Raw genomic sequence first — 110791 nt, forward strand, 5'->3', positions numbered from 1 at the left:
CGAAGCGGTTGCCGAAAAGCATGGCGTGCGCGACATCATCGGCACCCATGGTCTTGGCCACGCGCGGCTTGCGACGGAAAGCTCGGTTCTGCCCAACGCTTCACACCCGTTCTGGGCGCGGCCGTTTTCGGATGTGGCGATCGTGCATAACGGCCAGATCACCGATTATTTCACATGGCGCGACAAGTTGAGCCGAAAGGGCTATCGCTTTCTGACCGAGAATGACAGCGAGTTGATTGCGGTCTGGGTCAGTGACCAGATGAAAGCGGGTCTGACGATGGAACAGGCGCTGAAGAAGTCGATTACCTCTATCGACGGAGTATTCACCTACATGATCGCAACGCCGGACGGGATCGGATTTGCCAAGGATCGGTTCGCGATGAAACCGTTAGTTGTGGTCAATCGCAATGGGGACCTGGCCGCCGCGACCGAAGAACAGGCGGTGCGTCGCGTGATGGCCGAAGAATGCGACGTGATCAACTATGATGGCCCGTCGCTGACCGGCATCTGGGGTGTCGGCAACCGGAGCCTGGCAGCATGAGCGAGGTAGCAAGACAGATGGATGAAATCGTCATCGAAGTCGGCAAGCGGCATATTCGTGAGGTGAACAGGGATATCATGGCAGCCTGCGCATCAGGGCGGCCGATCCGGGTTGTCGATACGCTGTCGCGACACAATCTGGGCGTGGGCCTGCCGGACAATGTGGACATCACTTTCGAAGGTTCGGTGGGATACTATTGCGGCGGTCTGAACACTGGCGCCAACATCTCTATCGAACGCAATTGCGGATGGGCCGTGGGCGAAGGGATGGCCAAGGGTCACATCACTGTCGGCGGCTATGCGGGCATGTCCTGCGGGGCGGCGATGATTGGCGGCACCATTCATGTCAAAGGTGATGCCGGGCCGCGTGTCGGTGTTGCCATGAAGGGCGGCAACATCGTGGTCGAGGGCAAGATCGGATACCAATCCGGTTTCATGGCGCATGCGGGACGCATCATTGCGCTGGGCGGTGCGGGTGAATCCTGTGCGGACGCTTTGTGGCAAGGCGAGGTTTGGGTCGCAGGCGAAGTTGACAGCCTGGGTGTGGACGTCTCGGTGATCGAACCCACTGCCGAAGAGGTGGCCGAGGTCGATGCGATCCTTGACCCTCTGGGGCTTGTCGACAGCTCTCGTAACTGGCGTAAAATGGTCTCTGGCCAGCGCCTTTGGTATTTTGAAAGCAGGGACGCAAGCGCATGGCTCATGATCTGAGTAAACCTTATGACTACCCGTTCGAAGTCGCGTCAGAGGAAGAAATACGGTTCCGCGACGCAGGTGCGGTCGAAGGACGACCGGCGGGTGTGCCTTCGTCTTATGATGAAGGGGGATCAACCCGCTGGACGCCCGAAGCGATATCGGAAGTTCACGCATTGGCGCAGCTTGGGCGGTATCAGGTGCGTGGCTACAACACGTTCAACAAGCAGTTGCCGACATTCGACGATCTGACATTTGTCCCGGCGACGATGACCCGCCTTCCGCTGGAAGGATACCGCGAGAGCTGCGATACGACGACGGTTCTTGGCGGCGGGCGCGGATTGGTGGAACGGCCACTGGAACTGAAAATCCCGATCTATATCGCATCGATGTCTTTCGGCGCGCTCTCGGCCTCGGCCAAGGCGTCGCTTGGTTATGGTGCCTCGAAGGTGGGCACCATGACCTGCACCGGCGAAGGCGGCATGCTGGAAGAGGAGCGCGAAGCCTCCCAACGCCTGCTCTACCAGATGTCGCCTGCCCGCTATGGGGTCGATCTGGATCACCTGCGCCGCGCCGATGCGCTTGAACTGGTGGTCGGGCAGGGGGCCAAACCGGGCACCGGCGGTCTGCTGCTGGGAATGAAGGTCAGCCCGCGGGTCAGCGAAATGCGCACTTTGCCCGAAGGGGTCGATCAGCGATCCACCATCCGGCACCCCGATTTCCTTGGGGCTGACGATCTGGCCGTCAAAATCGAGGAATTGCGCATCGCCACGAACTATCAGGTGCCGATCTTTATCAAGATGGGGGCCACGCGGCCGCGGTTCGACGTGGCCGTGGCTGCAAAGGCGGGCGCGGATGTCGTCGTGGTGGACGGGGCCGAGGGCGGCACCGGTGCGTCACCCGAGTTGCTGCTGAATCACACGGGCATACCGACCATGAGTGCCATACGCGCGGCACGCGAAGCGCTGGATGAGTGCGGGATGAGCGGCAAGGTCTCGCTTGTCGCCGCGGGCGGGATTCGATCAGGTGTGGACGCGGCCAAATGTCTGGCGCTTGGGGCGGATGCGGTCATGATCGGGAATGCCGCGATGGTCGCGCTGGGATGCAACACTCCCAGATATCTGGACGATTACCAGGCGCTGGGAACATCGCCGGGGGCGTGCCATCACTGCCATACGGGCCGTTGCCCGGTTGGGATCGCAACGCAGGATCCTGACCTTGAGGCGCGTATGAACCCGCATGCAGGTGCAGAGCGCGTCGCGCGGTATCTGACCGCGATGACAATGGAGATCACGGCGCTTGCCAAGGCCTGCGGCAAATCTTCGGTGCACAATCTGGAAACCGAAGATCTGCGCGCGCTCAGTTTTCAGGCCTCGGCCTTTACCGGCGTCAAGATGGCGGGCATCGACCGGGCCTTCGACTGGTGAGGATCGCGCTTCTTGAGTTGACCCTTCATCCATTGCCGCTGCTTGAGGGGCTGCCGCGTACGGCCCAGCAGATCCGCGCATGGCTTGAACCACATCTGCCCGAAGCCCGATTTTCCACGGTGGATGTGGTTGATGGCGAGGCATTGCCTCAGCTCGGGGATTTTGATGGGGTTGTTGTCGGAGGGTCCGAATTCGGCGTCTACGATGACACGGAGTGGATGCGGCCCCTTCGCGATTTCTTGGAGTTGTGCCGGGACCATGCCAAGCCGGTATTCGGCATCTGCTTTGGTCATCAGATCATGGCGGATGTCTATGGCGGCAAAGCCGAGAAGGCCGAGATCGGCAATGTCGTCGGCGCACGAGGCTTCGACTATGGTGGAACCAGCGTAGATGCCTTTGTCTGGCATCAGGATCAGGTCACGCAGGTTCCGCCTTCGGCGCAGGTGACAGGGTCGGCGGATCACTGCCCGGTAGGGGCCTTGGATTATGATTTCCCGGCCCGTTCCGTGCAATTCCATCCCGAATACCGGGCAAGCCATCTGCGTGAATTGTTCGTGCGCGGGCGCGACGTGTTCCTTGCACCGCAAAAGGCGGATGAGGGGCTGGCCTCGATTGAGATGGCACATGTGCCGAAGGATCTGGCCGCCGCGCAGGCGGTTGACTTGTTTCGCAATGCCTGCGGTCGGACGTAAAACCTGAAAACCCGCTTGATCCTGATCAATTCCGGCTTTGAAACACTGTGTATACTGTATCCATAACGTGGTGGAGGAGGCCGCGATATGTCGGGATACACAGATTTCTTTCAGAAAATAGCGCGCATCGTCAGCTCACCTCGGGATGAAAACCTGAGTGACAGAGAGCTTTCAGACCTTGGCTTGTCCCGCGCGGATCTGGCCATGTTGCGATCGGGCGCACCACAGGCACGAGAGCGTATACTCGCCATGGCCGGACAATTCGGACTGACCGAGGCAGACCTGAACGCGCACCCCGAGCTGGGGTTGGAACTGGCGGAAAAATGCGGGCACTGCCTTCAGGCCGAAACCTGCCGTGACGCGATCCGGGCGGGCGCGCGACTTCCCCAGGGCAAATGCCCAAATGCTGGAATTTATCGCGCCCTTCTGGATGGTTAGCGTCCACTGGGGCTTTCCTTCGGGCTCAGCTTTCTGCGGCCGCTGATCTTGAACCGGTCCGCGGTTCCAAAATCCTTCAGCCCAACGCCTGCTGCAAATTCTGCAAACACCGGGGCGTGCTTGAACAAATGGCCAGAGCATCCGCCGGCGAACAGCACGTTTTCATGCTCGGGGTGCCAGTCGACAATGAAATGTGTATCCGGGGTCAGAATGATCTGGTTAAACTTGGAATCCACGACCCTTTGCCCCTCTAAACCGGGAAGCCGGTGGCGGATATAGCTGCGTGTGCGGCCCAGTGTTTCCTGGCGGATCAGCCGTTCATCATTGTCCAGATCGATCTTGTCCGGGATGACAACCGCCGCCTTTACGCCGGAGCCTTCGGACGACGGCAGACCAAATGACCCTTGCCCGTGATCGATCCAGCAGGGCATCCGGCTCATGTCGAAGTCTTCCGACCCGTCGGGTGTTGAGGTGTAGAGGACATTAACGCCAACCACGGTCGAGATCGGCTTGATCGATCTGGGAAACATGTCAGCCATCCATGGGCCAGTCGCCATGATGATCAGATCAGCCTCGAGCGGTTTGCCGTCAAGCATCGGACGTTCCGATCCATCCGTGGTGACGCGACCACGTTGTACTTTGCCTCCTGCCTTTCGGAACAGATCCAAACCGGTCAGAACGCATCGATGCGCCATCAGCATTCCGGCTTCGGGTTCGAACAGCGCATATTCGATGTCGGTGACCTTGAACTGAGGGAACCGCGATTCGATATCCGACCGACCGAATTTGTAATAGGGCACCCCGACCCGGTCGAAAGTTTGTGCGGTTGCGTCTTCCCAGTCGCAATGCCCCGCCGTCGCCAGAATCAAGGCGCCGCATTCATACATCAGGTTCTGGCCGCTTTCGGCTTGCAGCTCCAGCCAGCGCAGGCGGCTTTCGCGCGCCCAGCGTGTATAGAACTCGTCCCGCCCGGATATGGCGCGAATCACCCGGTTGTAATCTGTTGAAGATGCACGGGAATGTCCCGGCTCCCACCTGTCGATCAATGTCACGGCCTCGCCGCGCCGTTGCAGTGTAAGCGCCGTCATGACGCCGACTATGCCGCCTCCGACAACGATGACCGAGCTTTTGGACATGGCGCAGATTTTCCTTGTTTCCTGACTGGCTTTGTGAATACTGTATACAGAATACAACAATTATAAAGCTAAAAACAGGGAGCACGCGCAAATGAGTTCGGGGTTTGATCTGCCCGAGGGCACACATACCGTCATTCTTGGTGTCGGGGATCTCAACGGCATCATGCGTGGCAAGCGCATTCCGGCCAGCCATTGGGATCATGTCTGCAAAAGCGGCAATGCTCTGTCGATTGCACTGCTGGCGATCGATATGACCTGCGACGTCTGGGATACGCCTTACGTCAATTTCGACAATGGCTATCCCGACATGCATGTCTTTCCGATGACAAAGCCTGTTGCTGTCCCGTGGGAACCGGGCGTGGCCGTCTGTTTTGGCCGCGCTGAGGGCATGGATCACAAACCGGTGCCGATCGATCCGCGCCAGGCTTTGGTGCGGCAGGTGGACCGGGCCCGCGACATGGGGTTCGAGGTGAATGTCGGCACGGAATTGGAGTTCTATCTGCTGGACCCAGAAACCGGCCAGCCCCGCGACACGGGCATCCAGGTCTATGGCCTGGGCCGCGCCGCCCGGATGGAACACATCGTTGGCCCGATCCGTCAGCAGATCAACGAATGTGGCATTCCCATCGAACAGTCGAACCCGGAATATGCGGCCGGCCAGATCGAGGTCAACATTCGTTATGGTGAAGCTTTGGCAGCTGCGGATCGTGTCGTTCTGTTCAAATCCCTGATCCGCCAGTTGGGGATCGCGCACGACTATCTGGCGACTTTCATGCCCAAGCCGTTTTTTGATCAATCGGGCAACGGGTTTCATACGCACTACTCGCTGTGGAAAGACGGCAAAAACGCCTTTGCCGACAACGGCAAGATCAACGACACCGGAAAATCCTTCATCGCAGGCCTGCAAAAGCGCATGTGCGAGACGGCGATTTGCGGCAGCGGCACGGTCAACGGATATCGCCGTCGCCAGCCCTATACCTTCTGCCCGATCAACACGAGCTGGGGCTATGACAACCGGACGGTTGGTATCCGTGTCATCGAAGGCTCGGACAGTGCCGTGCGGGTGGAAAAGCGCGATGCCGGTGCGGACGCCAACCCGTATCTGTTGCTTGCGGCCGAGATTGCCGCCGGGCTTGACGGAATCGAACAGGGGCTGTCCCCTTCGGAGCCGACGACAGGCAACGGGTATGAAGAAGGGATCGGAGATCCAATTCCAACCGATTTGCCAACCGCCATCGATCTGGCGCGCGGGTCGGAATGGCTGCGCGATGTCATGGGTGAAATGCAGTGGGAACTGGTCCTGCAACAGGCCGAGCGAGAGCTGGAATTCTTCAATCAACAGGTCACACAGGTCGAACTGGACCGCTACCTGAGGGCGTTCTGATGCACTTGGGCAAGGTCGCTGGAACTGTCACGGCAACTGCCAAGGACGCCAGGCTGGTCGGAGCAAAGCTGCTGGTGACGGATCTGGTCGACAGCAAGGGCAGCCTGATCGATCCCGCGCGGGTTGCGGTCGATACCTGCGGCGCTGGGGTCGGGGATACGGTGCTGGTTGTCAGCGGGTCTGCGGCCCGCATGGCGGCCGGGTTGTCCACGGCCCCTGTGGACATGGCCATCATCGCGGTGATCGACCGCGTCTCGACGACCTGAATCACAATACGCGAAACATCTATTTTTGGAGGAACAGAAAATGGCGAAACCAGTGGCGGGGCAGATGGCCCTGGGCATGATCGAAACACGCGGCCTGGTCGGCGCGATTGAAGCCGCCGATGCGATGGTCAAGGCAGCCAGCGTTGCCATCGTGGGTCAGACTAAAGCTGGCGGCGGGTTGGTGACGACCCTTGTGCGCGGTGAGGTCGGCGCGGTCAAAGCCGCCACCGATGCAGGCGCGACAGCGGCCAACAAGGTGGGCGAGGTGGTCTCGGTTCACGTGATCGCGCGGCCGCATGACGAGCTTGAGGCAATCATCGACGGGCTGGGTGCCGGGTCGTCGGCCTGATCAACCCCTTTGAGGAGGTACCATGTCAGCCGGTTTCGAGGATTTCACGCGCGCGGTGACACGTGGCGCGACACGGGATGCACCTGTTGCCCAAAGGTTTGAGCGCATTGCAGTATTGGGTGGCGGCTCGGATGCCCGTCTTCTGGCAGCACTGTGTCTGGCGGAAGGGGCTGAGGTTACACTGTTTTCGGCCTATGGGGCGGAACTGTCATTGCTTGCCCAATCCTCGGGCATTGGCATTCGCGGCGAAGGGCCTGTGGGCACGTATCAGGTGGATCGCGACGGGCCTTCAATCCGCACCACGGCAGAGTTGGATGCAGCAGTGCAGGACGCACAGGCGATCTTTCTGACCGGACCGATCCACAAACAGCGCACCTATGCGATGGTGCTGGCCGATCATCTGCACGATGGGCAGGTGCTTGTTCTGGCGCCCGGTCGCTCTTTGGGCGCGGTCGAAGCGGTCTGGATGCTGCGAATAGGCGGCTGCACTGCCGACGTCACTCTGGTCGAGGCGCAGGGCCTGCCATACTGGTACCAGGCCGAAGGTGCGGGCCTGACCCTGACGCAGGCGGCACCGATGGCGGCTGCGACATTGCCCCGAGGCCGCGCGGACGTTCTTGAAGCGCTGCAACCCTATCTTTCGAACATCAAGCCGCTGGATTCGGTTCTGGCCTCAGGCTTTGCCGATCTTTCCGCAGCGGTCGAGATTCCGGCGTTGATCCTTGGTGGCGCGGGGCTGGGGGCCGGTGGACCGGATGTGCCGATGGGCGGGGTGCCGCTGGAAGGCAACCGGACATTCTCTGCGCTCATAGGGCCGGAACAGCATGAGGTGATCCACGGGTTGGCTAGCGAAAGGCGGCAGGTCGCTAAGGCCTTTGGCGTTCGAAACCTGCCCGAGACCGATGACTGGATCGCGACCTATGCCGGCGCCGAGCGGGGGGCGGGCGCGCGTCCGGTCCCGGATCGGCAGGCCGCACGTCAGTTGATGCGCGATGGCGTCTTGGGATCATTGGTGCCCCTTGTTTCCGCCGCACAGATCGCAGGTTTGACTGCGCCTCTGACGGAAAGCCTGATCTGCATGACGGATCGCATCCTGGGCGCTGACGTGGCCGCGTCCGGGCGCAGGCTGGAAACCATCGGAATTTCCGCAGGCGATGTCGATCAGGCCCGCCGTATCTTTGACACCATTGCCACCGGAGCCTCGTGATGGACGCTGATCTGAAATCCATCGCCGCCGCACGGCGCGCTGCTGAAACGGCTTTCGAAGCCTATCGCGCCTTTCTCGGTACCGACCCGACACAGGTGGATGCCATCGTCGATGCCATGGCTAGGGCGATCGAACCTGAAGCCGAACGTTTGGGGCAATTGGCGGTCGAGGAAACCGGGTACGGCAACGTAGCAGACAAGCGGGTCAAGAATCTGTTTAACGCCTTGTCGGTCGCCGATTACCTGCGGGATGTCACGACGCTGGGCCTGCTGTGGCGGGACGATGCGACAAAGATCGCGGCTTTCGGAGAGCCGATGGGTGTGGTCGCGGCGCTTATCCCGGTGACAAATCCGACCTCCACGATCATCTACAAGGTTCTGTCTGCGGTGAAGGCGGGAAATGCCGTCGTCTGTGCCCCGCATCCGCGCGGCGTGGAATGCGGGAAGGAAACCGTCCGCATCATGGCGCGCGTTGCCGAACAGATGGGCGCGCCCAAAGGGTTGATACAATGCCTGGACGCCGTGACCATTCAGGGCACCGCCGAGTTGATGAAGCATCGCCGCACGTCGGTTGTCATGGCGACAGGTGGCCCTGCCATGGTAAAGGCTGCCTATTCCAGCGGCAAACCGACGCTTGCGGTCGGGGCGGGGAACGTGCCGTGTTACGTGCACAAGTCCAAGGCGCGCGATCTGTCCGAAGTTGCCGAGATGATCGTGACGTCAAAAAGCTTTGACTATGGCACGGCTTGTGTCAGCGAACAGGCCGTGGTCGCCGATCCTGAAATTGCACGCGATCTGCGCCATGAACTGAAACTCAAAGGCGCTTATTTCTGTACCCCGGCCGAGGCCGATCGGCTGGCTCGGGTCATCTTCAAGGGTGTTCAGGCAATGGATCCCGAACGCGTCGGCCAAAGCCCTCAGGCGCTGGCCGATGCTGCGGGGTTCTCGATTCCGCCGCGCACGCGCTGCCTGGTGTCGGAAGAGACCGAAGTGGGGTGGCAACGCCCGCTTTCGGCTGAAAAGCTGAACCCGGTGCTGGCCTTTTACGAGGCGAAGTCCACCGATCACGGCATCGAACTGGCGCAATCCATTGCCAAATTCGAAGGTTGGGGACATTCCTCGGTCATCCATGCCGATGACCCCGAGGTAGTCGCTCGGTTTTCCACCGTGCCCACGGGGCGGGTCCTGGTGAATACGCCGGGGATCATGGGCGGCATGGGGTATTCCACCGACCTTGAACCATCCTTTATGCTGGGTACCGGTACGTGGTCGGGGTCGATCACCTCGGACAACGTCACCGCCCTGCATCTCATCAACATCAAGCGGGTCGCGTATGAAAGTAGACCCTGGCGCGACATTTACGAGGAGTATGGCGCATGAGCGAGATCACGATCCGGGCGCTGATGCAGATCGACAACCTGCAACCGAAATTCGCCGCCTACAACGGCGCGACGGTGCAAGGGTCAGTGCCTTTGTCCGGTGACACCGTGCTGATCGGAGAGTTCGCGCCGGGCAATGGTGTATTCTCGCTGATCGACCGGGCGCTCAAGTCGTCCTCGGTCGAAGCGACGACGCAGATGGTCGAGCGCGAGTTCGGATTCTTCATCCTCCGCTCGCCTTCAAACGCCGAAGTGTCCGCTGCACGGGACGCGATGCTGGCCGAACTTGGGGCTTCCATGACGGATCGATTGAAGCCTGCCATCAGTTCCACACAAATCATCACAAGTGTCGAGCCCTATCAGGCGCAGCTTTTGAACAAATGGCGCAAGGGCGCATTGATCGTGCCGGGGCAGACGTTGGGGATCGTGGAATGCGCGCCGGCCGCCTATATCTCGATTGCCGCGAATGAGGCCGAAAAGGCCGCCGAGATTGACATCGTCGAGGTGCGTGCGGTGGGGCGGTTTGGTCGCTTGTTCATCTCGGGGTCTGAAAATTCGGTCAAAACCGCCGTCGAGGCCGCGACGCGTGCAATCGAGGCGGTGGACGGGCAGGACGGCTGATGGCAACACCACGCGTCATAGGCTCGGATGCGGTCGAGGATGCGCGCCGTCGGGGCAGGATCGTATTCGAGGTTTTGCCGGGTGACATCGTGACGGCCCTTGCGCGTGAAACCGCAGAGCGTGTTGGTATCTCCTTGGTGGATGGCCCGCTCGAGCGACCGAAACCGCCGCGTACGGATGGTGCTGTTTCCATGCGCCGGGTGCTGTATCGCCGTTCACCCAAATGGGTTGCCCCTTCGCGTGCGCCGCGCAAAGCCCGCAGGCTGGGCAAACTTGCCTTGATCGGGGCGGGGGGTGTTGGCGGCAATATCGCGCATCTGGCGGCAATGGCGGACATGGCGGATGAAATCGCGCTGATCGACATCACTCCGGGTTTGGCGGCTTCGACTGCGCTGGACCTAAATCATACGTCCGGGATCACCGGTGCGCGGGCCCGATGTGTCGGTGGCGAAGCGATGGATCTGGTGGCCGGGGCGGATGTGGTCGTCGTCACGGCCGGACGAGCCCGCCGTCCGGGCATGACACGTGCCGATCTGATCGATGTGAATGCCCGCGTGATCCGTCAGTCGGCCGAAGCGATCCGGTCAGCCGCACCAAATGCCATCGTGATCGTGGTGACCAACCCGCTGGACGAAATGACGGTCGAGATGCTGCGTGCAACAGGTTTCCCCCGCGAACAGGTTTTGGGTATGGCAGGAACGCTGGACAGCAGCCGGTTTCGCAACGCGCTGGCAATGGCTGCGGGTGTCACGCCTGCGGACGTCGAAGCCTTCACGCTTGGCAGTCATGGGGACGAAATGGCCCCGATCCCCAGCCGCGCCAGGATCAAAGGCCGTCCGCTGGATGTATTTCTGTCCCGCGAACAGATCGAAGCCTGTGTTCAGGATGCGATCACCGGGGGCGGTCAGGTGGTCGCGCTTCGGAAATCAGGTTCTGCAACGATAGCTCCGGCTCATGCCTCGATCGAATTGATTGATCACATTCGGGGCGCGCGTACAGGCCCGGTTCCGGTTTCGGTCATGCTGCACGGGGAATACGGCATCGACGGTGTCGTGCTGGGCGTGCCAGCCCATCTGGGTGCAGGCGGATTGGTTGAGGTCGAGGAGTTGCGGTTAACCGCCGAAGAAAACGCGGCATTGCAAAACGCGGCCGAAGCGATCCGGGTGAGGCTGGGCCTGTGACCCTGCGTTTTTGGAAATCCGGCGGACGGTTTGAAGAGGTGGCCTCGTACTCTCGGGCCAAGCGCATCGGCCCCTTTGTCTGGGTTGCCGGAACAACGGCCATCGAGCCGACGGGCCGCATCCACGCGCCCGGGGACGTTGGTGCGCAGACCTTTTACATCCTGTCTCGCATCGATGACGCACTGAAAGAGGTTGGCGCCGAACTGCGACATGTGGGGCGGGTTCGCGCCTATCTGACCGATCTCTCCCAAGCGGGCGCGTTCGCGCAGGCGCATGGCGAAGTTTTTAAGGGGATCGATCCGGTTCTGACGGCTGTTCAGGCTGGGCTGACTCAGCCGGGGCTGATGGTGGAAATCGACGTGGATGCCGTGATCCACCATGAAAACGGCGAAATCAGCGGATTCTGAACATGAGTCTTCAAGAAAGGAATTGATCGAACCATCGTCTTGTGTACTGTATACAGAATACAAGAAGGCATAATGAGACACAGGGAGCTAATGTGATGATCAAGACAGCGCTGCTCAGCGGAACATGCATCGCGCTCATGGCCTCGGCGGCCGGAGCGGAAATCAAGGTAGGATTCATTGGGTCGCTTTCCTCGGACACCGGATTGTCGACGCTGCGCGGGGCCGAGATTGCGATTGAAGAGCTCAACGCAAATGGCGGCGTGATGGGCGAACAGATCACCCTGGTCTCGGCGGATACCGGACAGGACCCGACCGAGGGCATCCGGGCCTATGAATACCTTGCGGAAACGGAAGAGGTTGATTTCATCATCTCGGGCTCGATTGACGATGTGTCGCTGGGATGGCTGCCCCGCATGCAGGAATACCGGATTCCGACGCTGGACACCTGGACATCCTACATCGGCATCATCGACATGGTGGTCGAAGACCCTGAAAGCATGGCGCCCTATTTCATGAACATCGCCTCGGATGAGGCGCTAGCCACGTTGTACATCAACTTTGGCGCGGATGTTCTGAAGGAAAAAATGGGGTGGGATTCCGTCGTCATTCTGGCGGAAGATACGGCCTTTGGCGAGGCGATCACCGGCCTTGTCACCGAAGCGCTTGCACCGGTTGCGGGTATCGAGGTCAAGGACATCATCACGTATGACGTCGCCACCGTCGATTTTGCTCCGATCTTCAGCCGTGCGCAGGATACCGGGGCGGACTTCATCTATCAGGTCTCGTCGGTGAATTCGCAGGTTGTGTCATCGCAATACGTGAAACTCCAGGTGCCGATGGCGATGACGGGCGTGAACGTCGCTGCGCTGGGTATGGAATATTGGGAAGATACGGGTGGTGCCGGTGGCGGTATCTCGACCCTGTCTCCGATCCCTTCGGTCGGGTTTCGGCTCGATCCGGCCAGCCAGGAGTTTGTCGATACCTATCAGGCGAAGTATGACAGCCGCCCGCTGCTGCCGCATTTCAACGGGTTCAACGCCTATCATGGGCTGAAACAGGCGATGGCCGCAGCCGAAGAGGCTGGCGGTTTCGACAATGTCGAAGGCTGGGCCGATGCGATGAAGAAACAGGATCTGGTTCTAGAACTGGATGGCCAGTTGTGGCTGCGTTACGCATTCTGGGGCGATGACGAGGTAGAGCCCGTGACTGGCCGTACTTACCCGCACAATATCCGTTTTGATCTGTCCGAGCCGTTCGACGATGCCGCGCCGTCAATGGTCGTGGTCCAGTGGTACGAGGACGGCACCGCCGCCGTTGTCTATCCCGAGAAATACGCGACGGGTGAATTCACTTTGCCAAGCTGGGTCAAACAGTAACCTGTCCGTTCGCTTAGCTTGAAATGGGTGCGCGGGCGCGCGCACCCGCAGCCAGGGATCCTTACATGTTGCAGATACTGATCCAGGGGCTTTTGCTCAGCGGTCTCTATGCGCTTATCGCAATGGGTTTCACGCTGATCTTCAGCATCGGTCGGGTCCTGAACCTGGCCTACGGTGCCTATCTGATGGTCGGCGGGTATATGTATTTCTGGGTGTCCCAGACGCTGGGAATGTCAAAGCTGATGGGCGTCGCAGTGGCCGTGGTTCTGGGCGTTCTGATGGGGGTGCTGAAATACCGCCTGATCGTCAAGACCCTGAAAGGGGATCACGTAGCCGTCGAAATATCGACGCTGATCCTGGCGGTCGTGATTCAGGCCGGGATCGTTCTTGTCTTTGGCGACAGCAGCAAGATCCTGCTGCCGATCGTGCCGGGCGTGATCAACGTGGCCGGAGCGTCCGTCACCTATAATATCCTGATCGCAACGATGATCAGTTGGGCCATTTTGCTGGGCCTGTATGCTTTTGTCCGCCTGACACATACGGGGCGGGCGATGCAGGCGGTGTCGATGGACGCCAAGGGGGCCGCGATTTCAGGGATCGACCCGGATCGGATCAACCTGATCACATGGGGTATCTCAGGGGCACTGGGTGCGCTGGGCGGCGTATTTTTCGCCAGCTATACGCAGCTTTCGCCGTCAATGTGGGTTGCACCTCTGATCATCTCGGTGGCCGTCGTCATTGTGGGCGGCATCGGGTCGATCATCGGCACGCTGGTCGTTGCTCATATCGTCGGCTTTCTCGAAGTCATCGTTGTCGCCACCCTGGCGCCGGAACTGCGCGGTGTCTTCACCATGCTGCTGATCATCGGCGTGCTGGTGACGCGACCGCAGGGCCTGTTCGGCCGCGAGGAGTTGTAACATGGGTTTGCGCTGGTTTCACTTTGTCCTTTGGGGCGGCCTGATTGCGGGGATGCTGCTGTTGCCCCAGGTCGTCTCGAACGGGACGCTGCGCACGATGATCTTTGCCAACTATCTGGCCATCTTCGCCATCAGCTGGGATGTGCTGTCGGGCAGGACCGGGTATGTGAGTTTCGGGCATCCCTTCCTGATCGGTATCGGGGCCTATACGACTGCCATCCTGACCAAACGGTTTGACGTGCCAGTCGAAATCTCAATCCCTGTGGCCGTGTTGGTTACGATGATCGCAGGCCTGATTGTGTTGTTGCCCGCTCTGCGCATTCGCGGCAGCTACTTCGCGCTGGTCACACTGGCTTTCATGGAGCTGCTCTATCAGCTGGTTCAGGTGATCCGTCCGGATCTGACCGGCGGCACACGCGGGATGTCGGGAATTCAGACCCTGACACGAGGCGCGGCAAACGGCTACTACCTGTCCACGGCCTTGATGCTCAGCGTGGCGGTCAGCATGTGGCTGCTGATGAAAACCCGGCTGGGCACTGCACTGGCCGCCATCGGGATGAATGAAGAAAGCGTGCGCGGTTCGGGCCTCAGCACCACGCGGTTGAAGGCCTTTGCGTTTCTGACCAGCGCGTTCATCGCAGGTCTGGGCGGAGCGTTCTATGTCCATTACCTGGGCTCACTTGCGCCCCGCGCGCTGTTTGACATCAACTTTCTTTTCACCATCATCGTGGCGGCCTTGCTGGGCGGAACATCGACCATCATCGGCCCCATGATCGGTGCGTTCTTCATGACGTTTCTTCTGGAATACCTGCGCCCCGTGCTTCCCGGGGCTGAACGGTATTTCGTCTACGGTGCCATCGCACTGCTTCTCTACATGTATCAGCCAAAAGGATTGGTTGAACTTGTGCAACGCGGCTTTCAAAGACTGCGGAAAGGGGGGCTGGCATGACCGTTGCGCTGAAAGTTTCAGGTCTTGTCAAACGGTTCGGCGGGCTGGTGGCCACGAATGATCTGTCCTTTTCCCTGCAAGAAGGAGAGTCGCTGGGCCTGATCGGTCCGAATGGCGCGGGAAAGACGACGGTATTCAGCCAGATCATGGGCGAATTGCGGCAGAACAGCGGTACGATCGAGCTGTTCGGCAATGAGATTTCGGCGCTGTCGACGCCTCAGCGTATCCGGGCCGGGGTCAGTAGAACCTATCAGATACCTCGGCCGTTCGGCGACATGAGTGTTGCAGAAAACATCAGGGTGGGCCTGATGCCGGACGACATCTGGCGCATGATCGTTTCGCCGCCGGATACGGACAGGGAAAAAGAGCTCGCGCTGAGTGTCGGGTTCACGGAAACGGATCTGAGCCGCTCACCCGCCGAACTGGCCATGGGTGATCTGCGCAAGCTTGAAATGGCCCGAACCATGGCCACCGCACCGCGTGTCATGTTGCTGGACGAGGTGTTTGCAGGTCTGACAGTCGGTGAAATCGCGCAGATTTCCGATCTCATACAATCCATGCGCAAGGACGGGATGACCTTTTTGATCGTCAGCCATGATTTGCCGGCGCTGGAACCGCTGATCGACCGCGCCATCGCCATCGAGCGGGGCACCATGATTGCCGAAGGCGCGTTCAGCGACGTGATGAACGACACGGCCGTTCAAGCCTCGTATCTGGGGAGCGTCTGATGTCCTATCTGGAAATCGAGAACCTGTCCGCGTTTTACGGCAAGGCCCAGGCGTTGACCGATATATCGATCACGGTGCAGCCCGGTGAGATTGTCGCCGTGGTCGGCCCGAACGGTGCAGGTAAATCCACCTTGTTGGACAGCATCATGGGCCTTGTGAAAATCGAAGGCGACATCCGGTTGCGCGGGCACAGCCTTGCCGGTCGAAGCCCTTCGGAAATCGTGCGTCACGGGGTGGGCTATGCGCCCGAGCGGTTCAACCTGTTCCCCTATATGTCGGTGCGCGACAACCTGATGGTGGGGGCCTTCACCGCACGAGACGACATCGAAAACAACCTTGAGATGGTGCACAGTCTTTTCCCGCGTCTGCAAGAACGGGAAGGGCAGGAGACGTCGACCCAATCCGGCGGGGAAAGGCAGATGGTGTCCTTTGGCAGGGCCTTGATGACCAGCCCGGAACTGCTGCTTGTCGATGAGCCGACGATCGGTCTTGCCCCGAAGATCTGTCACGAGATTGCCGAAGTCGTCCGTCAGCTGAACAAGGAATACGGGCTGACCGTCGTCATCACGGAACAGAATGCCAATTTTGCCCTGTCGCTTGCCAGCCGCATCTATGTGCTGGAGTCCGGGCGGATGCAGACGTCGGGCACGGCTGACGAACTGAGAAATGACAAACGCTTGCTCGAGGCCTATTTCGGCGGCCATTGAGTGGCGTGGTTGGAAAGCCGGGCAGGTGCCGTCCGGCTATTCGATGGCGGGTGATTTCAGTTTCAGCCAAGTGCGGCCAGAACCTCGGTACTCACGTCGATGCCATGGGCTTCGGCGGCTGCCCGTTTTGCAAGGCGACCGTCGCCCGGAACCCGGGCGGACCCGTTGCCGGAAATCTCGTCGCAGATGCGGGCGACATATTCGTTGAAGGCCGCGTTGCCGAACCGGGTGGGATCGATGGCAATCAGGGTCGCTCCACCTTTGATGTTCAGGGCACCGAAGGATTCGCGCTCTTTGTTGTCCACGGACAGGGTTCCTCCCGCCAGCGCGGCGCCCAACACCTCTACCATGAAGGCGATCGCGGCCCCTTTATGCTCTCCGAACGGCAATAGGCTGCGGGTTTCAAGGATGGCATTTGGGTCTGTTGAGGGCTCGCCTTGGGGATCAAGACCGGCAGGGCGGGGCAGGTCGTGCCCCTCGGCGGCGGCCATGCGGATATCCATGAGGGCCACCATGGACGAGGCCTGATCCCAGACCACGGGCGCATCGCCATCACGCGGGCAGGCAAAAGACATGGGGTTGGTGCCAAAAACCGGGCGAACCCCACCTTGCGGAACCACCATGGACAACGAGTTGATCACGGCAAAGGCCACCAATCCGGCTTCGGCCAAAGGTTCTGTGTCAAACCGTAACGCACCCAGATGGTGGCAGTTCGCGCAGGTGAACGCGGCAATCCCGTTTTCCCGGGCCATCGCGATCAGATCCTCGCGGGCTGCTGTCGCTGCAACCTGATAGTACCCGTTGTCGGCATCACAGCGCAAAACGCCCGGGGCAACCTTTTCGGTTTTGGGCTTCGCGTGCCCGTTGGCATAGCCGGACGTGAAGCTTTGGACATAGACCGGCAACATGCGCAACCCGTGGCTGCGCGGGCCGTCCCGTTCAGACCGGGTGACGATATCGGCAAGTACATCACTGCTGCGCGTGTCCGCTCCGGCAGAAACAAGAACCGATTTGGCCAAGTCCCGAACTTCGGCAAGAGAAAGCGTTTTTGTCGGTTGTTCGGTCATCCGTTCGAGTCCCGTCTTTCTGTTTCGCACTCAAGCGCGCGGGCGTGTGTTTGCGGGATCGACAGCACATGTGTCGATGACCACGGCGTCGCGCATCTCATTGTGGACCAGCACCTGCATTTTCGTTCCGGGCGCCGTCATGTTCTGTGGCAGTAGTGCCATCGCAATGTCGTGGTTGCAATAATAAGAGAACCCGCCCGAGGTAACACGGCCGATCAGCTTGCCCTGAGCATAGACACCCTCGTCAAACATCACCGATGTTTCGCCAAAGGGCAGTTTCAGCGTGACCAACCGCCGGTACGCGCCATCCTTTTTCTGTTTCAAAAGAGCGGCCTTGCCTATGAAGTCGCGACCATCTGTTACCACGAACCGATCAAGGCCGGCCTCGTATGGCGTCATGTCCTTGCAGATTTCGCGATTGATGGCGCGATAAGACTTTTCAAGACGCATGGATTCCAGTGCCTCAAGCCCGAAAGGTTTCACACCGGCCTTCAGCAGCAGGTCAACAAGATGGCGGTTGTAACCGACCGGATGATGCAGTTCCCACCCCAGCTCGCCGGTATAGGACACGCGAAGCAGATGAACGCCCTTGGCGTACCCCACTTCACCCATTTGCGCAGAAAGCCAGGGGAAGGTTTCGTTCGACAGATCATTGTCGGTCAATGGTTGCAGGATCTCTCGTGCCTTGGGGCCTGCCAGTGCAATCACGCCCAGTTGTTCTGAAACATCCTCAAGAAGGACAGAGCTGTCATTGGGCAGCAAACGTTGCAGTTGATCCCAGTTGTAGGCGCGCCAATTCGGGGTGGAGACCAGGTAAAAATCATTCTCGGCATAGCGGACGACCGTGTATTCCGCATCCATGCCACCCTTTGGGTTCAACAAAAGCGACAGGGTCATTCGCCCCACTTTGGGCAGCCTGTTCGCCATAAGGCCATCCAGCCATTTGGCGGCCCCGGGTCCGCGCAGGGTGAACTTGGTCATCGGCGACATCTCGATGAATCCGGCCACGTCACGGGTGGTGAGTACCTCTTTCTGAACGCGTTCCATGTGGTTGGTGCGACGGAAGGAATGTTCCGGAACAGCGTCCTCGCGCGATTTGGCGAACCAGCGCGGGAACTCATATCCGTTGAAGCTGGTCCAGACGGCGCCATGCGCGCTCAGCAGATCGTAGGACCCCATCGTTTTCATCGGGCGCGCGCCGGGAAAATCCTCTCCGGGGATGTGCGCGTTCATGTGGGTTCCCCACGTTTCGCGCACCTTGTCCATGGTCCACCGCTTGGACGCGTAATCCGAAAAACGGCGGGGGTCGAGTTCGGACATGTCCATGCCCGGATCCCCATCGACAATCCAGCGGGCCAGACGTTCACCAACGGTTCCACCCCACAATATGCCGCCGGGCATGCCTTCGGCCAGCCACAGGTTTTCATGCCCCGGTGCGGGTCCCGCAAGCGGCAACTCGTCCGGTGTCATCTGGAACGGACCTCGGGTGTTGGCCTTGATACCCACGTCACCAAGTGTTGGAACCCGCTCGATGGCACGCTCCCACTGCGTTTGGACCGCGTCGAAATCTTCGGGCAAGAGGTCGGCGCCAAAGTCAGGCGGCACGCGATCTTCGGCAAATAGCTTGAGGTCTTTGGTGAACTCATAAGGACCGAACTGAATGCCGCCCACATCTTCGCGCAGATACGCACCGTAATCTTCATCCCGCAGGATCGGGAACTCGGGCAACCCTTGCGCGCGGCGTTCTTTCAGCAGCGGAACGGTTTCGGTCGTCCAATATTGGTGAACGATTGGAATGCAAGGCAGATCCAGACCAACACGGCGCGCGTTTTCGCGGGCATAGTTTCCGGTCGCGAAGACAAGATGTTCGCAAGTGATCTCACCTTGATTGGTTGTCACCTTCCAATGACCGTTTTCCAGTTTTTCGTAAGCCTGCGCTTCGGTGTTCTGAAACACTTTGGCGCCTTTCTCGCGCGCTAGCCTCGCCATTGCCATGGTGATGTCAGCAGGGTTCACATAGCCGTCCTCGGTATGCAGGATGCCGCCGCGAATATGTTCCGATTGGTTGAGCAGAGGGTGCAGTTCGGCGATTTCTTCTGGCGTCAGCAGTTTGCAGGGCACACCGGCAGCTTCGGCAATCGAGACATAGGACAGGAACTCGTCCCAGCGTTCCTGCGTATTGGCAACGCGCAACTGGCCCACCTGGCGCAGTCCGACCGAGGCGCCGATCTTCTTTTCGACTTCGGAATAGATGCGGATGGTCTCCATCGTCATCTTCGAAACGTTGTGGGATCGCACGAAGGTGACCAGCAGACCCGCCGCATGCCAGGTAGAGCCGGAGGTCAGCGTCGTTCTCTCCAGCATGATTGCATCTGTGCACCCGTGCTGCGTCAGCCCATAAAGAACCGAAGCCCCAACGCATCCGCCTCCTACGACGACAACCTTGGCATGTGACTGCATTCGACGCATTCCTTCCTGAGGCTGTTTTCGTTTCCAGAGGGTCAGTCAAAACGAAATCAGCGGGCTGAGAACTGGTTGAACTGTTTACGTGAAATCTGCGTCAGGCAATTCGAAAAATTTTCCGGTCCAGCTGAGTTCAGTTAAACCATGATCGGGTTTGCCGGTGATCTCACGCGGTCTGTGAGGCGGCCCGCAAAAATACCGGCCATCTTTTGTTTCGGATTGTTGTGTTAGCGCAAACTGTGCTGGTAAGGTCTGACATCGGCTTGGGGTGCGCTTTGTTGCGCCCGCGATCCGTGCGGCATACGAAGGGGGAAAATCGCGTGTATCTCGGTCTGGATTTGGGGACGTCAGGTCTTCGGGGAATTGTGGTCAGCGAAGAGGGCAAAGTCGTCGCCGAAGCCGAAGCAGGTGTTGAGACATCGACGTTGCATCCCGGCTGGTCGGAACAAGATCCGTCCGATTGGGTGGAAGCCTGCCAAAACGTCGTTGCCCAATTGCGCGCGTTGAATGGTGCTGCATTTTCTGCGGTGCGCGGCGTTGGTCTGAGCGGCCACATGCACGGTGCCACGTTGCTGGATCGGGATGGCAAAGTGCTGCGGCCCTGTATCCTTTGGAACGACACGAGATCAGCGCAGGAAGCTGCGGAGCTGGATGGTCTGCCATCGATGCGCGCGATCACCGGGAACATCGTTTTTCCGGGTTTCACCGCACCCAAGCTGGAATGGGTGCGCAGACACGAGCGCGACGTGTTTGAAAAGACATCCAAAGTGTTGCTTCCGAAGGATTATCTGCGTTTCTGGCTCACCGGTTCCTATGTCAGCGACATGTCCGACAGCGCCGGTACGGCGTGGCTGGACGTTGGAAAGCGAGAATGGTCAGTCACCGCGTTGGATCAAAGCCACATGCGCTGGGACCAAATGCCAGACCTGGTTGAAGGCAGTTCGGCAGGCGGAGAACTGCGGTCAGAGATCCTCGGGCAGTGGGGCTTGACCGGGCCCGTCGTGGTTGCCGGCGGGGCCGGTGACAATGCGGCAGCGGCCTGCGGTATCGGAAGTATTGGTGAGGGCAGCGGATTTCTTTCCTTGGGCACTTCGGGTGTGCTGCTGGTCGCAAAGGAAAGCTATGCGCCCGCGCCGGAAACAGCTGTTCATTGCTTTTGTCATGCGGTTCCGGATCGCTGGATTCAAATGGGTGTGATCCTGTCGGCCACCAACAGTCTCAACTGGCTGTCGCGTCACCTCGGTCAACCCGTCGGTGCGCTGGCGTCGACCCTGCCGGATTCGGTGAAGGGGCCGTCAATGATCACCTTCCTTCCGTACCTGTCCGGTGAACGGACGCCCCATAACGACAGTGACATACGCGGGGCATTCCTGGGGCTGGATATCGCATCGGAACCCGCTGACCTGACGCAATCCGTGACAGAGGGGGTTTCCTTTGCCATGCGCGATTGTTTGGAGGCGCTCAAAAGCACGGGCACCAATCCCGAAAGTCTGCTGGTCGTCGGTGGCGGGGCGCGGTCGCGGTTTTGGCTGGAAACGCTGGCCACGGTTCTGAACACGCCGCTTGCTGTGCCCGATGGAAGTGGGTTTGGCGCAGCCATAGGCGCAGCGCGTCTTGCTGCATGTGCGGTGGACGGCGCCGACCCCAAGGATGTCATGCTGTCCCCGGAAGTCGCTGAGCGTGTTGAACCACGTCTCGAACTGACCGGCGCATATGAGGCGGAATATCAGCGGTATCGCGAATACTATGCTGCTTTGTCCCCTTTGGCCGCGCGCTGATGACTGATCCCAAACGCATGCCTGTCGAGCAGGTCCTTCTGGAAGACGGAAACATGTCCGTTTCCCTGTTGAACTATGGCGCAATCACGCAAGGCTGGTGGCTTGGCGAAACACCTTTGATATTGGGCTACGAAAACCCGCAGGATTACCTGTCGGACCCGTTCTACCTTGGCGCGATGGTCGGGCGAGTGGCCAACCGCATCGGCGGGGCAAAGTTTGCATTGCAGGGGCGTGTTCATCACCTGACAGCAAACGAAGGGCCGACCACGCTGCATGGTGGTCCGAGCGGGCTGTCACGCAAATACTGGGATATCGTGAAAACCTCTCCAAATCAGTCGGTTCTGTCCTTGACTTCACCTCACGGTGAAGGCGGTTTTCCCGGAGCGGTCAATTTCGAGGTGCATGTCGAACTGACCTGTCCGCGTCTGATCTATACAATCAGGGCGCGTCCGGATCGCCCAACGCCGATCAGCATCGCGCAGCACAATTATTACACTCTGGGCTGTCCAGAGGATATCATGGACTGCCGGCTCAGGTTAAGATCGAACCGGGTGCTGGAGCTGGACGCGCGTTCCGTTCCTTCTGGAGATATCTCAGCCGCCGGCGATAATGTGCCAGATTTCGCGTTGTCCCGCACCGTCGGGGCAGAGGGGCGCGAGCTGGACCATTATTTTGTGTTTGATGAAAGTGGAACCCATGATCATCCGGTGGCAGAGGTCACGGCACCTTCGGGATTGAGGATGAACCTGTATTCAGATCAACCCGGCGCACAGGTCTATGCCGGGGCACATCTGTCAGGCCGATTTAGCCCGTGTGCGGGGCTGTGCATTGAGCCGTCAGGATATCCGAACGCCGTGAATGTCCCTGCGTTCCCGTCCGTCATCCATACGCCGGACAACCCGTATCGACAAACTCTGACACTTGAGATTTCCGAGGAACGATCATGAGACTTCAGATTGCAGCAAATGCCGTAGGCATCTGGATGTCGCTTTCAATTGCTCAGGCGCAAGACTTTGGTCCGAAACCGGAATTCATCGAACCTGACTTTGCTAACGCAGAGTTGGGGCAACTGCTGTTCTACGATCCGATCCTGTCGGGCAACAAGAACATAAGCTGCGCAACCTGTCATCATCCGAAGCTGGGAACGTCCGACGGGCTTTCACTGGGTATCGGCGAAGGTGGGATCGGGCTGGGTGGTCAGCGCAAGGTCACACAAGACAATGCGCCCGAACAGCGCATTCCCCGGAACTCGCCCGCGATGTGGAATCTCGGGGCGCTGGAATTCACGACGTTTTTTCATGACGGTCGCCTCGAGGCGGATCCGTCACAGCCCAATGGCATTAGAACGCCGTTGGGGACGCATATGAGGCCGGGGTTCAAATCGGCTTTGGCAGCGCAGGCGATGTTTCCGGTGCTGTCGCCTGACGAAATGGCGGGGCATTATTCTGAAAACGAGGTGAGCAAGGCCGTACGACTCGGCTTGCTGACCCAAGAGGGTGGCGCCTGGGATCTGATCGCCGCGCGCGTGGCGGCGATACCAGAGTATCAAAGGCGATTTGATGACATCGCGCCCGGAGAAGACATCTCCTTTACCGCAATCGCCAATGTCATTGCCGATTTCATCGCGTTTGAGTGGCGGGCTGACAACAGCCTGTTTGATCGTGCGATGCGAGGCGAAGACAGGCTGCCCGAACAAGCGCAGCTGGGGATGGCGCTGTTCTACGGAAAGGCTGGATGCAGTGCCTGCCATTCCGGCTGGTTCCAGACCGATCACGGGTTCCATTCCATCGCCATGCCTCAGATCGGCCCCGGAAAATCAGCCCGTTTCGAAAATCATGTGCGGGATGACGGGCGACTGCGCGTCACGGGCGACAAGGATGATGCCTTCGCATTCCGCACGCCTTCGCTGCGCAACGTGACCCTGACGGCGCCATATGGCCACAGCGGTGCCTACGCACGGCTTGAAGATGTCGTGCGCCATCATCTGGATCCGTTTTCCGCGTTGCGGAACTACGCCATCGAAATGGCTGACCTGCCAGAGTTTTTCGGGGCAGAGGATCAAAAGGCTTTGCTTGACCCCCAGCATGTCGAAGCCATAGCAGCGTCGAACGATCTGGCGCCCATCGACCTGAGTGATGACGAGGTCGATGCCATCTTGAGTTTTCTGGGCACGCTGGAAGATCCGGCTGTGCGGCTGGGTGTTCCCCAAACGGTTCCCAGCGGATTGCCCGTCGATCAATGATCAACGGCTGAGGCGGATCACCTGATTGGCATCTACCTTCTGCCAATCTCCATGCTCACCATCAGGCCAGATCACCCTTATTTCCGCAGTTTCGAAGTTTCCTAGACCAAAGTGGTGGAACCCTGCAATTCCGCTGGCGTGCCCCCCGCCAATGGTCACTTCGCGGGTTTGAACGCCCTCGGGCGTCCTGACCTCGATAAAACCGCCGACTGCCTGTCTGTTGGGGTGGCTCTGGCCGAGATCAATCATGAGCCAGTTGCCGGTCGTCGGTTCATTCTGGAAAACCTCAAGGTCCGAGCCGCGATTGACCACCACCAAATCCAACCACCCATCCCCGTTGAAATCCGTCAGCGCCCCGCCGCGGGACTTTGCCATGGACGCGACACCAGCCTCTGATGCTGTTTCGACAAACTGACCGTCGGCGGTCTGCATCAACAGGTTGTTGGGGTCGTTCTGCGCCGCGTCGGGCATCTGCTCAACATTGCCTTTGGCGACGAAAATGTCGTCCAGCCCGTCATTGTTGACGTCCCCGAACTGTGCATGCCAGCCGGTCGAGGGGCGGCCGTCACCTCCTGCATGTGGCCTGTGTGCCGTTGTTCCACGGTCGTAGGTTGCATCCCGCCATGTTGGCCCATCTGATGCAGGATCAAAAACCTGGAATTTCTGGTCCCCCATGGACGTCAGGTAAACATCGGAAAAACCGTCACCGGTCAGATCCCGCGAGGCGATCCCCATGCCCCAGATCGAATAGGGCAGCCATCCATCGGCCTTGCTGTACAGGCGCGGGGTGTCTTCCATAGCCCACAATTGCTCTTGCCCACCACGCACATAGTAGTGGCGGTCATTGCTGACACGCAGATCCGCGCGGCCCGTGCGCGCCCAATCGGAAAACAGGATCGAAAGGGAACAGTGACCGGGTTCCAAACGGACAGGATCGCCATACTTTTCGCCTTGGGGTCGGTACAGAAGCGTCGGCCCGCAAGCCTCAAAAGGTCCGTCCGGATTGCTTCGGTCGACATAGGTTCCAAAGGCCAGCGTTGGCAGGGTTTGCCCGCGTTCCCAAGTGGCGGAAAAGCCGGTGGTCCAATGGTCCTGAGGCTGAAAACCCAGTGCCGTGAACGGCTCGAACGCGCAGTTCGGTTTGCCGCGCAGCAACAGGTCTTTGCCTAGGCGTAAGACCGCAAGGTCCAGGATCCCATCGCCATCAATGTCTACCGGGTATGCGCCGGTCACACGGGTCAAGGATAACTGACCTGGCGCATCCGGAAGAAAACTGACATCTGTGTCGGATGTGTTGATGAACAATTGTGCTGGGTTTGATCCGCCAGCCACGAACATTTCAGGGCGGTCGTCATCATTGCAGTCGAAGACCGCGACACCCCCGCCGACGAAATGTTCCCAGCCGCCATCGTAAACATGGCCGGGGGTTTCCACCTTTTGAAAGCGGGGTGGAGCGATGTCCGCAGCGGCAGCGGAACCTACCGCAAGCAAGATTGCCATCTTAGTTCGCATGAGCCGCCAGTTCCCTGACCTTCAGGATAGAGACTTGTTCAATCCCATAAGCCGCTGCCCCTTTTGCCCACATTGAATCGCCCCAGTGGTTGACCTTGATTTCCGGCAACGGCGCGTCGACGCTGACGACGCCGTTTTGGACACGTGCCATCACCTCGTCCGAATGCAGGTAATCAAAGCGACCTCTGGCGCCGGACAGGATAATGCATTCGGGGTCGAACAGATTGATCAGGTTCGAAACCCCCATCCCGAACATTTGGCCCGCGCGGGCCAGAACGGAAATGGATCGGGCGTCGCCGGCTTTTGCTGCCGCGAGTATATCGACAAGAGTGCGGGGATCCGTTGCTTCACTGGCGATCGTGGCTTCGCGGATCAGGGCGTATTCCCCCACATAGGCCTCGAGGCATCCGCGCTGCCCGCACTGACACAAGGCGCCGTCCAACTGAACTTTGAGGTGCCCGAATTCTGCGCCGCATCCGCGTTCACCGCGATAAAGCTTGCCATCAAGAACGATGCCCAGGCCGATGCCGTGTTCGATCGTAACAACCAAAAAATTCTTCAGCCCCTTTCCCAATCCGAAAAGCTGTTCTGCCTTTGCGACCAGATTGGCGTCGTTTTCGATGAAGGCAGGGCAGGGGAGCACCTCGGACAACAGCGGGCTCAAATCCACATTTCGTTCCGTCAGCGAAGATGACCAATGCACGAAGTTCTGATTTGCATCGATAAGGCCAGCGATGCCGATGCAGACACCTGACAAATCGGCAAGGGATCGGTTTGCCGAGGCGCAGGCCTGATCAAGCACGGCGCGGATCTTTTTGGCAAACGCATTCGGGGCCATGCGGGCTTGGTCCAGCGGATGCGTGTACGAAGTGATTTCGGTTCCTTCGAAATCCACGAGAATGACTGAAACCTGCTGGCGGGCGACTTTCACGCCCGCAATCAGATGTGACGCGCCATTCAGTTTCAATTGTACCCGCGGTCTGCCGCGGCGCGCTGATTTGGAAGATGTTTCGCTTTCTATTTCCTCAATCAGACCGGCAGACAGCAGATCGGCAGTGGCGGTCGTGATGGTCGCTGGGCTGGTCTCCAACGCGCTGGCGATGTCGATTCGCGAAATGGTGCCTGTGGCCCGGATTTTTTCCAGAACGCGCAGGCGAGTGACGTTCCTTTGGTCCGTGGCATTTGAAGAAGCTTTGCTTTTCAGCATCTTGCCCTCGCGAATCTGATCCCTGTTTCAACCTAGGTGGTTTTTTCAGTTACCGATAGCATAAATATTTTACCGACTGAAATAAATATGCTACTCAGAATTATCGGGGCCACGAATCATGAAACGATGGCCCAATGAAACCGGGAGGAAATCATGAAACGAATTCTCAGCGCCTCTGTCGTGGCGGTCCTGATGGGGACAGCCGCATTCGCAGAGCCCACGGTCGGCGTAAGCTGGTCGAATTTCCAGGAAGAGCGTTGGAAGACCGACGAAGCGGCGATCAAGGCTGCACTGGAAGCGGGCGGTGCGGAATACACCTCGTCTGATGCCCAATCTTCTTCTGCCAAGCAATTGTCGGATATTGAAAGTCTGATCGCCCAGGGCGTTGATGCGCTGATCATTCTGGCGCAGGATTCCCAGGCCATCGGCCCGGCTGTGCAGGCGGCGGCAGACGAAGGCATTCCGGTCATCGCGTATGACCGTCTGATCGAAGATGACCGTGCCTTCTATCTGACATTCGATAACGTTGAAGTTGGCCGGATGCAGGCCCGCGCGGTGTTCGAGGCGATGCCGAAAGGCAACTATGTGATGATCAAGGGATCGCCCACGGATCCGAACGCGGATTTCCTGCGCGGCGGTCAGCAAGAGATCATTCAGGCCGCCGTTGACAGCGGCGATATCGTCATCGTGGGTGAAGCTTACACCGACGGTTGGCTGCCAGCGAACGCACAGCGCAACATGGAACAGATCCTAACCGCGAATGAAAACAACGTTGATGCCGTGGTCGCCTCGAATGACGGTACTGCTGGCGGCGTTGTTGCAGCACTGACCGCACAGGGCATGGAAGGCATTCCGGTCTCGGGTCAGGATGGCGATCACGCGGCGCTGAACCGGGTCGCCAAGGGCACGCAGACCGTTTCTGTCTGGAAAGATGCGCGTGAGCTGGGCAAAGCTGCCGGTGAAATTGCAGTTGCGTTGAGCAACGGAACCAGCCCCGAGGACATTGAAGGCGCCATCAAATGGACGTCGCCCGGCGGAACCGAGATGAACTCGGTCTTCCTTGCGCCTGTACCGATCACCAAAGACAACCTGTCCGTTGTGGTCGATGCTGGCTGGATTCCGTTGGAAGACCTGTGTCAGGGCGTCGAAAACGGCCCTGCACCCTGTAACTAATCCAAGTTCCAAACCATGATATCTCTGGCCCGCAAGGGTGGGCCAGAGATCATAGCTGAACATGAAAGATCGGATATGACCGAAACTTCGTCTCAGCCGGTACCCCAAAAAGCAAAGTCCAACCTGTTTCAGCAACTGGAACTGGATATGCGGCTATTGGGCATGATCGGCGCCTTCATCATCCTGTGCATCGGCTTCAACATCTTTACGGACGGCCGCTTTCTGACGCCCAGAAACCTGTTCAATCTGTCGATCCAGACCGTCTCGGTCGCCATCATGGCCTGCGGCATGGTGTTCATCATCGTCATGCGCCACATTGACCTGTCGGTCGGCGCACTTCTGGCGACAACATCTGCCGTCATGGCGATGACACAGACCGAGCTGTTGCCGAACGTGTTGGGGATGGGATTGAACCACCCCGCGACATGGGCGATCACGTTGGTGGTGGGTCTTGCGGTCGGGACAATGATCGGTGCGTTCCACGGTTGGATGGTAGGGTATCTGACCATTCCGGCTTTCATCGTAACGCTTGGTGGGTTTCTGGTCTGGCGCAACGTCGCCTGGTACATGACTGACGGCCAGACAATCGGCCCGCTGGACAGCACATTCCTGATGTTTGGCGGCACCAACGGAACCTTGGGAACAACCGTCAGCCTCCTGTTCGGCCTTGCCGCCACCGCTATCGCGATCTGGGCGTTGTGGAGCGGTCGCCGGTCCAAAGCCGCTCATGGTTTCCCTGTTAAGCCGGTCTGGGCTGAAACAACGCTGGCCGGGATCATCGGCCTTGCCATCATGGGCTATGTCTTTATCGTCAACAGCTATGCCATCCCGACACGTCGGCTTGAACGCATGTTCGAAGCGCGCGGCGAGACCATGCCGGAAGGGCTGGTTGTGGGATACGGCATCCCGATTTCGGTCCTGATCCTGATCATTGTGGCGGTGACGCTGACCGTTGTGGCCCGCAAAACCCGCTTTGGACGCTACATCTTTGCCACCGGCGGCAACCCGGACGCGGCCGAGTTGTCGGGCATCAACACCCGTTTGATGACCGTCAAGATCTTTGCCCTGATGGGGTTCCTGTGCGCGCTGTCGGCGGTTGTGGCCTCGGCCCGGCTGGCCAATCACTCGAATGATATCGGAACGCTGGATGAGCTTCGCGTTATTGCCGCTGCCGTGATTGGTGGAACCGCGCTGTCCGGCGGCATCGGAACGATCTACGGCGCAATCCTTGGCGCGTTGATCATGCAGGCGCTGCAATCGGGCATGGCCATGGTTGGCGTGGATGCGCCGTTCCAGAATATCGTCGTCGGCACCGTCCTGGTTCTGGCCGTCTATATCGACATCGTCTATCGCAAACGTCTGGGGGCGAAATGATGCAAGCTCAAGAAACACAGAACCAAGCTTCGGGCCGTGGGTCCGGCCAGCCTCCGCTGGTGGAAATGCGCGATATCTCAATTTCCTTCGGGGGTATCAAGGCGGTAGACCATGTGTCGGTAGATCTCTACCCGGGCGAGGTCGTGGGCCTTCTGGGCCACAACGGGGCCGGTAAATCCACCCTGATCAAGGTTCTTTCGGGCGCCTATCAGATGGACCATGGCGAAATCCTGATCGACGGCAAGAAGGTCGAGATCAACAACCCCCGCGACGCGCGCGCCAACAATATCGAGACGATCTATCAGACGCTGGCGCTGGCGGACAACCTGGATGCAAGTTCAAACCTGTTTCTGGGCCGCGAAATGGTCACGCCCTTTGGCCTGGTCAACGACGCCGCGATGGAGGCGGAATGCCGCAAGATCATGGCGCAGCTGAACCCGAACTTTCAGAAGTTCAATGATCCGGTCTCGGCCCTGTCGGGCGGTCAGCGTCAATCGGTGGCCATTGCACGGGCGGTGTATTTCAACGCGCGTATCCTGATCATGGACGAGCCCACGGCCGCACTTGGCCCGCACGAAACACAGATGGTGGCGGACCTGATCCAACAGCTTAAGGCGCAGGGGATCGGGATTTTCCTGATCGACCACGATGTACACGCGGTGATGGAGCTGTGTGACCGGGCCTCGGTCATGAAGAACGGGCAATTGGTTGGAACGGTCGATATCGCAGACGTCACCGATGACGATCTGTTGTCGATGATCATTCTGGGCAAAAAGCCCGGCGAAAAGACGGAATGAGGTAAGCGAAATGACGAGCGGTTTTTTTCGGGGAATTGAAGAAGTCCAATTTGAAGGCGAGGACAGCAAGAACCCGCTCGCATTCCGCCACTACAACCCGGACGAGATCATCTTGGACAAGCGCATGGAGGATCACCTGCGTTTTGCCGTGGCGTGGTGGCATTCCTTCGCGTGGGAGGGTGGAGATCCGTTTGGCGGCCCCACTTTCGAGCGCCCCTGGCACCCACAGGATGACATGGGCCGCGCCAAGATGAAGGCCGATATCGCGTTCGAGATGTTCCAGATTCTGGGACAGCCCTATTTCTGCTGGCATGATGCCGATATCCGACCTGAACAGGGGAACTTCGCCGAAAATCTCCACACGTTGAACGAGATCACCGACTATATCGGTGAAAAGATGCAAGTGTCCGGCACCAAGCTGTTGTGGGGTACGGCCAACATGTTCAGCCATCGCCGCTGGATGGGCGGTGCCAGCACCAACCCCGATCCCGACGTCTTTGCCTTTGCTGCCGCCACGGTGAAATCCTGCATGGATGCCACCCACAAACTGGGCGGCGAAAACTATGTGCTGTGGGGCGGGCGCGAAGGGTACGAGACGCTGCTCAACACTGACATGAAAACCGAGCTGGATCATATGGGCCGGTTCCTGAACATGGTGGTCGAGTACAAGCACAAGATCGGGTTCAAAGGTGCGATCCTTGTCGAACCCAAACCGCAGGAGCCATCAAAGCACCAATATGATTTCGATGCCGCGACCTGCATCGGTTTCCTGCGCAAATACGGGCTTGAGAATGAGGTCAAACTGAACCTCGAACAGGGTCACGCGATTCTGGCGGGGCACAGTTTTGAACATGAGATTGCCGTAGCCGCAGCCGAAGGGATGCTGGGCTCCATCGACATGAACCGGAACGATTATCAATCCGGGTGGGATACGGATCAGTTCCCCAACAACACTCCCGAGGTTGCGCTGGCCTATTACCACATCCTGAAAGCGGGTGGATTTACCACCGGCGGTACCAATTTCGATGCCAAGCTGCGCAGGCAGTCGATCGACGCCGAAGATCTGATCGCCGCGCATGTGGGCGGGATGGATATCTGTGCCCGGGGCCTGAAAGCAGCGGCAGCGATGATCGAAGATGGCGGATTGGAACAAGCGCTGGCTGATCGGTACACGGGCTGGAATACGCCCGAGGCGCAGGCAATGCTGACCTCTGGTCTTGACGAGATTGCAGCGCGGGTGCTGGCCGAGGATCTCAATCCAGATCCGCGCTCGGGGCGTCAGGAAATCCTCGAGAACTACGTGAACCGATTTGTTTGATCCCCGTGGGATCAGCCGGTCCTTAAAATAACTTGTGTACAATGCCCCGGAAACGCGTGAGTTTGCTTCAGCGTTGCCCGGGGCTTTCCCTTGCTGGGCGCAACGGCATCAAAGGCCCGTCGGGGTCGAACAAGTGGGGCGAGCAGGGTTTTGGCGGATCAATCGGCAGGCAAAGCGGTGTTTCTGAGCGGCAGTCTGATGCTGCATGTGACACGCATGTCATTGACCACCAGCATTGGCCTGATGGCCATTTTTGCCGTCGACTTTGTCGATATGATCTTCATCTCGATGTTGGGCAACGATGCGCTGGCGGCGGCGGTGGGCTATGCCGGGACGCTGCTGTTTTTCACCAACGCGATCAATATCGGATTGTCGATTTCCGCCGGGGCGCTGGTTGCGCGCGAACTGGGGGCCGGGCGGGCTGAACAAGCAAGGCATTACGCGTCCAGCGTGGCCGTTATCGGGCTGATTGCCGGGCTGACGACCTCGGGACTGGTCTTGTTGAATCTCAGCTACTTGCTGTCCTTGCTTGGCGCGGAAGGAGAGGTTCTGAGGCTGGCGACGCGTTATGTGTCGATCATCCTTCCGACCATGTTCGTGATGTCCATTGCGATGACGGCGATGGCCGTGCTGCGCGCTCATGGCGATGCGCCGAGGTCAATGATGGCCACGATCTACGGCGGAGTGGTGAATGCGGTTCTGGACCCGATACTGATCTTTGCGGTCGGGCTGGGGCTGGATGGGGCCGCTATCGCCTCGGTCCTGGCGCGGCTGTGCATGTTGGGGGCGGCGTTGTGGCCAGCGCTTCGGGTGCATCGGGGATTTGCGCACCCTTCACTGAAGCAGGTTGCAAAGGATTTGCGACCCGTGCGGGCGATTGCAATTCCAGCGGTGCTGACAAATGTCGCCACGCCGATCGGCAATGCAATCGTTGTGCGGGAAATCGCGCAATATGGAACGGATGCGGTTGCGGGCATGGCCGTGATCGGGCGCCTTTTGCCGGTGGCGTTTTCGGTCATCTTCGCTCTGTCAGGCGCGATAGGGCCAATCATCGGGCAGAATTTCGGGGCCGAAAAGTTCGATCGTGTGCGCGCTGCCTTTCTGGCAGGGATCAAGTTCACGGCCCTTTATGTCGTTTGCATGTCGGCCATTTTGTTTTTGCTGCGCGCCCCGATTGCAGATTTGTTCGCAGCCGAGGGCGAAACCCGAAGTCTGATCTATCTGTTCTGCGGTCCGTTGGCTTTGGCTTCGTTCTTCAATGGCGTGATCTTCGTGACAAATGCCAGCTTCAACAATCTGGGGCATCCGGTCTATTCCACATGGATAAACTGGGGTCGTCACACTATCGGCACTTGGGTTTTCGCGACGATTGGTTCACAGATCGCCGGCGCATCCGGCGTTCTGCTGGGGCAGGCGTTTGGAGGCGTCATCTTTGCAGTCATAGGCTGGGTTATGGTCGCGCGGGTCGTGGCGCGGTTGGAGCGCTCGCAAGCGCTCGAGCCTTTTTCAGATCAGGGTCGGCTTCATTCGCTGTTCGGGCGTCGCGGCTGGTGATCAGGTCGGATCAGTTCCCCTGATTGCGTGCTTCCAGCCGTTCCAGATTGACCACGGTTGACAGCATCAGGCGGTCATGGCTCCAGTCCTGCGTTTGCTGGATCGACGCAGACCCCAATGCAAGAAGGGTGGCGAAGGTCAATGCCATCCCCAGGAACAGAGCGGGCAGGGTGGGCACCGCCGGCTGTGCATCGGTCAATGCAAGCACGCGCTGACGCAGCACGCGCTTGGCCTTGCCGCCCGTCACAAACGCAACATTCAGAACGCGAGGATTGTTTGCCGAGATCGTACGCGCGCAATAATCCAACAGGCAGGAAGTGTATTCGCGCGCATCGATCCGTTTGCGGGCCACCACGGACTGGTCGCATGCCAGTTCACGCAAGCGGCCGAACTGATACTTGAGCATCAGATAGGCTGGGTTCCAGAACAACAACGGGCGCAGCATTTCAAAGCCCAGTTCCCATTCCACGTCACCGGCCCGAACATGCTGAAGCTCGTGCGCCAAAGCAAAGCGCAGTTCGTGCGGGGTATCCAGCAGATGGCTTGGCAGAACGACATGGCGACGGCGCAATCCGCGCACAGCGAACGGTACGGTGATGCGATCGGAAAGACGAATGTCTACCTTGGCCGACTGCCGCCAAAGAAAGCTGGATTTGACTGTCTGACGGATCATCGCCGCGTCCCTCAGAGCGCGGGCCGCAAACAGGGCGGCGACCAAAACAAGCAGCGTTGCAAGGGCAGTGATCACCGGCTGTTGCCCTGACAATGCAAGGTCCACCCACCGTTCACGGGTGTTCAGCAAGGCCTCGAACTGGGTGGCGGGCATGGCGATATCGCCGCGCAGATAGGCGGCAACGGCGATGTCGCCAAGCGCCATGGCGCTGCCCGGCCATGCGTAAGAGGCGAATGATGACACGCCCAACGCAAGAAACGGGCTGATCAGGACGCACACGCACAGCGCCTTGAGCGCACGCAACTGCGCGACATAGCTGTGGCGCAGGGCTGTTCGGGTCAGGGCTGCGCGGGCCGCCAGCCAGATGACGGCTGACAAGGCCAGCACGATGTTGAGTTCGATAAACGTGTCGAGAACCGGTCTAACCGCTGTCATTTTGCAGTCTCCTTTCTACCAGTGCTCGAATTTCCTCCAGGTCGGCTTCGCTCAGCCCCGCATCATCGACAAGCCGGGCCACCAGTGTGGCGGGTGTGTCGTCGAACAGAGTGCGGGACAGGTTTTGCAAAGACCGGGCCTGATATCTGTCCTTTTCCAGAAGCGGCGTATAGATCAGGGTCTTTCCTGTCTTGCGGCTTTCCACAAAACCTTTCTCGTCCAGAATACGCAGGATCGTGGCACCGGATGTATAGGCCAGATTGCGCTCCGAAGGCAGGCGGTCCAGGACATCTCGCACCGAGCCTTGCCCGAGGGCCCAGAGCTCGTTCATGAACTCCAGTTCAACCTCGGTCAGCAGATTTGTTGTCTTTTTCTTTCGCATCGATCTCGGTGTTGTCATGTTTAGTATGCCTGACAGACAAGCATCCTTTCGCGATTTCTCAAAGTCTAAACTTTCCAGAACACAAAAACGCCCCAGCCGATAGACAGGAAAAGAGGTGTCCATACCGGCTGCCCGACAAGGCCCAGCCAGGCGAGGAAGATATAGGCGGACCCCAGAAGGGTGATGAAGAGCCGATCGCCCAATGTGGTTGTCAGCCCCAGTACACCGCGCCGTTCTATGCCATCGCGATACTTGAAGCCCTCAAGAATGCCAATCAGTGCGATGGCCGAAAAGATGCCGACAAATACGGCAAGTGTCGCCGGGGTCCAGGCCATCCAGAAGTCGGGCCACAGTGGCGCAGTCCAGGAAAAGCCTTTTTCCTCTGGCTGGCCGACGCTGCCCCATCCGGCCTGCTGGGCAAAGGTCGTGGAAGGCAGGAAAAGAAGGATGACAAGAAGTTTACGCATATCGAACCTCACACACGTCCCATCGCGAAACCACGCGCGATGTAGTTGCGGACAAACCAGATGACGATGGCGCCGGGGATGATGGTCAGGGTGCCGGCGGCGGCCAGCAGGCCCAATTCATAGCCCGCGCTGGACGCGGTGCGGGTCATCACGGCGGCGATGGGTTTGGCCTCGACCGCCGTAAGCGTCTTGGCCAGCAGCATTTCCACCCACGAGAACATGAAGCAGAAGAAGGCCGCCACGCCCACGCCCGCTTTGATATTGGGCAGGAAGATCGTCACGAAGAAACGCGGGAAGGAATAGCCGTCGACATAGGCGGTTTCATCCAGCTCTTTTGGAATTCCCCGCATGAAGCCTTCCAAAATCCAAACTGCCAGCGGCACGTTGAACAATGTATGCGCCAGTGCCACAGCCAGATGCGTGTCGAACAGGCCGATCGAAGAATAGAGCTGGAAGAACGGCAAGGCGAAGACCGCTGCCGGGGCCATCCGGTTGGTCAGCAGCCAGAAGAACAGCTGCTTGTCGCCCAAAAACCGATACCGCGAAAACGCATAGGCAGCGGGCAAGGCAACGCTGACCGAAAGCACCGTGTTCAACGTCACATAGGTGATCGAGTTGATATAGCCCCAGTACCACGTCGGGTCCGTGAAGATGGTGATATAATTCTCCAGCGTAAAGGTCTGGGGGAACAGGGAAAAGCCCGACAGGATCTCGTTCGTTGTCTTGAAGGACATCGCCACCAGCCAATAGATCGGCAGCATTAGGAACGCGATATAGAGGATCGGGATGAGAGACCGCTTCTTCATTGCGCGTCATCCTTTGTCATGAGGGTGTAGAAGAGCCACGAAACCAGCAGCGTGATGGCGAAATAGATCAGGCTCATCGCAGCCGCAGGGCCAAGGTCGAACTGCCCCAGCGCGATCTTCACAAGGTCGATCGACAGCAGGGTGGTCGAGTTGCCGGGCCCACCCCCGGTCAGCACGAAGGGCTCGGTATAGATGTTGAAACTGTCCATGAACCGCAGCAGGACCGCGATCGTCAGAACCGTCTTCATCTTGGGCAGCTGGATGTAGCGGAACACCGACCATGGGCTTGCGCCGTCGATCTTGGCCGCCTGATAGTAGGCGTCCGGGATCGACACGAGGCCTGCATAGCACAGCAACACGACCAGCGACGTCCAGTGCCAGACATCCATGACGATGACGGTGATCCAGGCCGAAAGCGGCTGTTGCGTCATGTCATAGTTGATGCCCAGAACGTCATTCAGGAAATATCCCAACAGACCGATTTTGGGCAGGGTGAAGATGTTCCACATGGACCCAACGACGTTCCACGGGATCAGCATCGGCAGGGCCATCAGCACCAGACAGACAGGCACCCAGAAACCTTTGCGCGGCATCGACAGGGCCACGATGATGCCAAGAGGCACTTCGATGATCAGGATCAGGAAAGTAAACAGGAACTGTCGTCCAAGTGCTGCCTGAAACCGGTCCGACCGCAGGATCTGTTCGAACCAACCCAGGCCTTCCCAGAAAAACTGGTTATTGCCAAAGGTTTCCTGCACCGAATAGTTGACCACTGTCATCATCGGCACCAACGCGTTGAACGCGACCAGTGCCAGCACGGGTAGGACAAAGAACCACGCTTTTTGATTTTCTGTTCTCATTGGGCCCGCTCCTCGGTTGCGATCCAGCCGTCGCGGTAGACGCGGGATTGTTCGGGTTTGAATTGCAGGAAGACCTGTGATCCGGGTTCGGGCGCGCTGTGTTCGGTCACGGCCTTTAGGGCGGTATTGCCGACCATCGCGCTGACCACAAAGTGGCGACCGATGTCGGAAACCTTGGTCACATGCGCCGGGATGCCGGTCTCGCCGAAGCCGACATATTCCGGGCGAATACCCAGATCGGTGCGGCCGCCATCACCATGAATGGGACCTTCCAGCATGACTTCGTGCCCTTCGAACAGGGCGCGGTCGCCGCGCGCTTCGCAGGGCAGCACGTTCATGCCGGGCGAGCCGATGAAATGGCCCACGAACGTATGCTGCGGGCGCTCGAACAATTCTACCGGGGTGCCGATCTGCACCACTTCGCCCTCTTGCATCACCACGACCTCGTCCGCGAAGGTCAGGGCCTCGGTCTGGTCGTGGGTGACATAGATCATCGTCGCCTTGACGCGCTGGTGCAGTTCTTTCAGCTTGGACCGCAGCTTCCATTTCAGATGCGGGTCGATCACGGTCAGAGGTTCATCGAACATCACCGCGTTTACGTCGTCGCGGACCAGGCCGCGACCCATCGAGATTTTCTGCTTGTTGTCCGGGCTGAGGCCGCTGGCACGGGTGTTCAGCATGTCGGTGACATCCAGCATCTCGGCGATCGCATCGACGCGGCGCTTGATCGTCGCCGGATCGACGCCGCGATTCTTCAGCGGAAAGGCCAGGTTCTCGCCCACGGTCATCGTGTCGTAAATCACCGGAAACTGGAACACCTGTGCGATGTTGCGCTGATCAGGGGGCAGAGCGGTCACGTCACGGTCGTCGAACAGGATCTGCCCTTCGGACGGGGTCAGCAGGCCCGAGATGATGTTCAGCAGCGTGGACTTGCCGCAGCCCGACGGGCCCAGCAGGGCATAGGCCCCGCCATCACGCCAGGTCACGTCGATTTCCTTCAGCGCATAATCTTCGGGGCCTTTTGGCGACGGCATGTAGCTGTGGCGGAGGTTTGAAAGTTTGATCTGTGCCATGTCAGGCCACCCTTTTGCCGTCTTGGCCGAAATACCGGCAATGGGCCGGGTTCATGAAGAATGTGTGGTCCTCGCCCACCTGATAGGGGTGGACCCCGGCGGCCAGCGACACCCAGGCGTCCTCGCCATGCTGGAAATGCGCGCTGGAATCCGAGCCCGAAAGCTCGGTCACGATCACGCGGCCGGTCAGTTCCACGTCCGCGTCAGACGTACGGAACGGCGTCACGCGATGCGGCCGCACCGCGACCATGTAATCTCCGTCGGCCATGTCGGTTACGGCCCAGCCACCTCCTCCAGCCAGTTGCGCCTGCGCAGCGGAAACGGTGATGCGTGCGACATTGATCGGCGGGTCCGAAAAGACCCGCGCGGCGGCGATGTTCTCGGGGTTGCGATAGATGTCAGCGGTTGGCCCAAACTGGGTCACGCGACCATCTTCCATCAGGGCGGTGTAGCCGCCCAGCAGCAGCGCCTCTTCGGGCTCGGACGTGGCATAGACCACCACGGCCCCGCGACCTGCGAACAGGTCGGGCAGCTGCTCGCGCAGTTCTTCACGCAGTTTGTAGTCGAGGTTAGCCAGCGGTTCGTCAAGGAACACGGCGCGGCTTTCTTTGGCAATGGCACGCGCCAGCGCTGTGCGTTGTTGTTGCCCACCCGACAGCTCGTGCGGGCGGCGGTGCAGCATCGGTCGCAATTGCAGCAGGTCGGCGGCCTCTTCCACGCGACCTTCGATCTCGGATTGCGCCATGCCTGCCACGCGCAATGGCGAGGCGATATTGTCGAATACGGTCATATGCGGGTAGTTCACGAAGAACTGGTGCACGAGGCTGATTTTTCGCTTTTGCGTATTCAGCCGTGTGACGTCCTGCCCATCCATCAGGACCTTGCCCGAGGCGATCGGGTCCAGCCCGGCCATCATCTTGATCAGAGAGGTCTTGCCCGAGCCCGTCGCGCCCAGCAGCACGTTGAAGTGGCCTGTTTGAAGGGTCAGGTTTGTGGGCTTGATATGTATGACGTTGCCGACCCTTTTGGTCGCGTCTTGAAGTTCGATCATGTCCGTGGGTTCCGGTCCTTCAGTGCAATGCACTGGTCTTGAAGTGGGGGTGCCTGATGCGGCACCCCCGGGTTTCAACGGCTTACTGAGACTGCCAGCGCTGAACCAGTTCGTCATAGTTGACAGTCTGGCCTTGCGGCTTTTCGTTCTCAAGCTTGGCCTTGGGCGAACCTGCTTTTTCCAACCAGAAGGACGGATCCTGCGGCTCGTTCAGACGTGGACCGCAGCCGCCGTAGACACCGGCGCTTTCATCCGCGGCCTGCATACGGGCCATGGTGATGTCCATCTCTTCGGCCAGACGATCCATCGCCTCTTGCGGGGTGAAGGCGCCCGAGTTCACGTCACCGATCTGCTGCCACCAGATCTGGGCCAGCTTCGGATAATCCGGCACGTTGATGCCAGTCGGCGACCATGCCACGCGGTCAGGCGAGCGGTAGAACTCGACCAGACCACCCAGCTTGGGTGCGCGTTCGGTGAACGACTCGTGGTTGACCGAGCTGTCGCGGATGAAGGTCAGACCCACATGGGACTTCTTCACGTCGACAGTTTTGGAGGTCACGAACTGGGCATAAAGCCAGGCTGCCTGGGCACGATCCGAGGGGGTCGATTTGAGGAACGTCCAGGACCCCACGTCTTGGTAGCCAACCTTCTGGCCTTCTTCCCAATAGGGGCCGTGCGGGCTGGGTGCCATCCGCCACAGCGGCGTGCCTTCGTCATCCACGGTGTTGTTGCCTTCGGACTTCGGCTTGACCATGTCGGCGGTGAAGGCCGTGTACCAGAAGATCTGCTGGGCCACATTGCCCTGGCTGAGTGCGGGCAGCGACTGGTAGAAGTCATAAGACGCGGCACCCGGAGGCGCATAGGCCCGCAACCATTCATCCCATTTCCGGATCGCATAGACCGCAGCCGGACCGTTTGCAGCACCACCACGCGACACCGAAGCGCCAACAGGGTTACAGGTGCCCGCTTCCATGCGGATGCCCCATTCGTCGACAGGCACACCGTTCGGTTCGCCCTTGTCGCCGGCACCGGCCATCGACAGCCAGGCATCGGTCATGCGCCATCCGAGGTCGGGCGCGCGCTTGCCGTAATCCATGTGGCCGTAGATCGTGGTACCATCGACTTCTTTCACATCATTGGTGAAGAACTCGGCGATATCTTCATACGCGGACCAGTTGACCGGAACGCCCAGATCATAGCCGTACTTTTCTTTGAACGCGGCTTTGTTCGCCTCATCATCGAACCAGTCCTTGCGGAACCAGTACAGGTTCGCAAACTGCTGATCGGGCAGCTGATACAGCTTGCCGTCCGGTCCGGTGGTGAACTGAATGCCCATGAAGTCATCCAGATCCAGCGTCGGCGAAGTCGTCGCGGCCCAGTCACCGCCCATCATGTCCGTCAGCGGATAGGCCAGCTGCAAACGCGAATGGGTGCCGATCAGGTCACTGTCGTTGACATAGCCGTCATACAGGTTCCGACCCGTTTGCATTTGGGTTTGAACGGCCTGAACCACTTCACCTTCACCCAGAATCTGGTGGTTGACCTTGATGCCGGTGATTTCCTCGAACGCCTTGGTCAGAACCTCCGACTCGTAGGAATGCGTTGGAATACCTTCGGACAGGACATTGATTTCCATACCTGCGTAAGGCTGTGCAGCTTCGATGAACCACTGCATCTCGGCCATTTGTTCGTCTTTCGACAAGGTCGATGGCTGGAATTCGTCGTCGATCCAACGTTGTGCTGCGGCTTCGTCGGCCCAAGCAGGACCGTGCCCCGCAATGACGGCAGCCGCCGCCACTGCGGAAAGTAGATGTCTCCGCATCTGTCTCCTCCCAAAAATTTATGGTTCTCCGGCGGAAACCGGATGACGCACAGCATCAGCGATTTCTTGCGTATGTGTCAAACTAAAAATTTAGTAATTGACGTTCAGGCATTTCGAAAGGGGCGGGGCCGAACTCGTTTGCCAATTTTTGAATTCGTTGTAAGCTAGGATTGTCATTACAAAAATTACCGCTGAGACGTGCGGCGCGAATTACGAAAAACGACTTGGAACAGTGAGGATAAGCAATGTCCCGAAGTCTGTTGAAGTACACGCGTGTTCTGGAAATCGTCGGGGATACAATCAAGGTCCGGGTTCCGATCCAGAACAAGGGGGGGCCGGCTGTCCGGTTCAACGACCTCGCTGTGATCGAGACGGTGGATGGCCGAAAAACATTGGCCCAGACGATCTTCATCGATCGGGATGTCGTCACGTTGCAGGTGTTTTCCGGCACCAAGGGCATATCGACCGAAGCAACGGCAACCTTTCTCGGTCACCCGATGCAGACACCTTATTCGGCCAACATTCTGGGCCGCGTTTTTGATGGCGCCGGTGTGGCCATTGATGGAGGCCCCGACCTGTCTGCGGAACCGCACATCGATATTGGCGGACCAACCGTCAACCCGGCGGAACGCGCGGTTCCAAACAGAATGATCCGCACGGATGTGCCGATGATCGACGTGTTCAACACATTGGTCGAGAGCCAGAAAATTCCGATCTTCTCGGTTTCAGGCGAGCCATTCAACGCGTTCCTCAGCCGAATCGGTATTCAGGCCGATGCAGATATCGTGATCTTTGGCGGGCTGGGGCTGATTTTTGACGACTACCACACGTTTCGTACCTCGTTCGAAGATGCAGGTGTGTTTTCGCGCACCGTCATGTTCGTCAATCAGGCGATGGATCCTTTGGTCGAACGTCTGCTGGTGCCGGACATGGCATTGGCAGTGGCCGAGAAGTTCGCTGTGGAAGAGGGCAAACGCGTGCTGGTCCTGCTGACGGACATGACCGCCTATGCTGACGCGATGAAAGAGGTCGGCATCAGTCAGGAGAGGGTGCCATCTCAGCGCGGCTATATGGGGGACCTGTATTCGCAGCTTGCGCGCCGATACGAAAAAGCCTGTGACTATGCCAAAGGCGGGTCGGTCACGGTTCTGACCGTCACGACCATGCCCGGCAACGACGTAACCCACCCGGTGCCTGACAACACCGGCTATATCACCGAAGGGCAGTTCTATCTGCATTCCGGCGTGATCGATCCGTTCGGCAGCCTGTCGCGCCTCAAGCAGAACGTGATCGGCAAGAGCACCCGTGAAGATCACGGGCAGATCATGAACACGATGATCCGTTTCTATTCTGAAAGCCGCGATGCCTCGCAAAAACAGGCGATGGCCTTCGACCTGTCAGACTATGATCACCAATTGCTGAAATTCGGCGGCCTGTTCCGGTCTCGGTTCATGGACATCAATGTTTCGATCCCGCTGGAAGAGGCGCTGGATGTGGGTTGGAAGACGCTGGCAGAGTGTTTTGCGCCGGAACAGTTGCTGATGAAGCAGGCGTTGATCGACAAGTATTTCCCGAAGGATGCCAATGGCGCGGTTGCAGCTGAATAAATCGTCGCTTGCGCGCGAGCAGACGCAGCTGAAAAGCTATGAGCGGTTCTTGCCGTCGCTGGACCTGAAGAGACAACAGTTGATGGCTGAACGGGTCCGGGCCCGGGAAGAGGTCGACCGCCTTGAGCAAAATGTGCAGGCGTTGGTGCAGCAGGTTGGCGAAAAGCTGCCGATGCTGGCCCAGCAGGGTGTCGCTCTGGATGGGCTGGTCAAACTCAAGGACTACAAGGTCAAAGAGGTCAATGTGGTAGGGGTCAAACTGCCTGACCTTGATCGGATCGAGTTGGTGGTGCGCTCGTATTCCGTTTTGGCCAAGCCCCATTGGGTCGATGCCGCTGCGCTTTTGCTGCACGACGTCATCGAAGCGCGGGTGCGGGTGAAGATTGCCGAAGAACGCGTTCGCATCTTTGACAAGGCGGTGGCCACCATTACCCAGCGCGTCAACTTGTTCGAAAAGGTTCTGATCCCGCGCGCCAAAGCCAACATCAAGAAAATCCGCATTTACCTGAGCGACGAACAGATGCAGGCCGTTGTGCGGTCGAAGATATCGAAACGCAAACACGCGCAGGAGGCTTTGATATGAGCGTTGCGCGTCTGAAAAAGATGTCTCTGATCGGGCCTGCTGCCCGAAAGGCGGAAACGCTTGAGGCGCTTCAGGCCCTTGGCTGCATGCATGTTTTGCCGCTTGTTCCCGCACCGAAAGAGCCGGAAAAGATCAGTGAGCGCGGTGCAAGAGAGGCGTATAAGGCATTGCGTTTCCTTGCAGAAGTGCCTGACCCGCGCCGCCAGGTCCAGCGTGCGCCTGATTTCGACATGGATCGTTTCGTGCGCGAGGTGACCGACCTCATGCAGCGCGTTCGGGATACGATGGACCGGCGTGACTTTCTGGCGCATCGCATCGCCCAGGTGCGACCCTGGGGTGATTTGGATTTTCCGCCGACCGATGTGCTGGCTGGCAACAGGCTGTGGTTCTATCAACTGCCGCTGAAGCACCGGGATGCCATGTCCGAGGTCAAGCTTCCTTGGGCAATATTGGAGGAAGATCACCGGTACCTTTACGCCGTTCTGATTTCACCTGACGAACCCGATGATGGTGTTCTTCCTGTTCCGCGAACCCATGTCGGTTCGCTGCCGGTACACGAGCTTGAGGCCCAGTTGGAAGAGGCCGAGATCGCCCTCGAGGCGTTGGAAGCCGAACGCGTGGCGCTGACGCGCTATCTGACATTGATGCGCCGGAACCTGTCCGTCGCCGAAAGTGCCGCTGAGCTTGCCCATGCAACGCAGAAAGTACGCGACGAAAAGGCACTATTTGCTTTGCAGGGGTGGGTTCCCGTGGATCAGGTGGATGCTGTTCTTGCCATGGCAAACGCCAAGGGCTCGGCCGTCCTGATTGAAGATCCGGGGCCGGGCGACGCGCCTCCGACCTTGCTGGAGCAGCCTGAAAACCGCAGGGCCGCTGTCGATCTGGCGCTGTTCTATCAAGTGCCCGGATATCAGGACTGGGACCCCAGCGTCATCGTCTCGACGTCCTTCGCGATCTTCTTTGCCATGATCGTGGCGGATGCCGGGTACGGTGCTGTCATCCTGCTGGCGGTGCTGGCCTTTTGGAGACGGATGGACCGCACCGCTGGTCAAAGATCTTGGCGTCTGTTCGGCCTGATCATCTCGGCTGTTACGATATTTTACGGGGTCATGGTGGGCAGCTATTTTGGGGTATCACCGGCTGCGGACTCGATTTGGGCAAGGCTCAAGGTGCTGGATTTGAACGATTTCGGCGCGATGATGATGGTCTCGATCGTCGTTGGCGTTATCCACCTTGTCCTGGCCAACGCACTTGCGGCCCGCGCAGCGTGGGGGCAACGCAAGGCGGTTGCCAATCTGGGCTGGATTGCGGCCCTGATCGGCGGGTTTGTCCTTTGGCTGGGCTACATGAACGGCAAGTCGCCGGTGCCGGGCGCAGCCATCCTGACCGCCGGCATCGTGGCGATTGTCCTGTTTTCCAGCGAGCGGGTCATCCAGAGGCCGATGGACTGGATCTGGCGTTTGCTCGAAGGGGTTCAAAGCCTTGCCGGGGCGATGGGCGCGTTTGGGGATGTTCTCAGCTATATGCGTCTTTTCGCGTTGGGCCTTGCTTCGGCCTCGCTGGCGATCACGTTCAATGATCTGGCGGTGTCGGTCATGCAGGCCCTTAGGGGGCCGGGCATTCTGTTTGGGTTGCTGATATTGATCATAGGTCATGTATTAAACTTCGCGCTCGCGATGATGAGCGGCGTCGTGCACGGCTTGCGTCTCAATTACATCGAATTCTTTAAATGGGGTCTGCCGGATGAAGGTGTCATCTTTCGTCCATTTGCCCGCAAGGAGGTTCAGGAATGAATGAGCTTGTTCTTACACTGGGTTGGCTGGGTATTTATGCGCCAATGGCGTTGGGGGCTGCGGCCAGCGCCATAGGGTGTTCGATCGCCGGTATGGCCAGTATCGGGGCCATGACGGAAACCGAGGGCGGCTATGGCCGTTTCGTGGGTGTATCCGCGTTTCCCTCAACGATGGTCATCTATGGGATAGTCATCATGTTCACCCTGAACCGCGACGTGACACCTGAAAACGCGGGCGGTCTGTTCGGAATTGGCATCCTGTCGGGTATCGCGCTGATGTTTTGCGGCATCTGGCAGGGTCGGGCCTGTGCAGCTGCGATCAATGCGACCAAGGAAAAGCCCGAGATTTTTGGCCTTGCTCTGGCCCCTGCCGCGATCATCGAAGGGTTTGGTGTTTTTGCGTTCGTGTTTGCGTTGGTCATCAGTGCGGGGATCAGCTGATGGCACAAGACAGAACGATTGCGCATGGGGTTGACGCGCTGATCGACAAATTGCGCAACGATGGGGTTGCCGCTGGTCAGGCCGAAGCCGAGAAATTGCGCGCAGACGCCAAGGCCGAAGCCGCGCGCATCGTGGCAGAGGCAAAGCGCGAAGCCGATGAGTTGAAAAAGAAAGCCCGCACGGAGACAGATAATTACAGGGCCGCCGGCGAAGAAGCATTGAACACGGCGATGCGGGATGCCGTGCTGACCATGAAGGCGGGTCTGACGGATCGCTTCAGGGCAGACGTCGAACGCCTCGTGACCAAAGAGATGTCCGATCCCGAGCTTCTGAGGCAGATGATCCTCGAGGTGGTAGGCCGGGCCGGGGAAGGTGCAAATTTGAATGGCAGGGTTTCCGTCGTTCTTCCTGCCCGGGTCGCCACGCAGGAAGACATCAAGCAAAACGCCGATGACATTCAATCCGGCAAGCTGACAAAATATGTTCTTGGGCTGACTGCGAAGATGCTGCGCGAGAATATCGAGTTGCACGCAGCCGATGACGTGCAGGAAGGCATCCGCGTTCGCGCAGAAGATCAGGGTGTTGTTCTGGACCTGACGGATAAGGCGGTGGCGTCGCTGTTGATGGAGCATTTGCAGCCCCGGTTCCGCGCCGTTCTGGAAGGGGTCATCCGCTGAGATGTCAAAGCAGGACGCCTATATCGCGTTGATGTGCAGCCTTCCGGGTTCGGAACGGTTGTTCGTTGCCAGGCAGCCGCCCTTGTCACGTATCAGGTTGGACCGTCGATTGACGGCTTTGACACCGGAGGACAGCAAAGTTCTAAAGATCCTCGAGCACGCGTTGAGCTGGAACGCCTACGACATGGATGTCACCGACGTACAGGCGATCCAGCGCTGCAAACAAGCGATGGTGGACATCCCTCAGTCCACCTTGCGTAAACTCCTCATGGAACGCATGGAACTACGCTCTGTGGTCGCGGCGCTGCGATTGCGGAAACGCGGAGAACCAGCACCTTCAGGCGCATTCGGAGTCGGACGATGGAGCCGCCACATCCCCGCCAATTGGGGTGATCCCAGCTTTCGGCTGGAACGGCTCATGCCCTGGATCAAAGAGGCAACCCAATTGCTGGAAAACGAAGATCCGCTGGGTCTGGAACGTCTGCTTTTGTCGATAAGCCACAAGCAGCTTAAGCGGCACGCGGCTCGTCACATGTTCGATTTCGAGGCGGTCGCCATCTACGTTCTGATCTGGAACATCTTCGACCGCTGGGCGCAAAGCAGCGCTGCGGAAGCCGCCAAGAGATTTGAGAAACTGGCACAACAGGCCATGGCCGACTTCGCTGATGTCGATCTTGAGGGAGCAAGAGCATGACAGCCCCAATCTCAGCCAAACATTCATCGACCGCACGCGTCGTCCTGGTTCAGGAAGGGCTTGTGCGGATACAGGCCAATCCGGACGCGACCGGCCACCCCGGTCAACTGGTCAAAAACGAAGTGGTTTACATATTGCCTTCGCGTTCCGGTCCCGGTGGGCGTCAGGAAAGGCTCAAGGGCGAAGTGCTGCGCGTACGTGGGGATATGGCGGACGTTCAGGTCTATGAAAGCACTGATGGGGTGGCGGTCGACGACCCGGTGGAGCAATCAGGTCAGCTCTTGTCGGTAGAGCTGGGTCCGGGGCTGCTGGGGCAGGTGTTTGACGGGTTGCAGTCGCCTTTGCCCAAGGTGGCGGCAGCATTTGGTACCTTCCTGCCGCGCGGCGCAGATGTCGCGCCCTTGGATGAAAACGCGAAATGGTCCTTTACGCCGTCCGTTAAGGTGGGCGACACGGTCACTGCCGGGGACAGTATCGGAACGGTGCCCGAAGGCCATTTCAGCCACAAGATCATGCTGCCGTTCAACTGGACCGGCGCGTACAAGGTGGTCTGGGTGCAAAAAGGCGCGGCCACGATCCATGACATCGTGGCCCGCCTGGAAGACGAAGACGGTGGCGAGCATACGCTGACGCTTTTGCAGAAATGGCCGGTTCGGCGACCATTGCCGGAAAACATACTGAAGCGCGCACTGTCCGAGCGGTTGTATCCCACGGAACCGGTTCTGACGTCGCAACGGCTGATCGACACGTTCTTTCCGATTGCACGCGGCGGCACCGCCTGTATTCCCGGGCCGTTCGGTGCGGGCAAGACCGTGCTGCAAAACCTGATCGCACGGAACGCGAAAGTTGATATCGTGATCGTCGTGGCCTGCGGCGAACGTGCAGGTGAGGTGGTCGAGACCATCGAGGAATTTCCGAAGATGACCGATCCAACCACCGGTGGCAGCCTGATGGATCGGACGATCATCATCTGCAACACGTCATCCATGCCGGTTGCCGCGCGCGAGGCGTCGATCTTCACCGGGATCACGTTGGGGGAATACTACCGCCAGATGGGCTATGATGTCTTGTTGATCGCCGACAGCACCAGCCGGTGGGCGCAAGCCATGCGCGAGACCTCGGGCAAGCTCGAAGAGATCCCGGGCGAAGAGGGGTTCCCGGCCTATCTGGAAAGCTCGATCAAGGGTTTGTACGAACGTGCCGGGGCGCTGAAAACGAATGACGGCGATCTTGGCAGCCTGACGCTGATCGGAACGGTTTCGCCTGCTGGAGGCAATTTTGACGAGCCGGTAACCCAGTCGACCTTGTCGACGGTCAAGTGTTTCCTCGGGTTGTCATCCGAACGCGCCTACAAGCGATTTTATCCAGCGGTCGATCCGATGCTCAGCTGGTCTCGGTATACTGACCAATTGTCCGACTGGTATGACAGGAACGCCGAACCGGGGTGGACAGCCAAAGTGCGCACCCTGTTGGCCCTGATCGAAAAAGGCGAACAGGTCGATCAGATGATGCAGGTCACTGGGGAAGAGGGCGTCACAATTGACGACTTTGTAACCCAACAGAAAGCCTTGTTCGTCGATATGGTCTACTTGCAGCAGGACGCATTTGACACAGTCGATGCGACAGTGCCGCTTGAACGGCAGATAAAGACGTTCAAGCTTGTGTATGATGTGACGCAATCCAAGGCGGTCTTTGTCGACAAGGCCGAGGTAAGGCAGGTGTTTACGCAACTGACCGGGCTGATGAAAAACTTTCACTACGCGGCAGAAAACACACCCGAATACAAATCCACCTGGCAAAAGATCGAGAACCTGTGCCGAGAAAAGTTCGGGGTTTGATCAGGAGAAATGGTAGCCCGTAGGGGAATCGAACCCCTCTTTCCAGGTTGAAAACCTGGCGTCCTAACCGATAGACGAACGGGCCACATGGTAGTGACGCAAGCACAAGTGGTAGCCCGTAGGGGAATCGAACCCCTCTTTCCAGGTTGAAAACCTGGCGTCCTAACCGATAGACGAACGGGCCACGCTGGCTTGTGGAGGGCCTTTTACGGTTTCACCGTGACCCCCGCAAGCCGAAAAACGCAGGGATGAGAAAGTTTTTTATGCCGTCCGAGCGAGACGTCAATTTGCCTCTGCCGCGTCCTCGAGCCTGAGCTGCACGGATTGCCGCCCGCCCCAGGTGTTCACCTCAAGCCGGCCTGCAAAATGAAAGCGTGCGCCACCATGATTTGACAGTCTCTCGCCCATCGGACCGTCAAAGGCACCAAAGGCAATCGCATCCATCCCACCACCCATGCCATCGGATAATGACAACTTCAGGTGCGTTTCCCCGACACGTTTGGCAAAACGCACCTGAAGATCCGGAAGTGCGTATCGCGGGGCAGGGGCTCCGGCGCCAAACGGTCCGGCCTGTTCGATCTGTTGGACAAGGTCCACTGTCGCGGCACCCGGCATGAGGGCGCCTTCCAGCTTCATATCGGCAGGGCCGCCCTGACCTGCGCCTTGTTTTGCCAGCAGCTCGCTGAGGCGTTCCATGGCGGGTTCCAGTTTGTCGCGCATGACGGTTAGCCCAGCGGCCATCTTGTGACCGCCACCCTTGACCAGCAACCCTTCGGCCGCGAGCCGCTGGATCGACGCCCCCAGATCCACGCCCGAGACCGAACGCCCCGAGCCTTTACCCTCATCACCGTCAAAGCCGATCACGATGGCCGGACGGTTGGCGGTTTCCTTCAAACGAGACGCCACGATGCCCACCACACCCGGATGCCAGCCTTCACCGGCGGCCCAGACCAGGGGCGCGTCGAGCCCGCGACCCTCGGCCTGCTCCATCGCGGCGGCGCGCACGGCGTTTTCAATATCCCGGCGTTCCGTGTTCAGCGCGTCCAGACGTTCGGACAGGGCCTGTGCCTCGTGCAGGGAATCCGTGCTCAGCAGGCGGGCGCCCAGATCGGCCTGCCCGATGCGACCACCTGCGTTCACGCGGGGGCCAAGCAGAAAACCCAGGTGATAGCTGTTGGGCGCCGTGTCCATGCGCGAGACATCGGACAACGCGACAAGTCCGGGGCGTTGCCTTTGCGCCATCACTTTCAGGCCTTGTCGAACCAGGGCGCGATTGGCACCGATCAAAGGCGCCACGTCAGCTACGGTTGCCAGGGCCACCAGATCCAGCATCGATATCAGGTCAGGCCCCTTTGCGCCTGCCGCGCGCAGCTGGCGGCCTGCTTCGACCAGCATCAGAAACACGACACCCGCCGCGCAGAAATAGCCCAGTTCACCGCCTTCATCCTGCCGGTTGGGATTCACGACTGCAACGCAATCCGGCAGGGTTTCGCCGCCGAGGTGGTGATCCAGAACAATCACGTCCGCCCCCATGGCTGCGGCAATCGGTTCATGGCTGAGCGTGCCGCAATCGACGCAAATGATCAGGTCGTGGCTGGTTGCCAGTTCCCGCATTGCCGGAACATTCGGACCATATCCCTCATCAATCCGATCCGGCACATAAAGCGTCGCCTGCAACCCCATCTGCCGAAGCCAAACCAGCAACAGCGCGGCAGAACAGCCGCCGTCAACATCGTAATCCGCGAACACCGCGATTTTCTGGCAATGGCGTACGGCGTCCAGAAAACGCGCCGCCGCCGTTTCCATGTCCTTCATATCGCGGGGATCTGGCAGCAGCTCTTTGAGCTTGGGGTCCAGAAAGCCGCGCGCCTCCATGACCGGCACGCCACGACGGGCCAGAACCTGACATACCGCGCGCGGCAGGTCGGTCTGTTGTGTCATCATCTCGGCAGCCCGTTCCAGCTCGGCTTCCGGGCCAACCCAGCGCCGCCCGGTCAGTGATTGTTCTACGCCAAGAAAACCCATTGCCTGCCCCTTGTGAACCAAGGCCGGATCCTTTCGGACCCGGCCTTTTCATCTTTTCCCAAATACTCCCGCCGGAGGCAACGGCGCAAGCCGTTAGGCGTTATCGTGCGGCCACGTGGGGGTGCGATACGACATGCGGCGTACGGACCCGGTCTTTGAACGCATCAGCAACGTCGTGGTTTCCACCCAACCCGGCTCGCGCTTGATGCGCGGCAACAGAGAGCCGCCGGTTACACCCGTTGCGGCAAAGATCACATCCGCGGTCACCATTTCATCGCGCGAATAGACCCGGTCCAGATCGGTGATGCCCGCCTTGGCAGCACGGCCCCGCTCGTCATCGTTGCGGAACAACAGGCGACCAAAGATCTGACCGCCCATGCATTTCAGCGCGGCAGCGGCAAGCACGCCTTCGGGGGCGCCACCCTGGCCCATATACATGTCGATGCCGGTCACTTCGCTTTCTGCGCAATGCATGACGCCCGCCACGTCACCATCGGTGATCAGGCGGATCGATGCTCCGGTTTCGCGCACTTCGGCGATCATCGCCTCGTGACGCGGGCGTTCAAGAATGCAGACGGTGATGTCCGCAGGCTTGCAGTTCTTGGCCTTTGCCAAGGCTTCCACCCGTTCACGAGGAGACATGTCCAGATTGACGACGCCCTCGGGCAGGCCCGGGCCAACGGCAAGCTTGTCCATGTAGACGTCGGGCGCATGCAGCATCGAGCCGCGCGGGCCCATGGCAATCACGGTCAGCGCGTTGGGCATATCCTTTGCGGTCAGCGTTGTACCTTCCAGCGGGTCCAGCGCGATGTCCACGCCGGGGCCGTTTCCGGTGCCGACTTCTTCGCCGATATAAAGCATCGGAGCTTCGTCGCGTTCGCCTTCGCCGATCACCACGACGCCAGCTATGTCCAGCAGGTTCAGCTGTTCGCGCATCGCATTTACGGCGGCCTGATCGGCGGCTTTCTCGTCACCACGCCCCACCAGCGAAGCCGAGGCCAGCGCAGCCTGTTCCGCCACCCTTGCCAGCCCCAGAGACAGCAGGCGGTCGTTGAAATCGGTTTTGGCAGCACTCATTGTCATGTATCCTCTGGTCATTTAAGCCGTTTCTATCGGCATAGCTTGCGTTTCATACAGGTCGCAAGTTCAAACCTCTTCAATCCGCAACGCGACGGGGGCACCGGCAACCACATCCGTTTCCAGGAACCCGTCCAGCGCAACGTCCAGCGCGGCGCGGGTGGTCTTGTGGGTGACGATCAGCACAGGCGCCGTGCTTTCGGCATGGGCGTACTGGCGCATCCTGTCTATGGAAACACCGGCATCGCCCAGAATGGCTGCAACCTTGGCCAGTGCGCCCGGTTTATCCAGCAGACCCAGCCGCAGATAATAAGGCGCTGGCAGGCCCGTGACGGCGGGGGCCGCAGCCTCAAGCGATTTGGCCGGTCGGCCAAAGGTCGGGATTTGCAGCCCGCGTGCCAGATCGCACACGTCGCCCATCACGGCGCTGGCCGTCGGGCCTTCACCCGCACCGGGGCCGCGCAGAACAACCTGTTCAACCGCGTCGCCTTCGATCACCACCATGTTGGTGCCGCCTTCCAATTGCCCCAAGGGCGAGTCGCTGGGCACAAGGCAAGGCTGCATGCGTTGTTCCAGCCCGCGCGCGGTGCGCTGTGCCACGCCCAGCAGTTTGATGCGAAAGCCCATATCCTCGGCCTGGTCGATATCGTCGAGGCTGATTTGCTGAATGCCTTCGATCTCAATCCCGTCAAAATTCGGCTTGGTGCCAAAAGCGATCGAGGCCAGCAAAGCCAGTTTGTGCGCGGCGTCGATGCCACCGACATCCAGATTGGGGTCGGCCTCAAGATACCCAAGTTCTGCACATTCATCGAAAAGGGCGTTATAGCCCTGACGCTGCGATTGCATCCGGGTCAGAATGTAGTTGCAGGTACCGTTCATCACGCCCATCACGCGTGTGATCTCGTTTCCGGCCAGCCCCTCGGTCAGGGATTTGATGACGGGGATACCGCCCGCGACTGCGGCCTCAAACCGGATGACGCGGCCAGCAGCTTCGGCCTGTTCGGCCAGTTCCTGCCCGTGAATGGCCAGCAATGCCTTGTTGGCGGTCACGACGTCTTTGCCGCTGGCCAGCGCGGCTTCGACCGAGGCCTTGGCCGGACCGTTTTCACCGCCCATCAGTTCGACATAGACATCGATATCGTCACGTTTCGCCAGCGCAACCGGGTCGGTTTCCCAGGCATAATCCGACAGGTTCACACCGCGGTCCTTGTTCGGATCCCGCGCCGATACGGCCACGATTTCAATCGACCGGCCCGTGCGCGCCTTCAGCAAATCTGCATGGCGGCGAACAATTTTGACGACACCCACGCCGACAGTTCCCAAGCCCGCAATTCCCAGCCGCAGTGCCTGTGTCATGTCGTGGGTTCCTTTCCGCTCGAAACTTGTCTGAATTCGGACGCCTGCCCGATCAGCGCTGCCTTATCGGGTTCAGGCCAAGGGTGCAATCCGTCACCGGGGGATTGTCGAGGTCAAATGTCACGCTTTAGTTGGTTTGCGCGTTTTGCAACGCCTGAGCCTTTTTCGCCAGCGCCTCGCTGCGCTGCGTCAGGTCTTCTTCCACCTCTGCGGCCTGGCTGACGGGATCAATCGAAGGCCCCAACGTTTCCTGCACCGGAATAAGACGCGGGTAGGGGGCCGATTTGACCGAGGCCGGTTCACTGCCTTCAAGTTCGGGAAAGTCTGAACACCCGGCAAACACAAGAATAATAGGCAGAACAGGCAGCAGTTTCATGTGGCACGCTTTTCGGTTTCGTTCGTCCTTTCGTGATGCACCTTTTGCCGGCGCCGATCAAGCGGGGTTCTATATGAACATTTGTTCAGATACTGTGGGCGGATGGCACGTACTCAAGGCTCCCACTCTGATATCACAGGCCCGCGCATTCGAAAGGCGGCCCTGAACCTGTTTGCCCGCCACGGTTATGCGGCGGTTTCGATGCGGCAGATCGCGAAAGAGGTCGGCGTTCAGGCGGGGGCGCTATACAATTACACGCCGGACAAGCAGAGTTTGCTGTATCGGTTGATGCGAGAGCATATGCAGGATCTGCTTTCGGCGCTCAAAGCGCTGGAGCGCTGCGATGACTGCCAGCAAGCGTTGCGCCGATTTGTCGGTTTTCACATACGTTTCCACCTGCAACGCCCGGACGAGGTGTTCATCGCCTATATGGAACTGCGCAACCTCTCACCCGGGAACTTCGCCGAAATCGAAGATCTTCGGCGTCAGTATGAAAACGCGTTGGAAGACATCCTTCACTCTGGCCAGAAGGCTGGTCAGTTTGCGATACCGGACACCAAGATCGCCACGCTGGCGGTGATTGCCATGTTGAACGGTGTGATGACCTGGTACAGGTCCGGAGGGCGACTGTCACTGGACGAGGTCGAACAGATTTATTGGAACATGGTGCATAAGGCGGTGACGGCCTGACAGGGCCAGACCGTCACTGTGTCAGTGCGCAGGGCGAATGAAGGTCCCGTTACGCAACTCCCGAAAGGCTTGTTCCAGTTCGGCCCGCGTGTTCATCACAATAGGCCCGTGCCATGCGACGGGCTCATTGATCGGAGCCCCCGAGATCAACAGAAACCGCACGCCTTCGGGGCCAGCCTGAACGGTGATTTCGTCCCCCGTCCCGAAACGGACAAGCGTGCGGTCGCCCGACATATCCCGGATATTCACCTCTTGCCCGGCGACCTCTTTTTCCAACAGCACACCGGACGGGCGTGACGCATCTGCAAAGGCTGCCTGACCTTGAAAGACATAGGCAAAGGCTCGGCGGTAAGTGTCGATGCGGAAGGTCTTCTTCACACCCGCGGGAACCGAGATGTCCAGATATTGTGGATCTGCCGCGATGCCGTCCACGGGGCCGGTTTTGCCCCAGAACTTTCCGACAATCACCCGAACGGTGGTGCCGTCGTCATCAGTGACTTCGGGGATATCCTTGCTTTGAACATCCTGATAGCGCGGGGCAGTCATCTTCTGATCCGAAGGCAGGTTGCCCCAAAGCTGAAACCCGTGCATCTGCCCCGAGGTGTTTCCCTGCGGCATTTCCTGATGCAGGATTCCGGACCCCGCCGTCATCCACTGCACGTCGCCCGCGCCCAAAGTGCCGGTGTTGCCCAGCGAATCCGAGTGCTCGACCGATCCGGCCAGAACATAGGTAATCGTCTCGATTCCGCGATGCGGATGCCAGGGAAAACCGGCCTGATAGTCCTGCGGGCGTTCGTTCCTGAAATCGTCGAACAGCAGGAATGGATCAAGTTCGGACGGGTCCTGAAACCCGAATGCGCGGTGAAGTTTCACGCCAGCCCCTTCCATCGTCGGGGTGGCCCTGCGTGTTTCAAGTGTGGGTCTAAGGGACATATTCGCCTCCGGTTCGTTTGATCAGCATGTAACCCCTGCGTGAATGCGGTCAATCAGCGTCAATTAACCGGAGCTGTGCAAATTTGCTGCGCAACCAAAGCCCTGTTGTTTCCCCCGGAAAATCGCTAAGTCGAAGCGGAACGGACAGGAGACATCCATGCAGGACGAAGTGCTGGCAACGATTCAGGCATCATCCCCCAGACGGTGGATCGGAGTAGGGATGCTGTCGACGGTTGGGATGCTGGTCACATACGTCGCTTTGGCATCGCCGCCCGAACCGGCGTGGCAAGTATTTCTTTTTGCTGTAGGGGGCGCGTCGCTTTGGCTGGCCTATCGTGTATGGCACGCGACCCAGGACCATATTGAACTGACACAGTCGGAATTGCGTACCGGGTCAGGCCGATTGATCGCAAAGGTGGCTGATATTGAATCGGTGGATCGCGGTGTGTTTGCGTTCAAGCCGTCAAACGGTTTTCTGGTTCGCACCAAGCTCAAAGATACGAACCAATGGGCCCCCGGCTTGTGGTGGCGGATCGGTCGCCGGGTTGGCGTGGGCGGCATGACATCTGCCGCCGAGGCCAAGTTCATGTCCGAAATTCTATCCGCTATTTGTGCAGACGAACGGGGTCTGAGTTAAGTTACAAGCAACTTCGTTTGTAAAGCGGGGACGGGTAAAGATGAAGTTCTCAAAGGTGATACCTGTCGCAAAATCCCAGCCCGGTCTGAATGTGGGGATGTATTCATTGGACGTTTCAACCAGAATAACGGTGTCCTGATTGGGCATTGGCGGCAGGCGGTCTTCGATTTCATCGATCCTGTTGTCATCCCATTCCTGATCAAAGCCGCGTACGGTCGACCAGCGAACGTAGTGGCGATCATCGTCCTCATCGTAAATAATCAGAGAAATACGCATCTTCACATCTGACCGGTTGTTGACCATCTTGCCTGCCAAATCGTGCAGCGAGTCGATATACACATCGGTCACGGCCCGCGTTTCACGCGAAATCAGATCGCTGATCGTATAAGCTGCCTTCAGATTGGAGGCGCTTTGACGAAACCCCTCGAATGCAGTGAACGTGAACGTGATCGTCCATAACATCAATGGAAAAATCATGAGGGCTTCAACGGTAAGTATGCCGCTTTCGTCTTTCTTGAAGACTTTGACGCGATTTTTCAGATATTGGAGTACAGACATGATCTTACTCTGGCTCCTGTACGAATGCCGTTGTTGCGGTCACCGCATAGTGGCCGGTAGCGTCCGGGACAAGCTTGGCAATGGCTGAGGTCTCAAGAACCGGATCTATACGCAGGCAGGCTCGCAGGATCATCAACTCATTGGATTGGCCGCTTTTGAAATCCAAAACCGGCTTGGGATCTTCGGAACTGTCCGTGCAGGGGATGCTGTCTGAAAGCACGATACCAGCGAACGCGTCCTGCTTGACCATTTGTAGTCGCAAATTCCCTGTACAATCCTTGATTCCGGACACTTCGCAAATCCGATCCCTGATCACGTCGTGATTCCAGTCCGTACCCGTACCCAGCCGAATATCCCTTACGATCAGGTCCACCCCACGCTCCAAAGCAGCATGCCGCATTGTGATGATGGACAGTTCGGCTCCTGCCACGAGAAGCGCCAGGAAGAAGGGTACGAGCATGATGAACTCGATTGTCGCATTCCCTGCCTCGGATTGCCGAAACAGGCGGAGTTGCGACAGCTTTCCGCTGATCATTGGGTTAGCCTCAGTTTGCGGATCGACGATGCGATGGATTCAAAGGCTTTCTCAAGGTTCAGGCCACTTACGTCATAGATGTGGCTGTCAGAGCTGGCACAGTCTTTGAGGGTCCTGTACCCGCTTCTGGGCGCTTCGAAAGCGATGCCGTAAACAATGATACCCTGGTCTTTGGCCGCATCACAAATATGCTTGGTGCGCTGGTTCTTGGCCGACGTTTCAACTTTCGCGTAGGCCTTTGAATACCATTCCGCCCAACCGCTGGACTGCCAGTAATAGTTGTACCGTGCGTTCCATGCCAAAGATACTCGGTTAAACAGTTCAGGATATGACAACCTAACGGCTGTTCCAGGTTCTTCGTTCAGCTGCGTCTCAGGTTCCGGGTTTCCGTAGGGATGATCCGCCCAAACATCTTGCTGAGGCCAGAAAAAATTCGGACGACCCTGAGAATGGTACACGGTGTATTCATCAGCTTCCGGGTTGTACCAGACGTCTGACATACCTTCGCGCAGCGATGGGTTAAGCATGTATTGATCGGTGTTCTGACCATCGGTCATAACAATGGCGATCTTCAGAACGTCGGTGCCATAGTCCGAGGGACGGACCGAGAATTTTGATGGCACAATTGTTGTACCTGCATGGGACGGATCCTGTTCCAGCGACAGGTCGCGAACAATTCCGCGCATGCTCGGGTCCAGCAGGGCAGTACCCCACTTCATCCCGATGTCGATCGATGTGTTCCCACCGGGGGTGAGGGACGCAATCTGGGCAAGCAGTTTGTTCATATTGTCGGTGACAGGGGTGATTGCACTTCCTGCGCGGACCGGACAAACGGGCAGGTCGATAGTCCCTTCAGAATAGGTGAAAGGATCGAAGTGCGCGGTGCGTTCGAGGGTGTCATCCCGTTCCAGATCAGAATCGCTGTACTGTTCTGGAATGAAGTTTACGCAGTGCGAATAGCTGTGTTCTTGGGTGACATTCGTGAACTTGTCCAGAATCGATGCTCCTGCGTTGACCTGCGTTGCGTAAGGAACAATCGAGATTGAAATCTGCGTTTCGTTCGGTTTGTCCAGCATGAGCCTGACAAATTCTGACGCAGCTTCTCTCAAAACTGCGATTTTTGTCTTCGATGGTGTGGCAGACGAGCGCGACATTGAGCCGGAGATGTCGAGAATCAATGAGATTTCAACGGCGCCAATGGATTCTTCAGCTGCACTGGTCGCAACGAGACCCAGTTCGGTGACTTTGCCGAACCTCAGATAGCGGGTTGGAACAACGGCTTCGGCTGTAGCACTTACTTTTTTGGAGCCGAAACCTTCAACAACCGTCGTAATGGCGTTCAAATTGCCCAACCCGGCCTTGTCCATGTAAGAATCGACGACCGCCTTGGCGGGAAGGTCCTGGTCGAGGTCCGCGGCGGCAAGCACAGCGCGATCCAGTGTGGATTGCAGGCTGGCACGGTCGCGTTCATATTTCATGACATCCATGGCCATGCCGGTAATCGCCAGCATCAGGACCACCATAAACAATACGAAAATAGTGAAGGCGCCATCTTCGTTGCGAGCGAACTGCTCTAATTTGAACGTGTTGCGCTTCGGTTTCGAGCCGTCGTTACAAAGCAAGGAATTCAGCATTCTGGTTACTCCGCTTCACACGTCGAATTCGTGCGTCAAAGAAAAAGAGATTTGGGACAAAGTTAATTTTCAAACGTGGCGTGAATTGGGCGAAAAAGGCTTGGTTTTGGCCTTTTTGGGCGCTCAGGGGGTATAATTTTCACGTTTTCCCATGGTCTGTCGATGAAATGAAAACAATCCGTTAAGCGATTGACCGGATTGGGCGACTCACCATCAGAAACTCAAGTCTGTGTTAGGTAGGTGATGAAAAAAAGTGCATTGTTTGATTGCAGCCAGACTTGAGTGGTGCGACAAAACGTCATGACGTTTCGTCATCCAGCGGTACGGAGGATTTTATGACCGGCATCCAAGAACCAAGCTTTCGCCAGAGTGTTGACCTGATGTTCAACAGGGCGGCCGCCCTGATGGAACTGCCGCCGGGGCTGGAGCAGAAAATCCGGGTTTGCAACGCGACCTACACAGTTCGGTTCGGTGTGCGTCTGCGCGGTGAGATCCACACCTTCACCGGGTACAGGTCTGTCCATTCCGAACATATGGAGCCGGTCAAAGGCGGCATTCGCTATGCCACTGCGGTGAATCAGGATGAGGTCGAAGCGCTGGCTGCGTTGATGACGTACAAATGTGCTCTTGTCGAAACGCCTTTTGGCGGATCAAAAGGCGGTCTTTGCATTGATCCGCGGAAATACGAAGAACACGAACTGGAACAGATCACGCGCCGCTTTGCCTATGAACTTGCCAAGCGGGATCTGATCAACCCGTCGCAGAACGTTCCGGCGCCCGACATGGGAACGGGCGAACGCGAGATGGCCTGGATGGCGGACCAATACGCGCGGATGAACACCACCGACATCAATGCACGGGCCTGTGTGACCGGCAAGCCATTGAACGCAGGTGGCATCGCCGGGCGGGTCGAAGCGACCGGACGCGGCATTCAATACGCTCTGCGTGAATTTTTCCGTCACCCCGAAGACGTCAAGACGGCCGGCCTGTTGGGCAAGCTGGACGGCAAGCGTGTTGTGGTGCAGGGGCTCGGCAACGTGGGGTATCACGCCGCGAAGTTTCTGAGCGAGGAAGACGGTTCACGCGTTGTAGGTATCATTGAATGGGACGGAGCGCTCTATAACCCGGATGGTATCGACGTCGAAGCCGTCCGCCAGTGGATCGTCAAGCATGGCGGCGTCAAGGAATATCCGGACGCGACTCATTCAGCGGAAGGTGCAAGCGTTCTGGAGGCTGAGTGCGACATTCTGATCCCGGCTGCCCTTGAGGGTGTCATCAACCTTTCCAACGCCGAGCGGATCAAGGCACCTTTGATCATCGAGGCAGCGAATGGCCCGGTCACCGCTGGCGCGGATGAGATTCTTCGCAAGAAAGGCACCGTTATCATCCCGGATATGTATGCCAACGCGGGTGGTGTGACGGTGTCTTATTTTGAATGGGTCAAGAATCTAAGCCACATTCGTTTCGGCCGGATGCAGCGCCGCCAGGAAGAGGCGCGACATGAACTGATCGTCAGCGAACTGGAGCGGCTGGACAGGTATCTGGGTGACGCGTGGTCGATGTCTCCGGACTTTAAAGCAAAATACCTCAAGGGTGCCGATGAGCTTGAACTGGTGCGCTCGGGCCTCGATGACACGATGCGGATCGCCTACCAGTCCATGCGTGAAGTGTGGCACAGCCGCGACGATGTCGAAGACCTGCGTACTGCGGCCTATATCGTGGCGATCGACCGCGTGGCCAAAAGCTATCGCGCCAAGGGGCTGTAAATCAGGCGGGCGGGGTGATCATTTCGCCCCGCCGGTTCGCGCTGCGGCTTGAATGTCGATGGCGGCCCGTTAGTTTGACGGATAGTAGACACTCAGAGAAACGAATCCCGGAGACCTCCATGTTGCGTATAGCCATTGTCGCGGCTCTACTGGCCACCCCTTTGGCCGCTCAGGAAACTAAGGAACAAAGCTGCAAATATCAGGCGGATGTGGTGGCCGCGATCCAAAAGGCGCGGCTGGACCGCGTGAAAGAACGCGATGTGGCGCAAGCCGTGGCGGATAGTGGCCCGACATGGCCCGAGAACTACAATGCCGCGATTCCGTTGATCACGCCGTGGGTCTATGAACAAAAGATGCGCGATGTGCGCAAAAAGGATCTGGGCGCTGCTTGGCTTGAGTTGTGTTTGCAGCAATAATCCACAGCCCGGACATTTCCCTGTGGACAAACGCGCGCCATCCCCTTGGCGCGCGTTCCTGTTTCTGTCAGGTTTGACATATGTCACTGCCCCCCGGATTTCTGGATGAACTGCGCACCCGCCTGAGCCTGTCTCAGGTCGTCGGGCGCAAGGTGATGTGGGATCAGCGCAAATCCAATCAAGGCAAAGGTGACATGTGGGCGCCTTGCCCGTTTCATCACGAAAAGACGGCCTCATTCCATGTCGATGATCAGAAGGGGTTTTATTACTGCTTCGGCTGTCACGCCAAGGGCGACGCGATCAGCTTTGTGAAAGAAACGGAAAATGTTTCGTTCATCGAAGCGGTTGAAATCCTCGCCCGAGAGGCTGGCATGCCGATGCCTGCGCGGGATCCGAAAGCACAGGAAAAGCAGGATCGCCGCAGTCAGCTTGCCGATGTGATGGAACAGGCGGTGCAGTTTTTCCGCTTGCAGCTGAAAACAGCGGCGGGGGCAGAGGCACGGGATTACCTGTCGCGCCGGGGTTTGGATCAAAGCGCGCTGGATCGGTGGGAGATCGGGTTTGCGCCGGACAGTTGGCAGGCGCTTTGGGATCACCTGCGCGGCAAGAGCATCCCAGAGGAACTGATCCTTGGCGCCGGGCTGGCCAAGCCTTCAAACAAAGGCAAAAAACCCTATGACACCTTCCGCAACCGGATATTGTTCCCGATCCGGGATCCGCGTGGGCGCTGCATTGCATTCGGTGGCCGCGCGATGGATCCGAATGACAACGCGAAATACCTGAACTCGCCCGAGACCGAGTTGTTCGACAAGGGGCGCAGCCTTTACAATCAAGGTCCGGCGCGGCAGGCGGCGGGCAAAGGGCAGCCGCTGATTGTGGCCGAAGGGTATATGGACGTGATCGCGCTGGCCGAGGCGGGGTTTAGCGCGTCGGTTGCACCTTTGGGAACGGCCATTACTGAACATCAGTTGCACCTGCTCTGGCGGATCGCGGATGAACCGATCATTGCACTAGACGGGGATGCCGCGGGTCTGCGGGCGGCCATGCGGGCGGTTGATCTGGCACTGCCGCTGCTGGAGGCCGGAAAATCCTTGCGTTTTGCCTTGATGCCCGAAGGCAAGGACCCGGACGATCTGTTGCGCACAGAAGGCCCGGGCGCCGTTCAGGCCGTTCTGGAAGGGGCCATACCGATGGTCAAACTGTTGTGGCAGCGCGAAACCGAAGGAAAGGTATTCGACAGCCCGGAACGCAAGGCAGCACTGGACAAGGCACTGCGGGACAAGATCAAGCTGATCCAAGATCCCTCGATCCGCTTGCATTACGGTCAGGAAATCAAAGACCTGCGCTGGCAACTGTTCCGCCCGCGACGACAACCTCAAAACCGTCCGTGGCAACCGCGGGGAAAATGGCAGCCGCAGCAGACCGCGACGCCGGGCGCGCGCAGTTCGTTTCTGGCCTCATCGGAAAACGCGGATATCCAGCTGCGCGAAGCCGCTATTCTGGCGATCTCAATTCTGAATCCCAAGGTTGTTGTCCAATTTGAGCAACAGTTGGAAGAAATGGAATGTCACAATCCTGACTATGCGGCATTGCGCGATGCTGTCCTGCGTCACGCAATTGATGACCCGGACAACCTGAAAGACCACATTATCGCATCAATGGGGCCTGACGCCCTTGAAAACCTGCTGACCCTTCGCCATGTGGCAGTCATCCCCTGTGTGTCCAAGCCAGGCGACGTTGAAAAGGCCGAGATGACACTGGCCGAGGAACTCGCAAAGATCAAAGCGCTCCGGGGGTTGGATGCCGAGATTGCCGAAGCGGCTGAAGAGTTGTCTGATCTGCCCGATGAGGCGCTGACTTACCGGCTGGCGCAAGCCGCCGAAGAGCGCAACCGCACGAGTCGAAGCCAGAACGAGGATAGGGCCGTTTTCGACATTGCTGACAATGGGGCGCGAATCAATCGTGACGAGAAAGACGCGTTTGCGGCGATCATGTCTGGCATCAAATTCGAGCGGAAACGCCGATAAGTGGTGTTTTCGTAAGGCACTGGAAAAGAAAAACGGGTAAACGGGTGGCCGAATCACTTATACGCGCTAATGATTCGGCTGAGACGAATCACCCATCCCTGCAGGAGCATTGAATGGCCGCCAAGGATACGAACGAAGACCGCAAATCCGACGAGCAGGAACAGGAAATCTCGCTGGACATGAGCCAAGCGAACGTCAAGAAGATGATCGCCGAGGCTCGCGAGAAAGGTTACATTACCTACGACCAGCTCAATCAGGTCTTGCCGCCTGATCAGGTCAGTTCTGAACAGATCGAAGACGTAATGTCGATGCTGTCCGAGATGGGCATCAACATCATCGAAGATGAAGAGGCCGAAGAAGAAGAGAACAAAGGCTCGACCGAACTGGTTGCCGCGGAAAGCAACCGTGAGGTTGCACTGGCCGGTTCCGGTACAGAAAAGCTGGATCGCACCGACGACCCTGTGCGCATGTATCTGCGTGAGATGGGGTCGGTCGAACTGCTGAGCCGCGAGGGTGAGATCGCAATCGCCAAGCGGATCGAAGCCGGTCGCAATACGATGATTGCGGGCCTGTGTGAAAGCCCGCTGACCTTTCAGGCGATCACAATCTGGCATGACGAATTGTTGTCCGAAGACATTCTTTTGCGGGACGTCATTGATCTGGAAACCACGTTCGGAAACCAGTTGGACGAAGACGGTGACGTTGAAGAGCCGGTCGTCGATACCTCGGCCGTGCAGGCGAACAAGCCAGCCAAGGATACCGGCCCCGAGCTGGATGCGGATGGCAACCCGCTGAACAACGATGACGATGACGATGACGACGATCAGGCCAACATGTCGCTGGCCGCGATGGAAGCGGCGCTGAAGGATCAGGTCTTGACCACGTTGGAGCGTATCTCGACCGACTTCTCGATGCTGTCTGAAATGCAGGACAGCCGGATTTCGGCCACGCTGAACGAAGACGGTACGTTCAGTGAAAAGGATGAAGAAACCTATCAGAAACTGCGGGCTGAGATCGTCGAACTGGTGAATGGCCTTCACCTGCACAACAACCGGATCGAGGCGCTGATCGACCAGCTTTATGGCATCAACCGCCGCGTCATGTCTCTGGACAGCGCGATGGTCAAGCTGGCCGATCAGGCACGCATCAACCGCCGTGAGTTCATCGAAGCGTATCGGGGCCGTGAACTGGATCCGAACTGGCTGGCCGAGATGGCCGAAAAGCCGGGCCGGGGATGGCAGATGTTCATCGAACGCTCGACCGCGAAGGTCGAAGAGCTGCGCAACGACATGGCTCAGGTCGGCCAATATGTCGGTCTGGATATCTCGGAATTCCGCCGTATTGTGCAGCAGGTTCAGAAGGGCGAGAAAGAGGCGCGGCAGGCCAAGAAGGAAATGGTCGAAGCCAACCTGCGCCTGGTGATCTCGATCGCCAAAAAGTACACCAACCGTGGCCTGCAATTCCTTGATCTTATTCAGGAAGGCAACATCGGCCTGATGAAGGCGGTGGACAAGTTCGAATACCGTCGTGGCTATAAGTTCTCGACCTATGCGACCTGGTGGATCCGCCAGGCGATCACCCGCTCGATCGCGGATCAGGCCCGCACGATCCGTATTCCGGTTCACATGATCGAAACGATCAACAAGCTGGTGCGCACGGGCCGTCAGATGCTGCATGAAATCGGCCGTGAGCCGACGCCGGAAGAACTGGCCGAAAAGCTGCAGATGCCGCTCGAGAAGGTGCGCAAGGTGATGAAGATCGCCAAAGAGCCGATTTCTCTGGAAACACCCATCGGCGACGAGGAAGACAGCCAACTGGGCGATTTCATCGAGGACAAGAATGCCGTGCTGCCCCTGGACAGCGCCATTCAGGAAAACCTCAAGGAAACCACCACAAGGGTTCTGGCCTCGCTCACCCCGCGCGAAGAACGGGTTCTGCGGATGCGTTTTGGCATCGGTATGAACACCGACCATACTTTGGAAGAAGTCGGCCAACAGTTCAGCGTGACCCGCGAACGGATTCGTCAGATCGAGGCCAAGGCGCTGCGGAAGCTGAAGCATCCCAGCCGTTCACGAAAACTCCGGTCTTTCCTGGATCAATAAGAACAAAGATCTATCAGAACAAAGGCGCCCCGTCAGAGGCGCCTTTTTTTGTTCACATTGGCTGGTTCTCGCATCACGTTGGCGCGATAGCACAAGGCCGTGGCGGTGTGCCTTTCTATATCGGTCTTGTCCACTCATGGGACAGGCCGGGGCGAGGTTTTTCAGGCTGATGACCCCCGGCCAGCTGTCCGAATGGGATGTTCCACTCGGGTCTTGAAGGCGCTGGGCGGCTGACCTGTCCACCGTTTGAAGGCGGTCGAAAAAGCAGCCTGATCGGCATACCCCAGCGCGTATGAGATTTCAGACAGAGTCATGCCATTTGTGATGAAAGTCTGGGCCAGATCACATCTTAGATCGTCCACAATATCGCGATAGCTTGTGCCTTCATCCTTGAGGCGTCGACTGAAGGTTCTGAGGCTCATCCCCAGATCAGCCGCCGCATCTTCGGCTTGCAGGATTGCGCCGGGCAAGGATCGGGTGATCAGGCCTTCGACACGGGCGCGGGTCTTGTGCTTGGGGGGTGGTTTTTCGGCCAGCAGACGTTCACCGTATTCCAGCAAATGCTCACGCAGCTTTGGATCATAGGTCGGCACTTTCAATTCCAGCGCAGATAGCGGCAGAATGATCTCGATCTTTTCAGCGTTGAAAACCACCGGGCAGCCTGCCAGCTTTTTGTAGGTTTTGGCGTGGCTTCCAACTTTGTGCTGAAAGCGCATCTCGATCGGGTGCAACTTCACCTGCGTGAGGTTTCTCATCCTGGCCAGCGCAGCGAACAACAGGAATTCCGTGCGCCGATGATAGCGGGCAAAGCTGGCGTCTTTCCAATCGGCCTCAAGGGCCGCGAAGTTGCCAGCAACACGAAAGCTGAGCCCGATGGCCGGATCGATGATGCCATGAAAACGGGACAGGTTTTCCATCACCTGCCTCAAATCGCGTGAGTATTTACTGATATACCCTGTTACGGTCGAGGCCGACGTGACCTCGAGCCCAGTGCGCGCCGCAAATGTGATGTCACCAACGGCGTCACAGGCGTGCCGGATGAACAGGGCCTCTTTATGTGCGCTGTAGACTGCGGCAGGGGGCGCGATATCCTGCTGACACAGCCCGGTCTGTTGCAATACCCGCTGGGATACTTCGCTGTTGCCGGCGTGGCGATCCAGCGCCTGGATCAAAAAATGTAGTCGGTCGATATCTACATCCATCGTGGTACAACACCTTACGTTCTCAAATACATTAACAGTTTATCAGGGAAATCCCTTTGTTGACTTTGGCTTTTGGCAGAAAGGATTTTGCACTTGAGTACTACTTGTTGGCAAGTTCTCGAAAGGTTTTGACCGGAACGCGCATGAAGTGTAGCGCGCGGCTGTCCAAATCAGCTTTGTTGCCGGGTCGGGACCTTCATGGGGATGAGGTCAGAGCCTCGGAGAAATCACCAATCTCTGCTCAGGGCTCCCCGGCACGCTCTTTTTCTGCAAGTGACGCGTTGTTCTGCGACGCCGGGCTTGGGCCTGCTGATCCGCTGTCAAGGCTGGCTCACGCCGGATCACGCTATGTACCAGGCGGGCTGAATTGATCGTGAGGCACCCTGTGCGCGCAGTGAAGTTCGACTAACCTATTCAGAGGTCACAATTTGGAACAAGCAATCAGGGAAGAAATTACCATGAAACAGTCATACACTTTCGCCGCGTTGGCAGCCTTGGCCTTCAGTGTTCCATTGACAGCAGACGCTGCGCGGAACGGGTTTCGAACGGAACCCATAAACGCCACTGATTTTGAGGTCATCCCCCGCGGCGACATGCGCGCCGAAGGCTATTGGTGCGCCGCCGCGGATTATGCACGTCGAACCTTGGGGTCGGGCTGGACGGACCGGGTTTACGTGTTGCGAGGATACGGGCCCAGTGTCACAACCGGTCGCAGAACAGCGGTTCAGTTTTCCATCAAGCCGCCTCAAACGGTCGATGCACAACCAAGCAGCTTTGTCTCGTTCGGGTTTCAGCCTGGCAACAGTGAATCTGTACAAGGTGCGAATGCACGGTGTAATTATCGACCGTTCTTCAACGACTGACCAACCCGCAGGATAGTCACGATGCAGACCGAGTTCGTTTTGCACACCCATGGACCGGGGCTTTACGAATTCACGTCCGACGTTCTGCAATGGCTTGAACGGGTGGCGAAAGATGGGGTCTTGACCCTGTTCGTTCGCCACACTTCCTGCTCATTGCTGATCCAGGAAAACGCGGACCCCGAAGTTCAAACAGATCTTCAGGCGTTCTTCGAACGGCTGGTTCCACCGTCAGACAACCCCGCCATGTCGTATCTGCGGCACACCTACGAAGGCCCGGACGATATGCCTGCGCATATCAAGGCCGCGCTCTTGCCGGTTTCGTTGACGATCCCGGTGTCGCAGGGACGACCCGTTCTGGGAACATGGCAAGGGATTTACCTGTTTGAACACCGCACTGCGCCGCATCAAAGGAAGGTTGCGGCGTATCTGGCCTGACCCACTATTTAGCGGTTTGAATTTCCGACTACCCAAACCCTAGCGGCTGCCCTATAGTTGTGGATAAGTAAGCCGCAGCGCTTACAAAAAGAGGCCGAACATGGGACGAGGAGACGGCGGATGCGCTGCCCGTTTTGCGGAAATATCGACACTCAGGTGAAAGATTCACGCCCGGCAGAGGACCACGTGGCAATCCGCCGACGCCGGTTCTGTCCGGCCTGTGGCGGACGGTTTACGACCTACGAACGTGTGCAACTGCGTGATCTGGTTGTCATAAAGACCAATGGTAAACGCGAAGATTTCGATCGCGACAAGCTGGAGCGTTCGATCCGCATCTCGATGCAGAAACGCCCCGTTGATCCCGAACGGATCGATCAGATGATTTCGGGCATCGTGCGCCGTTTGGAAAGCATGGGCGACACGGATATCCCGTCCAACAAGATCGGTGAGATCGTTATGGAAGCTCTGGCGCGGATCGACACTGTCGCCTATGTTCGCTTTGCGAGTGTGTACAAGAATTTCCAGGCGGCCGATGATTTCGAGGAGTTCGTCCACGAACTGCGCCCGCCGCAGCCTTCGACTGACGAGTGAACGAAACAGATAAGCGATTCATGGCGCTTGCCCTGTCTTTGGGGCGGCGCGGTCAGGGGATGTGCTGGCCGAACCCCGCTGTGGGGTGTGTCATCGTTCGTGATGACCGGATCATCGGGCGGGGCTGGACACAGCCGGGTGGCCGCCCTCATGCCGAGACCGAAGCCTTGGCTCAGGCCGGGCAGGTTGCGCGTGGTGCGACCGCCTATGTAACGCTGGAACCCTGTGCCCATCACGGCAAAACGCCGCCCTGCGCCGAGGCCTTGATTGCGGCAGGAGTATCCCGTGTTGTGGCCGCTGTCGAAGACAGCGATCCGCGCGTGGCCGGGCAGGGTTTTGCCATGTTGCGCGAGGCGGGAATTGACGTTGTAACTGGCGTTCTTGCGGAACAGGCAGAACGGGATCTGGAAGGCTTTTTCCTCAAGACTGAACAAGGCCGGCCTTTTGTGACGCTGAAGATGGCCAGCAGTTTTGACGGGCGCATCGCAACCTCGACAGGGCACAGCCAATGGATCACCGGACCGCAGGCACGTCGTGTGGTCCATGCCATGCGTGCACGTCACGATGCGGTGATGGTCGGGGCAGGGACGGCGCGCGCCGACGACCCCTCGCTGACCGTGCGGGATCTTGGCGTTGAGCATCAACCCGTCCGCGTCGTGGTGTCCCGCCATATGGATATTTCTCTGATGGGGCAGCTGGCGCGCACAGCCTCAAAGATACCTGTCTGGCTCTGCCATGCGCATCACCCGGATGCCGAACGTGCACAGGCGTGGGAGGGATTGGGAGCAAAGCTGATCCCCTGTGCGTTGAAAGATCACCATATCGACGCGGTGGATCTGCTTCAGCAACTGGGTCAGGCCGGTTTGACCAGTGTCTTCTGCGAAGGCGGTGCCGCGCTTGGGGCCTCGCTGTTGGCCGAAGATCTGGTGGACGAGCTGATCGGGTTCACTGCCGGCTTAACCATCGGGGCCGAAGGCCTGGCCGCGGTCGGGACACTAGGTCTGGAAACGCTGGAGGCCGCCCCCAAATTCGAATTGATCGAGACGCAGGCGGTCGGCGGGGATGTATTACATCGTTGGCGCAGAGCGTCGGAATAACGTCAACGCCAAAGATGAGCGTGCGTTGCGAACGCGCCCTGAAGCTTTGACAGAAACCGGTTGAACGGACCGGACGGTGCCGAATACCCCAGCGCCAAACGTTCAACAGCCACTTCGACAGGGCAGGGTTGTCTGGTGATCGGATCGAAATAGCGTGGATAGTCAATCAAGGTGGCGTGTACCAAGCCCATCAGCGACGGCCGTGCACCTCGCCTGACGGGGACGGTATCCAGATCGGTGGTCAGGCCCCATCCCGCATAGAAGGGCGCGCCCAGAGTCGTGACCTTCACCCCGCGCAACAATGCCTCGAACCCCAATAGCGATGTCATCGTCCACACCTCGTCCACCTGCGTCAGCAGCGAGGCAGGGTCAGTTCGGGTCACGACAAGGTCCGCAATTGACTCTGCGTCTATCTGGCCATCCCGCAACCCAGCTTCGACATCAGGGTGCGGTTTGTAGATCAGGATAGCTTCGGGGTTGGCCTCGCGCGCCGTGTTCAGCAGGTCCAGATTGCTGCGCACCGTGTTGGTGCCCAGCAGGATCGAGGCGTCATTTTCAACCTGTCCGGGCACCAGAATTCGGTGCCCATGGGGCAGAACCGGCGCGGATTGGCCCGTGTTGTATTTGCTCAAACCATCGGCCAGCAATCTCTCAATAAGCCGTTCAACGCGCAATTCCTGATCCGGGCGCAAAGTTGCACGCTCGCTGATCAGGTTTTCCAACTGGCTGGGCTTTGTGGGGTCATAGTAGATACCGACTTCGTCGGTTACCAGGGATAGGGGCGGAACAAGCGCCGCCCCAAGTCCGCGGGAACGCAAAAAACCGTCTTCCACACGAACGGCCCCTTCGCTGTCGCGCGCCTGACTGGCCCAGACCATGTGGGGGCGATCCGAGGCATCAGGTTGTGTGGCCGTAAAGCGCAACGTGCCATGCCGCCCGAAAATCTGCTGCATGTGCCTGCGTTTCCACAGGCGCATACCGGCGGCCGTCCAACCGTGCCTGTCCTGCCGCCATGCGCGGGTCTGCGCCTCCAAAATGTCCAGAACCGTTTCCAGTTCGCACAGCTGATCGCGAAAGGGGTCGTACCAGGTCGGGTAAAGCAGCATCGCGGCCGCGAACAGTTGCGCGCGGGTCAGGTTGCGCTGACGGCGCTGGACTGGGAATTCATCCTGCGTCAGGCCCCACCCGGCATAGAACGGTTGACCGAAAACGCGCGGTTTGTGACCGGCCAGGATTGCTTCAAAGCCCAACTGCGAGGAAACGGTATAAACCGCAACGGCGCTCTCGAGCAGGGGCCAGGGGCTGATGGGCTTGTCAAACCACGTGACCCGGTCTGACAGGTCCTGATCGGTGAAATGCCCCTGACGATGACCTGCCATCGTTTCTGGATGTGTCTTGATCAGAATGCGCGCGCCTGGGTTTTCCTCCTGCGCGACCACAAGCATTTCAAGAAAACGGGCACGATCGGCACCGCTTGCCGAGACGGCGGCATCGCCAACCGTCTGATCGATGACCAGTACATAACCGGGGTCAGGTGCGGCAAGATCGGGGTCAAACGCGGAATACTTGCTGAGGTGCAATTCCCTGACCCGCTCCATCGCGGCACGTGCGCGGTTCAGCAGCGCGGTGTCGTCCAAGGGATCGGTGTTCAGCAGCTTCTCAAGGTCCGAAGGTGCGGCTGCATCGAAATGCGGGCCCGAACGGTCCAGCAAAAGACCCAAGGGCGGTTCACCGGCGCGCCCCGGGTGCAGAGACCTGAGAAAGGCATCCTCGACCCGCAGAACCGGGGCGCGGTGTTTTTCGGCGATGCGCAGGCCCCGGTACGCGGTCGGGCTGTTGCCCCAAATGCCCACGCAATCGCCATCCTTGGGAAGACCCAGACGAATGTCATATCCGGCAAGCGTCAGAATCCGTCTCAGGCGTTTTTGCGTAAGAAACCCGCCGTTGTAGACGAACAGCCGGGTGCGCTCGGCCCCGGCTGCGCTGTCCGGATCGGCTACCATGCATCAGTTGCCGGTCAGCGTGGCGACGTTTGCGATGGGGGTCAGGCCACCAGCGATCAGCGAGATCGATTTGCTCCACTGTGCATAGGGTGCTTCGGTCACATAAATCGTATCATCGTCGCGGATCACGAAATCCCGCGCGATGAACAGGCCGTTAGGGGCCGTCAGGTTCAGCAGGTAGATCATGCGTTGATCCCCCTTCAAGTCGGCGCGTCCCGTGATGCTGCGCGCGATGTCCTGACGCTCTTTCCGCAGAATGAAAATGCCGGTTGGATCAGAGGACAGTGTTAGCAGACCACCGACCTGAGCCAAAGCTTCCAAGGCGGTAAGGTCCTGACTGTCAAAGGCCACGCGAGACTGACCCCCGGTCGCGCCGAGAGCGATGTAAGATCTGCTGTCTTCTTCCACCAAGATGCGGTCGCCGCCACGCAAAGCGACGTCCAGTTTCGGGTTGCGGAACAGATCTTCGTACCAGACGGTGCCCTTTTGATCCCCCCGGATCAGCGTCACCAACGCGATATCTGACGCTACTGAGACCCCGCCCGCCTTGGACAGCATGCCAAGCAAGGAACGGGTTGGGCGTTCGATCGGATAGATGCCGGGGGTTGCGACTGTACCCGTCAGCGAGACGGTGGAACCGTCACCCGCAACACGCCGCACTTCGATCTGTGGGTCGGGTGTCTGTTCCCGCAGCTTGTTCGTGATCAAAACGCGAAGCTGTTCGGGCGTGTTGCCCGCGGCCCGAATCCGACCCGCATAGGGGACGAAAATGAAACCATCGCTGTCGACCTGAACTTCATCCAGAATGGTCGCCGCACCGGTTTCGCCGGACAGCAACCCGTCGTCCACGTTTTCCCATATGGTCAGGCCCAGCACGTCACCGGGGCGGACAGTGTCGGCGGTCAAGGCCTGGGCGCTGCTGAACGAGGACGAAAAGCCAAACTGAGGCACGGCGGATGTAAGGCGTGTCACGCGGTCATCGACTTCGACGACAAACGCGTTGCCGCCATTCTGGACTGCACCCGCCAGAATTTCGGTCTTGTTCGGCCCGGATTTCGGAAGTTGGCAGGCCGCCATCAAGCCGATTGCGGCCACAAGGGAAACCCCCCGCATCCATCGCTTAGGAGAGAATTGCACTGCCGGATATCCTCAGTCTTTTGTTGTTGCGGGAAGATTAGCCGGTAAGCAGCACAACTTCCAGTCACAGGGCGACCGAATTACTCGACGATTTTCAACTGTGGCGTCGGTGCCTCGTTCTTGTTCAGAAGGGCCTGATAAGGGTCACTGCTGCTGAGCATCATGTCCACGGCGCGGCGTAGCAACTGCCGCCTGCCGCGCCGGGAATAAAACCCGCCCGGAACCTGGCTGGTTTCCAGCAGGAATTGCCGGTAACAGCGATAGGCGTCGACATCCGGCGCGTCTGGTTCAGCAAAAAATACGGCGATCGACTGCTGTGATACGAAGTCGGTCTTGTCATAAACCGAACGTCCGAAAATACGCAGCGGAATACCCCGCCACAAGACCTGCTGCCCCGCAGTGGAATTCACGGTGACGGCCGAATTTGCCTCATCCAGCAAACCTGCCAGTTTTCCGCCTGGGACATAGTGAACACGGTTCTGCACCCCGTGTTTCCTGGCAATCTCCATGGCGCGCAGGTGCAATGGTTCACGGTGGTTTTCCAATGGGTGCTCTTTCACGACCAGCCTGTGATGTGCCGGTGCGCCTTGCGCGAATCCTGCGATGACCAGTTCCAGAAAATCGGACATGCAGGAGAATTCGGAATGGGCCTGAACCGAACTGTCATGCCCCAGTTGCAGCAACACGAGGTGATAGGGGAAGCCCCCCCATCTGACGCGCGCCGTGGCAATGCCGCGTTGCAGGCGATGAACAGGCATCAGCATCAGACGTTTGAAATACAACCGGAATTCCTGTGAAACCGACAGATCACGATGCGGCCGGAAATTGCGGTATCTCTTGTTCAGGAACATGACGAACCAATGATAGAGGGCACCGTAGAATATGTGTTGCCGCATATCCCCCCAATGCGACGGTGGCGGGGGCGTTTTGCTGTCCGACCGGGCCAGAGCCTGCCGCATCTGGTCGACATCCAGTGACATCAGGCGCGAATGCCCGTTTGACCCGTCCCGCTCGTACGTGACCCACCAGGGCCGCAGGTAGCCTTCTTCGAAAACGTGAACTGTCAGCCCTTGAGACTTCGCAATCTCAACTGCGCGGGCGTGGACCGGTCTCGTGTCGCCATAAAGAACGATATCCGTGATGCCTTTGTCGGCAATCAACCTGTTCAATGTCTCGGGCCAATCGCCGGGCGTGTTCCGGAATGCGATGAAACTTGCCTTGTCGAACCAGAACGCCTGATCGCCCGCATTGAACCCAACCCGCCAGACCTGTGCCCCCGTGGCGCGCAACATCTGCCCGAGTGTCGAGAAAAACGGCCCGTGAGGTCCCTGAAGAAACAGGAAGACCCGTTTGTCTGAGCCTGAAGGCATTTGCGGCATCTGGACTGCTCTTTTTTTTGGTTTTGTTGCCGAAACTATGCCCGTTTGGGCCTTGTACGGCAAGGCGGGGCTTGCCCGCGCGGCCCATTGGGCTTACCTCGACGGTGAAAAGCAGGCACAGGTTATGAACTGAGGGTTAACGGAATGTTCACAGGGATCGTCACCGACATCGGCACCGTCACCGAGCTGGAACAGCAGGGGGATCTGCGCGCCCGGATCAAGACGGCCTATGACACGGCCGGTATCGATATCGGAGCCTCGATTGCCAGTGATGGTGTGTGCCTGACGGTGATCGCGCTGGGCGACGATTGGTATGATGTTCAGATCAGCGCCGAGACGGTTTCGAAGACCAATCTTGATACCTGGGCCGTCGGCAAACGTGTCAATCTGGAGCGAGCGCTGAAAGTCGGTGATGAACTGGGCGGTCACATCGTTTCGGGTCATGTGGATGGCGTGGCCGATGTGGTCGCGGTCGAAGATGAAGGCGACAGCACACGTGTCACCTTGCGTGCACCGAAGGAACTGGCGCGGTTCATAGCGCCCAAAGGGTCGGTTGCGCTGAACGGGACATCGCTGACGGTCAATGACGTGAATGATTGCGAGTTTGGCATCAATTTCATCCCTCACACCAAGGAAGTCACGACATGGGGCGATGTCGGTGTGGGCGATCGCGTCAATCTTGAGATCGATACACTGGCCCGGTACGTCGCGCGCCTGGCCGAGATGTCCTGATACGTCGCGTCGGAAAACCCCAGCGCCGTTTGTGGACTGGTCTTTGCGCCCTCAGTGGTCTATTCCGCCGAGCAAACCTGCCATGTGAAAGGCTGCCCCATGAGCTTTGAAACCCCCGGACCAGTCGAGGCCCAGTTGCGTGACGCGATCAGCCCGATCGAAGAAATCATCGAAGAGGCGCGCGCCGGCCGGATGTACATTCTGGTCGATCACGAAGATCGCGAGAACGAAGGCGATCTGGTGATCCCGGCGGAGTTTGCGGATGCCGAGGCGATCAACTTCATGGCCACCCACGGGCGCGGCCTGATCTGTTTGCCGATGACGGCGGAACGTATAGATGCGCTGGGCCTGCCGATGATGGCCGTGAACAACTCATCCCGCCACGAGACGGCCTTTACGGTTTCGATTGAGGCGCGCGAAGGTGTCAGCACCGGGATTTCAGCCGCCGACCGGGCGCTGACCGTGGCGACCGCAATCAACGAACAGAACACGATGGCGCATATCGCCACCCCGGGCCATGTCTTCCCGTTGCGGGCAAAGCGGGGCGGGGTGCTGGTGCGCGCAGGCCATACTGAGGCCGCCGTGGATATCTCGCGTCTTGCCGGGCTGAACCCGTCAGGCGTGATCTGCGAGATCATGAATGAAGACGGAACCATGGCGCGCCTACCGGATCTGGTCGAGTTCGCCAAAAAGCACAACATGAAAATCGGCACGATCAGCGACCTGATCAGCTATCGGGCGCGCAATGACAATCTGGTTGTCGAGACTTCTCGTCAAACAGTCACCTCGGAATACGGCGGTGAGTGGGAAATGCGGATTTTCACCGATCAGACCCACGGCATTGAACATGTTGTCATGATCAAAGGCGACATCACCACGCCCGAGCCCGTTCTGACGCGCACGCACGCCCTGCATGAAGCGCCGGATATCCTGGGGCTTGGTCCGAAATCATCCCGCGAGTTGCCGCGCGCGATGGAAAAGATCGCCGAAGAGGGCCGCGGAGTGGTCTGCCTGTTCCGCCAGCCGCGCAACTCGTTGTATGCGGTCGAGGATGAAGGCCCGCGCACCATCAAGCAAACCGGTCTGGGGGCGCAGATTCTGTCCAAGATGGGGATTCAGGAACTGGTGCTTCTGACCGACTCTCCTGAAACGGTGTATCTTGGGCTGGACGCGTTTGGCCTGTCAATCGTCGGCACCCGCTCGATTCTGAAGGAAGACTGAACATGGCTGAACAAGACAAACACGGAATTCTGCCGACACCCAGCTTCGACAAGCCGGTGAAACTGCTGATCGTGGCCGCTCCGTTCTACCGCTCGATCGCCGACAACCTGATTGCGGGTGCCACGGCCGAGATCGAAGCGGCTGGCGGCACCTGCGAAGTGGTCGAAGTGCCCGGCGCGCTGGAAATTCCCACGGCCATCGCCATGGCCGACCGACAGTGCAACTTTGACGGCTATGTCGCGCTTGGCTGTGTCATCCGCGGTGAGACCACGCATTACGAAACCGTCTGCAACGACTCCAGCCGCGCGATCCAGCTGCTGGGCCTACAGGGGCTGTGCATCGGCAACGGCATCCTGACGGTCGAGAATGACGAGCAGGCCGAAGTTCGCGCCGATCCGGAAAAGATGAATAAAGGGGGTGGCGCGGTCGCTGCGGCCTTGCATCTGATCGCGCTCAGCCGTAAGTGGGGCGCTTCGAAAAAGGGCGTCGGATTCAAGCCGCCGTCCGAGTCCATCCTGGTGGCGGGCGACAGCAACGGATCAACGACAACATGACCCAGACAGACACGCCGAAACCGGCAAACCGGAAACGCCTGATGAAATCCGCAGCGCGGCTTTATGCCGTGCAGGCGCTGTTCCAGATGGAGCAGTCGGGCCAGACGACCGAACAGGTGGTCAACGAGTTTCTGGACCACCGGTTCGGCGCGGTCTACGAGGGCGACGAGATGCTTGAGGGCGACAGCACGCTGTTCCGCAAGCTGGTGGATGACGCGGTGAACTATCAGGCGCCGATCGACCAGATGACCGACCGCGCGCTGGTGGCGAAATGGCCGATCGCGCGCATCGACCCGACCCTGCGCGCGCTGTTTCGCGCGGCGGGTGCGGAACTGACCCAAAGCGGCACACCGCCCAAAGTGGTGATCACCGAGTTTGTCGATGTGGCACGTGCCTTTTTTCCAGAAGGTAAAGAACCCAAATTCGTCAATGCCGTGCTGGATCACATGGCGCGCGAGGCGCAGCCCGAGGCGTTCTGACACGTTTACCTGAACCAGACATGCGCTAGCATTGTTGTCGAAGCGCAAGGAGGTTCGCCATGCCCAAACTGATCCGCCTGTATATCACGCAAGTCGCCTGGGGTTTTGTCATTTCGGCCGTGTTTGTCGGGGTGCTCTTGGCGCTGAACGTCGCGAACCTTCGGCATCTGATCTCCGGGTCGGAAATCGGCCTGATCGCGTTGGTGATGATCTGGTTCATGAACGGCATCGTCTTTGCCGGCGTTCAGTTCGCGTACAAGATCATGAGCATGGCGGAAAAGCCGCAGGGGCCGCGTCGGGGAACACCGATCGCACACAGCTTCGAGCCGGCAACCGTGAAACAGGAAGCCCACGCAGGGCGCTGATATTTCAGGGAAAGTGCGGCGGGACCACCAGTCAACCGTGCGGTTTGATTCCCGAGGACCTGTATGTACAGGTGGGCGCCGGGTAATCAGGCCAGGACCTGAACAGAGCCAGCCCCCTCGGAATTGCTTAAGGCCACCAGAATGCTACCTGTCACAAGAAGGGCAGAACCCGCCACGCGCTTAAGTAGGGTGTCTGACGGGTTCGCGCAAGAGGTCAGGCGTCAACAGTTTCGTGCAATGATACACGCAACTTGCCGAAATGTTCATCCCACCCTTTGTCCAGAGCCAGGATCAGATCAAATGCTGCGACGCCTTGCGGTAATCCTTCGTGCACAAGCTCAAGACGTGTGCCGCCCAAGACCGGTTCCAATGTCCATTTGACCACGCTTACAGCGTCCCCCATCGGTTTGACGGTAAAGGTGTGTTCAAGATATTTGGGGGGGCGGGCGATACGGACCTCTCCCCAGATCAGTAAGTCGCCGCTTGTCGTGCCGAACATCTCAAGCTTCTGACCTTCTGCCAGTGTTCTTTCCGGTTTGTGGAACCATTCCGCCAGATGCTCCGGCTCCGTCAGATAGGCCCAAACGGTTTCCGGTTCCGCCCTGAGGAAAATCGATTTCTTCAATACGGCATCAGTCATTTTGTTTCCTTTCAATAGCTTCCTTGAGAGAGTTGAGGCGGTCGTCCCAGAACTGGTCAAAATAGCTGAGCCAGTCGAGCACCGGGGCCATGCCCTTAGGTTCAAGTCGATTGATGCGTTCCCGGCCGCGCGCTTCGACTGTGATCAACCCACCGTCGGACAGAATCGTCAGGTGTTTTTTGACCGCAGCCCGAGTTATGTCGAACCGGTCCGTCAACTGCCCGATCGTCATGTCCTGTGACGAGAGCAGTCGCACGATGTTCCGGCGTGTGGGATCGGCCAGCGCGCGAAACGCGTTTTGAGTTTGGTTCTCCATAAGCAACCTCAGGAATAGTACCGTTTGGTACTATATTAGTGCGATACCAAAAGGTACTATGTCAAGACGCAAAGGTGCTTTACTTTTGTTCGCTAATTGTTCACATTTTCGGCTATGACTTTGGATCTGCAACCTGGACAGAGACTGGCACGTGGCGTCGCTCGGCATCTTGCGGCGCATGGCTTTGTTTCCGTAGAAGAATTTGTGCCTGCGCGCGGGTTGCGCGTGGACGTGATGGGGCTGGGGCCAAAGGGTGAGTTGTGGGTGATTGAGTGCAAATCCAGCCGTGCCGATTATCAGTCGGATTCGAAATGGCAGGGCTATTTGGAATGGTGTGACCGATTCTTCTGGGCCGTCGATACAGAATTCCCGACCGATCTGTTGCCTGATGAAACAGGCCTGATCATCGCCGATGCCTATGATGCGGAAATCGTGCGTATGGCGCCCGAGGACAAAATCGCACCGGCGCGGCGCAAGAAGATGATCCAGAAATTTGCAACGGATGCCGCGCGCCGTTTACACGCGCTTCGGGATCCCAGGCTGTAAGGTCAGCCTTTGACCGCAAGGGCGGCTTGTACCGCAGCGCGAATTTCGTCGGCGATTTCTTCTGCTTCTTCCGGGTCAAAATCCATCGGTATTTCGATGCCGTCAGCTTCGATGAACAGGCGGACCATACCCTGATCGGTCGGACCGATTTGCAGGTTTGCCTGAATGTCGCGTTCGGTATTGATGCCCATCTGTGCCTCCGAGACTGAGCGTTCCTGCTAGCGCGCACGGGGTTGAGAATCAAGTCACCTTTGCGGTCAGATAAGATATGAAAGACGCCGTTCTCAGACCCTTTCACCCCGATGACGCCGCGTGGCTGGTTGAACAGCACGGTCTGCTTTATGCGCGCGACGAAGGGTTTGATGACAGCTTTGCGCCCCTGGTGGCCAGCATCCTTGACGACTTCATGGCCAACAGTGACCCCGAGCTTGAAAGAGGCTGGATCGCCGAGCAGGACGGGCAGCGTCTGGGCAGTATTTTCTGCGTTGCTGTTGACCGGAATACCGCCAAGTTGCGGCTGTTTCTGCTTGTTCCGAAAGCACGAGGGCTGGGGCTGGGAAAGCGCCTGCTGCAAGCATGCACTGCCTTCGCACGCGGGGCGGGATACAAAGAAATGGTTCTGTGGACGCACGAAAGCCATACCGCCGCCTGCGCACTTTACAAGGCGTCCGGCTGGGAATTGACAGACAGCAAAGCGGTGCATTCCTTCGGTGTCGACCTTGTCGAACAAAGCTGGAAATTTCGGCTTTAATCCTCTTGCATTCCGCGGGCGTGTTCGGTACATCGCCCCTCACGAGTGCCGCCTTAGCTCAGTTGGTTAGAGCGCTGGATTGTGGATCCAGAGGTCCCCTGTTCAAGCCAGGGAGGCGGTACCACTTCTCCCCTTTTGAATGTGCTAAAAAACGTGTGGGCGCGCGGTGATTGGCGTTGATTTGGTTTGGTGTCCAGACGTGACTGGCGCGCCGAAACTCAGCGCGCCAGGTTCAGTTTGAACCGCATCTTGGCCCGTTTTGCGACCGGTAGGTGCCGGTTCAGGCGTTTGTTGATCAGGCCAAAGCCCCCGACGATTACCAGCGTCAGCAGGATGAAATAGAACGCCAGTATCGGGTATGGGATGAACGGGTTGAACGTCTTGTCCGCAAAGTAACTGGCGTAATACAGGGCGTCTCCGCGTTGCTGCCAGGCCGGGAAGGCTGAAAAGAAGACCAGCGTTGTCGCGTGGAAAAGAAAGATTGCTTCGTTTGTGTAGGCAGGCCAGGCAAGCCGCAACATGGTGGGCCAGACGATCCGGCGAAAACGGGCCCAGCCTGACATGCCATAGGCATCGGCGGCTTCGATATCGCCCTTGGGAATGGACCTTAGCGCTCCGTAAAAGATCTCGCCTGAATAGGCGGCAGTGTTGAGGAACAGCACGATCAGCGCCCCCAGCCAGGCCGAGGTGAAGGCGTCGAACATCGGGTTGGATTTCTTCAGCGACAGGAACAGGAAATAAGCGAAGAAAAACTGGATAAACAAGGGCGAGCCGCGAAACAGGAAAATGAACCATTCCGAAGGCTTGCGAAGCCATTTGTTTGCTGACGCCTTGCCGACGGCCAGGGCCGTGGCCAGAAAGAAGCCGGTCGCCAGCGCCATGATCCCGAAATAGACATTCCAGATCATCCCCGACCCGATCAGCGTGAACTGTTCGCACAGGGTGAAGTCACTTTTGGGCAGTAGCCGCTCGCCGATACCCAGGGACCGAAGGCCGTAATCTTGAATCGTCTGCAAGCAGCTCATGCCGTGGTCTCCTTGCGCAGAAGCTCGCCGCCGGACGTGGCCTGCCCGTGGGACAGTTTCCGCATCAGCTTTTCAAGCCCAAGTTCAGACACGCGCGTCATGCCGAGGTAGAAGACAAGCAGGAACAGGAAGTACCACATGCGCCAGTCGCCATGCGGATACTGGGTGAACTTGGACGTCTTGGTGCCGCCAAGTTCGCGGGCCCAATAAACGATGTCTTCGATCCCCAGCAGGAACAGCAGCGGAGTAGCCTTGATGAGAACCATCCAAAGATTTGACAGGCCGGGCAGGGCATAAACCCACATCTGCGGCACAAGGATGCGCCAGAAGGTCTGACGACGGGACATGCCATATGCTTCGGCGGTTTCAAGCTGCGCGTGGGGCACGGCGCGCATTCCACCAAACAGAACGTTTGCCGCAAACGCCCCGAAAACAATCGAGAAGGTAACGACGGCCAGGAAGAAGCCATAGGTTTCATGCACCCATTCCGGTGCAGTCCCCAATGGCAGCTTGGCCGCCTGACAGACGATAAAGTCATTTCCCTGCCGGATCGGGTCGGTCCATTCGGGGCACAATATCTTGTGCCGCGTCCATTCGAACGCCTGATCCAACGCTATCACGAAAAACAGGAAGAAAGCGATGTCCGGGACACCGCGCACGATGGCAATATACCCTTTGCCCAGCCAGCTCAGGGGCGGGAAATGTGATCGGGCGGCCATTGCGCCAACAAAACCAAACGCCAATGCGACCGGCGCGGTCACCGCCAGCAATCCCAACACCTTGAGGAACGACAGGTAGAAGGACCAGTGCACGCCGTTGGTCAGGTAGCAGGAGAACCAGCGGAATGTTCCGAGCGTGTCAGGGTCAGCGCAATAGGAAAACATGAAGCGTCTTTCGAACGTCATACCCGGTTATTCCACCGGGCAGGGTTCGGCGCGATGGACGCGCCGAACCGCTTGATACGGATTAGTTTGTAACGACCGAACCGTCAGCGTTGTAGGTCGGAACGCCTTCGCCGAACCACTTGATGATCAGTTCATTCAACGAACCGTCCGCTTTCATCGATGTGATCGCCTCATCGAACTTTCCACGCAGTTCGCCATCCGATTCACGGATGCCCAGCCCGATGCCACCGCCCAGCGGCACGTCATCACCCACAAAGACCAGCTCTCCGGCGGATTCCTCGACGATCGGCACCAGGAAGTCCTTGTCGGCAAACACGGCATCGGCTTCACCGTTGCGCACGGCTGCGATGGTTTCTTCCGGAGTTGCAAACTCGACCAGTGTCGCGCCCGACTCGGCTACGTGGCCTGCCTGAATGGTGGCGGTCTGTGCGGCAACGACGCCGGTGGAGACATCAACATCCTCGGACGCACCGACATAGGCCGAAGCCGCAGGCGGGAAGTAGTTCTGGGTGAAGTCGATGACTTCGTCACGTTCGTCGGTGATCGACATGCCTGCGATGATGGTGTCGTAGTTGCCCGAGACCAGGTTCGGAATGATCGAATCCCAGTCGTTCTTGACCCATTCACATTCCAGATTTGCGCGCTTGCACAGTTCGTCGCCGACTTCACGCTCGAAGCCGTCGATTTCGCCCGCATCATTGATGAAGTTGTACGGAGGGTAGGCGCCCTCGGTCCCCATGCGGACCGTGTCGGCCATGGCGATACCGGCGGTCAGGGCCAGTGCGGCAGTGGACAGAATCAGATTTTTCATTGGTTGCTCCCCAGTTTGGTTCTGTTTTTGAAGTTAAGCCGCCTGAGTGGCGGAGAGAAAACCCCGAAGCCGTTCGGATTCAGGAGATGTGAAGATATCTTCCGGCGTGCCTTCTTCCTCGATCAGGCCCTGGTGCAGGAACACCACGTGGCTTGAAATGTCGGCGGCCATTTTCATGTCATGCGTTACGATGATCATGGTGCGCCCTTCGGCGGCCAGGTCCTTGATCACCTTTATCACTTCCTGTTCCAGTTCAGGGTCCAAAGCCGAAGTCGGTTCATCAAACAGCAGGGCTTCGGGTTCCATGCACAGGCCGCGGGCGATGGCGGCGCGTTGTTGCTGCCCCCCTGACAATTGCGCCGGATAGGCGTCGCATTTGTCGCCGATGCCAACTTTGTCCAGATACTTGCGCGCGCTGTCTTCAACCTCGGCCCTGTCGCGCCCCAGAACGGTCACTGGGGCCTCCATCACATTTTGCAGGATGGTCATATGAGCCCAAAGATTGAACTGTTGAAACACCATCGACAGGTTGGTGCGTATGCGCAGAACCTGTTTGGAGTCGGCGGGGCGGCGCCCGTGCTTTTCCCCGGACCATTTGACAGGCTCACCCTTGAAAAGGATTTCTCCTTGCTGGCTGTCCTCCAAAAGGTTGCAGCACCGCAAAAGCGTCGATTTGCCGGACCCAGACGACCCAATCAGTGATACCACGTCACCGCGATGTGCCGTGATATCGACCCCCTTCAACACCTCTAGATTTCCGAAGCTTTTGTGAAGGTCTTTGATTTCGATGACGGGGGCAGTTTCTGTCACGGGCAGTCCAGTGGTTGGTGGTGTTGGTGCGGTACTAGGACCGAAAAAAAAGGTCAATGCAATGCGCAAATGACAGAATCAAGCGGAGAAACATCCAAATTGGCCAAAATCAGTCGTCAAATTGGGCAGTCGCTGATCCGCTATCTTTGGGAGAAGGCGGAGTGGGGACCGCCAGGTAGTGCGCCGCGGGAATATCGATCAACCCGCGTATATGCAGAAATCGTTGGTCGTCGTCGCAAAGCTGGTCAATTGCGGCCCGAACAGCGCCTGCAATGACCTGCGGATTCTGACTCATCGATGTGATGTAGGGAAGGGTCGGAGTCGGAGTCGTTGTTGCCAGTTCGCGCAGTTTGGTTCCCAAATTGCTATGTTGTTGCAGCATCAGCCACGTCAACATGTCCAGCGCGGCAAAGTCCGCTTTGCCACCTGCGACGGCTTGGGCAGACAGCGCATGCCCGCCGGTTTCCAACAGTCCGGCGGGGTGCAGGTTTGCCTGGATCATATGTGTGATCGGGGCTGCCCAGCCGGATTGGGACAAGCCCTCATTATACGCGAAAACCCCTGTGCTCAGCCCCGCCAGATCCCGGTCGTCGTCATTCCGTGCCACAAAGACCGAGCAATAGTATCCGGGGGGACATCCAGGCAGGTCGTAGTCCGGAGTGCCAACCAGTTGCACGTGACCATGCAATCGGGTTCGAAACGGCATGCCGCAGGTTTGTGCCAGAATCAGGTTTGGGTCCTGCCAGACCGCCCACACGTCTTTGTCGCGGTTAAGGTGTTCGGGACCTGATCCAAGTTGGGCACGAATCAGGTTCCAGAACCTGTCATTGGCGGCTTGCAGGGCAGGCATGTCATACATGCCCAGCATGGCAATCACGATTTTGCAGCCTTTTGCCGTGCCAAAGCGGAATCCACGTCACTTACGCCCAGAAGACTGACCACCAGACGCAGCAGCGAATCTTCCTCGCTGGTGCGGTGCCCATCGGCCAATGCCACGGACCACAGCGCCTGAACGACCGCAAGCCGATCTTCATAGGCAACCGCCTCTTTGATGGCTCGGGTAAAGCGGACGGTGTCCGGGGCCTCGGCCTCAAGATCTTCGGCGCGGGCACGCAGGGCGGCGCATTCGAACGGGGACAGGCCATAGCGTTGCGCCGAAATTCGGTCGATACGGGCCATTTCGGTATCGGAATAGTCATTGTCGGACCGCGCCAGACGCACCAGCAGGGCCGTAAGGGCCAGGCGGGCATCATCGTCGACAAGAGGATCGGGCTGAGGCTGCGTAAGCCTGGAAAGAAACTCACTGAACATGCGTTAGATATAGCGAGCGTCTAACTCACATCCAAGCGGCTTTGAACGCGTTCACGCGCAGCCTTGCTGTCGTTAAAGCTTAACCCCATGGCAACGCGGGCTTCCTCGACGATTTTCACCTCGCCTTCGTCGGTGTTTCCATCTGCCAGGACAACTTCCCACAGCGCATCCAGAGCGGCCAGGCGTTCCTTCAGATCCGTGGTCTCGCGGATCAGCTTGCCGAAGGTATCGGTATCCGGCGCGGCCGCATGAAGCTTTTCGCAAGTGGCGCGCACCTTGGCTGCTTCGATTGCGTTATGCTGGTAAAGACGGGCCAGGATTTTGTCGATCAGGCGGATCTCTTCCAGCTTGTAGTCCCGATCAGCCTGCGCCACGCGCACCATGAGCGCGCCCAGAGCAAGTTCGGCATCCGGGTCCGGAAGATGTTCATGCTGGGGCGGTCTGAGCGCCTGAAGGAACTTTTTCAACATGGTAAAAGATTATTCCATATTTTGTGGTGCGCCAAGCGTAGTCTACCCGTCATAGCCCTGAATGATCACAAGATCGCCCATCGATACCGGGGCGCGCAGTGCTTTGGCTTTCTGGTATGCTTCGCTTTCGTAACAGGCAAGCGCATCCTCATAGCTGGGAAATTCGATCACAACGGTCCGGGCGCGCGCTGCGCCTTCCTTCACTTCGCGCTTTCCTCCGCGTGTCAGAAAGCGCGCACCATAAGCTTTAAAGGGCTCCGCATTTGCAGCAATGTAGGTCTTGTACGTGTCCATGTCGTCCACATCGACATGTGCAACCCAATAGCCTTTCATCAGGCTTGCCTCCTGTTCGGTTTCAAAAGCAGGGTGATGAGAAGTGGCGGCAATTGCAATCCCACAACTTCAGGGTGATCAGTCGCGGTAGTGAATAGCGGCGTGTGCCTGATCTGTTAACCACTTGATCATCTGACGATAAGGAACCGGGCCATAGCTGACGCGCGCCACCCCAAGTTCAGCCAGGCGGAGAGTGCCGGGGGTGCCGGGCAGGGCGATGATGTTGACTGGCAGGTTGGTACGCTCGCACAGATGGCCGATCATCGCCTCGTCTTTCAGCCCCGGAGCAAAAAAACCGCTGGCACCCGCTGCCTCATAGGCCGAAGCACGGGCAATGGCGTCGTTCAGCATGGCCTCATCATGTGTTTCTGCCGGGGCCTTCAGGAAAATGTCAGTTCTTGCGTTGACATAGGCAGGTATGCCCACGTCTTCGCAGGCCGCGCGCATGGCTTCGATACGTTTGGCCTGAACCGCTGTATCGTACAGCCCGTCGCCGCCGATGATCTGATCTTCGAAGTTGAAACCAACCACGCCGCAATCCAGCGCACGCTTGACGTTTTGCGCAATGCCCTGTGGATCTTCGGCATATGCCCCTTCGAAATCCAGTGTCACCGGAAGATCAACCGCTGCAACGATGCGGCGCGCATTGTCCAATGCGGTCTCAAGCGGGATGTTCTGACCGTCGCCAAAACCCTGTGCCATGGCGACAGGTGCGCTGCCTGTGGCAATGGCTTGCGCGCCAGCATCCCGCACCGCGCCGGCACTGCCGGCATCCCAGATGTTGAACAGAATGACGGGGTCGCCCTTTTTGTGAAGGCTGGCAAAGGTCTTCGCGCGTTGGGATTGATCGCTCATCGAGGCTCTCCTGTCGTGGTGTGATCAACAGTTAACCCCATGAGGGCAGACCGAGTAGAGGTTTTTTTGCTCGGCAGCGTCACATTGAAGTGACGGAAACTGCACGGCCCGGTCCATGGCAAGATGGTCCGGGCCATGCTGGTGCATGGACAAGCGGCGGTGCGTGCCTCAGGCTTCTTCTGCCGCGCCGGATACAAATTTTGCGCTGAAGTTGGCCTCACCCAAACGCTTCAACAGGTTCAGCTGAGTGTCCAGCCAGTCCTTGTGGCCTTCTTCTTCCAGCAAGATGCGTTCGAACAGGGTCCTTGACCCGACATCGCCGACCTCGGCGGCCTGCAACGCGGCCTTGGTATAGAAGTCGACTGCCTCGGTTTCATCCTTCAGGTCCGCGGCAAACATGTCTTCCAGAGACCCCGCTGCGACTGGACTTTTCTGAAACGCAAGCTCGGGCACGCCGCCAAGGAACAGGATACGCTCGATGAACGCGTCGGAGTGACCCAATTCTTCCTGCATTTCAGCGCGCATTTTTTCGGCAAGGATGTCCAGCCCCCAGTCCTCCAGCACATGGGCATGCAGCTGGTACTGGTGCGCTGCCGTCAGCTCCATATGAAGCGCTTGCTGGAGGTTGGTAATCGTTGTTGCGTTGCTCATCGGAAATCTCCTGAAACTCTGAACGGCATAGAGCCTGCGAAGCAGAAATTCTGCTTGCACATACAGTTAAGAGATCAGCCCGCACAAAACAACGCGGGGTGACAGTCCGACACAGCCCAGGGTCAGACCAGGCGAGAAGTGTCTTTCGCAGCGCGCACGAAATCGCGGAACAGGGGATGCGGGTCGAACGGTTTGGACTTCAGTTCCGGGTGGTACTGCACGCCGATGAACCATGGGTGATCTGACCATTCTACGATTTCTGGCAGGCGTCCGTCCGGCGACATGCCCGAGAAGTTGAGCCCGGCCTTTTCAAGCTGCTCACGGTACTTGATGTCCACTTCATAGCGGTGACGGTGGCGCTCTTCGATCTGTGTGCCGCCATAAACTTCAGCGACTTTCGATCCTTCTGCCAGCACCGCATTGTAAGCGCCCAGGCGCATGGTGCCGCCCTTGTCGTCACCGACCTTGCGTTCGACCTTGTGATTGCCCTGCACCCATTCCTTCAGATGGTACACGACAGGTTCAAAACGTTTCTTCCCGGCTTCGTGGTCGAATTCTTCCGAACCAGCTTCCTTGATGCCAGCCGCATTTCGGGCGGCCTCGATCACGGCCATCTGCATCCCAAGGCAGATGCCCAGATAGGGGACTTTGTGCTCGCGCGCATATTGCGCGGCCTTGATTTTGCCCTCTGTGCCGCGTTCGCCAAAGCCTCCGGGGACGAGGATGGCGTGGAAACCCTCAAGATGGGGGGCGACGTCTTCGTTGTCGAACACCTCGGCGTCAACCCATTCGACCTTGACCTTGACCCGGTTGGCCATGCCGCCATGGGTCAGCGCCTCGGCAATCGATTTATAGGCGTCTTCAAGCTGCGTATACTTGCCTACGATGGCGACCTTCACTTCGCCCTCGGCGTTGTGGATGCGGTCGCTGACGTCTTCCCATTTTGCCAGATCGGGTTTGGGCGCTGGGCTGATCTGGAACGCGTCCAGAACGGCCTGATCCAGACCTTCGCGGTGATAGGCCAGCGGCGCGTCATAGATGGTGCTCAGGTCCTGCGCTGCGATCACGCTGTCGGGGCGCACGTTACAGAACAGCGCCAGTTTCTCGCGCTCCTTGGTCGGGATCGGACCTTCAGAGCGACAGACCAGAATATCCGGCGCCAGACCGATCGAGCGCAGTTCCTTCACCGAGTGCTGAGTCGGTTTGGTTTTCAGCTCGCCCGAGGCCTTGATATAAGGCAGCAGCGTCAGGTGCATGAAGATGCACTGCCCGCGCGGCTTGTCCTGACTGAACTGGCGGATCGCCTCGAAAAACGGTAGGCCCTCAATATCGCCCACGGTGCCACCGATTTCGCACAGCATGAAATCAACCTCATCCTCGCCGATGGCGATGAAATCCTTGATCTCGTTGGTGACGTGCGGGATCACCTGAATGGTCTTACCCAGATAGTCCCCGCGGCGTTCCTTTTCGAGCACGTTGGAATAGATCCGCCCCGAACTGACCGAGTCGGTCTTGCGCGCGGCCACGCCGGTGAATCGTTCGTAATGGCCCAGGTCCAGATCGGTTTCGGCCCCGTCATCGGTGACGAACACTTCGCCATGTTCAAACGGCGACATCGTGCCGGGATCGACGTTCAGATAGGGGTCCAGCTTGCGCAGCCGCACCGAATATCCCCGGGCTTGCAAAAGCGCGCCCAACGCCGCCGAAGCCAGTCCTTTGCCCAAGGACGAAACCACACCACCAGTGATGAAAATAAATCGCGCCATAGTTTTTCGGCTGCTCCCGTGAGACGTCAAAATCAGCTGCCCGACGGTTTCGAAAAACCGCTGCATCACGGGACTTCACGTATAAAGGATTCGCGCCAAAAGCGCAAGAGAACCGCAAGATGCTGTTGCAGTCCTCTTCCATGTTTCTAGGTTTTGTAGGTCAGTCGGCCTGCGGGATCAGCGGCGCGTTGTCGCCCTGTGCAGGCGGCAGAAGGTCATCCGCCGACGGAATTGCCGGAGTATTTTCTTCGTTTGAAGCCGGAGCCGGCACGCCCAAACGGTCGATCACCGAGCTGCCCGAAGATTTCTGCGCCGCCAGAATGGTCAGCGTGATCGAGGTCACGATGAAGCAAGCGGCAAGGATCCAGGTCAGTTTGCCCAAAGCGGTCGCTGCTGCACGGCCTGTCATGGCTCCGCCACCACCGCCACCCATGCCAAGGCCACCGCCTTCGGACCGCTGCATCAGAACAACGGCAATCAAGCCTAGGGCCAAAAGAAGGTGGATGATGAGAACGACGTTTTCCATGGTGTTCCTGTACAGCGTGGCGTGTATCGCGTGGTATCTATGCAAGTTTGCCAGCGGGGGCAAGTGAGGAGTTCGCATCACTGCACGTGATATGTCATATCACGTCAAAGGGACTGGACAGAACGCCGATGCGTGACGCAGGCTGCGGCCCATGCCTCATGACGACCACGACCACCCGCACGCCCTTTTGCCGCCCGAACCCGCGCTTCGCATCAAAGCGCTGGAAACGATTCTGACCCGCAAGGGCTTGATCGACCCGGCGGCTCTGGACGAAATCATAGACACCTATCAGAACAGGATTGGCCCGCAGAACGGCGCGCGGGTGGTTGCCAAAGCCTGGAGCGACCCAGCTTTCAAGGCCGCTCTGCTGGAAGACGCCACCTCGATGGTCGCGGATCTTGGTTACTATGGACGCCAGGGCGAACACATGGTTGTTGTCGAGAACACGCCAACCCGACACAACATGGTCGTCTGCACCTTGTGCAGCTGCTATCCTTGGCCGTTGCTGGGTATCCCGCCGGGCTGGTACAAATCTGATGCCTACCGTGCCCGAGCGGTGCGTGAACCCCGCAAGGTACTGGCCGAATTCGGCCTCACCCTGCCTGAAGACTCTTCGGTGCGGGTGTGGGATTCGACCGCCGAGGTTCGCTATCTCGTTCTGCCGATGCGTCCCGATGGAACTGATGGGATGAGCGAGGAGGCGCTTTCCGCACTTGTGACACGTGACAGCATGATCGGCACGGGTTTGCCGAAGGCCCCTTCATGACCCGCGTTCACGATATGGGCGGCCGCTTTGGAGATGGTCCGATAAATCCCGAGGCCGAGGACGCGCCGGTTTTTGCCGAAGACTGGCACGCACGGGCGCTGGCAGTGACACTTGCATCCGGCTTTCTGGGGCAGTGGAATATCGACGTATCCCGCCACGCAAGGGAACGGTTGTCGCCAAAGGACTATACCCGGTTTTCATATTACGAGAAATGGATTTCGGGCCTGGCTGACCTGTTGGTAGAACACGGCGTTCTTTCTCTGGATGACCTGCGCAGCGGCGGAGAGGATGGGCCGCATCCGTTGGCAGAACGGATGCTCAAGGCGGACGCCGTGTCAGCCGCTCTGGCCAAAGGTGGACCGGCGGACAGATCTTCGAACGTGGCGGTGCAGTTTTCTGTCGGTCAACAGGTGGTCACGACCCGTCCGGCGGGAAATCGCATTGTGGATGGCGGGCACACACGCCTGCCGAATTATGCGTCCGGTGCCAGGGGGCGAATACTGCGCCTGCACGGAACCCATGTCCTGCCCGATTCCAATGCTCATGGGCTGGGCGAAGCGCCTGAACCGATCTATGCCGTGGTCTTCCCCGCATCGGAACTTTGGACCAGCCCGGAGCATCCGGATGACGAAGTGGTACTGGATCTCTGGCAAAGCTATCTGGAACCGGCATGAGCGGCTGCAACGAACATTCAGCCCCAGAACCGGTGTTTGCCGAACCCTGGCACGCTCAGGTCTTTGCCGTCACCGTTGCCCTGAACGAGGCCGGGCGGTTCGAATGGGCGGATTGGGCGGCCCGGTTCTCGGACACGTTGAAGCGCCACGGGCTCGCGCGAGAGCTGGACGGCGGCGACGACTATTTCCGTGCATGGCTGGAAACGCTCGAAGGGTTGCTGGCCGAGCAGGGCGTCTCGTCGCCGCAGGAGGTGAAAGGGCTACATAAATCTTGGGAAAAGGCTTATCTGACGACACCTCATGGGCAACCGGTGCATCTGCGTTGATGCCGGGCAGGGGGCTCTGCCCCCGCCGCCCGTTCCGTGCGGCTCCCCCGGGATATTTTCAGCCAGATGAAGCAGGGGATCCGCTTTTCATCTGGCCATAAATATCCCCGCCGGAGGCATCGCGTGTTCGCGCGATTTTCATCTGCGGCGAAATATCGGTTTCCCTGCCGTTTCCGCCCAGCTATATGAGCCGGGTTTGATAACTCAGCGCAAAAGGACCGGATATGGCCAACGTGGTTGTTGTCGGCGCCCAGTGGGGTGACGAAGGAAAAGGCAAGATCGTCGACTGGCTCAGCGAACGGGCGGACGTGATCGCGCGTTTTCAGGGCGGGCATAATGCCGGACATACGCTGGTGATTGATGGCGAAGTTTACAAGCTGCACGCTCTGCCGTCCGGTGTCGTGCGCGGCGGTAAGCTGAGCGTCATCGGCAACGGCGTGGTGTTGGACCCTTGGCATCTGGTCAAGGAAATCGCGACCATCCAGGCACAAGGTGTAGAGATCACCCCCGATACGCTGATGATTGCCGAGAACACCCCGTTGATCCTGCCGATCCACGGTGAATTGGATCGCGCTCGTGAAGAGGCGGCCAGTAAGGGGACCAAGATCGGCACAACAGGTCGTGGGATTGGACCGGCCTATGAAGACAAGGTCGGGCGTCGTTCTGTTCGTGTCGCGGATCTGGCGGATGAAGCCACGCTCGAGGCTCGGGTGGACCGTGCTTTGCAGCACCATGACCCGCTGCGCAAAGGTCTGGGAATCGAACCGGTCGACCGCGACGCGCTGATTGCCCAATTGAAAGAGATCGCGCAGAGCATCCTGCCTTTTGCCGCGCCTGTGTGGAAAGTTTTGAACGAAAAGCGCAAAGCCGGAAAACGCATCCTGTTCGAAGGGGCGCAAGGCGCGCTGCTGGACATTGATTTCGGCACCTATCCATTCGTGACCTCGTCCAACGTGATCGCAGGACAAGCTGCGACAGGTGTGGGGATAGGACCGGGCTCGATCGACTTTGTTCTGGGGATTGTAAAAGCCTACACCACCCGAGTCGGCGAAGGCCCATTCCCGACAGAACTTGAGGATGCGGATGGTCAGCGCCTTGGGGAACGCGGACATGAGTTTGGAACAACAACAGGTCGCAAGCGCCGCTGTGGCTGGTTCGATGCGTGCCTTGTCCGTCAGACCTGTGCGACCAGTGGCGTGAACGGTATTTCTCTGACAAAACTGGACGTTCTGGACGGGTTCGAAACCCTGAAGATCTGCACAGGCTATGAGCTGGACGGTGAACGCTTGGACTATCTTCCGACAGCGGCTGACCAGCAGGCGCGCTGCACCCCGATTTACGAAGAAATGCCGGGCTGGAGCGAATCCACCGAAGGCGCGCGCAGCTGGGCCGAATTGCCTGCCAACGCAATCAAGTATGTGCGCCGGGTCGAAGAGCTGATCGAATGCCCTGTGGCCCTTTTGTCCACCAGCCCGGAGCGGGACGACACCATTCTGGTGACCGACCCGTTTGCTGATTGATGAACAAAGAGCAGAAAAAAGGTCTGAGCTACAAGGCGCGCCGGCGCTGGTCGTTGGTTATACTTGTGATCGGCCTGCCACTTTATATTGTGGCGGTGGTGACGGTTCTGAACTGGCTGGAGCGCCCCAAAATATGGGTGGAACTTCTGGTCTATATCGTTCTGGGCATTCTTTGGGCCCTGCCGTTCAAGTTCGTTTTTCGCGGCGTTGGCAAAGAGGACCCGGATCAATCCTGAGCCGGGCCATTGCTCGGACCAAGGCGGCAGGTCGGGCCCGGTACAATGGGCAACGTCGAGTCGTGTTTGACTAACGGGCGTTTGTCTCTGGACGCGCCATAGCAAAAGGGCCGGGGTGCACCCGGCCCTTTTTTTGTCAATTGGCGAGGTTAGTCAGCCTACCGCGCGCTCATCATCAGGACGGAAGCCGATCAGGTCAGAGGCCGCAAAACGGCCGCCACCGGCTTTTTCGATCTTTCCATCGCGCAGCAGCTGTCCGAAGGAACGCAGGCTTTCTTCGCGATTGAACTCATCCTGCTTCAAAGAACGGACCTTGTTCATCAGTTGCGGGCGCGAGAATTGCTGCTGCCCTTCGATGAAGGACAGGTAGGCCGCCGCGGCTTCAAGCAGGTCCTGAAGCGACTGTGCACCCTGATCTTGTGCGAATTGCGCAAAACCGCCTTCTTCCGACCCGGCTTCCTCCACCTGAGTGGTCACGCGACGCGGCATCACGGGGCCGTTGGATTCGCTTTGATCGTCCACGCGCTGCTCGGCAACCAGTTTCAACGGAGCCGGAGCATCTGCTTCCGGGCGTATGCTGGTCACGTTTACTTCGGGGCGGCGCGGGCTGACCGCTGACGCAAGATCAACGCGATACTCATCAACAGGCGAGGTGTTCGGGGCCGGTTGGTCATCACGGTCGGCCTCGGTCGCGGCAACGGCGGTGCGAAGGTGCGAATAGGTTTCTCGCGCGTCGCTGCTGGACGGATCCTCCATATGTTCACCGGTTTTGGCCATCAGTCGCGAGATATCCTGATCAGGATCGGCGTCATCCGTCAGTTTTTGGCTAGAACGGCCTGCCATGTCTTTTTCGATTTCGGAAATCTCGGACAGCAGCTGAATTTCGTCCTCTTCCGACAATACTCCTTGCGCCTGATCGTCTTGCGGCTCGTCACTTGCTTCATCTTCGGATTCGATCGCCACGTCTTCGACGTTGAGGATGTTTGGAACATCCTCCTCGTCGATTTCCTCGTCGGTATCCTCTTCAAGATCCGAGAACAGGGGCTCAACAGGAAGCTGCGCGGAGTCGGTTGCGACCTTGATATCTTCATCCCGCAGGTGGTCGGGGGTCAGCTGCACCTGCTGTTCGGAATTGCTTTCGATATTCGGCTCGGCGGATTCGAAGGCCTGGTTTTCAGATTCTGCCGGCGCGTCGTCTTGCACGTCTTCGGCGTCAAGCGCTTGCATATCCTCGATTTCCGAAGCCTCGGGCTGGGCAGGTTCAGCAAAGTCTTCTTCGTTGAGAGCGCCTGCTTCGAACGCGGCGGCCACGGCGTCCACTGGGGGGGCGGTGTTGGCCAGCAGCGAAGATTCCTCGTCTTCGGAATAGGCAGTGGAGGGGACGTCCGAATGGGAAACAACGGCCCGGATGCGTTGCAGTTTTGCGGCAATGCTGTCGGCCGGCGGAGATGTGGTGGCGTCGACGGCCTCCGCGTCCGTGAACGCGGTCAGCCCCGGGCTTGCTTGGGTATTTTCGGGAGGGGGGGTGGTCATGGCATCTGCATTTTGCGCTTGCGGGACCGGTGCGTCAGACGCGACCGGTGCCGGGGCTTCGGTGTTTGGAGCGGCACGCAGCAGAAGCCCGGATTCGTTTTGGCTGGCTTCGACGCGTTGCGATGCGTCGCGGCGTGCGATACGGGTCAGCATTTCGGCGTCTGGTTGTGGAGGCTCTGAGCCGAAGTAACGATCATCCGCGGCAAGATCGCGGAAATATTCGGCAATGGCTTTCATCGTTTCAAAGGAATCGTCGAATCCTTCCAAAGTGCAGGAGAAGGTTCCATATGAAACGGTTAATACCTTGTTATTCTGTACCATCAGACGCACGTCCTTTACAAACTACGAGAGCCCACTTACCCGGAATCGGGAGCACACGAAGGCTCTGAACTTTATGCATGAACCTATCATTTTGTGGTCTTAATGTGTCCAAATCCGGGAAAAATGGCCAATCTTAGGAAAAATGAACCAATTGTACGCTCTGCCGATCCAATCGGGCTGTTTGGGGGTGGTTTTGTTGGTCCCGAGGACCTGAATTTGGTGCTGAACCGCGTCACTTCAGTCGTAGCGGCGGATGGTGGGGCGGCAGTTCTGACAGAATCAGGCCGGATTCCGGACGCGGTCATCGGGGATTTCGATTCGCTGGACAAAGCAACAAAAGCCAAAATCCCGTCTGACCGGCTTTTTGCCATTCGTGAACAGGACAGCACCGATTTCGACAAGGCCTTGCGCAATGTGCAGGCTCCACTGGTTTTGGGGGCCGGTTTTCTGGGCGGACGGCTTGATCATCAGCTTGCTGTTCTGAACGTGCTGGTCAGACGTCAGGAACAGGCCTGCATTCTGCTGGGCGCGCATGAGGTGGTGTTTCACGCGCCTCGCCAAATCCGGCTGCCGGTTTTGCCCGGGGATGTGGTGTCGCTGTTTCCAATGCGCCCTGTGACCGGGCGCAGCACCGGGCTGGAATGGCCCATCGACGGCCTGCGGTTGCAACCGGACGACCGGGTGGGCACCTCTAATCGCGCGCTGTCAGTGGTTGAATTGCAGATGGATGGCCCGGGCCTGTTGGTGATGGTTCCCCGCGCCGCACTCGATCCGCTCATGCAGGTGTTTCTGTCGGGGCAGAGCGAGCGGTGGCCCGTTCGCGAAGAATAACGTACAAACCGGCGGCGACGGTGATCATGATCCCAACCGCTGCCAGTCCGTCAGGCAGGTCGCTGAAGATTGCCCAGCCAATCAGGGTTGCCACCGGGATTTCCAGATATTGCATCGGGGCCAGCGTGGCCGAAGGTGCATAGCGCAGCGACCATGTCATCAGCAGATGCGCGACAGTTCCCAGAATGCCGATAGCGATCAGCAGCCAAAACATGTCGGGGGCGGGCAAGGCGGCTGACAGGTTCCAGATACCAAGCGATGTTCCGATCACAAGGACAGGAACCAGCCCCACAGTGGCCATGACACCAGACACCGCCTGCAAGGAAATCGGATCAGTTTCCTTGGCGATTTGCCGCGTGACCAGCATGAAAAGGGCAAAGACCACGGCAACGATCAACGGCAGCAGGGCAGGTAAGCCCACCTCGGCAAAGCTGGGCTGGATGACCAGAAGTGTGCCGATGAAACCGACGATGCAGGCTACGAGGCGCCGCGCGCCGACCTCTTCGCCCAGAACGTATCTGCCCAGCAGCAACATGATGAACGGCATGACAAAGGCAATGGCGACCGCATCAGCCAGGGGCAGGAACTGCAACGCACTGAACATCGCGGTTATGCCGATGATGTGCAGCAGCGTGCGGATGATTGTCAGGCGCAGGATGCGCCCGTGCATCCGCCAGGGCCGGCCTGTCATCATCACCAGCGGAATGAGAATCAGCGCTTGCACCGCGAACCGGGCTGCAACCAGCAAACCCAACGGTGTCGTTTCGCCCAACAGCTTTGCCATCGCATCCCCCAAGGGTGCAAGCACGCAAAAACCGAGCATCAAAAAGATGCCCAAGACGGGACGATCCTGAGTCATGCGCGCGACGCTATCTGCTTCGCGGCGCAGTGGAAAGGTCGAATGTCAGGCGTCGAGCAGGGGGTGAACCTTTGTGTAATCCGGTCCGGTGCAGGTGGGCAGGTTGTCATCCAGATGCAGCCAGCTCAGTCTTTCCTCATGAGCCACGTGCAATGTGGGCTGCATTGCCTCGGGGGTCTCCAAAGTGGCGACGTATAGATGCAGCACATCCGACATTTTGGCCGAGCGGAACGAGATTGGCGTGCCACAATCCGGGCAAAAGCTGCGCTCGACTCCGGGCGAAGAGTTGAAGCGTTTCGGCTCTTCTCCGATCCAGCGCCAGTGACCGTCACGAACCGCGAAATAGGTTGTCATCGGCGCGGCGCATTGGCGTCGGCAGCTGTCGCAATGACAGGTGACGCAGGACAGGGCAGGAGGGTCGATCTCGTACTTGATGCTGCCGCAGAGGCAATGTCCACGCATATCGACCCCCATTTGTTGCGATATCAGCAGTTTGGCACGTTCACGGCCAATCCGCCAAGCGAGGTTTCCTTGTATTTTTCGTGCATGTCATGGCCGGTCTGACGCATCGTCTCGATCACCGCATCCAGCGGCACGAAATGCTCTCCATCCCCGCGAAGGGACAAAGACGCAGCGGACACAGCCTTGATGGCCCCCAGCCCGTTGCGTTCGATACAGGGCACCTGAACCAGCCCGGCGACGGGATCGCAGGTCATGCCCAGATGATGCTCCAACGCGATCTCGGCGGCGTTTTCAACCTGTTCAGGCGTACCGCCCATCACGGCGCAGAGCCCCGCCGCGGCCATGGCTGATGCGCTGCCGACCTCGGCCTGACACCCCGCTTCGGCACCCGAGATGGACGCATTGTATTTGACCAGCCCGCCAATCGCGGCCGCGGTCAGAAGGAAATCTTCGATATGGCTCTCCGAGGCACCGGGAACGTGATCCAGGTAATAGCGCAACACCGCAGGAAGAACGCCCGCTGCCCCGTTGGTCGGTGCCGTTACGACTTGCCCACCGGCGGCGTTTTCTTCGTTGACCGCCATGGCGTAGACGCTCATCCAGTCGTTGATCGTGTGCGGCGCGGTCAGGTTCATGCCGCGTTCGGCGATCAGCGCGTCATAGATACCCTTTGCCCTGCGTCGCACTTTTAGCCCGCCGGGCAGAATGCCGTCGGTCCTCAAACCGCGTTCGATACAGGCATTCATGACGTCCCACAGACGAGCGCATCCTTTGGCGAAACTGTCGGCGCAGCCGCGCGCGATCTCATTGGCGCGCTTCATCTCGGCGATGGTTTTGCCGCTGGACTTGGCCATCTCAAGCATTTCAGCCGCGGATTTGAACGGGAACGGCACCGGTGCGCCCTCATCCGTTGCCTTGCCTTCGGCCAGTTCTTCTTCGGTCAGGACAAAGCCGCCACCGATGGAATAGAATACCTGGCGCAGGATCACGTCCCCCTGCGCGTCCGTGGCCATCAGGATCATCCCGTTGGCGTGTCCCGGCAGGTTGGTGTCATAGTCGAAGATCAGGTCTGTTTTGGGATCGAACTGAAGCGTCGGCAGGCCGTCGGGGGTAACCGTGTGCGTCTTGGCGATATCCGCCAATGCGGCCTCGGCCTTGTTGTTGTCATAGGTGTCCGGAACAAAGCCGGCCAGGCCCAGAATGGTCGCCCGGTCGGTCGCATGGCCGACGCCGGTAAAGGCGAGCGAGCCATGCAGCGAGCCCTTCAGACCCGCAAATTCGAAAGGTGAAGCACGCATCATATCCAGAAAGCGCGCCGCTGCCACCATGGGGCCCATGGTGTGCGAGGAGGACGGGCCGATGCCCACTTTGAACATATCGAAGACAGAGAGGAACATGTCAGGTAGCTGAGCCTTCTAAGGGGTTGGCGTAAATAGGAGAGGTGTACGGTGCGGGGCCCAGGCCCTCGGCCACGATGGCCGTGTGGGTGGCGGGGCGTGTCTCGAGCTGTGCCAGGATGGTTTGCAGGGTCGGGGTGTCAGACAGCGCATACCAACTGCGATTTGCATCGGCCGGATACAAGGCCATCCAACGCATCATGCAGGCGACATAATAGGTCAGAACCGACGGGCATTCCGCGCAGAACCAGGCTGGCGCGCGTTTTGCCAGCGCGTCCAGCAGTTGCAGGTGCTGCTTTAAACGGGGTCGGATGCCTGCACGCAGGGTATCAGCCTGTGGCGGGGTGATGTATTTCTCGGCATAGAAAAGAATGCGCAGATCGGCGTGCAGCGTGTTGGACGCAAAGAACAGCCATTTCAAAAACTCGGCGCGTTCGGGGGCGTCTGCCGCCGGGGCCAGTTGCCCGTGGCGCTCGGACAGCCACAGCAGAATTGCCGCCGTTTCAAAGATCGGCCCTTGCGGAGTTTCAAGCACCGGGATCAGCCCGTTGGGGTTCAATGACCTGTACGCCGCGCTGTCCTGTTCGTTTCGACGGCGATCGACCAGCACAGCTTCATAGGGCACACCCATTTCTTCCAGCACCAGCCGGATCACCAGCGAGGCGTTGTCAGGGGCGTAGTGCAGGCGGTATCGGTTCAACATGCGGGCAATCTATATGACAAAGATGAGGGCGTAAGACATGATTGCGACGTTTCCGATAGGAAACGCGCAGTCTTCAGGCATCTTTACGCTTGCCGAACCGCAAAATGTGGTCGCAGTCGCGCGGCGCATTCCCTATAACTCCGGCAGGCCAAACTGGGAAAGCTGCCATGACCGGAGAACTGTCGCCCATCGACACCGCAAAATACGTGGCCGCATGTCGTGCCGCCGAGATGGTCGAGGACGGCATGCGCGTGGGTCTTGGAACGGGATCCACTGCGGCCTGGCTGGTCCGTCGTTTGGGCGAACGGGTGCAAGACGAAGGTCTGCGGATCAAGGGCGTTCCCACGTCCACCCGCACCGCGCAGCTGGCACGCGAAGTCGGGATCGAAGTCATTTCTCTGGATCAGGCTGGGTGGCTGGACATGACCATCGACGGCGCGGATGAATTCGACCCTGACCTGAACCTGATCAAGGGCGGCGGCGGCGCGCATTTGCAGGAAAAGATCGTTGCCACGGCCAGCGATCAGATGGTTGTCATCGCAGATGCCGGGAAAGAGGTGGAAACGCTGGGTGCTTTCCCCTTGCCGGTCGAGGTTGTTCCATTTGGCTGGCAAACCACGCGAACACTGATCGAAGAAGCTCTGGACGCGATGGATGTACTTGGAACCTCGTCGGCGCTGCGTATGAATGGCGCGGCCCCGTTCGTGACGGATGAAGGCAATCACATTCTGGACCTGCACCTGAAACGCATCGGCAATCCCCGTCAGATGGCCCTGATCCTCAATCAGGTTCCTGGCGTGGTGGAAAACGGCCTGTTTATCGATATTTGTGACAAGGTTATCATCGGCCACGGCGACGGGCGGGTCGAACTGCGGGATATCAACGCGGGCACTCTGGAACTGGATCAGCTGCTGAGCGGATCCCGTGAAAACCTGTTTTCCGACCAAACGGACTGAGTTTTATGCAAGCCAATCGGACAAGCGTCGGCAAAAGATCGAAAATTCCGCGCCCGGGGGTTGGCACCGGGGTTTTCGCGCCCAGATATCCAGAGGAATTTTGCAAGTTGAACGAAGGAACCCGGCATGAGCTTTGACTATGATCTTTTTGTCATCGGCGGAGGCTCGGGCGGGGTCCGGGCGGCACGCGTAGCGGCGGGTGAAGCCGGTGCAAAGGTCGCGCTGGCTGAAGAAGACCGCTATGGCGGCACCTGTGTGATCCGGGGCTGCGTGCCTAAGAAACTGATGGTCTTTGCCAGTGAATACTCGGGCATGATCGAAGATGCGCAAGCTTATGGTTGGGATGTTCAGCCCGGCCCGTTTGACTGGGACATGTTTCACGGCAAACTGGTTGCCGAACTGGACCGGTTGGAAGGGATTTATCGCAGCATCCTGAAAAACAACGGCGTTGAAAGCTTTGATCAGCGCGCGCGTCTGGTGGATGCGCACACGGTCGAGCTGGCCGATGGCACCCGGAAAACCGCCAAACACATCTTGATTGCAACAGGCGGTCGACCGGTGGTGCCGGACTTCCCGGGATCGGATCTTGCGATCACGTCGAATGAGATTTTCCATCTGGACAAGCTGCCCGAAAGCATTCTGATTGTTGGTGGCGGTTATATCGCCAGCGAGTTTGCCGGGATCATGAACGGTCTGGGTGTCAAGACCACGCAATTCTACCGCGGTGCGCAGATCCTGCGTGGCTTTGATGAAGAAGCGCGTGGACTGATCTGCGAAGAGATGCGCCAGAACGGCATCGATGTCCGTCTGGGCACCAATGTGCTGGAAATGGCCAAAGATGGCGACCAGATACGTGTAAAGGCGACGGACGGCACCGAGGATCGTTTTGACGTGGTCATGTACGCCACGGGCCGGGCACCGAATGCCGATAACCTCGGGCTGGAAGAGCTGGGCGTTGAACGTGGGCGCAAGGGCGAGATCGTCGTGGATGAATACAGCCAGACCGCCGTTCCGTCGATCTATGCCATTGGCGATGTGACCGACCGGGTCAACCTGACACCCGTGGCCATCCGCGAGGGTATGGCTTTTGTGGAAACCGTCTTCAAAGGCAACCCAACCCCTGTGGATCACGCGCTGATCCCAACCGCCATTTTCACCCAACCGGAATTCGGCACAGTCGGCCTGAGCGAGGAAGAAGCCTCGGCCCAGGAACCGATCGAGGTGTATGCCACTTCGTTCAAACCGATGCAGAAGGCGTTTGCCGGTGGCACGCAACGGGTTCTGATGAAACTGATCGTGTCTCAGGCCACGCGCAAGGTACTGGGTTGCCATATTGTCGCCCCCGGAGCAGGAGAGATGATCCAGCTGGCCGGAATTGCCGTAAAGATGGGCGCGACAAAGGAAGATTTCGATCGTACGGTTGCAGTACATCCCGTTATGGCGGAAGAACTGGTGACAATGCGGCAACCTGTACGCTCCGCTTGATTTGCAAGCGCGCGCACACAAGTTACAAGTGTGCCCGTGATCACACGGGCCTAAACGAAGGAATTGATACATATGGCGGGCAACAGCGGTGGCCCCTGGGGGGGCGGAGGCTCATCCGGAGGTGGAGGAAATCGGGGCAACAACGGTGACGGGCGCAAGCCCCCCGAAGGCGAAGGCCCGCAGATCCCCGAGATTGATGAGCTGATGAAAAAAGGCCAGGAGCAGCTGCGCGTCCTGATGGGCGGTCGCGGCGGCGGTGGCCGTAGTGGCAGCGGTGGTCAGGGCGGTGGAGGCCCGGCCTTTACCAAAGGTACGGTTGCGATTGGTCTGGTGGCAGCTGCCGTTTTGTGGGGGCTGGCCAGCTTTTATACTGTAAAACCGGAAGAACAGTCAGTTGAGCTGTTTCTGGGTGAGTTTTCGGCCGTGGGTAATCCGGGTCTGAACTTTGCGCCATGGCCGTTTGTCACTGCCGAGGTGATTCCGGTCACCCGCGAACAGACCGAAGATATGGGCGGAGCCCGGGGCAGCGACGATGGCCTCATGCTGACCGGCGACGAAAACGTGGTCGATATCGACTATCAGGTCGTCTGGAACATCAATGACCCGGCCAAGTTCCTGTTCAATCTGCGTGATCCGCGTCAGACGATCCGCGCCGTGTCGGAATCGGCGATGCGCGAGATTATCGCGCAGAGCGAGCTGGCACCAATCCTGAACCGGGATCGCGGTATCATTGCCGAACGCCTTCAGGAACTGATCCAGACGACGATGGACAGCTACGATTCGGGTGTGAACATCATCCGCGTGAACTTTGACAAGGCCGACCCGCCGCAGGACGTGATCGCCGCCTTCCGCGATGTTCAGGCCGCCGCGCAGGAGCGTGACCGGCTGCAAAACGTCGCCGACGCCTACGCCAACCGGGTTTTGGCTGAGGCGCGCGGTGAAGCTGCCCAGGTACTGGAAGAAGCCGAAGCCTACCGCGCACAGCAGATCAACAGCGCTATGGGTGAGGCGAGCCGTTTCAGCGCGGTTCTGGAAGAATATTCCAAAGCGCCTGATGTGACCCGCAAACGTCTGTACCTGGAGCGGATGGAGCAGGTTCTAGGTGACGTGGACAAGATCATTCTGGACGAAAACTCGACCGGATCGGGGCAGGGCGTCGTGCCTTACCTGCCGCTGAACGAACTGCGCCGCAATTCCGGACAGGAGAGCAACTGATGCGTAAAGCGACCTTTATTCTGCCGATCGTTTTCATCGCGATTGTTGGTGTACTGTCCTCGATCTTTATCGTGGATGAACGTGAGCGCGCGTTGGTTCTGCAATTTGGCCGCGTTGTTGCGGTCAAGGAAGAGCCGGGTCTGGCGTTCAAGATCCCGCTGATACAGGAAGTTGTCCGCTATGACGACCGGATCCTGTCCATCGACGTTCAGCCGTTGGAGGTTACGCCTCTGGATGATCGCCGACTGGTGGTTGATGCCTTCGCCCGCTATCGGATTTCCGATCTGGAACAGTTCCGTCAGGCCGTTGGTGTGGGTGGTATTCCGGTCGCCGAAGACCGTCTGGATCGTATCCTGCGCGCTGAAACCCGCGAAGTACTGGGTTCGGTGTCCTCGCGTGACATCCTCAGTTCAGACCGTGCCGCGCTGATGCTGCGCATCCGCAACAGCGCGATTGCCGAAGCGCGCGCGTTGGGCGTGAATGTGATCGACGTGCGTTTGAAGGCGACCGACCTGCCTCAGGCCAACCTTGAGGCCACGTTTGACCGGATGAAAGCCGAGCGTGAGCGTGAAGCCACCGATGAACGCGCACGTGGTAACGAAGCCGCGCAGCGCGTGCGGGCGCAGGCCGACCGGACCGTGGTGGAACTGGTGTCGGACGCCAACCGCGAGGCCGAGATCATTCGCGGTGAAGCTGACGCCGAACGCAACGCCATCTTTGCAGAAGCGTATGGTGCAGACCCGGAGTTCTTCGAATTCTACCGTTCGCTGACCGCGTATGAAAATGCGCTGCAAGGTGGTAATAGCTCAATGATCCTGAGCCCGGATTCCGAGTTTTTCAACTACCTCGCTTCACCAACCGGACGGCGGACACCGGCGGCTGCGGCGTCTGAATAATGGGTATGATCCTTCTGGCTTTCGGGCTGGTACTGATTGTTGAGGGGCTGGCCTATGCGCTGGCCCCTTCGCTTATCGAGCGGATGCTGGAAGCCTTGCGGGACATGCCAGAGCAAGCCCGGCGCCTGGTCGGATTGCTGTGTGTGATCAGCGGGCTGATCCTGCTTTGGGGCGCGCAACACCTGGGATTTTGACGCTGCGGTTTCACTTGCCGGTGATTTCGTTGCGATCCCGAGTTGCTCGTGGGGTCAAACTGACTACATTGGTTTGTAAGAAAGGCCGTGAACAAGCGGTCTTGGCGTGAATGTCGACAAGGAGAGCTCTAGTGCAGGCGAAAGCGCGCAGTGTATCCGTCCGGTGGGACGAAGTGAGTGTTTGGATGCGGCTTATGTGGCTGGCCTTTGCGGGTTCATTGCTTTTGCTGGCGCAATCGGCGATGGCACAGGCCAGGGGCGAAAGCCTGGCACCACTGGCCGAGAAAGTCAGCCCGGCGGTTGTGAACATCACCACCAGCACCCTGATCGAGGGCCGGACTGGCCCGCAGGGCATCGTGCCCGAAGGTTCTCCGTTCGAAGATTTCTTTCGCGAGTTCCAGGACCGAAACGGCGGAGATAACGACAACGCGCCGCGTCGCAGCAATGCGCTGGGGTCGGGGTTCGTGATCTCGGAGGACGGTTTCATCGTCACGAACAACCATGTAATTGCCGAAGCTGATGAGATCCTTGTGGAATTCTTCCCCGGCGATGGCCAGCCCAAGAAAGAACTGGTGGCCAAGGTTATTGGAACGGACGAGAAAACAGATATCGCGTTGCTCAAGGTCGAGGCTTCGGGCCCGCTGAAATACGTGAAGTTCGGCAACAGCGACGTCGCGCGCGTGGGTGACTGGGTTATCGCCATGGGCAACCCGCTTGGGCAAGGCTTTTCGGTATCGGCAGGGATCGTTTCAGCCCGCGACCGAGCGCTGAGCGGAACCTATGACGATTACATTCAAACGGACGCGGCGATCAACCGGGGCAACTCGGGCGGGCCGCTGTTCAACATGGAAGGCGAAGTGATCGGTGTGAACACCGCAATCCTGTCGCCTAACGGCGGTTCGATCGGCATCGGATTCTCGATGGCGTCGAATGTTGTCGTGAAGGTCGTGGATCAACTGCGGAAATATGGCGAGACCCGTCGGGGTTGGTTGGGCGTTCGCATTCAGGACGTAACCGAGGACATGGCCGAGGCCATGGGTCTGGAAAAACCTGGCGGCGCGCTGATCAGCGATGTACCGGACGGCCCTGCCAAAGAAGCTGGGTTGAAGGCGGGTGACGTGATCCTCAGCTTTGATGGCGTCGAGGTGGAAGACACCCGAGGTCTGGTGCGTCAGGTCGGTGAAGCAGAAGTTGGCAAGTCGGTTAGAGTGGTCGTGCACCGCGACGGCGGAACTCAGACCGTACTTGTGACACTAGGGCGTCGGGAAGATGCGGAACGCGCTGACAATGGCGAGGAGGAACCGCAGGAAGCTCCGATTGAGGAGAATGCGGATATTCTGGGCCTGACGATTTCCCCCCTGACCGATACGCTGCGTGCAGATTTAGGGCTGGATGGTGATGCAGACGGCCTTGTGATTACAGATGTCGATGAAGCATCTGAGGCGTATGCCAAGGGAATGCGGGCAGGTGATCTGATCACCGAAGCAGGCCAGCAAAAGGTGGAAACCATCGGAGATCTCGAAGCCCGTATGGAAGAATCGCGCGAAGCTGGTCGCAAATCTCTGCTGCTGTTGGTGCGCAGGGGGGGCGATCCGCGTTTTGTGGCGCTGAGCCTTGAGAACTGATTGAACAGGCCGGGACAACCTCCCGGCCTTTTTTATTGCGGGCCAGACCGGGTATCACCGCCACGCAAAAAATGAGCCACACGCAGTGAATGCGTATGGCTCAGATACAGGGAGAGGTCAGTGGACAGATATCGGGGATGATTCTCTGACCTCCTACGGTAACAATCTCACGTTAGGTCAAAGCGTAATCGATGGTCTGTGAACAAGATCACACCGGATCAAATAAGATCTGAATCAGCCAGTTCTCGCAGGGCTTCAAAATCCTGGATCAGCAAACCGCCACGAGAGGCTTCGACCATGTTGTCGCGTTTCCAGATCGAGATGGTTTTGGATACTGCCTCGCGTGTGGCACCGACAAATTCGGCCAGTTCGCTCTGCGACAGGGTGATGCGCGCGGCCGGGTCGTCCTGTAAACTGGACAGGTGCAGCAGCTTGCGGGCCAGCCGAATAGGCATGGGCAGAAAGACCTGCTCGTTCAGTTGCAGCCCCATCCATCGCATCCGCAATCCGGCCAGACGGATCATATCCACGGCAAGGTCAGGCTGTTGTCTGATCTGGTTCATAACGTCGTTGCGGCGCACACGCAGTACACGCGACTGTTCTGCCGCCGCAATGGTGGCCGTACGCGGACCATTGTCGAACAACGCGATCTCACCAAAGACTTCGCCGGGGCGCATCAGGGTAAGCGTCAGTTTGCGGCCGCTCATGGCCAGAAAGGAAACCTCTAACGTGCCTTCCAGAATGGCATAGAGAGAGTCGCCCTCGTCACCTTGTTCAAAAAGTATTTCACCTTGGGACAGAGATATTTCGGTCGCTTGCGCCGAAAGCATTTCTCTGAGCCCGTCGGAGGCTTCGGAAAGGAAGCCGCTGTTGGGAAAGGCCGTCATGTGTGCACCGATCTTGGGCAAGCTGTGAGTGTGGGTGGTGGCACAACTTCCCATAGCTCGGCGCTCAAGCCAAGAATTTTGTTTGTTTTGGCAGGTCTGGCGGGTGCAGGGGCCGTTATTTCTGCTCGGGATCGTCCATATAGCGTTGCAGAATGCTGAACTGAAGCATCAGGAATGCCATCAGAGCGATGGGAAAGCCGAAGGTCTCGATCTTGACCCACAGATCCGTCGACATGGTGCGCCAGACGAATTCGTTTGCGGCGGCCAGAACGGCGAAACAGGCGCACAGGCGGCGTGTCAGGATCATCCAGCCTTCGTGCTTCATCGGCAGCATCTCATCCAGCACATAGGCGAGATAGGATTTTTTCTGCATCAGGCCAATGCCGAGGATCAAGGCAAACAGACCATAGACAAGTGTGGTTTTCATCTTGAAGAACCGCTCGTCATTGAACCAGGCCGTGAGACCGCCGAAGAAAATCACCATGAAGGCCGTGAAGATCTGCATCCGGCTGAGTTTGCCGGTCAGATACCACAGGATACCCATTGCCCCCAGCATCAGGGGGACAAAGATAATCGTGGCGACAATGAAGCCGGAATACTCGATGCCGCCGATCAGAAAACTGTCGTCGCGCAGGCGCAGGTAGATGAAGAAGAAGGCCAGCGGGGGGCCAAGTTCCAGAATCTGTTTCAGAAACGGGTTGATGTCTTTTTTGCCTGTCATCTGTACTTCCTGCTGCTTATCCGCCCATTTCAACTATTACGGCGCCAAGTGCAATCAATGCCATCAGGGCAATGCGTCTTGGGCCAACCGTTTCCTTTAGCGCAAGCCAGCCGATCAGCGCAGCGAAGACTGTTGAGGTTTCGCGCAGAACGGCTGCTTCACCGACCTTATCCAGCCGGGTGGCCAGCATGATTGCCCCGAAGGACAAAGGAGCGATGATACCGCCAGCGAGGCCGCGCAGCATCAGCGGGCCAGGTGCAGGTCTGTGTGCCATCACGCGCCACCTGAGATATGCGTAGATCGGCATGGCCGCGCCGTCGATCATGAAGAACCAGGCCAGAAAGGTGAACGGATCGGCGGTGGCGCGAATGCCATAGGCGTCATAGGTGGTGTACAGGGCCACAAACAGGCCAGTGATGATCGCCAGTGTCAGCGCGATACCCAGCGTATCCCTGTTGGTTTCCAGGAACCTGAAGTTGTAGGCGGCCAACCCAAATATCCCGGCCAGCAAGGTGGCCACGCCCAGCCATTGAACGACCGAGAATGTTTCGCCGAACAGAAGATAGGCACCGATGACGGTGAACAGCGGACCCGTACCGCGCACCACCGGATAGACGACGGTGTAAGAGCCTTTGGTATATGCCATGGCTTGCAGGGTTTTGTAGGCGATGTGGATCAGCCAGACGAGCGCGAAGATCGGCCACATATGAGGTTCGGGCCAGGGCACCACGAAAAAGGCGAAGGGGGCGGCCATGAGGCAATAGCAGGCGTCGATGGCGCCGCGGGACAGCCACGGGTCGTGTCTGCCTTTTTGCAGTGCACCGAAGACCGCGTGCAGGAACGCCGCCATCAAAGCCAGCGCCAATGCCAGCTGGTGTCCGGCTTCGGTGCCTTCGAGAGAGATCAGCCAGTCGCTCAAATACGCGGACCTTTTGCGGAGCGGAGAAGGTGGGGGGCTGTCTGCCCCCCCACACCCCCCGAGGATATTTGGGGCCAGATGAAGCCTAAGATCAGCCTTTGTCGAGACCGGTGAGGGCGGCAGCGAATTCTTCGGGGTCGAAAGGGGCAAGGTCGTCGATCTGTTCGCCGACGCCGATCGCGTGGATGGGCAACCCGAATTTGTCCGCCAAGGCAACAAGAACACCGCCCTTGGCCGTGCCATCCAGCTTGGTCATGACCAGACCGGAAACGTCCGCCAGTTTGCGGAACGTTTCCACCTGGCTCAGCGCGTTCTGACCGGTGGTGGCGTCGAGTACGAGCAAAGTGTTGTGCGGAGCAGTGTCATCAACCTTGCGGATGACGCGGACGATTTTGGCGAGTTCCTCCATCAGGTCGGTGCGGTTTTGCAGGCGGCCCGCCGTATCTATCATCAGCAGATCAGCGCCCTCTGCCTGTGCACGGGTCAGCGCGTCAAAGGCGAGGCTGGCGGGGTCCGAGCCTTCGGGGGCGGTCATAACCGGAACTCCGGCGCGATCACCCCAGACCTGCAACTGTTCCACGGCCGCAGCGCGGAAGGTATCGCCGGCGGCGATGACGACCTTTTTGCCGGCCTCTTTGAACTGGCTGGCCAGTTTTCCAATTGTCGTGGTCTTGCCCGAGCCGTTGACGCCGACGACCAGTACCACTTGAGGTCGTTTGGGATAGATCGGCAGAGGCTTGGCCACAGGCTCCATAACGCGGGCGATTTCTTGTGCCAGAAGTTGCTTGATCTCTGTGGTCGACAGTTTGCGGCCAAAGCGGCCCTCGGCCATGTTCGATGTGACACGCAAGGCTGTGTCGACGCCCATGTCCGAGGCGATCAGCAGTTCTTCGAGCTGCTCCAGCATGTCATCGTCCAGGGTGCGGCGCATTTCCGTGACGGCGCCTCGATTGAACAGGCGGTTCAGGATGCCCTTGGCTTCCGGTATTTCCGGCGGTGGAGCGACAGGCGTGGGGTCAGCCGGGATCGGTGCCGGCGGTTCAGCCGGTTGCGGGGCCGGGGCAGGCTCTGGCACTTCTGGAACCGGTTGCGGATCGAGCTGCGGCTGGGGGATCACAGGGTCCGGAGCCGCCGTCTCCTCGCCGCCATCCTCGACGATGGCTTCCAGCCCTTCTTCAAGACGAGATGAAGATTTGAACAGCTTGTCCTTTAGCTTTGAGAAAAACGCCATACTTGGTCTCCACAGGTGTTCCCTTCACCTAATGCGGATTTGCGGCAGTTGCAAAGGGTCACGCAAATGCAAGGACAAAGCCAAGCTGAGCACCCCAGTAAAGGGGCCATACAAGATAGGGCGTCACCTTGAGGGCCGGATGGTGTGGCGGCAGCAGGAATTTCTCGGTTGCGAGGATCAGATCTGACGCGATGAAGGCCATGGCGGCGGGAAAGGCCCACCGAAGGGGACCGGTATCCGGCAGTGCCAGCACCGTGACCCCCATGCCAAGAATGATGGGGATATATGCCAGAACGGGCCCCTTCAGGTCTCCGGCGCGGGGCGCGAGCAAAGTGGCCATGATGATGCCCAGAATGATCAAGGACCATACAATCGCAGGCGCGCTGAGGATCAGCCCGGCAGAACTGATCGGCTGAGTCAGGAACAGAGCGATATAGGTCAGATGCCCGGCGGCAAATGCGGCGATGCCCATCATGAAGGTGGCATCTGTTTCGCGCGACAGCAGGGCGTCGCCTGTCGCACATAGAGCGAGCGCAAGAACCAACAGCCAAGGCTCACCGTTCATGATGGCGATGACCGCCAGTAGGGCGACTGATGCGGTTTTCAGTACAGTGCGCAAAGAACCGACGGGCCAGGAGGTCAGTGGCAGGTAACCAAGGGCGCAGCCACAGGCGATCCAGAACAGTAGGGTTGTCATGTCATCTCCTCGCCGGTTCAGAATGATCTGATCTGGGGCGTGGCGTGAAATCAACCGCTTACGTTGAGTTAAGCGCCTTGTGAAGGCACCGGTTCAACAGGCGAATGGCATGACCGAAGCGCTTCTGACAAAATGGAAACATGTTCAGGTTCCTGATGATTCTCGCGACTTTGGCCGCACATTCCGTGGCGGCACAAACGCCTTTGTCTGGCTCGGAGTTCGACAAGTATACGCAGGGCAAAACTCTGTTCTACGGGTTCGAAGGTCAGGTTTACGGGGTGGAGCGGTATCTTCCGAACCGTCGTGTGATCTGGTCTTTTCTCGACGGGAATTGCAAGGAAGGTATCTGGTATCAGCAGGGCGAGCAGATCTGCTTTGTCTACGAAGACAGGCTGGATCCGCAATGCTGGGTTTTCACTGAATCCGGTGGCGGTTTGATTGCGCAGTTCGAAGGTAATCCGCAAGCGACTGAACTGTATGAGGCCGAGGATCTTGGGGAAGAAATGGTTTGTTATGGACCGGACGTTGGCGTTTGATCAGTTTGCGCGCAGCTCATCATAATTGATCATGACATGGGTTTGGTAAGCTGTCCTGTCTGTCAAGCCTTCGTAATAGCGGCGCAAGTTGGGCAGTGATGCGCGCGAAATATCGATGTCATAGTAGCGATAGAGTATGTGCCCCAACTGGATATCGGCCAAAGTCAGGCAGGAACCGCACAGGAAAGCGTTTTCAGAAAGTTGCGCATCGGCGATCGCCAGCGTGTTCTCGAGTGCTGTGACGGCCGTTTCGATCGCTTGGTGATCGCGCTCTGTCTGCGGGGTCCGCACGACCCGCCAGAACACAGGTACCGTGAAGGCCATCGCGACATTGATCTTGGCCCATTCTGCCCATTTGTCCACTTCGGCTTGCCGGGTCGGATCGCGTGGCCAGAAATCATCCGCTCCATACATGGAGGCAAGGTAGCGCAGGATCGGCCCCGTCTCCCACAGCGAGGGATTTGGGCCGTCCTGTATCACGGGGATGGTGCCGTTCGGGTTCAGCTTGCGAAACTCATCGGTGTCCAGCAAACCGAACCTGTGCCCGGCATCGTGGCGCTGGAACTCCAGCGCCAGCTCACCCACACACCACATCAGGGCCTGTACATTTGATGATGTTCTTCGGCCCCAGATGGTCAGCATGGCTCAGAACAGTGATCCCTGATCCGGGGTGTCCGGCCTGGGTTTCTTCGAGGGTGATTTCGCGCCCGGGCCGGTGCTGAGAACGCCATCGGCGAATTCGATCTCGAGCGCCGTTTGTTTGGTGGCCTGAGCCTTGGTGGTGATCACATTCCCTTCGGCTCGGACGACCGCGTATCCGCGGTCCAAAGTGGCTTTGTAGCTCAGCGTCTCGCGCAGGCGGTCCGTCGCTTCGAGTTGCTGCTTGAGGCGGTCCAGTCGCGTGGTTTGGGCCGTGTGCATTCGATCGCGCAAACGATCTAGGTTTTGCCGCTGTTGATCGATTTCCCTTTGGATCGGTCGCAAGGACAGGCGCGATGACAGGTTGCGCAGCGATTCCTGTCGCGTCGATATCAAGCTTTGCAGGGTCGAGGGGCGCAGATGAGCAGACAATTCCACCACTTGCAGGCGACGGTTCTGCACCCCGCGTATCAAGGCGGGTGTGAGACGATCTGCAATCAAATCAAGGCGTTGTCTGGGGGAGTTCAGCAGACTGTCCGGGCGCGGCAGGGCGCGGGACAAATCGCGCAGCCTTTGCGAACGGCGCTGCACCGCGTCCGTTGCCGCGCGCGACAGGCGCGCAGCTTGTTCTTCGGTCCAGGCGAGCAGTTCGATGCGGACCGGCACGGCCAGCTCTGCCGCAGCCGTGGGTGTAGGCGCGCGGCGGTCCGAGACAAAATCAATCAGGGTGGTGTCGGTTTCATGCCCAACGGCCGAAATCAGCGGTATGCCCGATGCGGCGGCTGCGCGCGCGACACTCTCTTCGTTGAAGCCCCAGAGGTCTTCGATCGATCCGCCGCCACGGGCGACGATGATCAGGTCGGGCCGCGGCAACGCGCCGCCAGGTGTCAGTTGGTTGAAGCCTTCGATGGCGCGGGCGACCTCGGGCGCGCAGTTGGCCCCTTGAACCGCCACAGGCCAGATCAGCACCTTGCGCGGAAACCTGTCCCTGAGCCGATGCAGAATGTCGCGGATCACGGCACCGGAAGGGGATGTCACAACGCCAATGATCTGCGGCAGGTACGGCAGGGGTTTCTTGCGTTCCGGCGCGAACAGACCTTCGGATTCCAGTTGTTTCTTGCGCTTCTCCAGCAGCGCCATAAGAGCGCCCTGACCCGCGACGGAAACCTCATCG

115 protein-coding genes and 3 tRNA genes (2 of these 118 cut by a window edge) are annotated in these 110791 nt (G+C 58.7%); 64 read left to right on the forward strand and 54 right to left on the reverse strand.

Going from position 1 to position 110791, the window contains the following annotated elements; genetic code table 11:
- The 5 genes from ACR0I0_RS00810 to ACR0I0_RS00830 form a co-directional block, all read left to right on the forward strand.
- Positions 1-541, forward strand: partial view of a class II glutamine amidotransferase domain-containing protein gene (locus tag ACR0I0_RS00810; protein ID WP_171723559.1) — the 3' portion only. The gene continues 404 nt to the left of window position 1, outside the view; only the last 541 of its 945 coding nucleotides appear in the window; the start codon falls outside the window, past its left edge; the stop codon is at positions 539-541.
- Positions 538-1251, forward strand: a complete 714-nt coding sequence (locus ACR0I0_RS00815) for a GltB/FmdC/FwdC-like GXGXG domain-containing protein (protein WP_152457491.1) — start codon at positions 538-540, stop codon at positions 1249-1251. The genes ACR0I0_RS00810 and ACR0I0_RS00815 overlap by 4 nt, the downstream gene beginning before the upstream one ends.
- Positions 1236-2660: an FMN-binding glutamate synthase family protein gene (locus tag ACR0I0_RS00820; RefSeq protein WP_224855093.1), complete on the forward strand. Its 1425-nt coding sequence runs from the start codon at positions 1236-1238 to the stop codon at positions 2658-2660. Before ACR0I0_RS00815 ends, ACR0I0_RS00820 begins: the two co-directional genes overlap by 16 nt.
- On the forward strand, positions 2657-3352 hold the full coding sequence (locus ACR0I0_RS00825) for a type 1 glutamine amidotransferase (RefSeq protein WP_480489798.1): 696 nt from the start codon (positions 2657-2659) through the stop codon (positions 3350-3352). The genes ACR0I0_RS00820 and ACR0I0_RS00825 overlap by 4 nt, the downstream gene beginning before the upstream one ends.
- An 87-nt stretch (positions 3353-3439) precedes the next feature.
- On the forward strand, positions 3440-3790 hold the full coding sequence (locus ACR0I0_RS00830; RefSeq protein ID WP_171633536.1) for a YjiS-like domain-containing protein: 351 nt from the start codon (positions 3440-3442) through the stop codon (positions 3788-3790).
- Here the strand turns inward: ACR0I0_RS00830 and ACR0I0_RS00835 are convergent.
- A complete protein-coding gene (locus ACR0I0_RS00835; protein ID WP_171723557.1) occupies positions 3787-4926 on the reverse strand; it encodes an FAD-dependent oxidoreductase in 1140 nt (379 codons plus the stop codon). The genes ACR0I0_RS00830 and ACR0I0_RS00835 overlap by 4 nt on opposite strands.
- 91 nt (positions 4927-5017) lie before the next feature.
- Between ACR0I0_RS00835 and ACR0I0_RS00840 the strand changes: the two genes are divergently transcribed.
- From ACR0I0_RS00840 to ACR0I0_RS00900, 13 genes are all read left to right on the forward strand, one after another.
- Entirely contained in the window at positions 5018-6310 is a 1293-nt protein-coding gene (locus ACR0I0_RS00840; protein WP_171639763.1) for a glutamine synthetase family protein, read from the forward strand.
- A complete protein-coding gene (locus ACR0I0_RS00845; protein ID WP_152457497.1) occupies positions 6310-6576 on the forward strand; it encodes a EutN/CcmL family microcompartment protein in 267 nt (88 codons plus the stop codon). Before ACR0I0_RS00840 ends, ACR0I0_RS00845 begins: the two co-directional genes overlap by 1 nt.
- Before the next feature lie 40 nt (positions 6577-6616).
- Positions 6617-6925, forward strand: coding sequence for a BMC domain-containing protein (locus tag ACR0I0_RS00850; protein ID WP_117869464.1), 309 nt, complete (start codon positions 6617-6619; stop codon positions 6923-6925).
- Between the two features lie 22 nt (positions 6926-6947).
- Complete coding sequence (locus ACR0I0_RS00855; protein WP_480487113.1) at positions 6948-8132, forward strand: hypothetical protein; 1185 nt, start codon at positions 6948-6950, stop codon at positions 8130-8132.
- Positions 8132-9511 (forward strand): aldehyde dehydrogenase family protein, encoded by a 1380-nt coding sequence (locus tag ACR0I0_RS00860; protein ID WP_209833535.1) that lies wholly within the window; start codon positions 8132-8134, stop codon positions 9509-9511. Before ACR0I0_RS00855 ends, ACR0I0_RS00860 begins: the two co-directional genes overlap by 1 nt.
- Positions 9508-10131, forward strand: a complete 624-nt coding sequence (locus tag ACR0I0_RS00865; RefSeq protein ID WP_480489799.1) for a BMC domain-containing protein — start codon at positions 9508-9510, stop codon at positions 10129-10131. Before ACR0I0_RS00860 ends, ACR0I0_RS00865 begins: the two co-directional genes overlap by 4 nt.
- Positions 10131-11312: a malate dehydrogenase gene (locus ACR0I0_RS00870; protein ID WP_480489801.1), complete on the forward strand. Its 1182-nt coding sequence runs from the start codon at positions 10131-10133 to the stop codon at positions 11310-11312. The genes ACR0I0_RS00865 and ACR0I0_RS00870 overlap by 1 nt, the downstream gene beginning before the upstream one ends.
- On the forward strand, positions 11309-11719 hold the full coding sequence (locus ACR0I0_RS00875) for a Rid family hydrolase (RefSeq protein WP_171633517.1): 411 nt from the start codon (positions 11309-11311) through the stop codon (positions 11717-11719). Before ACR0I0_RS00870 ends, ACR0I0_RS00875 begins: the two co-directional genes overlap by 4 nt.
- Positions 11720-11814: 95 nt before the next feature.
- A complete protein-coding gene (locus ACR0I0_RS00880; RefSeq protein WP_171170476.1) occupies positions 11815-13095 on the forward strand; it encodes an ABC transporter substrate-binding protein in 1281 nt (426 codons plus the stop codon).
- A gap of 65 nt (positions 13096-13160) precedes the next feature.
- Positions 13161-14012 carry a branched-chain amino acid ABC transporter permease gene (locus tag ACR0I0_RS00885; RefSeq protein WP_480489803.1) on the forward strand — a complete coding sequence of 284 codons (852 nt, stop codon included), beginning with the start codon at positions 13161-13163 and terminating at the stop codon, positions 14010-14012.
- A gap of 1 nt (position 14013) precedes the next feature.
- Complete coding sequence (locus ACR0I0_RS00890; protein ID WP_171119494.1) at positions 14014-14961, forward strand: branched-chain amino acid ABC transporter permease; 948 nt, start codon at positions 14014-14016, stop codon at positions 14959-14961.
- A complete protein-coding gene (locus tag ACR0I0_RS00895) occupies positions 14958-15689 on the forward strand; it encodes an ABC transporter ATP-binding protein (RefSeq protein WP_171119617.1) in 732 nt (243 codons plus the stop codon). Before ACR0I0_RS00890 ends, ACR0I0_RS00895 begins: the two co-directional genes overlap by 4 nt.
- On the forward strand, positions 15689-16396 hold the full coding sequence (locus tag ACR0I0_RS00900; protein WP_152457508.1) for an ABC transporter ATP-binding protein: 708 nt from the start codon (positions 15689-15691) through the stop codon (positions 16394-16396). Before ACR0I0_RS00895 ends, ACR0I0_RS00900 begins: the two co-directional genes overlap by 1 nt.
- A gap of 62 nt (positions 16397-16458) precedes the next feature.
- Here ACR0I0_RS00900 and ACR0I0_RS00905 read toward each other — a convergent pair whose 3' ends face one another.
- Positions 16459-17463, reverse strand: a complete 1005-nt coding sequence (locus tag ACR0I0_RS00905; protein WP_480489806.1) for an Ldh family oxidoreductase — start codon at positions 17461-17463, stop codon at positions 16459-16461.
- Positions 17464-17493: 30 nt separating this feature from the next.
- Complete coding sequence (locus tag ACR0I0_RS00910) at positions 17494-19923, reverse strand: GcvT family protein (protein WP_480489808.1); 2430 nt, start codon at positions 19921-19923, stop codon at positions 17494-17496.
- A 323-nt stretch (positions 19924-20246) separates the two neighbouring features.
- Here ACR0I0_RS00910 and xylB point away from each other — a divergent pair, with 323 nt between their 5' ends.
- The 3 genes from xylB to ACR0I0_RS00925 are packed head-to-tail and all read left to right on the forward strand — an operon-like array spanning position 20247 to position 23946.
- On the forward strand, positions 20247-21704 hold the full coding sequence (gene xylB / locus ACR0I0_RS00915; RefSeq protein ID WP_480489810.1) for a xylulokinase: 1458 nt from the start codon (positions 20247-20249) through the stop codon (positions 21702-21704).
- On the forward strand, positions 21704-22651 hold the full coding sequence (locus ACR0I0_RS00920; protein WP_480489812.1) for an aldose epimerase family protein: 948 nt from the start codon (positions 21704-21706) through the stop codon (positions 22649-22651). The genes xylB and ACR0I0_RS00920 overlap by 1 nt, the downstream gene beginning before the upstream one ends.
- A complete protein-coding gene (locus tag ACR0I0_RS00925) occupies positions 22648-23946 on the forward strand; it encodes a cytochrome-c peroxidase (RefSeq protein ID WP_480489813.1) in 1299 nt (432 codons plus the stop codon). The genes ACR0I0_RS00920 and ACR0I0_RS00925 overlap by 4 nt, the downstream gene beginning before the upstream one ends.
- Here ACR0I0_RS00925 and ACR0I0_RS00930 read toward each other — a convergent pair whose 3' ends face one another.
- Both ACR0I0_RS00930 and ACR0I0_RS00935 read right to left on the reverse strand, forming a co-directional pair.
- Complete coding sequence (locus ACR0I0_RS00930) at positions 23947-25446, reverse strand: CRTAC1 family protein (protein WP_480489815.1); 1500 nt, start codon at positions 25444-25446, stop codon at positions 23947-23949.
- 1 nt (position 25447) lies between these two features.
- Positions 25448-26665: an ROK family transcriptional regulator gene (locus ACR0I0_RS00935; RefSeq protein ID WP_171633497.1), complete on the reverse strand. Its 1218-nt coding sequence runs from the start codon at positions 26663-26665 to the stop codon at positions 25448-25450.
- 153 nt (positions 26666-26818) lie between these two features.
- Here ACR0I0_RS00935 and xylF point away from each other — a divergent pair, with 153 nt between their 5' ends.
- From xylF to ACR0I0_RS00960, 5 genes are all read left to right on the forward strand, one after another.
- Positions 26819-27838 (forward strand): D-xylose ABC transporter substrate-binding protein, encoded by a 1020-nt coding sequence (gene xylF / locus ACR0I0_RS00940; RefSeq protein WP_480489817.1) that lies wholly within the window; start codon positions 26819-26821, stop codon positions 27836-27838.
- Positions 27839-27913: 75 nt separating this feature from the next.
- Positions 27914-29212: a sugar ABC transporter permease gene (locus ACR0I0_RS00945; RefSeq protein WP_480489819.1), complete on the forward strand. Its 1299-nt coding sequence runs from the start codon at positions 27914-27916 to the stop codon at positions 29210-29212.
- Positions 29212-30009 (forward strand): ATP-binding cassette domain-containing protein, encoded by a 798-nt coding sequence (locus tag ACR0I0_RS00950; RefSeq protein WP_171633864.1) that lies wholly within the window; start codon positions 29212-29214, stop codon positions 30007-30009. Before ACR0I0_RS00945 ends, ACR0I0_RS00950 begins: the two co-directional genes overlap by 1 nt.
- Before the next feature lie 10 nt (positions 30010-30019).
- Positions 30020-31327, forward strand: coding sequence for a xylose isomerase (gene xylA, locus ACR0I0_RS00955; protein WP_480489821.1), 1308 nt, complete (start codon positions 30020-30022; stop codon positions 31325-31327).
- Positions 31328-31525: 198 nt separating this feature from the next.
- Complete coding sequence (locus tag ACR0I0_RS00960; RefSeq protein WP_480490742.1) at positions 31526-32881, forward strand: MATE family efflux transporter; 1356 nt, start codon at positions 31526-31528, stop codon at positions 32879-32881.
- Between the two features lie 10 nt (positions 32882-32891).
- On the opposite strand, the gene ACR0I0_RS00965 is transcribed toward ACR0I0_RS00960, so the two are convergent.
- The 8 genes from ACR0I0_RS00965 to ACR0I0_RS01000 all read right to left on the reverse strand — a co-directional run bounded on the left by ACR0I0_RS00965 (position 32892) and on the right by ACR0I0_RS01000 (position 40450).
- Positions 32892-33989 (reverse strand): M56 family metallopeptidase, encoded by a 1098-nt coding sequence (locus tag ACR0I0_RS00965; protein WP_171633486.1) that lies wholly within the window; start codon positions 33987-33989, stop codon positions 32892-32894.
- Positions 33976-34371, reverse strand: a complete 396-nt coding sequence (locus tag ACR0I0_RS00970) for a BlaI/MecI/CopY family transcriptional regulator (RefSeq protein ID WP_170346648.1) — start codon at positions 34369-34371, stop codon at positions 33976-33978. The genes ACR0I0_RS00965 and ACR0I0_RS00970 overlap by 14 nt, the downstream gene beginning before the upstream one ends.
- A 65-nt stretch (positions 34372-34436) precedes the next feature.
- Positions 34437-34838, reverse strand: coding sequence for a DUF2160 domain-containing protein (locus ACR0I0_RS00975; protein WP_480489823.1), 402 nt, complete (start codon positions 34836-34838; stop codon positions 34437-34439).
- Between the two features lie 8 nt (positions 34839-34846).
- Positions 34847-35644 carry a carbohydrate ABC transporter permease gene (locus tag ACR0I0_RS00980; protein WP_152457520.1) on the reverse strand — a complete coding sequence of 266 codons (798 nt, stop codon included), beginning with the start codon at positions 35642-35644 and terminating at the stop codon, positions 34847-34849.
- A complete protein-coding gene (locus ACR0I0_RS00985; RefSeq protein WP_152457521.1) occupies positions 35641-36504 on the reverse strand; it encodes a carbohydrate ABC transporter permease in 864 nt (287 codons plus the stop codon). Before ACR0I0_RS00985 ends, ACR0I0_RS00980 begins: the two co-directional genes overlap by 4 nt.
- The gene (locus tag ACR0I0_RS00990) at positions 36501-37577 is read right to left on the reverse strand and encodes an ABC transporter ATP-binding protein (RefSeq protein WP_171633480.1); all 1077 of its coding nucleotides are present in this window, start codon (positions 37575-37577) and stop codon (positions 36501-36503) included. The genes ACR0I0_RS00985 and ACR0I0_RS00990 overlap by 4 nt, the downstream gene beginning before the upstream one ends.
- A gap of 1 nt (position 37578) precedes the next feature.
- Complete coding sequence (locus ACR0I0_RS00995) at positions 37579-38628, reverse strand: ABC transporter ATP-binding protein (RefSeq protein WP_171613596.1); 1050 nt, start codon at positions 38626-38628, stop codon at positions 37579-37581.
- An 82-nt stretch (positions 38629-38710) separates the two neighbouring features.
- Entirely contained in the window at positions 38711-40450 is a 1740-nt protein-coding gene (locus ACR0I0_RS01000) for an ABC transporter substrate-binding protein (RefSeq protein WP_171633478.1), read from the reverse strand.
- A gap of 245 nt (positions 40451-40695) precedes the next feature.
- Here ACR0I0_RS01000 and ACR0I0_RS01005 point away from each other — a divergent pair, with 245 nt between their 5' ends.
- Genes ACR0I0_RS01005 through ACR0I0_RS01035 form a run of 7 tightly spaced genes read left to right on the forward strand, consistent with a single transcriptional unit; the run spans position 40696 to position 48082 of the window.
- Positions 40696-42057, forward strand: coding sequence for a V-type ATP synthase subunit B (locus ACR0I0_RS01005; protein ID WP_480489825.1), 1362 nt, complete (start codon positions 40696-40698; stop codon positions 42055-42057).
- On the forward strand, positions 42035-42640 hold the full coding sequence (locus tag ACR0I0_RS01010) for a V-type ATP synthase subunit D (RefSeq protein WP_480489827.1): 606 nt from the start codon (positions 42035-42037) through the stop codon (positions 42638-42640). The genes ACR0I0_RS01005 and ACR0I0_RS01010 overlap by 23 nt, the downstream gene beginning before the upstream one ends.
- Positions 42637-44433 (forward strand): V-type ATP synthase subunit I, encoded by a 1797-nt coding sequence (locus ACR0I0_RS01015; RefSeq protein WP_480489829.1) that lies wholly within the window; start codon positions 42637-42639, stop codon positions 44431-44433. Before ACR0I0_RS01010 ends, ACR0I0_RS01015 begins: the two co-directional genes overlap by 4 nt.
- Positions 44430-44873, forward strand: a complete 444-nt coding sequence (locus ACR0I0_RS01020; RefSeq protein ID WP_480489831.1) for an ATP synthase subunit C — start codon at positions 44430-44432, stop codon at positions 44871-44873. The genes ACR0I0_RS01015 and ACR0I0_RS01020 overlap by 4 nt, the downstream gene beginning before the upstream one ends.
- Positions 44873-45550 (forward strand): hypothetical protein, encoded by a 678-nt coding sequence (locus ACR0I0_RS01025; RefSeq protein WP_171633464.1) that lies wholly within the window; start codon positions 44873-44875, stop codon positions 45548-45550. Before ACR0I0_RS01020 ends, ACR0I0_RS01025 begins: the two co-directional genes overlap by 1 nt.
- A gap of 1 nt (position 45551) precedes the next feature.
- Entirely contained in the window at positions 45552-46244 is a 693-nt protein-coding gene (locus tag ACR0I0_RS01030) for a hypothetical protein (protein ID WP_480489832.1), read from the forward strand.
- Complete coding sequence (locus ACR0I0_RS01035) at positions 46241-48082, forward strand: V-type ATP synthase subunit A (RefSeq protein WP_480489834.1); 1842 nt, start codon at positions 46241-46243, stop codon at positions 48080-48082. The genes ACR0I0_RS01030 and ACR0I0_RS01035 overlap by 4 nt, the downstream gene beginning before the upstream one ends.
- Before the next feature lie 10 nt (positions 48083-48092).
- On the opposite strand, the gene ACR0I0_RS01040 is transcribed toward ACR0I0_RS01035, so the two are convergent.
- From ACR0I0_RS01040 to ACR0I0_RS01065, 6 genes are all read right to left on the reverse strand, one after another.
- Positions 48093-48167, reverse strand: a tRNA-Glu gene (locus ACR0I0_RS01040).
- A gap of 24 nt (positions 48168-48191) precedes the next feature.
- Positions 48192-48266 (reverse strand) — tRNA-Glu (locus ACR0I0_RS01045).
- 98 nt (positions 48267-48364) lie between these two features.
- Positions 48365-50107, reverse strand: coding sequence for a single-stranded-DNA-specific exonuclease RecJ (gene recJ / locus ACR0I0_RS01050; RefSeq protein WP_480489836.1), 1743 nt, complete (start codon positions 50105-50107; stop codon positions 48365-48367).
- 93 nt (positions 50108-50200) lie between these two features.
- Positions 50201-51184 (reverse strand): class II fructose-bisphosphatase, encoded by a 984-nt coding sequence (gene glpX, locus ACR0I0_RS01055; RefSeq protein ID WP_171633455.1) that lies wholly within the window; start codon positions 51182-51184, stop codon positions 50201-50203.
- Between the two features lie 69 nt (positions 51185-51253).
- On the reverse strand, positions 51254-52540 hold the full coding sequence (locus tag ACR0I0_RS01060; protein ID WP_171633452.1) for a homoserine dehydrogenase: 1287 nt from the start codon (positions 52538-52540) through the stop codon (positions 51254-51256).
- A gap of 127 nt (positions 52541-52667) precedes the next feature.
- On the reverse strand, positions 52668-52916 hold the full coding sequence (locus ACR0I0_RS01065; RefSeq protein WP_171170524.1) for a hypothetical protein: 249 nt from the start codon (positions 52914-52916) through the stop codon (positions 52668-52670).
- 102 nt (positions 52917-53018) lie between these two features.
- On the opposite strand from ACR0I0_RS01065, the gene ACR0I0_RS01070 reads away from it, so the two are divergent.
- Positions 53019-53606 (forward strand): TetR/AcrR family transcriptional regulator, encoded by a 588-nt coding sequence (locus tag ACR0I0_RS01070; RefSeq protein WP_480489839.1) that lies wholly within the window; start codon positions 53019-53021, stop codon positions 53604-53606.
- A gap of 21 nt (positions 53607-53627) precedes the next feature.
- Here the strand turns inward: ACR0I0_RS01070 and ACR0I0_RS01075 are convergent, their stop codons facing one another.
- Entirely contained in the window at positions 53628-54539 is a 912-nt protein-coding gene (locus ACR0I0_RS01075) for a pirin family protein (RefSeq protein WP_480489841.1), read from the reverse strand.
- Between the two features lie 157 nt (positions 54540-54696).
- Between ACR0I0_RS01075 and ACR0I0_RS01080 the strand changes: the two genes are divergently transcribed.
- Positions 54697-55176 (forward strand): hypothetical protein, encoded by a 480-nt coding sequence (locus tag ACR0I0_RS01080; RefSeq protein WP_171723532.1) that lies wholly within the window; start codon positions 54697-54699, stop codon positions 55174-55176.
- Here the strand turns inward: ACR0I0_RS01080 and ACR0I0_RS01085 are convergent.
- The 3 genes from ACR0I0_RS01085 to ACR0I0_RS01095 are packed head-to-tail and all read right to left on the reverse strand — an operon-like array spanning position 55138 to position 57903.
- The gene (locus tag ACR0I0_RS01085; protein ID WP_171633443.1) at positions 55138-55734 is read right to left on the reverse strand and encodes a TadE/TadG family type IV pilus assembly protein; all 597 of its coding nucleotides are present in this window, start codon (positions 55732-55734) and stop codon (positions 55138-55140) included. The two genes, ACR0I0_RS01080 and ACR0I0_RS01085, sit on opposite strands and share 39 nt — an antisense overlap.
- Before the next feature lie 4 nt (positions 55735-55738).
- Complete coding sequence (locus ACR0I0_RS01090; protein WP_171723530.1) at positions 55739-56269, reverse strand: TadE/TadG family type IV pilus assembly protein; 531 nt, start codon at positions 56267-56269, stop codon at positions 55739-55741.
- The gene (locus tag ACR0I0_RS01095) at positions 56266-57903 is read right to left on the reverse strand and encodes a Tad domain-containing protein (protein ID WP_480489842.1); all 1638 of its coding nucleotides are present in this window, start codon (positions 57901-57903) and stop codon (positions 56266-56268) included. The genes ACR0I0_RS01090 and ACR0I0_RS01095 overlap by 4 nt, the downstream gene beginning before the upstream one ends.
- Positions 57904-58238: 335 nt before the next feature.
- Between ACR0I0_RS01095 and ACR0I0_RS01100 the strand changes: the two genes are divergently transcribed.
- From ACR0I0_RS01100 to rpoD, 4 genes are all read left to right on the forward strand, one after another.
- A complete protein-coding gene (locus ACR0I0_RS01100; protein WP_480489844.1) occupies positions 58239-59669 on the forward strand; it encodes a Glu/Leu/Phe/Val family dehydrogenase in 1431 nt (476 codons plus the stop codon).
- A gap of 119 nt (positions 59670-59788) precedes the next feature.
- A complete protein-coding gene (locus ACR0I0_RS01105; RefSeq protein ID WP_152457544.1) occupies positions 59789-60085 on the forward strand; it encodes a hypothetical protein in 297 nt (98 codons plus the stop codon).
- 80 nt (positions 60086-60165) lie between these two features.
- Positions 60166-62112: a DNA primase gene (gene dnaG, locus ACR0I0_RS01110; protein WP_171723527.1), complete on the forward strand. Its 1947-nt coding sequence runs from the start codon at positions 60166-60168 to the stop codon at positions 62110-62112.
- A 113-nt stretch (positions 62113-62225) separates the two neighbouring features.
- Positions 62226-64214 carry an RNA polymerase sigma factor RpoD gene (gene rpoD, locus ACR0I0_RS01115; protein WP_171633431.1) on the forward strand — a complete coding sequence of 663 codons (1989 nt, stop codon included), beginning with the start codon at positions 62226-62228 and terminating at the stop codon, positions 64212-64214.
- 161 nt (positions 64215-64375) lie between these two features.
- Here the strand turns inward: rpoD and ACR0I0_RS01120 are convergent, their stop codons facing one another.
- Positions 64376-65416, reverse strand: a complete 1041-nt coding sequence (locus ACR0I0_RS01120; protein WP_480489846.1) for a helix-turn-helix domain-containing protein — start codon at positions 65414-65416, stop codon at positions 64376-64378.
- A 458-nt stretch (positions 65417-65874) separates the two neighbouring features.
- Here ACR0I0_RS01120 and ACR0I0_RS01125 point away from each other — a divergent pair, with 458 nt between their 5' ends.
- The 4 genes from ACR0I0_RS01125 to ribD all read left to right on the forward strand — a co-directional run bounded on the left by ACR0I0_RS01125 (position 65875) and on the right by ribD (position 68402).
- Complete coding sequence (locus ACR0I0_RS01125) at positions 65875-66279, forward strand: hypothetical protein (RefSeq protein ID WP_480489848.1); 405 nt, start codon at positions 65875-65877, stop codon at positions 66277-66279.
- A gap of 21 nt (positions 66280-66300) precedes the next feature.
- On the forward strand, positions 66301-66714 hold the full coding sequence (locus ACR0I0_RS01130; protein ID WP_171206899.1) for a secondary thiamine-phosphate synthase enzyme YjbQ: 414 nt from the start codon (positions 66301-66303) through the stop codon (positions 66712-66714).
- A 120-nt stretch (positions 66715-66834) separates the two neighbouring features.
- Positions 66835-67305 (forward strand): transcriptional regulator NrdR, encoded by a 471-nt coding sequence (gene nrdR / locus ACR0I0_RS01135; protein WP_117869416.1) that lies wholly within the window; start codon positions 66835-66837, stop codon positions 67303-67305.
- A complete protein-coding gene (ribD, locus tag ACR0I0_RS01140; RefSeq protein WP_480489850.1) occupies positions 67302-68402 on the forward strand; it encodes a bifunctional diaminohydroxyphosphoribosylaminopyrimidine deaminase/5-amino-6-(5-phosphoribosylamino)uracil reductase RibD in 1101 nt (366 codons plus the stop codon). The genes nrdR and ribD overlap by 4 nt, the downstream gene beginning before the upstream one ends.
- Before the next feature lie 2 nt (positions 68403-68404).
- On the opposite strand, the gene ACR0I0_RS01145 is transcribed toward ribD, so the two are convergent.
- From ACR0I0_RS01145 to ACR0I0_RS01155, 3 genes are all read right to left on the reverse strand, one after another.
- Complete coding sequence (locus ACR0I0_RS01145; RefSeq protein ID WP_480489852.1) at positions 68405-70405, reverse strand: capsular polysaccharide biosynthesis protein; 2001 nt, start codon at positions 70403-70405, stop codon at positions 68405-68407.
- A 3-nt stretch (positions 70406-70408) separates the two neighbouring features.
- Positions 70409-71542 carry a polysaccharide biosynthesis/export family protein gene (locus ACR0I0_RS01150; protein WP_348539510.1) on the reverse strand — a complete coding sequence of 378 codons (1134 nt, stop codon included), beginning with the start codon at positions 71540-71542 and terminating at the stop codon, positions 70409-70411.
- A gap of 80 nt (positions 71543-71622) precedes the next feature.
- Positions 71623-72912, reverse strand: coding sequence for a capsule biosynthesis protein (locus ACR0I0_RS01155; RefSeq protein ID WP_480489854.1), 1290 nt, complete (start codon positions 72910-72912; stop codon positions 71623-71625).
- A 153-nt stretch (positions 72913-73065) separates the two neighbouring features.
- Here ACR0I0_RS01155 and ACR0I0_RS01160 point away from each other — a divergent pair, with 153 nt between their 5' ends.
- From ACR0I0_RS01160 to ACR0I0_RS01180, 5 genes are all read left to right on the forward strand, one after another.
- Entirely contained in the window at positions 73066-73653 is a 588-nt protein-coding gene (locus tag ACR0I0_RS01160; RefSeq protein WP_171723521.1) for a riboflavin synthase, read from the forward strand.
- 99 nt (positions 73654-73752) lie between these two features.
- Positions 73753-74874: a 3,4-dihydroxy-2-butanone-4-phosphate synthase gene (gene ribB, locus ACR0I0_RS01165; RefSeq protein ID WP_171119533.1), complete on the forward strand. Its 1122-nt coding sequence runs from the start codon at positions 73753-73755 to the stop codon at positions 74872-74874.
- A 2-nt stretch (positions 74875-74876) separates the two neighbouring features.
- Positions 74877-75428 carry a 6,7-dimethyl-8-ribityllumazine synthase gene (locus tag ACR0I0_RS01170; RefSeq protein WP_480489857.1) on the forward strand — a complete coding sequence of 184 codons (552 nt, stop codon included), beginning with the start codon at positions 74877-74879 and terminating at the stop codon, positions 75426-75428.
- Positions 75425-75907, forward strand: coding sequence for a transcription antitermination factor NusB (gene nusB, locus ACR0I0_RS01175; protein WP_171119535.1), 483 nt, complete (start codon positions 75425-75427; stop codon positions 75905-75907). Before ACR0I0_RS01170 ends, nusB begins: the two co-directional genes overlap by 4 nt.
- Positions 75908-75966: 59 nt before the next feature.
- Positions 75967-76272: a hypothetical protein gene (locus tag ACR0I0_RS01180; RefSeq protein ID WP_480489859.1), complete on the forward strand. Its 306-nt coding sequence runs from the start codon at positions 75967-75969 to the stop codon at positions 76270-76272.
- 214 nt (positions 76273-76486) lie between these two features.
- On the opposite strand, the gene ACR0I0_RS01185 is transcribed toward ACR0I0_RS01180, so the two are convergent.
- Together ACR0I0_RS01185 and ACR0I0_RS01190 are read right to left on the reverse strand one after the other, a co-directional pair.
- Entirely contained in the window at positions 76487-76912 is a 426-nt protein-coding gene (locus ACR0I0_RS01185; protein WP_210092160.1) for an SRPBCC family protein, read from the reverse strand.
- Positions 76905-77228: an ArsR/SmtB family transcription factor gene (locus ACR0I0_RS01190; RefSeq protein WP_480489861.1), complete on the reverse strand. Its 324-nt coding sequence runs from the start codon at positions 77226-77228 to the stop codon at positions 76905-76907. Before ACR0I0_RS01190 ends, ACR0I0_RS01185 begins: the two co-directional genes overlap by 8 nt.
- A 114-nt stretch (positions 77229-77342) precedes the next feature.
- Between ACR0I0_RS01190 and ACR0I0_RS01195 the strand changes: the two genes are divergently transcribed.
- Positions 77343-77774, forward strand: a complete 432-nt coding sequence (locus tag ACR0I0_RS01195; protein WP_152457561.1) for an MmcB family DNA repair protein — start codon at positions 77343-77345, stop codon at positions 77772-77774.
- A gap of 2 nt (positions 77775-77776) precedes the next feature.
- Here the strand turns inward: ACR0I0_RS01195 and ACR0I0_RS01200 are convergent, their stop codons facing one another.
- A complete protein-coding gene (locus tag ACR0I0_RS01200; protein ID WP_152457562.1) occupies positions 77777-77965 on the reverse strand; it encodes a DUF6324 family protein in 189 nt (62 codons plus the stop codon).
- A 77-nt stretch (positions 77966-78042) separates the two neighbouring features.
- On the opposite strand from ACR0I0_RS01200, the gene ACR0I0_RS01205 reads away from it, so the two are divergent.
- Both ACR0I0_RS01205 and ACR0I0_RS01210 read left to right on the forward strand, forming a co-directional pair.
- A complete protein-coding gene (locus ACR0I0_RS01205; protein WP_171633403.1) occupies positions 78043-78525 on the forward strand; it encodes a GNAT family N-acetyltransferase in 483 nt (160 codons plus the stop codon).
- A 47-nt stretch (positions 78526-78572) separates the two neighbouring features.
- Positions 78573-78649, forward strand: a tRNA-His gene (locus ACR0I0_RS01210).
- 94 nt (positions 78650-78743) lie between these two features.
- On the opposite strand, the gene ACR0I0_RS01215 is transcribed toward ACR0I0_RS01210, so the two are convergent.
- The 12 genes from ACR0I0_RS01215 to secG form a co-directional block, all read right to left on the reverse strand.
- The gene (locus ACR0I0_RS01215) at positions 78744-79550 is read right to left on the reverse strand and encodes an ABC transporter permease (protein ID WP_152457564.1); all 807 of its coding nucleotides are present in this window, start codon (positions 79548-79550) and stop codon (positions 78744-78746) included.
- Positions 79547-80434, reverse strand: coding sequence for an ABC transporter permease (locus ACR0I0_RS01220; protein ID WP_171170555.1), 888 nt, complete (start codon positions 80432-80434; stop codon positions 79547-79549). The genes ACR0I0_RS01215 and ACR0I0_RS01220 overlap by 4 nt, the downstream gene beginning before the upstream one ends.
- 82 nt (positions 80435-80516) lie before the next feature.
- Complete coding sequence (locus tag ACR0I0_RS01225; protein ID WP_171723514.1) at positions 80517-81266, reverse strand: transporter substrate-binding domain-containing protein; 750 nt, start codon at positions 81264-81266, stop codon at positions 80517-80519.
- A 33-nt stretch (positions 81267-81299) separates the two neighbouring features.
- Positions 81300-82076, reverse strand: coding sequence for an ABC transporter ATP-binding protein (locus ACR0I0_RS01230; RefSeq protein ID WP_171633399.1), 777 nt, complete (start codon positions 82074-82076; stop codon positions 81300-81302).
- A gap of 109 nt (positions 82077-82185) precedes the next feature.
- Positions 82186-82944, reverse strand: coding sequence for a phosphate/phosphite/phosphonate ABC transporter substrate-binding protein (locus tag ACR0I0_RS01235; RefSeq protein WP_480490744.1), 759 nt, complete (start codon positions 82942-82944; stop codon positions 82186-82188).
- Positions 82945-82949: 5 nt separating this feature from the next.
- The gene (locus ACR0I0_RS01240; RefSeq protein WP_152457569.1) at positions 82950-83387 is read right to left on the reverse strand and encodes a tellurite resistance TerB family protein; all 438 of its coding nucleotides are present in this window, start codon (positions 83385-83387) and stop codon (positions 82950-82952) included.
- Positions 83388-83407: 20 nt separating this feature from the next.
- On the reverse strand, positions 83408-83857 hold the full coding sequence (locus ACR0I0_RS01245) for a tellurite resistance TerB family protein (protein ID WP_152457570.1): 450 nt from the start codon (positions 83855-83857) through the stop codon (positions 83408-83410).
- A 42-nt stretch (positions 83858-83899) separates the two neighbouring features.
- On the reverse strand, positions 83900-84193 hold the full coding sequence (locus tag ACR0I0_RS01250; protein WP_209833731.1) for a DUF1330 domain-containing protein: 294 nt from the start codon (positions 84191-84193) through the stop codon (positions 83900-83902).
- A 75-nt stretch (positions 84194-84268) separates the two neighbouring features.
- Positions 84269-85045, reverse strand: coding sequence for an isocitrate lyase/PEP mutase family protein (locus ACR0I0_RS01255; protein ID WP_209833468.1), 777 nt, complete (start codon positions 85043-85045; stop codon positions 84269-84271).
- A 168-nt stretch (positions 85046-85213) separates the two neighbouring features.
- Positions 85214-85696, reverse strand: a complete 483-nt coding sequence (locus tag ACR0I0_RS01260) for a bacterioferritin (protein WP_152457573.1) — start codon at positions 85694-85696, stop codon at positions 85214-85216.
- A gap of 122 nt (positions 85697-85818) precedes the next feature.
- Entirely contained in the window at positions 85819-87462 is a 1644-nt protein-coding gene (locus ACR0I0_RS01265; RefSeq protein ID WP_209833466.1) for a CTP synthase, read from the reverse strand.
- A 160-nt stretch (positions 87463-87622) separates the two neighbouring features.
- Entirely contained in the window at positions 87623-87988 is a 366-nt protein-coding gene (secG, locus tag ACR0I0_RS01270; RefSeq protein ID WP_171723509.1) for a preprotein translocase subunit SecG, read from the reverse strand.
- 151 nt (positions 87989-88139) lie between these two features.
- Between secG and nthA the strand changes: the two genes are divergently transcribed.
- From nthA to ACR0I0_RS01295, 5 genes are all read left to right on the forward strand, one after another.
- Complete coding sequence (nthA, locus tag ACR0I0_RS01275) at positions 88140-88754, forward strand: nitrile hydratase subunit alpha (RefSeq protein WP_480489866.1); 615 nt, start codon at positions 88140-88142, stop codon at positions 88752-88754.
- A complete protein-coding gene (gene nthB / locus ACR0I0_RS01280) occupies positions 88751-89428 on the forward strand; it encodes a nitrile hydratase subunit beta (protein ID WP_171723508.1) in 678 nt (225 codons plus the stop codon). The genes nthA and nthB overlap by 4 nt, the downstream gene beginning before the upstream one ends.
- Entirely contained in the window at positions 89425-89754 is a 330-nt protein-coding gene (locus tag ACR0I0_RS01285) for a nitrile hydratase accessory protein (RefSeq protein WP_171723507.1), read from the forward strand. Before nthB ends, ACR0I0_RS01285 begins: the two co-directional genes overlap by 4 nt.
- 224 nt (positions 89755-89978) lie before the next feature.
- On the forward strand, positions 89979-91274 hold the full coding sequence (locus ACR0I0_RS01290; RefSeq protein WP_480489869.1) for an adenylosuccinate synthase: 1296 nt from the start codon (positions 89979-89981) through the stop codon (positions 91272-91274).
- Positions 91274-91510, forward strand: a complete 237-nt coding sequence (locus ACR0I0_RS01295) for a DUF2842 domain-containing protein (protein WP_480489871.1) — start codon at positions 91274-91276, stop codon at positions 91508-91510. The genes ACR0I0_RS01290 and ACR0I0_RS01295 overlap by 1 nt, the downstream gene beginning before the upstream one ends.
- A gap of 153 nt (positions 91511-91663) precedes the next feature.
- On the opposite strand, the gene ACR0I0_RS01300 is transcribed toward ACR0I0_RS01295, so the two are convergent.
- On the reverse strand, positions 91664-93364 hold the full coding sequence (locus ACR0I0_RS01300) for a hypothetical protein (RefSeq protein ID WP_480489873.1): 1701 nt from the start codon (positions 93362-93364) through the stop codon (positions 91664-91666).
- 219 nt (positions 93365-93583) lie between these two features.
- On the opposite strand from ACR0I0_RS01300, the gene ACR0I0_RS01305 reads away from it, so the two are divergent.
- A complete protein-coding gene (locus tag ACR0I0_RS01305) occupies positions 93584-94195 on the forward strand; it encodes a thiamine diphosphokinase (protein ID WP_348539509.1) in 612 nt (203 codons plus the stop codon).
- Here the strand turns inward: ACR0I0_RS01305 and ACR0I0_RS01310 are convergent.
- The 4 genes from ACR0I0_RS01310 to ACR0I0_RS01325 are packed head-to-tail and all read right to left on the reverse strand — an operon-like array spanning position 94140 to position 97616.
- Entirely contained in the window at positions 94140-95054 is a 915-nt protein-coding gene (locus ACR0I0_RS01310; protein WP_171723504.1) for a DMT family transporter, read from the reverse strand. The two genes, ACR0I0_RS01305 and ACR0I0_RS01310, sit on opposite strands and share 56 nt — an antisense overlap.
- Positions 95055-95099: 45 nt before the next feature.
- Positions 95100-95516 (reverse strand): GFA family protein, encoded by a 417-nt coding sequence (locus ACR0I0_RS01315; protein ID WP_480489875.1) that lies wholly within the window; start codon positions 95514-95516, stop codon positions 95100-95102.
- Positions 95517-95539: 23 nt separating this feature from the next.
- A complete protein-coding gene (locus ACR0I0_RS01320; RefSeq protein ID WP_171633361.1) occupies positions 95540-96913 on the reverse strand; it encodes an L-serine ammonia-lyase in 1374 nt (457 codons plus the stop codon).
- Between the two features lies 1 nt (position 96914).
- Entirely contained in the window at positions 96915-97616 is a 702-nt protein-coding gene (locus ACR0I0_RS01325; protein WP_210092170.1) for a glutathione S-transferase family protein, read from the reverse strand.
- A 167-nt stretch (positions 97617-97783) separates the two neighbouring features.
- Between ACR0I0_RS01325 and rpiA the strand changes: the two genes are divergently transcribed.
- From rpiA to ACR0I0_RS01355, 6 genes are all read left to right on the forward strand, one after another.
- Positions 97784-98572: a ribose-5-phosphate isomerase RpiA gene (gene rpiA / locus ACR0I0_RS01330; RefSeq protein ID WP_171723503.1), complete on the forward strand. Its 789-nt coding sequence runs from the start codon at positions 97784-97786 to the stop codon at positions 98570-98572.
- 126 nt (positions 98573-98698) lie between these two features.
- Positions 98699-100057: a glutathione-disulfide reductase gene (gene gor, locus ACR0I0_RS01335; protein ID WP_480489878.1), complete on the forward strand. Its 1359-nt coding sequence runs from the start codon at positions 98699-98701 to the stop codon at positions 100055-100057.
- 72 nt (positions 100058-100129) lie between these two features.
- Positions 100130-101272 carry an FtsH protease activity modulator HflK gene (hflK, locus tag ACR0I0_RS01340; RefSeq protein WP_171633351.1) on the forward strand — a complete coding sequence of 381 codons (1143 nt, stop codon included), beginning with the start codon at positions 100130-100132 and terminating at the stop codon, positions 101270-101272.
- The gene (hflC, locus tag ACR0I0_RS01345) at positions 101272-102168 is read left to right on the forward strand and encodes a protease modulator HflC (protein ID WP_480489880.1); all 897 of its coding nucleotides are present in this window, start codon (positions 101272-101274) and stop codon (positions 102166-102168) included. Before hflK ends, hflC begins: the two co-directional genes overlap by 1 nt.
- A complete protein-coding gene (locus tag ACR0I0_RS01350; RefSeq protein ID WP_171633344.1) occupies positions 102168-102362 on the forward strand; it encodes a DUF2065 domain-containing protein in 195 nt (64 codons plus the stop codon). The genes hflC and ACR0I0_RS01350 overlap by 1 nt, the downstream gene beginning before the upstream one ends.
- 110 nt (positions 102363-102472) lie before the next feature.
- Complete coding sequence (locus ACR0I0_RS01355; RefSeq protein WP_209833451.1) at positions 102473-103987, forward strand: Do family serine endopeptidase; 1515 nt, start codon at positions 102473-102475, stop codon at positions 103985-103987.
- Positions 103988-104205: 218 nt separating this feature from the next.
- Here the strand turns inward: ACR0I0_RS01355 and ACR0I0_RS01360 are convergent, their stop codons facing one another.
- The 5 genes from ACR0I0_RS01360 to ACR0I0_RS01380 all read right to left on the reverse strand — a co-directional run bounded on the left by ACR0I0_RS01360 (position 104206) and on the right by ACR0I0_RS01380 (position 108442).
- A complete protein-coding gene (locus ACR0I0_RS01360; protein WP_480489882.1) occupies positions 104206-104874 on the reverse strand; it encodes a Crp/Fnr family transcriptional regulator in 669 nt (222 codons plus the stop codon).
- Between the two features lie 115 nt (positions 104875-104989).
- Positions 104990-105595 (reverse strand): inner membrane-spanning protein YciB, encoded by a 606-nt coding sequence (locus ACR0I0_RS01365; protein ID WP_171633335.1) that lies wholly within the window; start codon positions 105593-105595, stop codon positions 104990-104992.
- 16 nt (positions 105596-105611) lie between these two features.
- Positions 105612-106514, reverse strand: a complete 903-nt coding sequence (locus tag ACR0I0_RS01370) for an EamA family transporter (RefSeq protein WP_480489884.1) — start codon at positions 106512-106514, stop codon at positions 105612-105614.
- A 91-nt stretch (positions 106515-106605) separates the two neighbouring features.
- A complete protein-coding gene (ftsY, locus tag ACR0I0_RS01375) occupies positions 106606-107745 on the reverse strand; it encodes a signal recognition particle-docking protein FtsY (protein WP_480489886.1) in 1140 nt (379 codons plus the stop codon).
- A gap of 58 nt (positions 107746-107803) precedes the next feature.
- Entirely contained in the window at positions 107804-108442 is a 639-nt protein-coding gene (locus tag ACR0I0_RS01380; RefSeq protein WP_480489889.1) for a lysoplasmalogenase, read from the reverse strand.
- Positions 108443-108597: 155 nt separating this feature from the next.
- Between ACR0I0_RS01380 and ACR0I0_RS01385 the strand changes: the two genes are divergently transcribed.
- Positions 108598-108978, forward strand: coding sequence for a hypothetical protein (locus ACR0I0_RS01385; RefSeq protein WP_171633322.1), 381 nt, complete (start codon positions 108598-108600; stop codon positions 108976-108978).
- On the opposite strand, the gene ACR0I0_RS01390 is transcribed toward ACR0I0_RS01385, so the two are convergent.
- A complete protein-coding gene (locus tag ACR0I0_RS01390) occupies positions 108979-109620 on the reverse strand; it encodes a glutathione S-transferase family protein (protein ID WP_480489891.1) in 642 nt (213 codons plus the stop codon).
- Positions 109621-109623: 3 nt separating this feature from the next.
- On the reverse strand, positions 109624-110791 hold the 3' portion of the coding sequence (gene xseA / locus ACR0I0_RS01395; RefSeq protein WP_480489893.1) for an exodeoxyribonuclease VII large subunit. Its footprint extends 317 nt past the window's final position; 1168 of the gene's 1485 nt are visible here — the last part of the coding sequence; its start codon lies off the right edge, out of view — the gene reads right to left on this strand; its stop codon occupies positions 109624-109626.

This window comes from Ruegeria sp. AG6 (assembly GCF_056541565.1).

Bases quoted from the DNA above. Each gene is read 5' to 3' on its own strand.
- ACR0I0_RS00815 (WP_152457491.1), top strand. From the start codon at position 538: ATGAGCGAGGTAGCAAGACAGATGGATGAAATCGTCATCGAAGTCGGC.
- ACR0I0_RS00820 (WP_224855093.1), top strand. From the start codon at position 1,236: ATGGCTCATGATCTGAGTAAACCTTATGACTACCCGTTCGAAGTCGCG.
- ACR0I0_RS00830 (WP_171633536.1), top strand. From the start codon at position 3,440: ATGTCGGGATACACAGATTTCTTTCAGAAAATAGCGCGCATCGTCAGC.
- ACR0I0_RS00835 (WP_171723557.1), bottom strand. From the start codon at position 4,926: ATGTCCAAAAGCTCGGTCATCGTTGTCGGAGGCGGCATAGTCGGCGTC.
- ACR0I0_RS00840 (WP_171639763.1), top strand. From the start codon at position 5,018: ATGAGTTCGGGGTTTGATCTGCCCGAGGGCACACATACCGTCATTCTT.
- ACR0I0_RS00845 (WP_152457497.1), top strand. From the start codon at position 6,310: ATGCACTTGGGCAAGGTCGCTGGAACTGTCACGGCAACTGCCAAGGAC.
- ACR0I0_RS00850 (WP_117869464.1), top strand. From the start codon at position 6,617: ATGGCGAAACCAGTGGCGGGGCAGATGGCCCTGGGCATGATCGAAACA.
- ACR0I0_RS00855 (WP_480487113.1), top strand. From the start codon at position 6,948: ATGTCAGCCGGTTTCGAGGATTTCACGCGCGCGGTGACACGTGGCGCG.
- ACR0I0_RS00860 (WP_209833535.1), top strand. From the start codon at position 8,132: ATGGACGCTGATCTGAAATCCATCGCCGCCGCACGGCGCGCTGCTGAA.
- ACR0I0_RS00865 (WP_480489799.1), top strand. From the start codon at position 9,508: ATGAGCGAGATCACGATCCGGGCGCTGATGCAGATCGACAACCTGCAA.
- ACR0I0_RS00870 (WP_480489801.1), top strand. From the start codon at position 10,131: ATGGCAACACCACGCGTCATAGGCTCGGATGCGGTCGAGGATGCGCGC.
- ACR0I0_RS00880 (WP_171170476.1), top strand. From the start codon at position 11,815: ATGATCAAGACAGCGCTGCTCAGCGGAACATGCATCGCGCTCATGGCC.
- ACR0I0_RS00885 (WP_480489803.1), top strand. From the start codon at position 13,161: ATGTTGCAGATACTGATCCAGGGGCTTTTGCTCAGCGGTCTCTATGCG.
- ACR0I0_RS00890 (WP_171119494.1), top strand. From the start codon at position 14,014: ATGGGTTTGCGCTGGTTTCACTTTGTCCTTTGGGGCGGCCTGATTGCG.
- ACR0I0_RS00895 (WP_171119617.1), top strand. From the start codon at position 14,958: ATGACCGTTGCGCTGAAAGTTTCAGGTCTTGTCAAACGGTTCGGCGGG.
- ACR0I0_RS00900 (WP_152457508.1), top strand. From the start codon at position 15,689: ATGTCCTATCTGGAAATCGAGAACCTGTCCGCGTTTTACGGCAAGGCC.
- ACR0I0_RS00905 (WP_480489806.1), bottom strand. From the start codon at position 17,463: ATGACCGAACAACCGACAAAAACGCTTTCTCTTGCCGAAGTTCGGGAC.
- ACR0I0_RS00910 (WP_480489808.1), bottom strand. From the start codon at position 19,923: ATGCAGTCACATGCCAAGGTTGTCGTCGTAGGAGGCGGATGCGTTGGG.
- ACR0I0_RS00920 (WP_480489812.1), top strand. From the start codon at position 21,704: ATGACTGATCCCAAACGCATGCCTGTCGAGCAGGTCCTTCTGGAAGAC.
- ACR0I0_RS00925 (WP_480489813.1), top strand. From the start codon at position 22,648: ATGAGACTTCAGATTGCAGCAAATGCCGTAGGCATCTGGATGTCGCTT.
- ACR0I0_RS00930 (WP_480489815.1), bottom strand. From the start codon at position 25,446: ATGGCAATCTTGCTTGCGGTAGGTTCCGCTGCCGCTGCGGACATCGCT.
- ACR0I0_RS00935 (WP_171633497.1), bottom strand. From the start codon at position 26,665: ATGCTGAAAAGCAAAGCTTCTTCAAATGCCACGGACCAAAGGAACGTC.
- xylF (WP_480489817.1), top strand. From the start codon at position 26,819: ATGAAACGAATTCTCAGCGCCTCTGTCGTGGCGGTCCTGATGGGGACA.
- ACR0I0_RS00945 (WP_480489819.1), top strand. From the start codon at position 27,914: ATGACCGAAACTTCGTCTCAGCCGGTACCCCAAAAAGCAAAGTCCAAC.
- ACR0I0_RS00950 (WP_171633864.1), top strand. From the start codon at position 29,212: ATGCAAGCTCAAGAAACACAGAACCAAGCTTCGGGCCGTGGGTCCGGC.
- xylA (WP_480489821.1), top strand. From the start codon at position 30,020: ATGACGAGCGGTTTTTTTCGGGGAATTGAAGAAGTCCAATTTGAAGGC.
- ACR0I0_RS00960 (WP_480490742.1), top strand. From the start codon at position 31,526: ATGCTGCATGTGACACGCATGTCATTGACCACCAGCATTGGCCTGATG.
- ACR0I0_RS00965 (WP_171633486.1), bottom strand. From the start codon at position 33,989: ATGACAGCGGTTAGACCGGTTCTCGACACGTTTATCGAACTCAACATC.
- ACR0I0_RS00970 (WP_170346648.1), bottom strand. From the start codon at position 34,371: ATGCGAAAGAAAAAGACAACAAATCTGCTGACCGAGGTTGAACTGGAG.
- ACR0I0_RS00975 (WP_480489823.1), bottom strand. From the start codon at position 34,838: ATGCGTAAACTTCTTGTCATCCTTCTTTTCCTGCCTTCCACGACCTTT.
- ACR0I0_RS00980 (WP_152457520.1), bottom strand. From the start codon at position 35,644: ATGAAGAAGCGGTCTCTCATCCCGATCCTCTATATCGCGTTCCTAATG.
- ACR0I0_RS00985 (WP_152457521.1), bottom strand. From the start codon at position 36,504: ATGAGAACAGAAAATCAAAAAGCGTGGTTCTTTGTCCTACCCGTGCTG.
- ACR0I0_RS00990 (WP_171633480.1), bottom strand. From the start codon at position 37,577: ATGGCACAGATCAAACTTTCAAACCTCCGCCACAGCTACATGCCGTCG.
- ACR0I0_RS00995 (WP_171613596.1), bottom strand. From the start codon at position 38,628: ATGATCGAACTTCAAGACGCGACCAAAAGGGTCGGCAACGTCATACAT.
- ACR0I0_RS01000 (WP_171633478.1), bottom strand. From the start codon at position 40,450: ATGCGGAGACATCTACTTTCCGCAGTGGCGGCGGCTGCCGTCATTGCG.
- ACR0I0_RS01005 (WP_480489825.1), top strand. From the start codon at position 40,696: ATGTCCCGAAGTCTGTTGAAGTACACGCGTGTTCTGGAAATCGTCGGG.
- ACR0I0_RS01010 (WP_480489827.1), top strand. From the start codon at position 42,035: ATGGCGCGGTTGCAGCTGAATAAATCGTCGCTTGCGCGCGAGCAGACG.
- ACR0I0_RS01015 (WP_480489829.1), top strand. From the start codon at position 42,637: ATGAGCGTTGCGCGTCTGAAAAAGATGTCTCTGATCGGGCCTGCTGCC.
- ACR0I0_RS01020 (WP_480489831.1), top strand. From the start codon at position 44,430: ATGAATGAGCTTGTTCTTACACTGGGTTGGCTGGGTATTTATGCGCCA.
- ACR0I0_RS01025 (WP_171633464.1), top strand. From the start codon at position 44,873: ATGGCACAAGACAGAACGATTGCGCATGGGGTTGACGCGCTGATCGAC.
- ACR0I0_RS01030 (WP_480489832.1), top strand. From the start codon at position 45,552: ATGTCAAAGCAGGACGCCTATATCGCGTTGATGTGCAGCCTTCCGGGT.
- ACR0I0_RS01035 (WP_480489834.1), top strand. From the start codon at position 46,241: ATGACAGCCCCAATCTCAGCCAAACATTCATCGACCGCACGCGTCGTC.
- recJ (WP_480489836.1), bottom strand. From the start codon at position 50,107: ATGGGTTTTCTTGGCGTAGAACAATCACTGACCGGGCGGCGCTGGGTT.
- glpX (WP_171633455.1), bottom strand. From the start codon at position 51,184: ATGAGTGCTGCCAAAACCGATTTCAACGACCGCCTGCTGTCTCTGGGG.
- ACR0I0_RS01060 (WP_171633452.1), bottom strand. From the start codon at position 52,540: ATGACACAGGCACTGCGGCTGGGAATTGCGGGCTTGGGAACTGTCGGC.
- ACR0I0_RS01065 (WP_171170524.1), bottom strand. From the start codon at position 52,916: ATGAAACTGCTGCCTGTTCTGCCTATTATTCTTGTGTTTGCCGGGTGT.
- ACR0I0_RS01070 (WP_480489839.1), top strand. From the start codon at position 53,019: ATGGCACGTACTCAAGGCTCCCACTCTGATATCACAGGCCCGCGCATT.
- ACR0I0_RS01075 (WP_480489841.1), bottom strand. From the start codon at position 54,539: ATGTCCCTTAGACCCACACTTGAAACACGCAGGGCCACCCCGACGATG.
- ACR0I0_RS01080 (WP_171723532.1), top strand. From the start codon at position 54,697: ATGCAGGACGAAGTGCTGGCAACGATTCAGGCATCATCCCCCAGACGG.
- ACR0I0_RS01085 (WP_171633443.1), bottom strand. From the start codon at position 55,734: ATGTCTGTACTCCAATATCTGAAAAATCGCGTCAAAGTCTTCAAGAAA.
- ACR0I0_RS01090 (WP_171723530.1), bottom strand. From the start codon at position 56,269: ATGATCAGCGGAAAGCTGTCGCAACTCCGCCTGTTTCGGCAATCCGAG.
- ACR0I0_RS01095 (WP_480489842.1), bottom strand. From the start codon at position 57,903: ATGCTGAATTCCTTGCTTTGTAACGACGGCTCGAAACCGAAGCGCAAC.
- ACR0I0_RS01100 (WP_480489844.1), top strand. From the start codon at position 58,239: ATGACCGGCATCCAAGAACCAAGCTTTCGCCAGAGTGTTGACCTGATG.
- ACR0I0_RS01105 (WP_152457544.1), top strand. From the start codon at position 59,789: ATGTTGCGTATAGCCATTGTCGCGGCTCTACTGGCCACCCCTTTGGCC.
- dnaG (WP_171723527.1), top strand. From the start codon at position 60,166: ATGTCACTGCCCCCCGGATTTCTGGATGAACTGCGCACCCGCCTGAGC.
- rpoD (WP_171633431.1), top strand. From the start codon at position 62,226: ATGGCCGCCAAGGATACGAACGAAGACCGCAAATCCGACGAGCAGGAA.
- ACR0I0_RS01120 (WP_480489846.1), bottom strand. From the start codon at position 65,416: ATGGATGTAGATATCGACCGACTACATTTTTTGATCCAGGCGCTGGAT.
- ACR0I0_RS01125 (WP_480489848.1), top strand. From the start codon at position 65,875: ATGAAACAGTCATACACTTTCGCCGCGTTGGCAGCCTTGGCCTTCAGT.
- ACR0I0_RS01130 (WP_171206899.1), top strand. From the start codon at position 66,301: ATGCAGACCGAGTTCGTTTTGCACACCCATGGACCGGGGCTTTACGAA.
- nrdR (WP_117869416.1), top strand. From the start codon at position 66,835: ATGCGCTGCCCGTTTTGCGGAAATATCGACACTCAGGTGAAAGATTCA.
- ACR0I0_RS01145 (WP_480489852.1), bottom strand. From the start codon at position 70,405: ATGGTAGCCGATCCGGACAGCGCAGCCGGGGCCGAGCGCACCCGGCTG.
- ACR0I0_RS01155 (WP_480489854.1), bottom strand. From the start codon at position 72,912: ATGCCTTCAGGCTCAGACAAACGGGTCTTCCTGTTTCTTCAGGGACCT.
- ACR0I0_RS01160 (WP_171723521.1), top strand. From the start codon at position 73,066: ATGTTCACAGGGATCGTCACCGACATCGGCACCGTCACCGAGCTGGAA.
- ribB (WP_171119533.1), top strand. From the start codon at position 73,753: ATGAGCTTTGAAACCCCCGGACCAGTCGAGGCCCAGTTGCGTGACGCG.
- ACR0I0_RS01170 (WP_480489857.1), top strand. From the start codon at position 74,877: ATGGCTGAACAAGACAAACACGGAATTCTGCCGACACCCAGCTTCGAC.
- nusB (WP_171119535.1), top strand. From the start codon at position 75,425: ATGACCCAGACAGACACGCCGAAACCGGCAAACCGGAAACGCCTGATG.
- ACR0I0_RS01180 (WP_480489859.1), top strand. From the start codon at position 75,967: ATGCCCAAACTGATCCGCCTGTATATCACGCAAGTCGCCTGGGGTTTT.
- ACR0I0_RS01185 (WP_210092160.1), bottom strand. From the start codon at position 76,912: ATGACTGATGCCGTATTGAAGAAATCGATTTTCCTCAGGGCGGAACCG.
- ACR0I0_RS01190 (WP_480489861.1), bottom strand. From the start codon at position 77,228: ATGGAGAACCAAACTCAAAACGCGTTTCGCGCGCTGGCCGATCCCACA.
- ACR0I0_RS01195 (WP_152457561.1), top strand. From the start codon at position 77,343: ATGACTTTGGATCTGCAACCTGGACAGAGACTGGCACGTGGCGTCGCT.
- ACR0I0_RS01200 (WP_152457562.1), bottom strand. From the start codon at position 77,965: ATGGGCATCAATACCGAACGCGACATTCAGGCAAACCTGCAAATCGGT.
- ACR0I0_RS01205 (WP_171633403.1), top strand. From the start codon at position 78,043: ATGAAAGACGCCGTTCTCAGACCCTTTCACCCCGATGACGCCGCGTGG.
- ACR0I0_RS01215 (WP_152457564.1), bottom strand. From the start codon at position 79,550: ATGAGCTGCTTGCAGACGATTCAAGATTACGGCCTTCGGTCCCTGGGT.
- ACR0I0_RS01220 (WP_171170555.1), bottom strand. From the start codon at position 80,434: ATGTTTTCCTATTGCGCTGACCCTGACACGCTCGGAACATTCCGCTGG.
- ACR0I0_RS01225 (WP_171723514.1), bottom strand. From the start codon at position 81,266: ATGAAAAATCTGATTCTGTCCACTGCCGCACTGGCCCTGACCGCCGGT.
- ACR0I0_RS01235 (WP_480490744.1), bottom strand. From the start codon at position 82,944: ATGCTGGGCATGTATGACATGCCTGCCCTGCAAGCCGCCAATGACAGG.
- ACR0I0_RS01240 (WP_152457569.1), bottom strand. From the start codon at position 83,387: ATGTTCAGTGAGTTTCTTTCCAGGCTTACGCAGCCTCAGCCCGATCCT.
- ACR0I0_RS01245 (WP_152457570.1), bottom strand. From the start codon at position 83,857: ATGTTGAAAAAGTTCCTTCAGGCGCTCAGACCGCCCCAGCATGAACAT.
- ACR0I0_RS01255 (WP_209833468.1), bottom strand. From the start codon at position 85,045: ATGAGCGATCAATCCCAACGCGCGAAGACCTTTGCCAGCCTTCACAAA.
- ACR0I0_RS01260 (WP_152457573.1), bottom strand. From the start codon at position 85,696: ATGAGCAACGCAACAACGATTACCAACCTCCAGCAAGCGCTTCATATG.
- ACR0I0_RS01265 (WP_209833466.1), bottom strand. From the start codon at position 87,462: ATGGCGCGATTTATTTTCATCACTGGTGGTGTGGTTTCGTCCTTGGGC.
- secG (WP_171723509.1), bottom strand. From the start codon at position 87,988: ATGGAAAACGTCGTTCTCATCATCCACCTTCTTTTGGCCCTAGGCTTG.
- nthA (WP_480489866.1), top strand. From the start codon at position 88,140: ATGCCTCATGACGACCACGACCACCCGCACGCCCTTTTGCCGCCCGAA.
- nthB (WP_171723508.1), top strand. From the start codon at position 88,751: ATGACCCGCGTTCACGATATGGGCGGCCGCTTTGGAGATGGTCCGATA.
- ACR0I0_RS01285 (WP_171723507.1), top strand. From the start codon at position 89,425: ATGAGCGGCTGCAACGAACATTCAGCCCCAGAACCGGTGTTTGCCGAA.
- ACR0I0_RS01290 (WP_480489869.1), top strand. From the start codon at position 89,979: ATGGCCAACGTGGTTGTTGTCGGCGCCCAGTGGGGTGACGAAGGAAAA.
- ACR0I0_RS01295 (WP_480489871.1), top strand. From the start codon at position 91,274: ATGAACAAAGAGCAGAAAAAAGGTCTGAGCTACAAGGCGCGCCGGCGC.
- ACR0I0_RS01300 (WP_480489873.1), bottom strand. From the start codon at position 93,364: ATGGTACAGAATAACAAGGTATTAACCGTTTCATATGGAACCTTCTCC.
- ACR0I0_RS01310 (WP_171723504.1), bottom strand. From the start codon at position 95,054: ATGACTCAGGATCGTCCCGTCTTGGGCATCTTTTTGATGCTCGGTTTT.
- ACR0I0_RS01315 (WP_480489875.1), bottom strand. From the start codon at position 95,516: ATGCGTGGACATTGCCTCTGCGGCAGCATCAAGTACGAGATCGACCCT.
- ACR0I0_RS01320 (WP_171633361.1), bottom strand. From the start codon at position 96,913: ATGTTCCTCTCTGTCTTCGATATGTTCAAAGTGGGCATCGGCCCGTCC.
- ACR0I0_RS01325 (WP_210092170.1), bottom strand. From the start codon at position 97,616: ATGTTGAACCGATACCGCCTGCACTACGCCCCTGACAACGCCTCGCTG.
- rpiA (WP_171723503.1), top strand. From the start codon at position 97,784: ATGACCGGAGAACTGTCGCCCATCGACACCGCAAAATACGTGGCCGCA.
- gor (WP_480489878.1), top strand. From the start codon at position 98,699: ATGAGCTTTGACTATGATCTTTTTGTCATCGGCGGAGGCTCGGGCGGG.
- hflK (WP_171633351.1), top strand. From the start codon at position 100,130: ATGGCGGGCAACAGCGGTGGCCCCTGGGGGGGCGGAGGCTCATCCGGA.
- hflC (WP_480489880.1), top strand. From the start codon at position 101,272: ATGCGTAAAGCGACCTTTATTCTGCCGATCGTTTTCATCGCGATTGTT.
- ACR0I0_RS01350 (WP_171633344.1), top strand. From the start codon at position 102,168: ATGGGTATGATCCTTCTGGCTTTCGGGCTGGTACTGATTGTTGAGGGG.
- ACR0I0_RS01355 (WP_209833451.1), top strand. From the start codon at position 102,473: ATGTCGACAAGGAGAGCTCTAGTGCAGGCGAAAGCGCGCAGTGTATCC.
- ACR0I0_RS01360 (WP_480489882.1), bottom strand. From the start codon at position 104,874: ATGACGGCCTTTCCCAACAGCGGCTTCCTTTCCGAAGCCTCCGACGGG.
- ACR0I0_RS01365 (WP_171633335.1), bottom strand. From the start codon at position 105,595: ATGACAGGCAAAAAAGACATCAACCCGTTTCTGAAACAGATTCTGGAA.
- ftsY (WP_480489886.1), bottom strand. From the start codon at position 107,745: ATGGCGTTTTTCTCAAAGCTAAAGGACAAGCTGTTCAAATCTTCATCT.
- ACR0I0_RS01380 (WP_480489889.1), bottom strand. From the start codon at position 108,442: ATGACAACCCTACTGTTCTGGATCGCCTGTGGCTGCGCCCTTGGTTAC.
- ACR0I0_RS01385 (WP_171633322.1), top strand. From the start codon at position 108,598: ATGATTCTCGCGACTTTGGCCGCACATTCCGTGGCGGCACAAACGCCT.
- ACR0I0_RS01390 (WP_480489891.1), bottom strand. From the start codon at position 109,620: ATGCTGACCATCTGGGGCCGAAGAACATCATCAAATGTACAGGCCCTG.